Source organism: Streptomyces prunicolor NBRC 13075 (assembly GCF_000367365.1).
Classification (GTDB): Bacteria; Actinomycetota; Actinomycetes; order Streptomycetales; family Streptomycetaceae; genus Streptomyces; species Streptomyces prunicolor.
Map to the genome: position 1 here is coordinate 1 of NZ_BARF01000008.1, position 112,513 is coordinate 112,513.

Below are 112,513 nucleotides of genomic sequence, written 5' to 3' on the forward strand. Positions count from 1 at the left end.
TACGGCGCTTCCAACCCCCGGCGCTTCTACGGCGACTGCAACTCCCCCAACTCCTCCGCCATCGCCGCGCGCAACCGCAACGTAGTAACCAGTCTCTGAAATGCCTCCGCCCAATAGCCCCCGGCTCCGGGCGCCGCGTCCTCCGACTCGTCCGGTACCGCCAGCAACCCGTCCAGCCGACTCGCCTCGGCCGGATCGAGGCACCGCTCGGCCAGCCCCATCACCCCACTGAAACTCCACGGATAACTCCCCGCGTCCCGCGCGATGTTGAGCGCGTCCACGACAGCCCGCCCAAGCGGCGCAGCCCACGGCACCGCACACACCCCGAGCAGCTGAAACGCCTCGGACAACCCCTGCACCCCGATGAACCCGGCGACCCACTCGGCCCGTTCGCCCCCGCCCAGCGTGCTGAGCAGCTTGGCGCGCTCGGCCAGGGACACCGCCCCCGGCCCGCCCGCCTCGGGCGCCGACGGCGTTCCCAGCAGTGCCCTTGACCACTCGGCGTTCCGCTGCCGTACCGCCGCCCGGCACCACGCGGCGTGCAGTTCGCTCCGCCAGTCGTCCGCCACCGGGAGCGCCACGATCTCCCCGGGCGTACGCCCGCCGAGCCGCCGCTCCCAGGTCCCGAGCGGAGTCGCCTCCACCAACTGGCCGAGCCACCAGGAGCGTTCACCCCGTCCCGCCGGAGCCTTGGCCACCACACCGTCCCGTTCCATGCCCGAGTCGCACTCGTGCGGTGCCTCGACCACCAGCCCCGGTTCCTCGCGCGTACGGTCGACGGCCACGCAGGCCGATGCCCGTACCGCCATCCGCGCGGCGAGCGCCGAATCCGGGAGCGCCGACAGCAACTCGGCCGCCGTAGCGCGTACGTTGCGGCTGCGGTCGGCCAACGCCTGCTCCAGGAACGCCTCGTCCTCGGCCGCGAGACCCATCCGCAGCGAGTCGAGGAACATCAGCCGGTCCTCCGCCCGCTCCGTCGCCCAGGTCGTGACGAGCAACTCGCGTGCGGCGGCGGGTCGTTGCGCGCGTGTCGCCGCGAGCAGGGCGACCCGCTCGGCGAACAGCCCTTCCTGCCAGAGCAGTTGGACCTGGTCGGGGTCGTCGAGATCTGGCAGGGCGGTGCCGCCGCCCGGTGTCGCGCGCAGGGCGAACCGCCAGTCCGGGTTCAGCCGGGCCAGCCACAACGCGCGCGGGCCCGCGAACTCCAGCGCCGCCGGCCGCAGATCCGTACGCCCCCGGGCCGCGTCCAGCAGCGCGGGCAACGCCTGGACGGGCGCGGCGAATCCGCGCGCGTTGGCCGCCGTCAGCCACTGGGGCAGCAACTCCATGAGATCCGGAGAGGTGCCCCTACGACCCCCACCGCCCGTACCCGGACGGTCGGTCAGCAGCATCGCCAGCCTGCGGGCCGCCGCGGTGGGCAGCGCCGGACGCGCGTCGGGTGCGGCCGGCTCGGGGCGTTGTGCCGCCCGCGCGGGACTCAGGCCCGCCCGTCGTCGTACGGTCTCCACGGCCGCCGCGTCCAGCAGTGCCACGGGTGCGTCCTGGCCCGGCGCGCACCCCGGAGGTGTACGGCGGTCCGTGCCGAGCAGGGCCGTGGTGACCAGCTCCTCCCAGTCGCCCGCAGTGGGCGCCGGTGAGGGGGTGGTGTTCATGCGGTGCCTTCCGTCGAGTTGGTGAGTGGGCTCAGCACAGCGACACCGGCTCTCCCGCCCCCTCCGGCCAGGCCGTCAGCGGGGTGAAGCCGCGGTGGCCCAGCTCGCCGAAGACCTTGACCGGGGCGCCGCCGGAGAGCGCGACGAGCCGCCACAGGCCGGGGCGGGAACGGGCGGTGGGCGTGAGGGGGAGCGCCAAGTCCGCGCCTGCGTCGGCCAGTTGCCAGGAGCCGCCGTCCGGGGTGGGCACGACCCGGTCCAGCGTCACCGGGACGGAATCCAGCCAGGGGTCGTTCCGTAGGGCCTCTCCGTAGTGGACGGCGGCTTGCGCCGTCGTCACCCCCTGCGGCCGTTCCGTCGTAGGCGAAGGCGCTGCGAACTGCTCACCCAGGGACGCTCGGAGCTGTCCGGCGCCCGGGAACGCGGACACCTCCGCGTCCAGGGCGAGCCCCATCGGCAGCGCCAACTCGGGGGCGCGGCCCCCGGCGCCGTAGGAGAGGACGAGGGAGGTGCGGCCCGAGGCCGTGCCGTACAGCCAGATTCTTCGGGTCGTCAGTTTCGGGTCTGTCGTGTCGTACTGGGCGAGGACCAGCCAGTGGTCGCGCAGGGGTGGGCCGTCCGGTGCGGCGGGCAGGCCGACGCGGGAGCGGACCGTGGCCGCCAGGTCGTCGGGCAGGCGCTCGCGGCGCAGCCAGGCCTGGTCGAGGAGATGGAGCAGCGCGCACTCCTCCAGCAGGCGCACCGGCCAACCGGGGCCCGAGGACGGGATCGCCCCCAACTCCCTTGCCCGCGCGGCCAGTCCGGGGGCCTGGGCGTCGACCATGCGGGCCGCGGTCTCCTCCCACAGCCCGTACCCCGCCTGCTCCGCCGAGGCCAGGCCGGTGCGCAGCAGGTCCGTCAGCCGCTGCTCCAACTCGCCCGCGCCCGCGCTGATCCGCTCGGCCCGGCGCTCCGCCCTGCGCCGTGCCGCCTCCGGATCAGCGGCGGCCGGGGAACCGGACGCCCCCGCCGCCCGCTTCTCCTCCGTCCGCTTCCGCCGCCCCGCCAGCCACTCCTCGGCCCAGCCCGGCGCCTGCCCCGACGGCACCGCACCGTCCTCGCCCGCCCACAGCAGCAGCAGTCCCAGCGCGTGCTTGCACGGGAACTTGCGGCTCGGACAACTGCACTTGTACGCGGGCCCCGCCGTGTCCGCGATGTCGATGACCGTCTGATACGGCCTGCTGCCACTGCCCTTGCACAGCCCCCACACCGTCCCCTCGTCAGAACTGCCCGCCTCGGACCACGGCCCCGCCGCCCCGAGCTTGCTTCCCGCTTTGCGTGACGCTGCGTCAGGCGCCAGTGCCAGCACCTGATCAGCCGTCCAGCGCACCCCCTGCTGAGTCATGTCATCGAAGGTAGATCCCAGCACTGACAATCGGTCCGTCAGCGATCCGGCCGTCGGCTTCGCGAACGCGTTTTCGCAGGTCGGAACGCGTTGTCAGTGGGGTCGTGCAAGGTGGACACCAGATCCGAACCGGCCGAGCTGGAGGGGGCCTCAGCCATGACTGTGTCTGTAGAAACCACGCCTGAGCAAGCGAACGAGAAGCCGTCGGGCGAGGTGTTGCGGCCGCACGCCGAGGACGCCTTCGCCGACGAACTCGCCGCGCTGGCCGCGCTGGACGACCGGCCGCGTCCGGTCCGCTGGAAGATGTCGCCGTGGGCGGTCGCCACCTATCTGCTCGGCGGCACGCTGCCGGACGGCACGGTGATCACGCCGAAGTACGTCGGCCCGCGCCGCATCGTCGAGGTCGCCGTCACCACCCTCGCCACCGACCGCGCCCTGCTCCTGCTCGGCGTGCCCGGCACCGCCAAGACCTGGGTGTCCGAGCACCTCGCGGCGGCGGTCAGCGGCGACTCGACCCTCATCGTGCAGGGCACCGCCGGCACCCCGGAGGAGGCGATCCGCTACGGCTGGAACTACGCGCAGCTGCTCGCCAACGGCCCGAGCCGCGACGCCCTCGTGCCCAGCCCCGTCATGCGGGCCATGGCGGAGGGGATGACGGCGCGCGTCGAGGAGTTGACCCGTATCCCGGCCGACGTACAGGACTCGCTGATCACGATCCTGTCGGAAAAGACGCTGCCGATACCGGAGTTGGGGCAGGAGGTGCAGGCGGTCCGCGGCTTCAACCTGATCGCCACGGCCAACGACCGCGACCGCGGGGTCAACGACCTCTCCAGCGCGCTGCGCCGCCGTTTCAACACGGTGGTGCTGCCGCTGCCGGAGAGCGCGGACGCCGAGGTCGAGATCGTCGCCCGCCGCGTCGACCAGATCGGCCGCTCCCTCGACCTGCCCGCGGTGCCCGAGGGCGTCGACGAGATCCGCCGGGTGGTGACCGTCTTCCGCGAACTGCGCGACGGGATCACGGCGGACGGCCGGACGAAGCTCAAGTCGCCCAGCGGCACGCTGTCCACGGCCGAGGCGATCTCCGTCGTCACCAACGGGCTTGCCCTGGCCGCCCACTTCGGTGACGGGCTGCTGCGGCCCAGCGATGTCGCCGCGGGCATCCTCGGCGCCGTGGTCCGAGATCCGGCGGCCGACCGGGTCATCTGGCAGGAGTACCTGGAGGCGGTCGTCCGGGAGCGCGACGGCTGGAAGGACTTCTACCGGGCCTGCCGGGAGGTGAGCGCGTGAGCGACTCCAGGGGGCTGGTCGACGACGACTCCGCGTGGAGTTGGTGCGGGAGCGGGAGCGGGAGTGGGATCCGGAGGGGAGGGGGACGACGTGGCGGGTACTGAGGGGGGCGGGGGCCGGGGTGCCGGGCCGCTGCTGCTCGGGGTGCGGCATCACGGGCCCGGTTCGGCGCGGGCCGTGCGGGCGGCGTTGGACGCGGCCCAACCGCGGGTCGTACTGATCGAAGGGCCGCCGGAGGCCGACGCGTTGATCCCGCTGGCCGCCGACGAGGACATGCGGCCGCCGGTCGCGCTCCTCGCCCACGCCGTGGACGAACCGGGTCGCTCGGCCTTCTGGCCGCTGGCCGAGTTCTCCCCGGAGTGGGTCGCCATCCGCTGGGCCCTGGAGCACGAGGTCCCGGCCCGCTTCATCGACCTCCCGGCGACGCACACGCTGGCGTGGGAGAAGGACGACGGCGAGGGCGAGTTGACGGGGGAGGAGCAGCCACCGGACCCGACTGACGAGACCCCGACTGCCGGGACTCCGTCCAGCGAGCCCCCTTCTGCCCCGGAGCCTTCCGGCCCGGATCTCCGCGTTGACCCCCTCGCCGTCCTCGCCGAGACCGCCGGTTACGACGATCCCGAGCGTTGGTGGGAGGACGTCGTCGAGCACCGGGGTGCGGGGGAGCGGGACGCGTTCGCGCCGTTCACCGCACTGGAGGAGGCGATGGGGGCGCTGCGCGAGACGTACGGGGTCGGCGGGCATGAGCGGGATCTCGTGCGGGAGGCGTATATGCGGCTCCAAGTGCGGGCGGCGCAGCGGGAGTTCGAGGACGACGTGGCCGTGGTGTGCGGGGCCTGGCATGTGCCCGCGCTGCGGCAGAAGGCGGGCGTGGCCGCGGACCGCGCGCTGCTGAAGGGGCTGCCCAAGGTCAAGGCCGATCTGACCTGGGTGCCGTGGACGCATCGCCGGCTGTCGCGGGCCAGCGGCTACGGCGCGGGCATCGACTCGCCGGGCTGGTACGGCCATCTGTTCGGCGCGCCGGACCGGCCGGTCGAGCGGTGGATGACCAAGGTGGCGGGGCTGTTCCGGGAGGAGGACCGGATCGTCTCCCCGGCCCATGTCATCGAGGCCGTACGGCTGGCGGAGACGCTTGCGGTGATGCGCGGCCGTCCGTTGCCGGGGCTCGGGGAGACCACCGACGCGGTGCGCGCGGTGATGTGCGAGGGCTCGGACGTCCCGCTGGCGCTGGTGCACGACCGGCTCGTCGTCGGTGATGTGCTGGGCGAGGTGCCGCCGCGTGCGCCCGCCGTGCCGTTGCAGCGCGACCTCGACCGCTTGCAGCGCAAGCTGCGGATCAAACCGGAGGCGCTGGAGCGGGAGTTGGAGCTCGACCTGCGCAAGGAGACCGACGCCGGGCGCAGCAGGCTGTTGCATCGGCTGCGGCTTCTGCGGATCGAGTGGGGTGAGCCGGTCGCGTCGCGGGGGAGCACGGGTACGTTCCGGGAGACCTGGCGGCTGCGCTGGGAACCGGAGTTGGCGGTACGGGTCGCCGAGGCGGGGGTGTGGGGGACCACCGTGCTCGCGGCGGCGACCGCGAAGGCGGAGGGGGACGCGATCGGGGCGCAGAGCCTCGCCGACGTCACCGCACTCGCCGAGCGCTGTCTGCTGGCCGAACTGCCGGACGCGCTCCCGGTGGTGATGAAGGTTCTCGCCGACCGCGCGGCCCTCGACACGGACGTCGGCCATCTCGCCCAGGCGCTGCCCGCGTTGGTCCGTTCGCTGCGCTACGGCGACGTCCGCGGCACCGACACCGGCGCGCTGACGGAGGTCGCGGCGGGCCTCGCCGAGCGGGTCTTCGTCGGCCTGCCCCCGGCCTGCGCGGCCCTCGACGCGGATGCCGCGGAGCAGATGCGGCGGCATGTGGACGCGGTGCATGGGGCGGTGGCGCTGTTGGGCGACGCCTCTGGACACGGACATGGTGACACCTCCGCACCGGGGCAGGGCGATGGACCTGGCCCCGGACCCGGGCACGGTGACCTGCGGGACCGTTGGCGCGCGGTGCTGCGGACGCTCTCCGCGCGGGACACCGTGCCGGGTGTCATCCGGGGGCGGGCCGTACGACTCCTGCTGGACGAGGGGGAGTTGGGGCCGGACGAGGCGGCCCGGCTGATGGGGCTGGTGCTCTCGCCGGGGACGCCGCCGGCGGACGCGGCCGCGTGGATCGAGGGGTTCGTCGGTGGTGGGGGCGGGCTGCTGCTCGTGCACGATGAACGGCTGCTCGGGTTGGTGGATGAGTGGCTGACCCGGGTGCCGGCGGAGGCGTTCACGGACGTACTGCCTTTGCTGAGGCGAACGTTCTCGTCGTACGAACCCGGAGTGCGCCGAACACTCGGGGAGTTGGTGCGGCGCGGGCCGGGGAAGCAGGTGGGTACGGCGGCGACGGCGGCCGGGATACCCGGGTTCGGGGCGGAGTTGGACGCCGGGCGCGCGGATGCGGTCGTGCCGGTGCTGCGGCTGCTGTTGGGGCTGGACGACGTGGTGGACAACGGCGACAACGAGCTTGTGGGGGTGGCGGGATGACGAGCGGCAACGGCAGGCAGGGCAAGGGAAGGCCGGGGGAGAGAGGTCAACTGGCCCGTGCCGGTGGGGGCGTGGACCGCCCGGTGACGGCCGTGCGGGTCGTGCCGCTGTGGGAAGGGCTGCGTACGGCGGGGGTGCGCGGATGACGGCCGAGGCGGTCGCGGTCGGCGGGGTCGCGGACCCCGGGCAGGAGCGGTTGCGGCGGTGGCGGCTGGTGCTCGGGGGCGGCGCGGCCGACGGCACCGGGTGCGAGCTGTCCGGGCAGGACGCGGCGATGGACGGGGCGTTGGCCGCGCTGTACGGCAGGGAGGACAAGGGGCGGGCGGCGAAGGACCGTTCGGCGGGGCTCGGGGCGTCGGCGCCGTCCGTCGCGCGCTGGCTCGGGGACATCCGGACGTACTTCCCGTCCTCCGTCGTCCAGGTCATGCAGCGCGACGCCATCGACCGGCTCGGGCTGTCCGCGCTGCTCCTCGAACCGGAGATGCTGGAGGCGGTCGAGGCCGACGTGCACCTGGTCGGCACGCTGCTCTCCCTCAACAAGGCGATGCCGGAGACCACGAAGGAGACGGCGCGGGCGGTGGTCCGCAAGGTCGTCCAGGACCTGGAGAAGCGGCTCGCCTCCCGCACCCGGGCCACCCTCACCGGCGCGCTCGACCGCAGCGCCCGTATCAACCGGCCGCGCCACCACGACATCGACTGGAACCGCACGATCGCGGTCAACCTGAAGCACTACCTGCCCGAGTACCGGACGATCGTGCCGGAGCGGCTGATCGGATACGGGCGGGCGTCCCAGTCCGTGAAGAAGGAGGTCATCCTCTGCATCGACCAGTCCGGTTCGATGGCGGCGTCCGTCGTCTACGCCTCCGTGTTCGGGGCGGTGCTGGCGTCGATGCGGTCGATCAACACCCGGCTCGTTGTCTTCGACACGGCGGTCGTCGACCTCACCGACCAGCTCGACGACCCGGTGGACGTGCTCTTCGGGACCCAGCTCGGCGGCGGTACGGACATCAACAGGGCGCTCGCGTACTGCCAGTCGCAGATCACCCGGCCCGCCGAGACGGTGGTCGTGCTGATCAGCGACCTCTACGAAGGGGGCATCCGGAACGAGATGCTGAAGCGGGTCGCGGCGATGAAGGCGTCGGGGGTGCAGTTCGTGACGCTGCTCGCGCTGTCCGACGAGGGCACGCCCGCCTACGACCGCGAACACGCCGCCGCGCTGGGCGCGTTGGGGGCGCCGGCCTTCGCCTGTACGCCCGATCTGTTCCCGGAGGTGATGGCGGCGGCGATCGAGAAACGGCCGTTGCCGATACCGGACACCGCGTGACGAACTGGCTTGGGGGACAGGGGGGTTGCGCGCTCTAGGGCGGCCCGTGCAAGGATCGTCGCCTCATGAACTGGCCCGCCGCGTTGTCCGGTGCCGCCCTGCGCGTGATGCGTACGGCGGTTGGGCGCCGTGTGCGTCAACGGGTGTTGCAAGTCGCCCTGTTGGGAGGCGGGTTGTTCGTGCTCGGCGTTGTCTTCGGGGGACAGGCGCAGGCGGCGGACGGGGTCACGGGGCAGCGGCCGGTGATTCCGGTGGTGGCTTCGGTTTCCACCGAGGTGGTCAAGCCAGGTCCCGTTCCGGTTCCGGCTTCGGTTCCTGTTCTCGCTCCGGTGCCGGCTCCGGTGCTGGCTTCGGTCTCGGACACCGTGGAGCGGGTCGTGCGGCCCGTGAGTGACGTGGTGACGAAGACGGTGACCGAGGTGTTGACCGAGGCGCCTTCGTTGCCCACCCTGCCTAACTTGCCCGTGCTGCCCTCGGTCCCCGCAGCGCCGAGTCAGCCGGTGATTCCGGTGCAGACGCCTCCGGCGCACACCGTGCCCGCGCCGGTGTCGGTGCCGACGCCCGTCCGGTCGGTCCCGCGGCCTTCGAGCGGTGGGCATCGTTCGGATGCGAGGCCTGCCGAGGTGACGGTGGGCGTAGGCGCCACGTACGGGCCGCGCTTCGTCGCGGACACCGCCGCTGCGTTCGGCACCGTAGGACATGCGGTCGTACGTCACGCCCGGTCGGCCTGTGCGGGACACATCCCGACCCAGCGTCCGGCGCCCACCGGCGACACCGATGGTGCGGACAACGGGTCGTCGCGGCACTGTGACGCGCATGCCGTGACGTTGGACAACCGGGTGCCGGTGCGGATCGTGCCCGGTGCCGCCGCGCGTGCGGACGCGGGCGAGACGCGGGACAGGTACCGGGACGTTCCCGTTTTCCCAGGCTAGGCAGGGCCCTTCCGGCAGTTGAGCTGCCTGGAATGTCGCCATGTCCCCATTTCTGCGATGCCTGAGGAACCGACGCGCGCATGAGCACGAACATCGACACCACCCCTGCCGAACTCCGGCGACGCCTCGTCGACGCCCACGTCTCCGTCCCGAGGGAGTCCAGGGTCAGGGCCGCCGCGGCCATCCAGGGTGCACGGGCCGCACGCAATGTCTGCGCCCGGACCGTTCGGCACTGGGAGTGACCGACTCCGTGAGGCGGTGACCCCGGACGGCCGAATGCCGTCGGTCTGTCCGGAGTGCGTCTCGCGGTATGGGGCCTCGCCGGGCCAACCCCAACCCGGTGAGGCCCCGCCCGAACCACCTATCCACCTATCCACCTATCCACCACGCGCCCGAACACCAACCCGAACGACCTGCCCGAACGTCTCGTCCGCGGCACTCCGTGTCACAAAAAACGGCATCATGTGACAGGTATCACCGCTCAGGTGTGACCCTCGATTTAGGGGCCCCCTGCAAGCAGCGATAACCTGCGAGACGGACATGCCGCGCGCTCGGTCACCGTGTGCGCCTCCCTTGTGACAGCGGACGTCACGTTGCCCTTCGCGGCACGCCCACGCATCCAACGAACCGCGATATCACTGAGGACGGAAGCGCGTGGACCTGTTCGAGTATCAGGCGAGGGACCTCTTCGCCAAGCACGATGTACCGGTGCTGGCCGGTGAAGTCATCGACACGCCTGAGGCGGCCCGCGCAGCCACCGAGCGGCTCGGTGGCAAGTCCGTCGTCAAGGCCCAGGTGAAGGTCGGCGGCCGTGGCAAGGCCGGTGGCGTGAAGCTCGCCGCCACCCCGGACGAGGCAGTCGCCCGGGCGACGGACATTCTCGGCATGGACATCAAGGGCCACACGGTCCACAAGGTGATGATCGCCGAGACCGCGCCCGAGATCGTCGAGGAGTACTACGTCTCGTACCTCCTCGACCGCACCAACCGCACCTTCCTCGCCATGGCGTCCGTCCAGGGCGGCGTGGAGATCGAGGTCGTCGCGGAGGAGAACCCCGAGGCCCTCGCGAAGGTCCCGGTCGACGCCAACGAAGGTGTCTCGATCGAGAAGGCCCGTGAGATCGTCGCGCAGGCGAAGTTCCCGGCCGACGTCGCCGAGCAGGTCGCCGAGATCCTGGTGACCCTGTGGGACACCTTCATCAAGGAGGACGCCCTCCTCGTCGAGGTCAACCCCCTCGCCAAGGTCGCCTCCGGCAAGGTCATCGCCCTCGACGGCAAGGTCTCCCTCGACGAGAACGCCGAGTTCCGCCAGCCGGACCACGCGGCGCTCGAGGACAAGGACTCGGCGAACCCCCTTGAGGCGGCCGCCAAGGAGAAGAACCTCAACTACGTCAAGCTCGACGGTGAGGTCGGCATCATCGGCAACGGCGCGGGTCTCGTCATGAGCACCCTGGACGTCGTCGCGTACGCCGGTGAAAACCACGGTGGCGTGAAGCCGGCCAACTTCCTCGACATCGGCGGCGGCGCGTCCGCGGCCGTGATGGCGAACGGCCTGGAGATCATCCTGGGCGACCCCGACGTCAAGTCGGTCTTCGTCAACGTCTTCGGCGGCATCACCGCGTGCGACGAGGTCGCCAACGGCATCGTGCAGGCGCTTCAGTTGCTCGCGGACAAGGGCGAGGAAGTCACCAAGCCCCTCGTCGTCCGCCTCGACGGCAACAACGCCGAGCTGGGTCGCAAGATCCTCTCCGACGCCAACCACCCGCTGGTCCAGCGCGTGGACACCATGGACGGCGCGGCCGACAAGGCCGCCGAGCTCGCGGCTGCGAAGTAAGGGACGAGGGACAAAACAGCCATGGCTATCTTCCTCACCAAGGACAGCAAGGTCATCGTCCAGGGCATGACCGGCTCCACGGGCATGAAGCACACCAAGCTCATGCTGGCCGACGGCACCAACATCGTCGGTGGCGTCAACCCCCGTAAGGCCGGCACGTCCGTCGACGTCGACGGCACCGAGATCCCGGTCTTCGGCACGGTCGCCGAGGCGATCGAGAAGACGGGCGCGAACGTATCCGTCCTCTTCGTACCGCCGGCCTTCTCCAAGGCCGCGGTCGTCGAGGCGATCGACGCCGAGATCCCGCTCGCGGTCGTCATCACCGAGGGCATCGCCGTCCACGACTCGGCCGCGTTCTACGCGTACGCGGTCGCGAAGGGCAACAAGACGCGCATCATCGGTCCGAACTGCCCGGGTCTGATCACCCCCGGTCAGTCGAACGCCGGCATCATCCCGGGCGACATCACGAAGCCGGGCCGTATCGGTCTGGTCTCGAAGTCCGGCACGCTGACGTACCAGATGATGTACGAGCTGCGTGACCTCGGCTTCTCGTCCGCCGTCGGCATCGGTGGCGACCCCGTCATCGGCACCACGCACATCGACGCGCTCGCCGCGTTCGAGGCCGACCCCGACACCGATCTGATCGTGATGATCGGTGAGATCGGTGGCGACGCGGAGGAGCGGGCCGCGGACTTCATCGCGAAGAACGTGACGAAGCCGGTTGTCGGTTACGTCGCGGGCTTCACCGCGCCCGAGGGCAAGACGATGGGCCACGCCGGCGCGATCGTCTCCGGTTCCTCCGGTACGGCTGCCGCGAAGAAGGAGGCCCTTGAGGCCGCCGGCGTCAAGGTCGGCAAGACCCCGACCGAGACGGCGAAGCTGGCCCGCGAGATCCTGGCCGGCTGAGCGGTTTTAGCTGAACGTTGATGGGCTCGCTCCGTAGGTTGGGGCGGGCCCATCGCGCGTCATGGGGTGCCGGGTCCGGTTGTTCGGCGGCTGCGGGTGCGTCGTGGCTGGTCGCGCAGTTCCCCGCGCCCCTAAAAACTCGGGCTCGCGTTTCTTTCAGGCGTGTGCAGATCCCCGCGCCCCTAAAAGCCGGCCCGTTTCAGCCGACCTGTTTTGAACGGGCGCGGGGAACTACGCTCCTTAAAAACGCGGGCGGGCCCATGTCTTTTAGGGGCGCGGGGAACTGCGCGACCAGCCCCCACCGGGTCGCGGCCGACGACCTACCGACCCAGCGGTGCCAGCCTCTCCGGACCGCTCGTCATTCCGCTCCGCAGACGGTCCCGAAGAGAAACCTCCTCCTCCGACAACGCGCCCTGCACCACCCGCGGCGGCACCCCCTCCACCCGCTGCCCCAACGGCACCGGCGGTTCGTAGTGCGTCGGAGCTGTCCGCACGGTCAACGTCGTCGCGCCGATGATCGCCACCGTGAACGCGATCGCCGCCCGGGTCCAGAACACGGTCCGGCGTTCGCCGACGAAGCGGACCGTCGGGGGCTTGGCCGCGTGCAGCCGCCCGGTGGAGGCCAGTTCGGTCATCCGCCGGTGCAACTCGGTCGGGTCGGACAGGTCCGGGAGCTGCGCGGCAAGCGCCTCGCGCGCGTGCAGCAGCCGGTTGGCCGCCGCCGGCGTACTCGCCTCCGTCTCCGCCGCGGTCTCCGCGAGACCGAGCCCCACACCGTCGTAGAGGAGAAGCGTGCGGCGGTACGACGGCGGGAGTTTGAGGAGGGCGGTCAGCAGGGCGCGGTCGGCGGTGTCGGGCGGCGGGGGCTCCGGGTGGCGGTATCTGGGGCGGAACCGGTGCCAGGGGGAGAGGGCGTACTCGTACGCCACCGAGCGCACCCAGCCCGCCGGGTCGCGGTCGACCGCCACCTCGGGCCAGCGCTGCCAGGCGACCTGGAAGGCCCGCTCGACGGACTCCCGCGCCAACTCGCGCCGCCCGGTCAGCAGATAGGCCTGCCGCACGAGGGCGGGCGCGCAGAACGCGTAGAGCGCGTCGAAGGCCTGAGCGGGCGTCAGGGGAGCGGGCGGTGGTGGTGTCGGCTGAGGCTCCGTCACCGTCGCCGCCAACCCCGTGATCTCCGCCGTGTCCTCCACGGCTGCTTCGGCTTCCTCGGCAGGGAGTTGCTCTTCGGTGGGGGTGTCTTCACCCAGGCTGGTGAGCAATTTCGCGTACGCCTCCCGTTTCCGGCCGCGTGGGTTGGTGCGGCCGGTCTCCCACGAGCGCACCGTCTCGCGGCTGACGCCCACCTGGGTCGCGACCTGAGCCTGCGTCAGCGAGCCCGCCTCGCGCAGGCGTCGGCGTTCCTTGGGCGGAGGGAGCGGGGTTGCAGGGCTCTGCGTCACCGGACGCCCCTTCGTACGAAAAAGTACATAAACGTATATTGAGCGACACTTCCGAGGTTCGCCTGTTACGACGAGAAAGCGCGTGTCGTTGGGAGCATGGCGGGCGTGATGCCGATGACCCACCGCCGAGCGCTGCTGTCGCCCCTGCTCACCCGGATGCGCGACCGATCCCCCGGACTGGCCGCCAGCCTCTTGGGTGGCGCGGTCGCGGCGGGGCTCGGACTCGGTTCGTTCGCGGTGCTCGTGATGGTGCTGTGGATCAGCTCGCCGTACCCCGACAGCGGGCCCGGCGGCGCCCTGCACATGGCCGCCGCCCTGTGGCTCCTCGCGCACGGCGTCGAACTCGTCCGCGCCGACACGCTCTCCGGAGTCCCCGCCCCCGTGGGCGTCACCCCGCTGCTCCTCCTCGCCCTGCCGCTGTGGCTGCTGCACCGGGCGGCCCGGCACGCGGTGCTGGGAGGGGGAGACGGTGAGGACGACCCGGAAGGCCCGCCCCCGATCGCCGCCCGCACCGCCTGGACCGGCGTCGCCCTCGGCTACCTCGCCGTCGGCACCGCCGCCGCCCTCTACGCGTCCGGCGGCGAACTCTCCCCCTCCTGGAGCTGGACGGCGATCTGCCTGCCGCTGCTCGCCGCGGGCGCGGCCGGTTCGGGCGTGTGGAAGGCGTACGGGCGCCCGCGCGAACCCGTGTTGAGCGTGCTGGTGCTGTTGCCGGCCGGGTTGCGGCGGCTCGTTCTCGGTCCGGAGGCCCGTGAGTCCCGGGCCCGTATCGGCACCGCCGCACGTGCCGCCGGTCTCGGTACGGCGGTTCTCGTCGGGGGCGGTGCGCTGCTGCTCGGGGTGTCGCTGGTCTGGCACGGCGGCGCTGCCCGGACCTCCTTCCTCCAGCTGACGGAGGGTCTGTCGGGCCGGTTCGCCGTCCTGTTGCTCTGCCTCGCGCTGATCCCCAACGCGGCCGTGTGGTCCGCGTCCTACGCCCTCGGCCCCGGTTTCGCGCTCGGCGTGCACCACACCGTCGCCCCGCTCTCCTCGGCCCCGGCCCCGCTCCTCCCGCCGTTCCCGCTCCTCGCCGCGGTCCCGGACGCGGGCACCGGAACCCCGCTGAACTGGCTCGCGGCGCTGGTGCCGGTGGCGGCCGGGGTGACCGCGGGGTGGTTCGTGGCGCGGGTCGCGGTGGGCGGTACCGCGGCTCAACGGGGCGACGGCGCGGGCGAGTTGCCGGAGGAGACGAAGCGGAGGGCGGCCGGAGCCGGGCTCCGCCAACAGCCGTCGCACACCCCCGCCACCCACGCCCCCTCGGCGCAGGCCCCCTGGGCGCAGGGCCGCACCGCCGCCACCGCGCTGCTCGCCGCCGCCCTGTGTGCCGTAGTGCTGGCGCTGCTCGCGGAGTTGTCCGGCGGGCCGCTCGGAGGTGCCGCGCTCGCGCGGTTCGGGCCGGTGTGGTGGCAGACCGGGGGCGCGGCGCTGGCGTGGATCGCGGGGGTCGCGGTGCCTACGGCGGTCGGGCTGCGGGCGTGGCGGCTGCGGGAACGCCGGGTGCCCACGCCGACGATCGGGCAGTCGACGATCGGAAAGCCGAGGGAGGCCGAGGCTGAGACGGTGCCGGACACTGCGGCGGAACGCTGGTTCCGGCGGCCCTTCGCAGTCGGCCGGGGTCGGTTCGCGCGCAAGCCGAAGAAGGTGGGGCAGCCGCTCCCGGTACCCGTACCGGCGCAGGCTCCCGTCGAGCAGCCGTACATCGCCTACGACCACGACCCCACGTTCGACCCGTACGACTTCCTGCCCGTCGACGTGCCGTCGGAGCCGGCGCCCACGCCCTGGTACGACGACGCCTCCCGCGAGGCCCGTTGGGCGGCCTTGCGGGAGGCGTCCACGTCACCTGAGCCCGAGCCGTCGGAACACTCGGACGAGCCGCGGCCGCCCGATATGAACGATACGAAGGGGACGAACTGACCAGTACCGCCTGTCAGTTGGCGGTGCCCAGGAAGCCCCGCAGCTCCTTCGGCAGCAGCTGGTTGCAGGACTGCTTGGCCTCGTTCGTGAGGGCGTCGTTGGCGCAGGTGTAGTAGTCCTTGTAGGCCAGCTGCGCGACGAACATCGCGGCGACCAGGGCGATCGCAAGCGACGCGGTGACCAGGCCGCTGATCGCCGCCGTCGTCTGCGGGCGGGCCTGTGACTCGGGCACCGCCGGGGTGTCCGGGTCGCCGGTGCGGGGCTTGGCGCGCAGGGCGCTGCCGCCCCAGTAGAGGGCCAGCGAGCCGAGCAGCAGGGCCACGTACGGCCAGCTGAAGAGGGCGAAGAAGAAGGCCCACATGCCGCTCAGCAGGGCGTAACGGGCGCGGCGCTGGGCCGGGTCCGTCGGGTCCCAGCGCGTGCCGCCCTGACCGGGACCGCCGGTGCCCGGGCCCTCGGGGCCGCTCTGTCCGGTGGGCCCGCCGGGCCGGTCGCCGAAGTTGCCCGACGAACGCCCGGGCTGCTGGTCGCTCCACTGACTGCCCCACGGCGAAGGACCGCCGTCGCCCTGCGGGGCGTCGCCGTCGTCCTCGCGGCCCTCCGGGCGCCGGGGCTGCCACGGCCGGTCCGGAGTGCCCTCGGGCGGCGGCGCGAAGGGGTTGTCGTCCTGCCCGGCGCCGCTCTTCCCGTCCGAGGGCGCGTCGGGCGGCGACGAGGGCCGCTCCCGGAGCAGCACCGACTGCGGCGGGAACGTGAGAAGTCGCAGACTGCGGTCCGGCATCAAATGAGCGTCTTCCCCTTGGTGGATACGTCTCCGGCATGAACTGTCACTTCACGAGCCGACATTTCACGAGCTGTCACTCCGAGAACGCGTCGCACGACAACCGCGTTCCCGAACCCGCTCTCCCCAGACGCTACCTTCCGGCCACGCCCCCGTCCCGTGGGGGCTGTCCGGTGTGCCGGTATCGTTGCTGACGGTCGGCCGCTTCGTAGACTTCCCCGTATCCCGGGGCGCGAAGCATTCGTATGAACGCACGAGACGTACGGATGCGCGAGCCGGCCGCACAAGACGACGCTCCCCCGAGAAAGGGCCCCGCCGTGGCCGCCAAGCCCGTGGCCAAGCGCCTCGTCGTGCTGGTCTCCGGATCCGGTACGAATCTGCAGGCGCTCCTCGACGCCATCGAGACCGTCGGCAGCGAGGCGTACGGAGCCGAGATCGTGGCCGTCGGCGCGGACCGGGAGGGCATCGAGGGGCTCGCCCGTGCCGAGCGCGCCGGGCTGCCCACGTTCGTGTGCAAGGTGAAGGACTTCGGGGCGCGTGAGGAGTGGGACGCGGCGCTCGCCGAGGCCACCGACGCGTACGAGCCCGACCTGATCGTGTCGGCCGGGTTCATGAAGATCGTGGGCAAGGAGTTCCTGGCCCGCTTCGGCGGCCGGGTCGTGAACACGCACCCCGCCCTGCTGCCCAGTTTTCCGGGAGCCCACGGCGTACGGGACGCGCTCGCGTACGGCGCCCGGGTCACCGGCTGCACCGTCCACTTCGTCGACGACGGCGTCGACACCGGGCCGATCATCGCTCAGGGCGTGGTCGAGATCCTGGACGAGGACGACGAGAGCGCTCTGCACGAGCGCATCAAGGAAGTCGAGCGCACGCTGCTCGTCGATGTCGTGGGGCGGCTCGCCCGCAACGGCTATCGCATTGAGGGACGAAAGGTAGTTATCCAGTGACCGCCGAGAACATCGACAGCGGCAAGCGGGCCATCCGTCGCGCGCTCGTCAGCGTCTACGACAAGACCGGCCTGGAGGAGCTGGCCCGCGGCCTGCACGAGGCGGGCGTCGAGCTCGTCTCCACGGGCTCCACCGCCGGCCGTATCGCCGCAGCCGGTGTCCCCGTCACCAAGGTCGAGGAGCTGACCGGCTTCCCCGAGTGCCTGGACGGCCGGGTCAAGACCCTGCACCCCAAGGTGCACGCCGGTATCCTCGCCGACCTGCGCCTGGAGAGCCACCGTCAGCAGCTCGACGAGCTGGGCGTGGCCCCCTTCGACCTCGTGGTCGTCAACCTGTACCCGTTCCGGGAGACGGTCGCCTCCGGCGCGTCCGCCGACGAGTGCGTCGAGCAGATCGACATCGGCGGCCCGTCGATGGTCCGCGCCGCCGCCAAGAACCACCCGTCGGTCGCGATCGTCACCAGCCCCGCGCGCTACGCCGACGTCCTGAACGCCGTACAGAACGGCGGGTTCGACCTCAACACCCGCAAGCGGCTCGCCGCCGAGGCGTTCCAGCACACGGCGTCGTACGACATCGCCGTCGCCGGCTGGTTCGCGAGCTCCTACGCGCCCGTGGACGACTCGCTGTTCCCGGACTTCCTGGGCGCCACCCTGGAGCGCAAGAACACGCTCCGGTACGGCGAGAACCCGCACCAGCCCGCGGCCCTCTACGTCGACGGCACGGGCACGGGCCTCGCCGAGGCCGAGCAGCTGCACGGCAAAGAGATGTCGTTCAACAACTACACGGACACGGACGCCGCCCGCCGTGCCGCGTACGACCACGACGAGCCCTGTGTCGCGATCATCAAGCACGCCAACCCGTGCGGTATCGCGATCGCCGCGGACGTCGCCGAGGCGCACCGCAAGGCGCACGCGTGCGACCCGCTGTCGGCGTTCGGCGGTGTGATCGCCGTCAACCGGCCGGTCAGCAAGGAGCTGGCGGAGCAGGTCGCCGAGATCTTCACCGAGGTCATCGTCGCGCCGGACTACGAGGACGGCGCCCTCGAAGCCCTCGCCAAGAAGAAGAACATCCGGGTCCTGAAGACCCCGGGCGCGCCCTCGCACCCGGCCGAGGTCAAGCCCATCGACGGTGGCGCCCTGCTCCAGGTCACCGACCGCCTCCAGGCCGACGGCGACGACCCGGCCAACTGGACGCTGGCGACGGGCGAGGCGCTCTCCGCGTCCGACCTGGCCGACCTCGCCTTCGCGTGGAGGGCCTGCCGTGCGGTGAAGTCCAACGCGATCCTGCTCGCCAAGGACGGTGCCTCGGTCGGCGTCGGCATGGGGCAGGTCAACCGGGTCGACTCCTGCAAGCTCGCGATCGAGCGGGCGGGCGAGGAGCGGGCACGGGGTTCGTTCGCGGCCTCGGACGCGTACTTCCCGTTCCCGGACAACATCGAGGTGCTGAGCGCCGCCGGCGTCAAGGCCATCGTTCAGCCCGGCGGTTCGATCCGCGACGAACTCAGCATCGAGGCCGCGAAGAAGGCGGGCGTCACGATGTACTTCACGGGGACGCGGCACTTCTTCCACTGAGGTCAGCCAGATTCTCCGGGATCGCGGCGGGAGTTGAGACAGGGGCCGGGGCAGGCTCGGGCGGTGGCAGTTCGCACCACACCGTCTTGCCCTCCGGCCCCTGTTCCACACCCCACCGCGTCGCGAGCGCGTCGAGCAGGAGCAGGCCTCGGCCGTTCTCGTCCTCCGGCCCGGCCGCACGTACGACGAGCCAGGCGTACGGTTCCGGGTCGGTGACGGCGACTCGGGTACGGCCGTCTTCACATGTCACCCGGAGGGTCACCGGGGTGCCCTCGCCCAGGTGCCGGATCACGTTGGTCAGTAACTCGCTGACACAGAGCTGGACTTCGGGACACGGGACGCCGAGGTGTGCGCGTACGGCACGGCGGGCCTCCGGCACGACCTTGGGTACGGCGAGGAGCTCCAGGGTCAGCGGAGTCACCGGCCGGCCGCCTTGCGGAGGGCGGCGGTGAGGGCCCTGGCGGTGTCGAGGTTGCAGTTTCCGAGGTCGACGAGGGGGGCGCCGTAGGTCATGACGACGGAGGGCAGATCGAGGCCGAGGGACGGAAGAGTGATCCCGTGTGCCTTCAACGCGGCCTGGAGTTCGGCTACTTCGGCGGTGGCCTCGTGGGTGTAGGGACTGCTCATTTCCGTATGCCTCTCTCTGTGACGAATTGCTCACAGAGTGGCGTGGAATCTCGTACCGTGACAGTGGTTTGGGTTGCACCCGGGAACTGGCAAAAGGCGGTGGTGAGTTGTGCCCCCACGCAAGGACACCGACGCGTCGGCGAATGTCCCTTCCTTCTACGGCGCGGAGTTGCGCTTCAAGAGGGAGGAAGCGGGCCTGACGCTCGAACAGTTGGCGGAGGGAAGCTTTTTCGGCATCCCGTTTCTGAGCCTGATCGAGCGGGGTGAGCGGCGCATGCCGTTGGATCTCGCCAGGCACGTCGACAAGCGGCTCGGTACGGACGGCTTTTTCGAGCGGCGTTGTGAAGACGCGCGGAAAGCGAAGCAGGCGGGGCATGCGGAGTACTTCGCGGATGTCGCCGAGATGGAGGAGTACGCGGACTCGATCGAGGAGTGGGCGCCGTCGCTCATCCCCGGACTGTTGCAAACAGAGAGCTACGCCAAGGCGGTTGTCCGCACCTCGCTGCCTTGGCTGCCGCCGGAAACCGTCGAGAAGCAGGTCGCGGCCCGCTTGGACCGCGCGAAGTTCTGGGACCGGGACGAGCGTCCGTCGTTCTGGGCGGTGCTCCACGAGTCGCTGATCCGCAAACCGCTGCTGCCGCCCGAGGGGATGGCGGTCCAACTGGAGCACATTGGGCAGGTGATCAGCCGTAATCAGGGCGTTTTGCAGGTACTGCCGGAAACGGCGGTGGCGCACCCGTTCATGATGGGCATGATCAAGGTGATGACATTCCCGGACGCGCCGCCGGTGGTCTATACGGAGGGCCTGCACAGCGGTCAGCTGATCGACTATCCAGCCCTCGTGAAGGACTACCGCAGGTCGTACGATCTGCTCAGGGCCGCGGCACTACCGCCGGATGCGTCCCTGGCTATGGTTGAGCAGATGGCAGAGGACTACCGAAATGGCAAGCACAGAGCCTGACTTGAGCACTGCGGTGTGGCGCAAGAGCAGCTACAGCAACGGCAGTGGCGGTGAATGTGTCGAGGTTGCCACGCTGTGGCGCAAGAGCAGCTACAGCAACGGCTCCGGCGGCGACTGTGTCGAAGTCCGCGACGACCTCCCCGGCCTCGTCCCCGTCCGTGACTCCAAGGTCCCGGACGGGTCGGCGCTGCTCATTTCCGACGTCGCCTGGGGGCCCTTCGTCGGCTGGGCCGGGACTGTCTAGGCGTCCACCTCGTACTGGCCCACCTCGATGAAGTACCGCAACTCCTCCGGCGTCCCGTCGATCACCGCGTTCGCCGCCGCGCGCAGGGCGGGGCTGATCGTCTTGTCGGCGAGGACGCGGGCGACGGCGACTCGGTCGTCCTCGGCCTGGGCCAGGCGGTAACCGGTCTTCAGGAAGGTGCGCAGGTCGTCCACCGTGCCGTCGAGGGCCTTGTTGGCCGCGCGGATGACGCCCTTGCCGGAGTCGGGGTCCCCCAGGATGCGCGCGACCGCGACCCGTAGGTCGTCGTCCGACATGGTGTCCACCGTCGACGGGTCGACCGGGGTGTACGCGGCCACGGCGGTCGACGTCGATGTGGTGTCGGCCGCGTGCGCCGGGGCCGCGAGGAAGAGGGCCGGGGCCACGGCGGTGGCCGCGACGAGCAGTGCGGTGTGGCGGACAGCTCGACGGATGGGTCTCACGGGTGAACCTGCCTCAGGAGAGCGGGACTTGGACAATTGGACAAGTGGTGATCTTCGCACCGCACCGCTCGGGAAGTCATTGCCGGGTACGGGCAGTCTTTCCGCCGCCGTTCCTGCCGTAGAACCGAAGGGGGACTGGAGGTGAACCGGAGGGGAACTGAAGAAACGCCCTGGGGGCCGTGTCACCAAGTGGTGACACGGCCCCCAGGGAAAACGCGCGAACCGGTGAATTACTGGGTGCGGATCACGATCGTGCCGCAGATCTTGTCCGCGAACGTCTGACGCTTCGCGTCCCACGCCGGCCACAGGAAGCCGATGTAGCAGGAGATGCCGTCCAGGAAGTGGGCGAGACGGCGGACGAACGCCATGCCGACGCCGAGCGGCTGGCCGTCGCTCTCGCGGACCAGGCGGATGCCCAGCGCCTGCTTGCCGACGGTCTGGCCGGTGCGGCCCTCGCGGATCAGCTGCCAGATGAAGATGCCGAGGAGAAGGATGCCGCCGATGCCCGACAGCGCGGCGTTCTTGCTGGCCATGCCGGCGATGTACAGGACGTACGGCAGGGCGAAGACGAGTCCGTCGACCAGCGTGCCGAGGAAACGCTGGCCCCAGTTCGCGTACGGCGGGGTCGCGCCGTAACCGGGCTGCTGGTAACCGGGGTACGCCGGCTGCTGCGGGTAGCCGTAGCCCTGCTGCGGCGGGACACCCTGGGGGGCGCCCTGCGGGTAGCCGTAGCCCGGCTGGCCGCCCTGGGGCTGGCCGTACTCGGGCTGACCCTGGGGCTGGCCGTACCCCGGCTGACCCTGGGGCTGGCCGTAGCCCGGCTGGGGGTTCTGCTGCGGTTGCCCGTAGGGGTTGTTCGGGTCGTAACTCATGGCGGGTTTTCCTCCGTTGGCAATGCGGGGACGATGCGGATCGCGCGGAGGAATGTCACAAGATGAGCGGCTTGCCCCCCAACACCTACCGCAGTACTGCGGCGTTCATCGTTCTAGCCGAGGCTGGATTTTGTCCAGCGGCATTCCATGGGTGTTGTGCAAGTGCAACATCATTGAATCCTCCCCCTCGTAAACGAGGGGATTCCTGGCTCAGGCCGCCTCCTGGAGCAGCGCCCCAGGAGGTCTTACGCCATCAACACCAGCCGGGTTGAAACCAGCCCGGACGAGCATCACGCGAGCGGAGTTCTTGTCCCTGGGGGATGTGGCTCCGCACGCAGTGCAGATGTACGTTCTCTCGGACAGCGGCAGGCGATGCTTGACTCTCGCATCGCAGTGCGCGCAGTCCATGGTGGTGTGCGCGGGGTGGACCAGGTGCACGGCGCGGCCGTGTTTGCGGCCCATCTCGATCAGGGCCTGTTTGGTGGCGCCGATAGCAGCATCCGCCGCCTTGCGCGCCATGGTTGTCCTGGAGAGGAACTTCGGCTTGAAGTCCTCGACCGCAATCGCGTCGTGGTCGCGGACAACCTTCTTGGCCCACTTGCGTCCGGTGTCTTGACGCTGCCTCGCCACCTTCTTGTGCAGCTTCGCGGTCTGCTTCTTCGCGGCCTTGTAACCGTTGGATCCGGGCTGGCCTCGCTTCGGCTTCCGGCGCGCCATCATCCGCTGGTAGTGCGCGAGCCGCTGAGCGGCCTTCTTCCCGTGCTCGGCGTGGGGGAGATCGTGTGCGTCGGATGTAGTGGTCGCGGTCTCCTTCACGCCCCAGTCCACGCCGATCACCGCACCGGTCTCCGGCAGTACCTCAGCCATGGCGGGGACAACAAAGGACGCGTACCAGTGGCCGAGGTTGTCCCGGTAGACGCGGACCGACGACGGCGGCTCGGGCAGCTGCCGCGACCACACCACGCACAGCACGATGCCCCCGGCCAGGTGTAGACGGCCGTCCTTCAACCGGAATCCACGCTGTGTGTAGTTCAGGCTCGGGTCGGCCTCGTGCTTCTTCTTGTACCTCGGCATCCCGGCCCGCTGCCGCTGGGGGAGCCGGGCCTTGATGTCTTTCTGTGCTTTGGCGCGGGAGTTGGCGAAGTCGCGGATGATCTGCTGCTGCGGGACTGAGGAGCCCTCGCGTAGCCATGCGTTCGCGGTGCGGGCCTGGGTCAGCATCTTGTCGAGCTGGGCAGGGCCACACGTCCGCTTGTCTGCACCCTCGGGGCGGCTCTTGTTCCACAGGTGGGCCTGTCTGGATTTGGCGCAGCTCTCGTTCCAGATCCACCGACACCGGTCCCACTCCGCTTCAAGAGCCGCGAGCGCGGTGGACGACGCGCGGAGCCGGAACGTCCACCGGGCGCGCCCGGTGTCCGCAACTCCCTTTGGTGTCGTCATGATGCCATAATAGCACCATGACGACCGAAGTCCGCTTGACTCTGCGCCTACCCCAAGACCTCCGTGACCGGCTACGCGATCACGCCAAGTCCGAGAGGCGGTCCCTCAACTCTGAGCTGGTGTACATGCTGGAGGTCGGCCTCCGCTCCGCTGGGGTGGACGCCGAATCGCCCGGCGGCGATTCGGCTTCTCCTGCCCCGCTACGCGGGAGGCCGGATTCCTCCCCCACGTAAACGTGGGGCTCCTCCGGTTACTCGGGTGATCATGGTGATACACCCGGGGTGTACCCGGATTGGAACCCTGAGGGCGTCATCCGCGAGGATGGGTCCATGACCGCCCAGATTCTCGATGGCAAGGCCACCGCAGCCGCGATCAAGTCCGATCTGACCGCCCGCGTGGCGGCGCTGAAGGAGAAGGGCGTCACGCCCGGCCTCGGCACGATCCTGGTCGGGGACGACCCCGGCAGCCAGAAGTACGTCGCCGGCAAGCACCGGGACTGCGCCCAGGTGGGCATCGCGTCCATCCAGCGCGAACTGCCCGCCACCGCCTCGCAGGAGGAGATCGAGGCGGTGGTGAAGGAGCTGAACGAGGATCCTTCCTGCACCGGGTACATCGTCCAACTCCCGCTTCCCAAGGGGATCGACGAGAACCGCATCCTCGAACTCATGGACCCGGACAAGGACGCCGACGGGCTCCACCCGATGAACCTCGGCCGACTCGTCCTGAACGAGCCCGCCCCGCTGCCCTGCACCCCGAACGGCGTCCTCACCCTGCTGCGCCGCTACGGCGTGGAGATCAAGGGCGCGGAGGTGGTCGTTGTCGGACGTGGTGTGACCATCGGCCGGCCCATGCCGCTCCTCCTCACCCGGCGCAGCGAGAACGCCACCGTGACCCAGTGCCACACGGGCACCCGCGACCTCTCCTCGCACCTCAAGCGCGCCGACATCATCGTCGCCGCCGCCGGTTCCGCCCACCTGATCCGGCCCGAGGACGTGAAGCCGGGCGCCGCCGTCCTCGACGTCGGCGTCTCGCGGGGCGCCGACGGCAAGATCGTGGGCGACGTCCACCCGGGCGTCGCCGAGGTGGCCGGCTTCATCTCCCCGAACCCCGGCGGAGTCGGCCCGATGACCCGCGCCCAGCTGCTCGTCAACGTGGTCGAGGCGGCGGAGCGCAGTGTCGCCTGACAACAACCCCGGCAAGACCGAGGGCACCCAGGACACCGAGGTCACCGAGGTCACGGACGACATCGAGGTCACGGACCCGGTCAGCGCCCCCGACGCCGACGGGAACCCGCGCCGCACCACCCGCCGCTTCCCCCTCTTCACCCGGGACACCGCCCGCCCCGAGGGCGGCGGCCGGACCGCCCCGCGCGACGCCCCGGCACCGGCCCGCCAGTGGCCGATCCTCGCCATCCTCGGCACGGTCGGCCTCGGCCTCCTCCTGACCGCCTTCGACGTCTTCCGCTACGGCACCCTGCTCATCGGCGCCGCGCTCCTGGCCGGCGCGGTCCTGCGCTGGGTCATGCCGGACGTCGGCATGCTCGCCGTACGCTCCCGCTTCACCGACATCGTCACCTACGGCATCCTCGGCCTCGCGATCGTCCTGCTGGCGATGATGGCGCAGCCGAAGCCGTGGCTGACGATCCCGTATCTGAAGGACACGCTGCACTACACGGTCAACAGCAACTAGCGACCAGGAATCAGTAACTGGCGCGCGGCGCCCGGCAGTTCACGACGCACGACGGCGGCCCGTCCCCTCCCCCGAGCAAGGACGCGCCGCCGTCTGCATTCACCGTGGCGCCCGGTGGGGGTCCCGCTCAATACCTGTCGGCGCGCTGTGGCAGGGAGGTGACCGTTTCGCTACGGGCTCCGCACCGCCCGGCGACGAGGGAACCGTTCCCCTTCCGGTGTCGTCATTTCGCTCGGAACGGGCAAGCGGGGCGGGCGCGTGAGCGGGCGGAGGAAGCGCGATGGGCGGCTGGCAGCCGCTGCCGGACGAACTCCCGGCGGAGGTACGGCACTTCGTGGAACAGCTGCGCCTCCTCAAGGACCGCACCGGGCTGAGCCTGGTGGCGCTCGGCGCGCGCACCGCGTACAGCAAGTCCTCCTGGCACCGCTATCTCAACGCCACCCAGCCGCCGCCCCGGCAGGCCGTGCTCGCCCTGTGCCGGGTGGCCGGTGTCGACTCCGAACGCATCGGCGTGCGCTGGGAGTTGGCGGTCCAGGCCTGGCCCCGACCGGAGGTGCCTTCGGCGAAGGCGGAGGGCGTGGGCGGGGACGAGTACCGGGACGATCCGACCCTTCCCTGGTGGGACACACCGCCCGAGGAGACGGAGAAGGCGGAACGCGGGCCTGGCGGACGGCTGCTCCGGTACGCGTTGGCGCTGCTGTTTCTGATGTTCCTCATGGCTGTCGCGGGAGTCGTCGTGCTGGGGTGAACGCCACTGTGCGTCCGGTGTGTCGATGTATTGACAAGTTTGCGGATTTGCAACGAACTCGACCAACAACCGCGTTAGCGTGGGCAATTCAGGGCAGAGGGGGGAAAGCAATGCCTCGTTGGAGGGCCTTGCCGGATGAACTCGATCCGCAGGTCAGAGAGTTCGCGAGCCAGTTGCGCAGGCTCGTGGACCGCAGCGGCCTGAGCATCGCGGCGGTGGCCGACCGCACGGGCTACAGCAAGACATCCTGGGACCGTTACCTCAACGGCCGGCTCCTCGCACCGAAGGGCGCGATCGTCGCCCTGGCCGAGGTCACCGGTACCGATCCCGTTCATCTGACCACGATGTGGGAGCTCGCCGAGCGCGCCTGGAGCCGCTCGGAGATGCGGCACGACCTGACCATGGAGGCGCTCCGGATCTCCCAGGCGCGTGACGCGCTGGGTGAGCCCGCGGCGCCCCCGGCGAGCGCGCCGAGTGGCAAGACGGCACGTAAGGGCGGCGGCAGCGTCACCGCCACCCCGGGCATCGCGGGCCCGGCGGGAGTGTCCCCGACGGTGCCGCCGCAGCCGACGGCGCCCGAGAGGGACGTACGGGAAGGCGTACGGGAAAGTGCCTCGAAGGACGTGCGGGAGAGTGCTTCGAAGGTCGCCAACTCGTGGGGGATCGCCGGGTATTCGGGGCCGAAGCAGACGGGCGGCGGCGGGGACGGTTCCGCGGCGGTGCCGTCCGGGCCGGTGCCGGGGCAGGCGCAGCCCGGCGGGCCGGGTCGTATACCGGAGGTGTCCGGGCCGTCCGGTGGATCCGGGTCGTCCGGTGTCGGGCGGCGGGCGCTGATGTTCGGGGCCGGGGTCCTCGGGGTGCTGGTCGTGATCGCGGCCGTGTTCCTGTTCACCAACAAGGGCGGTGGGGACAAGGAGGCCGGGGCCGCGCACACCTCGGCCTCGGCGTCCGCCGGCGCCAACCCCGACCTGCCGCCCGGGGTGAAGTGCGTGGACGCGGGCTGCACCGGCAAGGACGCCGAGGCGATGGGCTGCACCACGGACGCGGGCGCGGTGACCACCGCCAAGACCGCGACCGTCGGCACGACCGTCGTCGAGGTCCGCTACAGCAAGACGTGCGGTGCCGCCTGGGGCCGGATCACCACGGGTGTGGTGGGGGACTCCGTGCAGGTCAGCGCGGGGACCGCCAAGGAGACCGACAGCATCACGGCGGGCGGTGACGCCATCGCCTACACGCCGATGGTGGCCGTGAAGGACGCGGGCGAGGCGAAGGCCTGCGTGACGCTGGCGTCGGGGCAGAAGGGGTGCACCACCTAGGGAGGGTCCTAGGGGCGAGGGTCTGTGGGGATTCTGTGAACGTGGGGAATGCCCCCTCCGGATCGGGGGCAGGCGGAAAGTACCCCCACGGGAGTCCGGACCCCCGGTGCCCCCACGGCGGCCGTCCGGTGTTCCTCTCCCGAGCCGGACGGCCGCCTCATTTGTGCGGGGAGCCTGGTTCTGTGGGGTGGGCCACACGGACCCGGGAGTCCGGGATCGCGGATGCGCGATAGCCTGACCGGTGGATCTCTCGACGCCAAGAGATCGATCATTTGTACGTCCCGCACCCCGGGGCAGTGCCGCCCCACCGCCAGCTGTCATAACGGAGAACGCCATGACCCGCACTCCCGTGAACGTCACCGTCACCGGCGCGGCCGGCCAGATCGGTTACGCCCTGCTCTTCCGTATCGCCTCCGGCCAGCTGCTCGGCGCGGACGTGCCGGTCAAGCTGCGTCTCCTGGAGATCACCCCGGCGCTCAAGGCCGCCGAGGGCACGGCGATGGAGCTCGACGACTGCGCCTTCCCGCTCCTCCAGGGCATCGACATCACGGACGACCCGAACGTCGCCTTCGCCGGCACGAACGTCGCCCTCCTCGTCGGCGCCCGCCCCCGCACCAAGGGCATGGAGCGCGGCGACCTGCTCTCCGCGAACGGCGGCATCTTCAAGCCGCAGGGCAAGGCCATCAACGACAACGCCGCGGACGACATCAAGGTCCTCGTCGTCGGCAACCCGGCCAACACGAACGCGCTCATCGCGCAGGCCGCCGCCCCGGACGTACCGGCCGACCGCTTCACCGCGATGACCCGCCTGGACCACAACCGCGCGCTGACCCAGCTCGCGAAGAAGACGGGCACCACGGTCGCCGACATCAAGCGTCTGACCATCTGGGGCAACCACTCCGCCACCCAGTACCCCGACATCTTCCACGCCACGGTCGCCGGCAAGAACGCCGCCGAGACCGTGAACGACGAGAAGTGGCTGGCCGAGGAGTTCATCCCGACCGTCGCCAAGCGCGGCGCCGCGATCATCGAGGCCCGCGGCGCGTCCTCCGCGGCCTCCGCCGCCAACGCCGCGATCGACCACGTCCACACCTGGGTCAACGGCACGGCGGACGGCGACTGGACCTCCATGGGCATCCCGTCGGACGGCTCCTACGGTGTCCCCGAGGGCCTCATCTCCTCCTTCCCGGTCACCACGAAGGACGGCGTCTACGAGATCGTCCAGGGCCTGGACATCAACGAGTTCTCCCGCGCCCGCATCGACGCGTCGGTGAAGGAGCTGGAGGAGGAGCGCGAGGCGGTCCGCTCCCTCGGCCTGATCTAGTCGTCCCCCAGGCATTCGCGGGGCCGTTCTCGACGGCTCTGTCACGGGATTGCGCGGGCCCTGTTCCGGTTACGACCGGAGCGGGGCCCGTTCCCTGTTTCCGCCGCTAACTTCGGAAGAGGTAAGTGGTGGGTGATTCGGGGGTTTCGTGATGAGTGACTGGGGCGGCTTCAGTGCCGAACGCGAGCCGAGCGAGGAGCGCGGACAGGCGCCCTGGTCGGTGTGGTCGACGGCGGAGACGCAGACCTCGCTGACCCCGCCGCCGTGGGTGTCACCACCGGTTCCCTTCCCGGCTCCCGTCCCGGCTCCAACTCCCGCCCCCGCGCCCGCTTCCGGCCGTCGCGCCTGGCGGCTGGTCCTCGCGGTGGCGCTCGCGGTGGTGTTGGGCGCGGGTGCCGGGGGAGGGGTCTGGTACGTCACGCACGACCGCGGCACGCACGATCACGTGAGCGCGACGGGATCCGGATCGGCTGCTGCTGCCCCGTCGTACCGCACGGTCCAGGACCCCACCGGCTACACGCTCGACGTCCCCAAGGGCTGGACCCGTACCCAACGGCAGGGCGCGAAGGCCCCGGTGGTCACCTACGACTCCCCGGACGGCACCCGCCGCCTCCAGATCTTCCGCGTCTCCGAGAACTCCCCGGCCGAGTCCCTGGATCTCGCGGAGAACGACCCCGGCTACGGCTTCGCCCGCCAGCCCGGTTATCAAGTCATCGACCGTGCCGCCGGGCCCAGTTGGGCCGAACTGACCTATCGCTACGACGACCAGGGCAACGGTGGGCGTCGGGTGATCGACCATCGCTTCGAGGCGGGGGACGGTTCGCTCTACGCGGTCCGGTCCAGTGGCCCCGAGTCGCTCGATCCCGCCGTGGTCCGCGCACCGCTCACCGCGGCGCTCGGCTCCTTCTGCCCGGCGGGCGCGAACTGCCGGTAGGCGGGGGCGAACTGCCCTTGGGCGGGGGCGCGTTCCTACTCCATCCCCTTCTTCCCCGGCGCCCAGAACGGCTTCGTGAGGACGGAACGCCGGTCCCAGCCCAACTCCCGTACGAGCACCTGCCGGACCTGCTGCACGGTACGGGCCTCCCCGGCGACGTACGCGATGCCGTCGGGCTCGGGGGCGAGGTGTTGTACGGCGTCCGGGAGTGAAGTCCCGCCCCTGGTCAGCCAGTTGAGGCGCTCGGAGTGCGTCAACGGCAGTCGGTCCGCCGCCGATTCCGTCTCCACGGCGCCGGAGACCCGCGCCCCCTCCGGCAGTGCGGCCAGCATCGCGCCGAAGGCGACCGAGGCCGTCTCCTCGCCGACGAAGACGTGGTGGGAGGCGTCGGGGCGGAGCGTGAAGGTGCCCTCGGGCTTCCGCAGGCGCACCTGCTCGCCGATGCCGACGCTCTTCCCCCAACGACCCCCGGGTCCCCCCTCGGAGTGGTCCAGCACGCACAACTCGACGGCGCCGGACGGCTCGTAGCGCCACACGGAGTACGTCCGCAGGGTCAGGCCGGTGACCAGGACGCGGACCTGTTGGCCGGGGCGGACGTCGAGGCCGGTGAGGGCGTCGCTCTCGATGCGCAGGCGGCGCATGCGGGTGGTGATCGGTTCGGCCGCGGTGACGGTGGCTCGGAGGGTGACCAGGTCGAGGACGGGGTTCAGGAGGGTGGACGGCACTGCGGGCTCCTCGACTGGGCGGCGCGTGGGGGGAGTTGGTGATCAGGAGTGGCGGGCTGGACGCGATAGTACGCGTTTCTCGTCGGACGCGATAGTGCGTGTGGTGGTCTTGCGGTCGCGGTGGCCGATGATCACGATCGCGGTGGCCGCGAGGACGATCAGGGCGACCGTGCGCAGTGCCGGGGCCATGCCGTGGGCGAGGTCGGGGTGGGCGGCCAGGATCGTGCCGGTGACCGCCACGCCCAGAGCCGCGCCGAGTTCGCGGGCCGAGGTGCCGAGACCGGAACCGAGGCCCGTCCGGTGCGGCGGCAGCGAGGTGACGACACCGACCGTGAGCGCGGGCATGGAGAGCCCGGTGCCCGCCGAGATCACGAGCAGCCAGCAGGCGTACGTCCAGTACGGGGTGCCCGCGTCGGCGGTGGACGCGCCCAGCAGGCCCAGGCCGATGAGGGCGAGACCGGTGCCGATGACCGGGCGTGGGCGGTGCGACCAGCGGACGGCGAGTTTCGGGACGAGGGCCATGCCGATCGTCAGCGGCACGATCGCGACGCCGGTGACGGCGGCGCCGTAGCCCTTGATCTCTTGCAGGTACTGGGAGTTGACGTAGAAGAGGGAGAACAGGCCGAAGAAGCCGGTGGCCGTGCCGAGGGTGGCCGCGCGGAGGGTGGGGGAGGTGAAGACGCGCGGGTCGAGGAGTGGGGTGCGGGAGCGCAGGGCGTGGGCGGTGAAGGCCGCTATGAGTACGGCGCCTGCCGCGAACGCCGTGATGAGGCGCGGGGAGGTCCAGCCGTAGGCCGGGCCCTCGATGATGCCGAAGAGGATCGCGACCAGGCCGGTGGTCAGGAGGGCGGTGCCGGTGGGGTCGAGGTTGCTGTGCGTGGAGCGTTCCGTGCGGGGTGCGGTGAGGGTGACCGCGAGGGCGAGCAGGGCGGCCAGTGGGACCATCGCCCCGAACAGGGCACGCCAGGTACTCGTTGGAGAGGAGGATGCGCTTGCAGCCGATCGGGTCCTCGGGGGTCAGTGCGGTGCGCAAGGCGTCGTCGGTGACCTGGCGCGCGATATGGCGCCGGAACTGCCGGTCGGCGATCTTGAGCAGCCGGGGAAACCTGGTGAACGCGGCGCCGCGTGGCTCCAGTTGCCAGTAGGTGAGCCAGCGTGAGAGTCGCTGCAAGCCCGGGATCCTGCGGAACGCGGTGCGGGCGATCGGAGCGTAGGGGTGGTCCGGCTTGGGGATGACGTGCGCGGCGTTCTTCTGGAACAGGGTCAGTCGCGCGACGCGGGGCGCGATGGCCGGGACGAACTGGACGGCCGAGGCGCCGGTGCCGACGACGGCGACGGATTTTCCGGTCAGGTCGTAGTCGTGGTTCCAGGTCGCGGAGTGGAACTGCTCGCCCTGGAAGGTGTCGAGGCCGGGGATGCCGGGGACGAGCGGACGGTTCAGGAGGCCGGTGGCGGCGATGAGGATGTCGGCGACGTGGACGGATCCGTCCTCGAGGGTGATGGTCCAGGTGGCCGATTCCTCGTCGAACTCCGCGGTCGTCACAGGGGAGTTGAAGCGGATGTGGGGCGTGATGCCGAACGTGTCCGCGGTGTCCCGCAGGTACTGGTGGATCTCGGCCTGCGGTGCGAAGCGTCGGGACCATGCGGTGTTCTGCGCGAACGAGTACGAGTACAGGTGTGAGGGGACGTCGCATGCGGCGCCGGGGTACGTGTTGTCCCGCCAGCAACCGCCGACGTCGTCGGCCTTCTCGAAGAGCGTCAGGTCGTGGAATCCGGCTCTCTTGAGTCGAGCGGCCATGCCGAGGCCGGCGAAGCCGGTGCCGATGATCGCGATCGAGGCGGTGTGCGCCATCTTCAGGCCCTTCCGTGATCCGTCCTGACCTCGATGTTCCGCGTCTCGATCAGCGGGGAGGAGGTGTCCGTCGGCGCCGGAGTTGTTGGATTCGGCGGAGCCGCGAGAGTTGATGGATTCGGCGGGGGCCCGCAAGCTGTTGGATTCGGCGGGGGCGCGAGGGTTGTTGGATTCGGCGAGGGCTCGAAGGCTGTTGGATTCGGCGGAGGCCCGGACGGAGGCACCGATGGTTCAGTGGGAGATTCCTCGGCCGCCGACCAGCGTGTCGGTGCTGGTCGACCTCGGTGTCGAGCTCGGGGTGCCCGCGACCGCGTCCCTGGCCGGCACCGGACTCACCGAAGCGGCGCTGAGCGATACCGGAACCGAGGTGACCGCACGGCAGGAGCAGGCGGTGGTCGGCAACCTGCTCGCGGCGACCGACAGCCGGGGCCATCTCGGGCTGGAGGCCGGCAGCCGCTTCCACCTCACGTCCTTCGGCTTCTGGGGTTTCGCCCTGGTGAGCAGCCCGACCCTCGGCGCCGCGCTCAAGATCGCCCTTCAGTACCTCGACCTGACGTACGCCTGGTCGCGCTTCGACCTCCGACGCACCGGCGACGAGGCCCAGTTGGTGCTGACCGCCCCGGACGTGCCCGAGCCGTTGCGGCGCTTCACCGTCGAACGTGATCTCGCGGTCATCGCCACGCTGCAACGGGAACTCTTCTCCGCCCGGATCCAGGTCCGCCGGCTGGTGCTCGCGTTCCCGCCCGCGGACCCGGAGCCCTACGAGCAAGTCCTGCGCGTCACGCCGGAGTTCGGCGGCGACGAGACGCTGATCGCCCTGGACGCCGCCCTGCTCGACCTGCCGATGCCGCAGGCCAACGCGCACACCCAGGCGCTCGCGCAGGAGCAGTGCCGGGAACTGCTCGACCGCGGCAGCGCCCGCACCGGTGTGGCCGGCCGGGTGCGCGACCTGCTGCTGGCCCGACCCGGTGACCCGCCGACGGCCGAACACGTCGCCCGTGAACTGACGATGAGTTCCCGCACCCTCCGCGAACGCCTGGCCGCCGAGCGGACCTCCTACCGCGAGCTGCTGGACGAGATCCGGGAGCGTCTCGCCGAGGAGATGCTCGCCGAAGGACTCGCGGTCGCCCAGGCCGCCGAACGACTCGGCTATCAGGAGGTGTCCAGTTTCTCGCACGCGTTTCGGCGCTGGAAGGGGATGGGGCCGCGCGCGTACCGGACCGCCGTGCTGAGACGGCCAAGCTGAGACCGCCAGGCTGATGGCCAAGCTGAGACGTTCGGGCTGATGTCCGGGCTGAGACGGCCGGACTGATGACTGGACTGACGGCCGCCGAAACGCACAAGTCCCGCGCCGATCGGCACCTGCCCCCACGGCTGGGCGATGGCCAAGAGTCATGGCCATGGTCATGGTTACGCGCGACTGCGACATCGTCGTCTTCGGAGCGACCGGCTTCACCGGTCGGCTCGCCGCCGAGTACCTGGCCGAACATCTGCCTCCCGGCGCCCGCTGGGCCATCGCCGGCCGCAGCGCCCGGAAACTGGAGGCGGTCCGGGACGGTCTGGGTCTGCCCGACCTGCCGATCCTCGTGGCGGACTCCGCCGATCCGGCCGCGCTCGCGAAGGTTGCTGCCTCGACCCGGGTCCTGATCACGACCGTGGGCCCGTACCTGAAGTACGGCGAGGCACTCGTGAAGGCCTGCGCGGAAGCGGGCACCGACTATCTCGACCTCGCGGCGGAGCAGGAGTTCGTGGACACCATGTTCGTGAAGTACCGCACTGCCGCCACCGCCAACGGCGCCAGGATCGTGCACTCGGCGGGCTTCGATTCGGTGCCGCACGACCTCGGCACGTACTTCACCGTCAAGCACCTTCCCGAGGACGTACCGATCACCGTCGACGGGGTCGTCCAGACCTCGGCGGACTTCTCGGGCGGCACGTACCACACGGTGGTCAACTACCTTGCGCGGCTACGTCAGTGGCGTGCCGCGGCCCGAGCCCGTGCCGCCGTCGAAGGCCGGCCGACGGGGCGCCGCTCCCGGAACCCGAGCGCGTGGCCGGCGCGCCGCTTCGGACTCTGGCTCGTGCCGTTTCCCGGTGTCGACGGTCAGAACATCGCGTACTCGGGCCGGCTCCTCGACCGCTACCGACCGGACTTCACATACCGCCACTGGATCGGAACCCGCCGCTTTCCGGCCGCGGCCGGGATCATCGGCCTGGCCGTCACGCTGCTGGTCGGCGCGCAGATCAAGCCGCTGCGGTCGGTACTGCTCAGGTTGAAGGACTCGGGCGCGGGGCCGACGGAGGAGGTCCGCGCCAGGAGCACGTTCACCGCCACCTTCCACCGCACCGGTGGCGGCCGGCACGTGGTCTGCCGGGTGTCCGGCGGCAACCCCGGCTACACCGAGACGGCCAAGATCCTCGGCGAAGCCGCGATGAGCCTCGCCTTCGACGACCTGCCGCGGACGGTCGGTCCGGTCACACCGGCCGCCGCCATGGGCGACGCGCTGATCGACCGGCTGGTCAGGGCCGGGATCACGTTCGAACTCGTCGAGCAACGAGTCGAGCAACGACAGGCCGGGTCAAGCACCTGACAGGTGAAGGCGTTCACGATGCTGTGGGGGGTGGCGGCCCCAGCCGCTTCTCGAACCAGTGGTCCGCGTACACATGGTCCACATACGCCGGAATCTCCGCGTACCCGCACGCCCGGTACATCGCCCGCGCCTCCGTGAGCGCCGCGTGCGTGTCCAGCCGTACGACAGTGAACTCGTGCTCTACGGCGGCCAGTTCCAGCTCGGCGAGGATGCGGCGGGCCAGGCCCAGGCGGCGGGCGGCGGGGTGCACCCAGACGTGCCGGATCTCGCCGACGCCCGGCTCCAGGGTCCGTAGCGCCCCGCAGGCCACGGGCCGCCCCTCCTCGTACGCGACGAAGAACGCGCCCGCGTCCCCGGTGACCTCCTCGGGCCGTACGAGATCCGTCTTGTCGAAGCCCTCGGGGAAGCGGGCGTCGAGGTCGGCGGCGTAGGCGTCGAGGCAGGCGCGGGCGTCCTCGGCGGCGCCGTCGACGAGGGTGACCGTGATGCCGGCCAGGCGGAGGAGGCGGTGGGTGGTCGCCAACGCGTGGGTGAGTTCGGTGCGTTGGGGTGCGGTGAGGGTGGTGAGGAGGCCGGCGACGAGCGCGTCGGAGCGGTGGTTCTGCTCCTTGACCTCGACGCGGCCCGCCGGGGTCAGCTCGATCAGGCGCAGGCGGGTGTCGTGCGGGGGCACGGTCAGCCGGACCAGGCCCTGCGCCTCCAGGGACTTCGCCATCCGGCTCAAGTAGCCCGCGTCCAGGGCGAGTCGGCCGCGCAGTTCGCGCAGCGAGACGCCGTCACCGATCTCGAAGAGCAGCCGGGCCTCGCCGAGGGGGCGGTCCTGGCCGAGGTAGTGGTCGTCGAGGGCGCCGATGCGGCGGGTGAAGTAGCGGTTGAAGTGCCGGAAGGCCGCTACGTCCGCGGGTGACACCGGGTTCGTGACTGGCTCCATAGTTCTTTGACTTTAGTCAAAGGAGTCGGGGGGGTCCATGGTCGTGGTGCGGCTGCCGTGCCCTGCCCTCGTTCAGTGAGCTTCTACGACTTGTTCGGGCAGCAGGGCGGTCGCGGCGTCGACGAACTCCTGGACCAGGCCGGTGGTCCGCCCGGTGGGCCAGGCCGCCGCGACATGGTTGGGGCCGAGGTCGTCGACAGGGATCGCCTCGACGCCGGGTCGGGTGTAGAAGTTCGCGGTGGACGCCGGGATCACGGCGATCCCCTGGCCGCCGGCGACGAGTTCGAGTTTCTCCTCGACGCTGTGGATCGCCGGCACCGGGCGGCGCTCACCGGTGCGCAGTTCCACCGCGATATCCCGCCATTCGGGGACGGCGTCGGGGTCCTGCAACAGGTGATCGGCCGCGAGGTCGGCGACTCGCACGGTCTCCTTGCCGGCGAGGCGATGGGACGAGGCCACCATGACGAGGCGCGGTTCGGTGAACAGCGGCCTGATCTCCAGGCCCGCCGGGTCGATCGGCAGGCGGACGATGCCGACATCCGCGCGGGCGTCGTGCAGCACCTCCACCTGGTCGTGCCAGCCGGTGCGCAGCATCCGCACGTCCAGCCCGGGGTGGCGCTCACGCAGCAGGCGGACGACGGGGGTCAACGTGATCCCCGGCATGAACCCGATCGTGAGGCGGGTGACGCTCTCGCTCGCGGCGCGTACCCGCCGCAGAAGCGCGTCCGCGTTCGCCAACAGGGGCCCGGCGTCGTGGACGAGCTGTTCGCCCGCCGGTGTGAGCACGGTGCTGCGGCGGTCGCGCATGAACACGTCCACGCCCAGCTCGCTCTCCAGCACCCGGATCTGGCGGGAGAGCACGGGTTGGGTGATGTGCAGGCGCTCCGCGGCCCGTCCGAAGTGGAGTTCCTCGGCCACCGCGAGGAAGTAGCGAAGCTTGCGCAGGTCGACGTCCATGCGGTTCCTCCGGGTGATCAGCCGCGCTCGAAGGGGGCGAGCGGGTCGCCGTGCGCCGGTGCCCAGCCCAGTTCGCGACGGGCCTTGGCCGAGGTGAGGCGCTGGTCCAGCGCGAACGCGTCCGCGACGGGCCCCATCTCGGTGCGGGCCCGCTCCAGTGTGATCGAGACCGTCCTGCCGTCGAGTCCGGCACCGCGCGCCGCCGCTTCGGCGACCTGCTTCATCGTCGGGTGGCCCTCGCCGACCCCGATGTAGACCGATCCCGGCTTCGCCGAGAGCGCCGCGACGTAGAGCGTGGCCATGTCGTCGATGTGCACGAGGCCCCAGTGGTTGGCGCCGTCGCCTATGTACGGGACAGCGCCCCTGATTTTACCCGGGGCGATGAAGAAATGTTCGATCAGCCGGTTGTCGCCTCCGTAGAGCAGCCCGGGCTGTACGACGACGGGGCGACCGCCCTCGGCGGCGCGTGCCGTGACCGCGTCCTCGACCGACCTGCGCCAGGCCACCACGCCGGGCGGATTCCACGGTGCGGTCTCGTCCCGTACGCCGTCGGTGTCGCCGTAGACCCAGGTGCCGCCGGTGTGCACGTAGGGTCCGGCCCCGACGCCGTCCTGCATGGCCGTGGCCGCGGCGAGATCCATGTCCGCGGAGCTGGCCTGCGCGAGATGGATCACCGCCTCGGCGCGGGCGGCCGCGTGGTTGAGCACGTCAAGGTCGGTGAGTCCGCCGCGCACCTCGATCGCCCCGGCGGCTGTCACAGCCTGTGCGGACTGCTCGCTGCGTGCCAGCGCCTCCACGGAGTGGCCTTGTCGCACCAGTTCGGCGATCGTGGCCCGGCCGATGTAGCCGGATCCGCCCGTCAGGAAAATCTTCATGCCGTCCCTCGCTGTTCATCGTTCGCTGTTCATCGTTCAGGTGTGACTCCACCGTGCGGCCTGGTCGCGGGTGCCGTCCAAGACCTGTTTCGCGCTCTGTGATGCCCGCTGGGCATGACGCGTCGGCGGCGGTCCTTCTCCTGGTACGCGGCATGGTTGATGCCCCGTGGGCATCGCAGGGGACGTAAAGGGTCTTGGACAGGGCGGCCCCGACAGATCGACAGTGGACGTGCCGCGACAGCGGGCCGGGATCCCGGTTCCTGCCTGTCGCCGGCGTTCTGATCGACAACCCGGGTTGTCGATAGCTCGGGGCGCATCTCGACAACCCGGCACACATCTCGAACGCCCTCTGGGAGGTGCGACGATGCCTCACGTCCTGATCACCGGATCCTCCGACGGCCTCGGCCTGATGGCCGCTCGCCTGCTGATCGGCCAAGGCCACACGGTGACCCTGCACGCTCGCGACACCGCGCGGGCCGCGCATACGCGTGCGGTCCTGCCCGCCGCCGAGAACGTGCTGGTGGGTGATCTGGGATCCCTCGACGGGATCCGGTCGGTGGCCGCCCAGGCCGACGCGGCGGGCCGGTTCGACGCCGTCATCCACAACGCGGGCATCGGCTACCGCGAGCCGCGCCGCGTCGAGACCGTCGACGGCCTGTCCCAGCTGTTCACGGTCAATGTCCTCGCGCCCTACCTGCTGACCGCGCTGATGACGCGGCCCGACCGGCTGGTCTACCTCAGTTCGGGCATGGCGCGCGGCGGGGACGCGGACCTGTCGGATGCGCAGTGGACCGATCGGCGCTGGAACGGGGCCCAGGCGTACAGCGACAGCAAGCTGTTCGACGTCCTGCTCGCGCGCGGTGTCGCACGGCACTGGCCCGACGTGCTGTCGAACTCGGTGGAACCCGGGTGGGTCGCGACCAGGATGGGCGGCCCCGGCGCGCCGGACGACCTGGCACAGGGCCCGGTCACCCAGGCGTGGCTCGCCGTCAGCGACGACGAGGCCGCGCGAGTCACCGGCCGGCACTTCTACCACCAGAAGCGGCGCTCCGTGCCCGCCAAGGCGTCCGAGGCGAAGGTCCAGGACGCCCTGCTCGACTACTGCGCCCGGCTCACCGGCGTCTCGATCCGCGCGTCGCGATGACCCTGCCCGGTCCCGATACGTCCGACCCGGTTCCGATACGTCCGACCCGGTTCCGGTACGTCTGACGCGGTCCCGATACGACCGGCCCTGTCACCCCGAAGTCGCGTCAACTGAAACGGAGTTCGACGATGTCCAAAGAAATCCTGATCACCGGTGGCCACGTCGTGACGCTCGACGACACGCTCGGCGACGGGCTCGGTGACGCGCTCGGAGATGTGCCCGGTGGTGATGTGCGCGTGCGGGACTGTGTCATCACGCAGATCGGTGTCGGCCTGCGCCCGGGGCCGGACACCGAGGTCGTCGACGCGCGGGGCCGACTGGTGGTCCCGGGCCTGATCGACACGCACCGACACGTCTGGCAGGGCGCGATCGCCGGGTTCACCCCGCAGATGACCGGATACGGCTACGGACCGGCCGTCCTGACCGGGATCTCGCTCGACCACACTGCGGCCGACATCTACGCCGGCACCCTGTGGGGAGCGATGCAAGCGCTGGACGCGGGAATCACCACGATCGGCGACTGGGCCCACGCACTTCAGTCGGCCGACCACGCCGACGCCAACCTGCGCGGCCTGCGCGAATCCGGAATCCGCGGCCTGTTCTTCTACGGCGGCCCCGGTCCGGCCGACGACGATCCGAACCCGCCGCACCCGCTCGACGCCCGGCGCATGCGCGACGAGCATTTCCCCGGCAGCGGCAGCGGCAGCGGCAGCGGCAGCGGCAACAGCGGCACCGGCAACAGTGCCACCGGCACCGGACGGCTACGAATGGGCATGGCGCTGCGCGGACCGTGCTTCACCTCCCCGGAGCGCAACCGCCAGGACTTCGCCTTCGCCCGCGAACTCGGCCTGCCGATCTCGATCCACGTCGGGATGGCCGGCACCGCGGACGCGGTCACCGCGCTGCGCCGGGACGGGCTGCTCGGCCCGGACGTCAACTACATCCACGCCAACCAGCTGACCGACGAGGAGATGGACCTGATCGCCGCCTCGGGCGGGACCGTGACCATCACCCCGAGCACGGACATGCTGATGCAGTTCGGCACCTACCCGGCCACCGGGCGAGCTCTGGAACGTGACATCGTCTCCGGACTCGGGGTCGACACCGTGTGCAGCGCCGGGACCGACCTGTTCTCCGAGATGCGCCTCGCGCTGGCCGCGGAACGCTCGCGCGCCAACGCCGAGTCCCTCGCCCGCAACGACCTCGTGCACGAGGTCGCACTGCACCAGCGGGACATGCTGCGGCTGGCCACGCTCGGCGGCGCCCAGGTACTCGGTCTCGCCGACGAGACCGGTTCGCTCACCCCCGGCAAACAGGCCGACATCACCATCGTCGACCTGCGTTCGCCGCACCTGGACGGCTTCGGCGACCCGGTCGCGATGCTCGTGCTCGGCGCCGGTCCGGCCGACGTGGAGACGGTCCTGGTCGGCGGGGAATTCGCCAAACGGGACGGCACCCTGGTCGGAACCCACGCGGCCAAGGCACGGGACCTGATGCACGAGACACAGGACCGGCTCCGCGCCGCGATCCGCTGAACCGCTGAACCGCAACGCAACGGCAGCCTTCGGGCAACCGCGTCGGCCAAGCGCCGTTAGCGGCTTTTGTCCCCCTGTTCAGTGACCCGGCCCACTTTCGGCCATGGATTGCGCATGCATCCGGACGTCCCGGGCAGGCGCACGCAGTCCCCGAGAGTGACAGTTAGGTGACGCTGGGACGCTGAACAGGAACGGAAGGCAATACCGATCATGGCCGAGAACACGGAACAGCAGCCGGGGAAGACCATCCACGCGGGCGGCGAGTGGCTGGAAGCGGTCTCCGGCGCCACGCGCGAGATCATCGACCCCGCGGACGCGCTGCCGTTCGCCGTGGTCGCGGAGGGCGACGAGAAGGACACGGACATAGCCGTGGCCGCCGCCCGTGCCGCCTTCGACGGCGGTCAGGGGGCCTGGCCGCGCACCCCCGTCACCGAGCGCGCCGCGCTCCTGCGCCGCGTCGCCGACCTCCTCGTGCGCGACCGCGAAGAGCTCGGCCTGCTGGAGAGCCGCGACGCGGGCAAGACCGTAGAGGAGGGTCGCGTCGACATCGACTGTGTCGCCGACGCCTTCCGCTACTTCGCCGACCTCGTCGCGGGCGAGGCCCCCGGCCGAGTCGTCGACGCGGGCACGCCTGACGTCCACAGCGTCGTCGTACACGAGCCCGTCGGCGTCTGCGCGCTGATCACCCCCTGGAACTACCCTCTGCTCCAGGCGAGTTGGAAGATCGCGCCCGCCCTCGCGGCCGGCAACACCTTCGTCGTCAAGCCCAGCGAGATCACCCCGCTGACGACGGTCGCCCTGATCGACCTGCTCGTCGAGGCCGGGCTGCCCGCCGGTGTCGCCAACATCGTCACCGGCCCCGGCCACTCGGTCGGCGCCCGCCTCGCCGAGCACCCCGACGTCGACCTCGTCTCCTTCACCGGCGGCCTCATCAGCGGCACGAAGGTCGCCCAGGCCGCCGCCATGACCGTGAAGAAGGTCGCCCTCGAACTCGGCGGCAAGAACCCCAACGTCGTCTTCGCCGACGCCTGCGCCAGCGAGGAGGGCTTCGACACCGCCGTCGACCAGGCCCTCAACGCGGCCTTCATCCACAGCGGCCAGGTCTGCTCCGCGGGCGCCCGCCTCATCGTCGAGGAAACCGTCCGCGAGCGCTTCGTCGCCGAACTCGCCCGCCGCGCCGAGAAGATCCGCCTCGGCCGCGGCACCGAGGACGGCGTCGAGTGCGGCCCGCTCGTCTCCGAACAGCAGCGCGCCAAGACCGAGTCGTACGTCGCCGCCGCGCTCGCCGAGGGCGCGGTGCTGCGCTCCGGCGGCAAGCGCCCCGAGCCGACCGCGACCCGGCCCGCCACCGGCTACTTCTACGAGCCGACCGTCCTCGACCAGTGCCACCGCGAGATGACCGTCGTACGCGAAGAGGTCTTCGGACCGGTCCTCACCGTCGAGACCTTCCGCACCGAGGACGAGGCGGTCGCACTCGCCAACGACACCGAGTACGGCCTCGCGGGCGCTGTCTGGACCGCCGACGCGGGCCGCGCGCGCCGCGTCGCCGGCCGGCTGCGGCACGGCACCGTCTGGATCAACGACTTCCACCCCTACCTCCCGCAGGCGGAGTGGGGCGGCTTCGGAAAGAGCGGTGTGGGCCGGGAACTCGGCCCCGCCGGACTCGCCGAGTACCGCGAGGCCAAGCACGTCTACCAGAACCTGGCGCCAAGGCCGGTCCGCTGGTTCGCAGGCTGATCCCGTCGACTTACTGACCCCGCCAACCCCAGCCCACCTAGGGGCGCGGGTCTGTGCCGACATGCGGCTCCGCCGCGTGGGCGCGACCAGCCACAACGCACTCGCACCTGAAAGACAGCCCCAGGCCCTCATTTGGAGTCACCCCCATGCCCGAAAACCCCCACGTCTACGACTACGTCGTTATCGGCGGCGGAACGGCAGGCTCCGTCATCGCCTCCCGCCTCACCGAGAACCCCGACGTCACCGTCGCCGTCATCGAAGGCGGCCCCAGCGACGTCGGCCGCGAGGACGTACTGACCCTGCGCCGCTGGATGGGCCTCCTCGGCGGCGAGCTGGACTACGACTACCCGACCACCGAGCAGCCGCGCGGCAACTCCCACATCCGGCACAGCCGCGCCCGCGTGCTCGGCGGCTGCTCCTCGCACAACACTCTCATCGCCTTCAAGCCGCTGCCGTCCGACTGGGACGAGTGGGAGGCGGCCGGCGCCAAGGGCTGGGGCGCGATCTCGATGGAGGCGTACTACGCCCGCCTCCTCAACAACATCGTCCCCGTCGACGAGAAGGACCGGAACGCCATCGCCCGCGACTTCGTCGACGCGGCCCAGGAAGCACTCGACGTCCCGCGCGTCGAGGGCTTCAACAAGGCCCCGTTCACGGACGGCGTCGGCTTCTTCGACCTCGCCTACCACCCCGAGAACAACAAGCGGTCCAGCGCGTCCGTCGCGTATCTGCACCCGGTGATGGACGAGCGCCCCAACCTCACCCTTTTCCTTGAGACTTGGGCCCACCGCCTGGAGCTGAACGGCACCCGCGCGGAAGGCGTCCACGTCCGCACCAAGGACGGTGAGGAACTCCTCGTCCGCGCCCGCCGCGAGGTCGTCCTGTGCGCCGGCGCCGTCGACTCCCCGCGGCTGCTCCTGCACTCGGGCATCGGCCCCCGCAAGGACCTCGAAGCGCTCGGAATCCCCGTCGCCGTCGACCTCCCGGGCGTCGGCGAGAACCTCCTCGACCACCCCGAGTCGGTGATCGTCTGGGAGACGAACGGGCCGATCCCGGAGAACTCCGCGATGGACTCCGACGCGGGCCTGTTCGTGCGCCGCGACCCCCAACTCCCGGGCCCGGACCTGATGTTCCACTTTTACCAGGTCCCCTTCACGGACAACGCCGAGCGGCTCGGCTACGAACGCCCCGAGTTCGGCGTCTCGATGACCCCGAACATCCCCAAGCCGAAGAGCCGCGGCCGCCTGTACCTGGAGAGCGCCGACCCGGCCGTCAAACCCGCCCTGGACTTCCGGTACTTCACCGACGAGGACGACTACGACGGCCGCACCCTCGTCGACGGCATCCGCATCGCCCGCGAGATCGCGAAGACCGAACCACTCGCCGGCTGGCTGAAGCGGGAGGTGTGCCCCGGCCCGGAGATCCTCGGCGACGCGGAACTCAGCGAGTACGCCCGCAAGGTCGCCCACACCGTCTACCACCCGGCCGGCACCTGCCGCATGGGCGCCGACACCGACGAACTGGCCGTGGTCGACCCCGAGTTGAGGGTCCGCGGCCTGGACGGCCTCCGGATCGCGGATGCCTCCGTCTTCCCGACCATGCCCGCCGTGAACCCGATGATCGGGGTGCTCATGGTCGGCGAGAGGGCTGTTGACCTGATCGGAGGTGGTGCGTGATGAGTACCCTCAGTACGCCCAACGGCCTTGATGAGCCCGGCAGTTCCGCGACCACGAGCATGAGCACAGGCGCCTCTGGCAACCCCGTATTTTCGGTGGACGGCCTCTGGAAGGTCTTCGGCCCGAAGGCCGACCAGGTCCCCGCCGACCCGGAACTCACCGCCCTCGACGCCGCCGAGCTGCACACCCGCACCGGCTGCACCGCCGCCGTCCGCGACGTCTCCTTCGACGTCCGCAAGGGCGAGGTCTTCGTGGTGATGGGCCTGTCCGGCTCCGGCAAGTCCACCCTGGTCCGCTGCCTCACCCGCCTCATCGAACCCACCGCCGGCACCATCGCCATCGACGGCGAGGACGTCCGCGCCATGGACAAGTCCCGGCTGCGCGAACTGCGCCGCCACCGCGCCGCGATGGTCTTCCAGCACTTCGGCCTCCTCCCGCACCGCACGGTCCTCGACAACGTCGCCTACGGCCTGGAGATCCAGGGCATCGGCAAGGCCGAGCGCCGCCGCCGGGCCGCCGAGGTCGTCACCAAGGTCGGCCTGGAGGGTATGGAGCAGCGTCGCCCCGGCCAGCTCTCCGGCGGCCAGCGTCAACGCGTGGGCCTGGCCCGGGCGTTGGCGGTCGACCCCCAAGTCCTCCTGTTCGACGAGCCGTTCAGCGCCCTCGACCCGCTGATCCGGCGCGACATGCAGGAGGAGGTCGTCCGGCTGCACCGCGAGGAGGGCCGCACGATGGTCTTCATCACCCACGACCTGAACGAGGCGCTGAAACTCGGCGACCGCATCGCCCTGATGCGCGACGGCCGCATCGTCCAACTCGGCACCCCCGAGGAGATCGTCGGCTCCCCGGCCGACGACTACGTCCGCGAGTTCGTACGGGACGTGCCGCGCGCGGACGTCATGACGGTCCGTACGGCGATGCGCCCAGGAGACTGCGGAGCTTCGGAGCACCCCGGCGCGCTCGCGGCCGACGCGGTCGTCGCCGAGGCCATCAAGGTCGTGTCCCGCAGCGGAAAGCCCGCCTGTGTCGTGGAGGACGGCCACTGTCTCGGCGTGGTCGACCACGCACGGCTGCTGGACGTCGTGGCAGGGGCGGAGCTCGCCGATACCGGCAAGGGGGCGGTCTGATGGCAACGGTCACCGCACCCGCCCCGCGCCTCGCCCTCCCCGGCGTCCTCCGGCACCGGGCCGCGCACAAACTCCTGCTGCTCGCGCTCGCAGCCGCGATCCTCGTACCGCTCGCCAACGCGCACTGGGCCAGCGGGAGTTGGCCGCAGGCCCTCACCGTCGACCTGTCCGGTCCGCTGGGCCGGGCCAACGACTGGATCATCGACAACCGCGACAGCTCCCCGCTGTTCCTGTACTTCTTCGGCTACATCAGCAACGCCGTCGTCCTCTCCGTACGCGCCGTCTACCTGGTACTGCTCGCCGCGGGCTGGGCCGGCGTCACCGCGTTCGGCGCCCTCGTCGCCTGGCGGGTCGCGGGCATACGCCTCGCGATCGGGACCGGCGTCGCCTTCCTCGCCTGCGGACTGCTCGGCATGTGGGTACCGACCATGCAGACCCTCGCGCTGATGGTGGTCGCGGTGCTCACCTCGGTCGTCGTGGGCGCCCTGCTCGGCCTGGCCGGCGGCCTCTCCGAGCGCACGGACCGCGCACTGCGCCCGGTCCTGGACACCATGCAGGTGCTCCCCGCCTTCGCCTACCTCCTCCCCGTTGTCCTGGTCTTCGGCATCGGCGTCCCCGCCGCCGTCCTCGCCACCGTCGTCTACGCCGCCCCGCCCATGGCCCGCCTCACCACGCTCGGCCTGCGCAACGCCGACCCGGAGGTCCTGGAAGCCGTCGACTCCCTGGGCGCCACCGGACGCCAACGCCTGCTGACCGCCCGGCTCCCGCTGGCCCGCAAGCAGCTCCTCCTCGGCCTCAACCAGACGATCATGATGGCCCTCTCCATGGCCGTCATCGCCTCCGTCATCGGCGCCGGAGGCCTCGGCGACCGCGTCTACCAGGCCCTCGCCTCCGTCGACGTCGGCGCCGCCCTGGCCGCCGGCATCCCGATCGTGCTCCTGGCCGTCGTACTGGACCGCGTCACCGCCGCAGCGGGCGAACAGACCGACGAGTCAGCAGGTGAACCGGGGTCGACTCTCCGCCCGTGGCTGTACGCGCTCGGCGCCACCGTGGCCGTAGCAGTGGTGGTCCGGCTCGCCGGCGCCCTGGACTGGCCCTCCGGCTGGACCCTGAACATCGCCGAACCCGTGAACCGCGTCGTCGACTGGATGACCGCCCACCTCTACTCCGGCGTCCCCTACCTCGGCGGCACCGCCGACTGGGCCGGCCACTTCACCACCTGGGTCCTGGACCCCGTACGCGACGGCCTCCAGTGGCTGCCGTGGTGGTCGGTGCTGCTGATCGTCGCCGCCCTCGCCTGGGTGATCGGCACCTGGCGCACCGCGCTCACCGCCGTCCTCGCCATGGCCGCGATCGGCGTACTCGGGGTGTGGAAGCCGTCCCTGGACACGCTGTCGCAGGTGCTGGCCGCCGTGGCCGTCACCCTCGTCCTCGGCTTTGCGACCGGCATCGCCGCCGCCCGCAGCGACCGCGTCGAACGCGCCCTGCGCCCCGTCCTCGACGTCTGCCAGACCATGCCGCAGTTCGTGTACCTGATCCCGGTCGTCGCCCTGTTCGGCGTAGGCCGCGCCCCGGCCGTAGCGGCGGCAGTCGTCTACGCCCTCCCCGCCGTCGTCCGCATCACCACCCAGGGCCTGCGCCAGGTCGACCCGGCCGCCCTGGAATCGGCCCGCTCACTCGGCGCGACCAGCGCCCAGCAGCTACGGCAGATCCAACTCCCGCTCGCCCGCCCGGCGTTGCTCCTCGCCGTCAACCAGGGCGTGGTCCTCGTCCTCGCCGTCGTCATCATCGGCGGCCTGGTCGGCGGTGGCGCCCTCGGCTACGACGCCGTATTCGGCCTGGCCCAGGGCGACTTGGCGACCGGCCTGGTCGCCGGCGCCGCGATCGTCTGCCTCGGCCTGATGCTCGACCGGGTGACCCAACCGACGGAACGCCGCACCAAGAAGGGAGCGTGACATGCGAGTTCGTACGGCTTACACAGTGGCCGCGGTGACGTCCCTCGCCCTGCTCTCGGGCTGCGGCGCCGCCGACATGACCAAGCAGGCCTCACCCTTCGCCAACGCGCAGGGCGCCAAGACCGTGACCCTCTCCGTCCAGTCCTGGGTCGGCGCACAGGCCAACGTGGCTGTCGCGCAGTACCTGTTGGAGCACAAGCTCGGCTACCGCGTCGACACCGTCCAGGTCGACGAGGTCCCCGCGTGGGACGCGCTCAGCCAGGGCCGGGTCGACGCGATCCTGGAGGACTGGGGCCACCCCGACCAGGAGAAGCGCTACGTCGACGACAAGAAGACGATCACCCGCGCGGGCGGCCTCGGGGTCACCGGCCACATCGGCTGGTACGTCCCGACCTACCTGGTCAAGCAGCACCCCGACATCACCAATTGGAAGAACCTCAACAAGTACTCCTCGCTGTTCCGCACCGCCGAGAGCGGCAGCAAGGGCCAGTTGATGGACGGCTCGCCCTCCTACGTCACCAACGACAAGGCCCTGGTGACGAACCTGAAGCTCAACTACCAAGTGGTGTTCGCCGGTTCGGAGGCCGCGCAGATCACCCAGATGAAGCAGTTCGCCAAGGAGAAGAAGCCCTTCCTCACCTACTGGTACGCACCCCAGTGGCTCTTCAAGAAGGTCCCCATGACGGAGGTCGAACTCCCCGCCTACAAGGAGGGTTGTGACGCCGACGCCGCCAAGGTCGCCTGCGCCTACCCCCACACCCCGCTCCAGAAGTACCTCAACACGGACTTCGCGAAGAAGGGCGGCAAGGCGGCGGCCTTCCTGAAGAAGTTCAAGTGGACGACTGAGGACCAGAACGAGGTCTCCCTGATGATCGCCGACCAGAAAATGTCCCCGGCGGACGCGGCGAAGAAGTGGGTGGACAACCATCCCACCACCTGGAAGGCCTGGCTGTCCTGACCCTGCTTCCCCTTCACCGTTCACCGCTCACGGCTTCAGCTCGGCGGCCCTCCCTAGGAGTGCGTGTGCCGCCCAGCGCTGGAGTCCCGGCCCGAACGTGATGCGTGTGGCCCCGAGTTCACCGAGTGCGGTGGGCGAGGGGCCCGCGCCGTCCAGCCGCGCGAGCGCGTTGACCGGCCCCTGAATACCGGACCGCAGCAACGGCAGCACCTCAGCCGGAGCCGCGATCGGATACACACAGTCGGCACCCGCCGCGACGTACAACGCGGCCCGCTCGATGGCCAGTTCGGGGTTCCCGTCACCGTGCAGGAAGGTGTCGACCCGCGCGTTGACGAACAACCGCTCCGCCGCCACCGCCCGCACCTCCGCCAGCCAATCAGCGTGCCGACGCGGATCCTTGAGCACCCCACCCTCGGAGTCCTCCAGGTTGCACCCCACCGCCCCCGCCTCCAGCAGCCGCTCCACCAGCTCCTTCGGCGCGAGCCCGTACCCGCCCTCGACATCCGCCGACACCGGCACGTCCACGGCCCGCACGATCCGCGCGACCGCCGCGAACATCTCGTCCGCCGGCACCGCCCCGTCCTCGTACCCGAGCGAGGCGGCGACCCCGGCACTGGGCGTGGCGAGCGCCGCGAACCCGGCCTCCACGAACACCCGCGCACTGGCCGCGTCCCAGGGCCCGGGCAGCACCAGCGGATCACCGAGCAGCCGCCGCCGATGCAGACTCCGAAAGACCTCGACTCCACTCAAGACGGATAACCCCCGGGTTCGATACGACGGCTGACCATCACCCGGTTCCAGTTGTTGATGGCGGTGATCAGCCCGATGAGATGGGCGAGTTGCCCCTCGTCGAAGTGCGCGGCGGCTCTCGCATACACCTGATCCGGCACGAATCCCTCCGTCAGCACTGTGACCGCCTCGGTCAGCGCGAGCGCGGCCCGCTCCCGCTCATCGAAGACGCCCTCGGCCTCCTCCCAGGCGGCCATCATGTCCAACTGCCGCTCACTCACCCCGAGTTCACGGGCGGCGGTCAGATGCATGTCCAGGCAGAACGCGCAGTGGTTGAGCTGCGAGGCTCGGATCACGACGAGCTCGGCGAGCGCGGGATCGCCCAGCCCCCTCTTCGCGGCGGCGCTCACCGATGACAGCGCCCGCCCGACCTCCCGGTCCAACAGCCGTGTCCGCACGGTCACTTGTGTTGTCCCGCTTTGTAGTGCCCCGGCACCATCCGCGTGCTCACCCCGAACCGGTTCCACGCGTTGATCACCGTGATCGCGGCGATCAGCTGCGCCAGCTCGGCCTCCTCGAACTGCTCGGCGGCCCGCTCGTACACCTCGTCCGGCACAAAACTGTCCGTGATCACGGTGACCGCCTCGGTCAGCTCGATCGCCGCCAGCTCCTTCTCGGTGTAGAAGTGCCGCGACTCCTCCCACGCGCCGAGCTGAATGATCCGCTCCACGCTCTCGCCCGCCGCGAGCGCGTCCTTGGTGTGCATGTCGAGGCAGAACGCGCAGTGGTTGAGCTGCGAGGCGCGGATCTTCACCAGTTCGAGCAGCGTCGGGTCGAGGCCCCGACGGGCGGCGGCGTCGAGCCGGACCATCGCCTTGTAGACCTCGGGTGCGTGCTTGGCCCAGTCCAGGCGGGGGCTGTGTTCGGGGGCGTAAGGAGCTTCGTGTGCTGTGGTCATGTCCTCGACTCTAGAAGTCAGGCAGCCCAGGAGTATGGTCCATTTCCATGGCAAAATCGTGGGCCACTTTGGGCGTAGACCTGCACCTCGATCCAACCGGCACCGGCACCGGCACAGGCACAGGCACCGGTACAGGCACCGGTACAGGCACCGGCGTCCGCCGAGGCCTCACGGACGCGCTGCGCGACGCAGTCCGCACCGGCCGCCTCGCCCCCGGCACCCGGCTGCCCTCCTCCCGCTCCCTCGCCACCGACCTCGGTATCGCCCGCAACACGGTCGCCGACGCCTACGCCGACCTGGTCGCCGAGGGCTGGCTCACCGCCCGCCAGGGCTCCGGCACCCGCGTCGCCGAGCGCGCCGTCGTCCCGCCCACGGACACCACCCCGCCCCGCCGCCTCCGCAGCCGCCCCACCTACGACCTCGTCCCCGGCACCCCCGACCTCGCCGCCTTCCCCCGCACCGAGTGGCTCAAGGCCGCCCGCCGCGCCCTCACCGCCGCCCCCTACCAGGCCCTCGGCTACGGCGACCCACGCGGCCGTGTCGAACTGCGCACCGCCCTCGCCGCCTACCTCTCCCGCGCCCGAGGCGTAGGCGCCGACCCCGAGCACATCCTGATCAGCGCGGGCATCTCGAACGGCCTGAGGCTGATCGGCACGGCTCTCCGGGCCCGGGGCTCCCGCGCGATCGCGGTGGAGTCCTACGGCCTGACCGCGCACTGGCAGATCCTGGCCGAGGCCGGTCTGCGCACCCGCCCGCTCCCCTTCGACCAACTGGGCACGAACCCGGCACAGTTGACGGACGAACCGGCGGTCCTGCTCACCCCCGCCCACCAGTTCCCCATGGGCGTCCCCCTCCACCACGACCGCCGCTCCGCGGTCGTCGACTGGGCCCGGCGCACCGGCGGCCTGGTCCTGGAGGACGACTACGACGGCGAGTTCCGCTACGACCGCCAGCCGATCGGCGCCCTCCAGGGCCTCGACCCGAACCACGTCGTCTACCTCGGCACCGCCAGCAAATCCCTCGCCCCCGGCCTCCGCCTGGCCTGGATGGTCCTGCCCCCTTCACTGATGGAGGAGATCGCGAAGGCGAAGGGCGGCATCGACACCTGCGGTGTCCTGGATCAACTGACCCTCGCCGAGTTCATCACCTCCGGCGCCTACGACCGCCACGTCCGCGCCGCCCGCCTGCGCTACCGCCGCCGCCGGGACACCCTGGTCGAGGCCCTCGCTCAGCACGCCCCCGACGTCCACGCCACCGGCATCGCGGCCGGCTTCCACGCCGTCCTCAGCCTCCCGCCCGGCACCGAACAGTCCGTGGTCCAGGCCGCAGCCTGGCAGGGCCTCGCCCTCCACACCCTGTCTTTCTACCGCCACGAACACGCCGTCGCCGCTCCTCTGGACGCGCTGGTCGTGGGCTACGGAACCCCGCCGGACCATGCGTGGGCGGGGGCGGTGGAGGCGCTGTGCAGGGTGCTGCCGTGAGGGTGTCCTCTGTGCCCCGGGTCCACCGGAGGGGGTGCACCCTTCAACGCAGGCCGACAATCCAGCCCGTCCGGCGCTTGAGGACGAGGCCCCTTCAGGGCCGAAGCGGGGGTCCGGGGGCGCAGCCCCCAGGGCCGGTCACCCCAACTCACCCGCACCTTCCACCGCTTCACCGCCGGGGGCAACCTCACCGAACCGCGCCAACGCCAACGCCCCCGCCACAGCCACCAAAAACCCCAACACCGCCAGCCACTCCAACCCGCTCCGCGTACGGTCTCCGAGCCACACCACCCCCACCGCCGCCGGCCCGAGCGTCTCCCCGATCACCAACCCCGCCGTCGCCGTAGTCACAGACCCCCGCTGCAACGCCGTCGTCAGCAACAAGAACGCCGCACCCCCACCGACAAGCAGCGCGTACGTCGCCGGATTGCTCACCAGCGTCGAGGGCGACAGCGAGTCGATCAACCGGACCGCCACCTCGACCACCCCGAACCCGAACCCCGCCCCCAACCCCAGCGTCAACGCCCGCCCCCGCTCCGGCAGTCGCCCGCCGACCAGCCCGAGCAGCAACACCGCCACCGCCGTCCCCAACATCGCCCACTTCAAGGCCATGGACCCGTCCCGGTGCCCCTCCGCCCCGGACGCCAGCCCCAGCATCGCCAGCCCCGCGCAGACCACCCCGACGGCCGCCCACTCCGTCCCGCGGAGCCGAACTCCCAGCAGCCGCGCGGCCACCACCGCCGTCACCGCGAGGCTCGATGCCAGGGCCGCCCCGACCGCGTAGATGGGCAACGACCGCAGCGCCGCGATCTGGAACACGAACCCCAGACCGTCCAATCCGAGCCCCGCCAGATACCGCCACTGTCGCAGCGCCCGCAGCAACAGCGCCGCGTCCCCGCCCCCACCCGTCGAGGCCGCCCGGGCGGCAACCGCCTGCAACACCGTCGCCGTACCGAAGCAGACCGCCGCGCCGAGCGCGCACACCATTCCAAAGAGCACAAAGTGACTGTAGGGGAGATGAGATCGCCACGGCCCTCCCGGGCGGACCCTCTCACCGATCTCTGGAGATCCCCCGGACGAGCCCCCGGGCACCAGACCCAGTCTCCAGCCCCGAGGTCCCAGCCCCGAGGTCCCAGCCCCGAGGTCCCAGCCCCGAGGTCCCGACGCCCCAGGCCCTACACCCCCAACACCGCCCGGAGTTGACCCAGCCCCCAGTCCAGGTCCTCCCGGCTGATCATCAGCGGCGGCGCGATCCGGATCGTAGGACCATGGGTGTCCTTCACCAGAACGCCCCGGTCCAACAACCGCTCCGAGACCTCCCGCCCCGTCCCGACCGCCGACGCGATGTCGACCCCGGCCCACAGCCCCCGCCCACGCACCGCCGTCACCCGCCCGGTGTCCGTCAACTGCCGCAATTCCCGGTGCAGATGCTCCCCGAGCTCCGCGGCCCGCGCCTGGTACTCGCCCGACCGCAGCATCGCGATCACCTCCAGCGCCACCGCGCACGCCAGCGGATTGCCGCCGAACGTCGACCCGTGCTCCCCGGGCCGGAACACGCCCAGCACCTCCGCACTCGACACCACCGCCGACACCGGCACCACCCCACCGCCCAGCGCCTTCCCGAGCACATACATGTCGGGTACGACCCCCTCGTGCTCGCACGCGAACGTCCGCCCCGTCCGCCCGAGCCCCGACTGGATCTCATCCGCGATGAAGAGCACGTTCCGCTCCCGCGTCAACTCCCGTACCCCCGCCAGATATCCGGCCGGCGGCACCAGCACCCCCGCCTCACCCTGGATCGGCTCCAACAGCACGGCCACCGTGTTCTCACTGACCGCCGCCCGCATCGCGGTGAGGTCCCCGTACGGCACGATCTCGAAGCCCGGCGTGTACGGCCCGAAGTCCGTCCGCGCCTCCGGGTCGGTCGAGAAGCTGACGATCGTCGTCGTACGGCCGTGGAAGTTGTTGCCCGCCACGACGATCTTTGCCCTCCCCTCGGGCACCCCCTTGACCTGATACCCCCACTTCCGGGCCGTCTTCAGCGCCGTCTCCACCGCCTCCGCGCCCGTGTTCATCGGCAGCACCAGCTCCATGCCGCACAGCTCGGCCAACTGCTCGCAGAACGCGCCGAACCGGTCGTGATGGAACGCCCGCGAGGTGAGAGTCACCCGCTCCAATTGCGCCTGCGCCGCCGCGATCAGCCGAGGGTTGCCGTGCCCGAAGTTCAGCGCCGAGTACCCGGCGAGCAAGTCCAGATAGCGCCGCCCCTCCACATCCGTCATCCACGCCCCGTCGGCGGTGGCGACGACCACCGGAAGCGGGTGGTAGTTGTGCGCGGTATGCGCCTCGGCGGCGGCGATGAGGGCCTCCGTACTGGCTTCGTTACTGGCTTCCGTACTGGTCATGGCGTCTCCCGGGGTGAGGGTGCCCCTTTCCTATCCTCGCCCGCATGGTGGACGCGGGAGCCGCACCGTCCGGCCCGCCCGGTAGGCTGACCGGTGGGCCGTGACTGGCGCGCTGGGATGGGACCGACCATCGGGGAGCGGCCCGAGCTGGACTGTGTGCCGTGCGCCTGGGCCGTACCGAGAACGCCGAACGCCACGTCCGGAGGTCCCCATGCCCGACAATTCCGCGCCCCTTTCCAATGAATCCACCGCCTTCCGCGCCGCCCTCGATGTGATCCGCGCCGTCGAGCCGCGCGTCGCCGACGCCATCGGCCAGGAAGTCGCCGACCAGCGCGAGATGCTCAAGCTGATCGCCTCCGAGAACTACGCCTCCCCGGCCACCCTGCTGGCCATGGGCAACTGGTTCAGCGACAAGTACGCCGAGGGCACCATCGGCCGCCGCTTCTACGCCGGCTGTCGCAACGTCGACACCGTCGAGTCCCTCGCCGCCGAGCACGCGCGCGAACTCTTCGGCGCCCGTCACGCCTACGTCCAGCCGCACTCCGGTATCGACGCCAACCTCGTCGCCTTCTGGTCGGTCCTCGCCGACCGCGTCGAGGTCCCGGCCCTCGCGAAGGCGGGCGTCCGCCAGGTCAACGACCTCTCCGACGCCGACTGGGCCGAACTCCGCCAGGCCTTCGGCAACCAGCGCATGCTCGGCATGTCCCTGGACGCCGGCGGTCACCTCACCCACGGCTTCCGCCCCAACATTTCCGGCAAGATGTTCGACCAGCGCTCCTACGGCACCGACCCCTTCACCGGCCTCATCGACTACGAGGCCCTGCGCGCCTCCGCCCGCGAGTTCAAGCCGATGATCATCGTCGGTGGCTACTCCGCCTACCCCCGCCTGGTGAACTTCCGCATCATGCGCGAGATCGCCGACGAGGTCGGGGCGACCCTGATGGTCGACATGGCGCACTTCGCCGGCCTGGTCGCGGGCAAGGTGCTGACCGGCGACTTCGACCCGGTCCCGCACGCGCAGATCGTGACGACCACCACCCACAAGTCCCTGCGCGGCCCGCGCGGCGGCATGGTCCTGTGCGACGACTCCCTCAAGGATCAGGTCGACCGCGGCTGCCCGATGGTCCTCGGCGGCCCGCTCCCGCACGTCATGGCCGCCAAGGCCGTCGCCCTCGCCGAGGCCAGGCAGCCCTCCTTCCAGGACTACGCCCAGCGCATCGTCGACAACTCCCGCGCGCTGGCCGACGGCCTGATGCGCCGGGGCGCCACCCTCGTCACCGGCGGCACCGACAACCACCTCAGCCTGATCGACGTCGCCTCCTCCTACGGCCTCACCGGCCGCCAGGCCGAGGCAGCCCTGCTCGACTCGGGCATCGTCACCAACCGCAACGCCATCCCCGCCGACCCCAACGGCGCCTGGTACACCTCCGGCGTCCGCATCGGCACCCCCGCCCTGACCACCCGCGGTCTGGGCACCGCCGAGATGGACGAGGTCGCCGGTCTCATCGACCGCGTCCTCACCACCACGGAGCCCGGCACCACGAGCAAGGGCGCGCCCTCCAAGGCCCAGCACATCCTCGACCCGAAGATCGCGGACGAGATCTCCCACCGCGCCACCGACCTCGTCGCCGGCTTCCCGCTGTACCCGGAGATCGACCTCGGCTGACCCACGCTCACGCTCTTGAGTTGTCAAAGATCGGCGACTCTCACAGATCGATGAGTTCCTGTCGTGGTTCCTCGCGCGGCGGTCCGGCCTCACCCCGGGCCGCCGCGCGGCGTATCAGCAGCGTGCCGCCGACCCCGATAGCCACCCCCGCCGCCGCCCACCAGGCACATCCGGCAAGCTCCGCAGATCCAGCCCCACCCCCAACTGCCTTGCCGGCGGCGTCGGTTCCGCCGAGCACCCCCGCCCGCTCCAGCTGCGCGAAGACCGCGCGCGGCGCCCGATGCCAGCGGATGTCGTCGTCCGCCACCTCCGGAGCCGGATCCGTCCGCACCCACGGTGTGCCGTCCGCGGCCACGAACAACTGGTCCTCGCGCTCCACCGCCACATCACCACCCGGAGCCCGACTCGTCCGAGGCCAGCCCCCGACCCCGGTCAGCCCCCACACCACGGTGATCCGCACCTCCGGATACCGGCCCGTCTCCCATTCCCGCGACACCCGCTCCGTCCCCGCGTACGTCGGCTGCAACAACGTCCACAGGCGGGCGAACGACGACTGCCCGGAGCGCCACGTCTCCGTTCGGCCCGAGTCACCCGTCACGACCAGCGCCAGATCCGGGATGTCTCGGAGCGGGTCCTGAGCCGAGACCTGAGCCTGCTCCATGGCCCGGGGCCACGCCTGATCCGTCCCGAAGGCCTGGGCGTGGGCCGGAGCCGCCCCGGCGAGAGCCATCAACACCGGCCCCGCTACGAGACACAGGCCCCGCAACTTCGCCCGTCCCCTCCCACGTTCCATGCGTCCCCCTCCTTCCATCCCCTGCTTCCCCTCTGCCCGTCCTCGTCTCCTCCGCCCCTCACACGTCCCGCAACTCCTGCCTCGGCCCTGGCCCCGGATCCCGCCCTTTCCGCCACCGGTCCAGCGGCAGCCGCGCGACGAACGGCCGCAGACCCAGTGCCAGTACCGCTCCGGCCGCCGCGCCCGGTATCGCCCACCACCAGTCGGTGCCATGCCTCTTGTCCGGCAGGGAGGCCCGCACCGTGGTGGTCCCCGCCCCTGTCCCCGTTACTGTCCCCGTCCCCGTGTCGGAGTCAGGCGCGACCGCGGCCGGTGCGGGCTCGGTCGACTCCCACGGCGCCGGGAAGATGCCGGAGTAGCCGTCACCCGTGCCCTTGCCCAGCACGCCCAACTTGTCGAAGAGGGCGCGCAGTTGGGCGGGGTGCTCGGCCCGGTGCCAATAGCCGTTCAGGTTCGTGTTCTCCGGGACATCGGCCGCCGTGTGGATCCAGACCGCCTGCGGCCGGGACTCGACCGGAAAGACCCGGTCGATCCGCCAGGGCGATATGTCGTGCGCCAGCCAGGTGACGTTGATCTGGTGGGCGTGGACCAGATCGGCCTCGGGCGGCTTGTCGCGGCTGCCCTTGCCCTCGGGCCCGAGTAACTGCTGGAGTTTTCCGTACTGTTCGTCCGAGTAGTACAGCCCCCTGGCCCGCCCGCTCTCCGGCGAGGTCACCAGCACGCTCGTCGGCCCGCCCGCCGACGCATCCGACGCACCCCACACCATCAGGGCCAGCGTCATCGCCAACGCCCCGCTCAGAGCGGCCAGTTCACGAACCCCGCCCGCGCTCTTCCCTGCCCGGCCCGCACTCCTCCCCGCCTCGCTCGCACTCCTGCCTGCCCCGCCCGCACTCCCGCCTCCGGACATCCGAACCCCCCAGCCCATCCGCCGATCCCCGTACGACCCGCCCGCGAGCCGCCTGTCACTTCTGGTACACCGCTCGGCCCGCCGAGGTTCCCACCCAAGCCGCGCTGCCTGAACTACCCACACCGCTCAGACCACTTGCACAATCGGCGCCACTTGCACAGCTCGCACCACGCGCACTACTCGCCCCGGTCCAGCGACTTCGCGATCTCCACGGCCCGCCCCTTCGACCCCACGCCCTCCAGACGGAACGTCAGATCCCCGCCCGGAACCCCGCCGACCGCATGGGTCCACAGCAGCGTCGGCCCCGCCGTCCGCTCCTCCCGCGTATAACGGTCCCCGTCCGCGTCCACCAGCCAGAAGCTCAGCAGATGCGGGCGCGCGAACCACAGCGCCGGGTCCTGCACACCGTCCGGCGAGGCCGTCCCGCCCAGCGACAGCCACTCCGGCGGCTCGCGCACCGTCTTCACGAAGCCGGGGTCCAGTCGTGCCGGATACTCGTCGACCCGGACCGTGTGCCCGTCCTCCCGCCAGCACAGGCTCACCAGGAAGCGCCCCTGGGGCTCGCCGGTCGCCGTCACCGCGTCCGGAACGCCCAGCGCGTCCGGCACCAGCGGCTCGAACCCCGCGCGCTCACGGGCCTGCGCCAGCGTCACCGACCGGCCGCACCCCGGCACCTCGGCCCCGGCCGAGGGCACCACCGACGGGTCGTACCGCACCTCGACCCCGCCGAAGCCGAACCAGTCGAAGACCGCCGCCCGTACCGGAGGCGTGAGCACGAGCACCGTCAGCAGACCGCACAGGGCCGCCACCAGTGCCCGCCGACGCATCCGCATCCAGCGCCGGACGGCGCGCAGTCGCGCCCGGATCCCGGACGGCCCGGCCTCCTGGACGGGGACCGGGGTCTGCTCGGCCAGTATCTGAGCCAGCACCCGCTCGACCATCGACTCGGACCCGCCGGCCTCGCCCCCGCCACCGCGCCGCGCGTCCAGCGCACGCCCCAACGCCCGCAACTCGTCGGGCAGTTGAGGGGCACCCTCGTACGACTCCCGTCCGTCACTCACGCTCATCACCCCCTTCCCGAGGTCGGAAATCCGGCAGCAACCGGCCGAGTTTCTTCAACGCGCGGTTCAGCCGGGACTTCACCGTGCCGCGTGGCCAGCCCAGGGCCTGGGCCGTGTCCGGTTCATCCATGTCCAGGAGATAGCGGTAGGTCACGACCAGGCGGTGCTCCTCGCTCAGCTGCTCCAGGGCGGACAGCAGGGCCGCGCGGCGCTCCGTCTCCAGCGTGGCGACCGCCGGGTCCGCCGATTCCGGTATCAACGGCTCGGCCTCCGCGAACGCCGCCTCCCGGTCGGCGAGCGTGCGCTGACGCGCCGCCGTACGCACTGTGTTCCTCGTCTCATTGGCGACGATCGACAGCAGCCACGGCTTGAACGCCGCGCCGTCCCGGAACCTGCCCAGCGCGCCGTACGCCTTGACGAAGGCCTGCTGCACCACGTCCTCCGCGTCCGCACCCGCCCCGAGTGCCGCGGCCGCCCTGAGTGCGATGCCCGTGTGGGCCCGCACCAGCTCCGCGTACGCCTCCGGCTCTCCGGCGCGTACGCGTGCGATCACCGCGGCCTCATCGACGATGCGGCCCCCCTCCCGCGTCTTCACACATCTGGTACACCGCCCGAGCCGGATCGGTTCCCACCCGTGTCACATCTCTTCCGAACCAGTTCCGGACCGGTCCCCGAGACCTGAGAGAATGGTGAACATGGCCTCAGACCGCCCACCCGTCGCCCACCACCGCCCTCAAACGGGGCGCTCCGCGCCGCTGCCTAAATTCCGAGTGCTCTCCGGAATCCAGCCCACCGCAGGCTCGTTCCACCTCGGCAACTACCTCGGCGCCGTCCGCCAGTGGGTGGCCCTGCAGGAGTCCCACGACGCGTTCTACATGGTCGTCGACCTGCACGCGATCACGGTCCCGCAGGACCCGGCGGACCTGCGTGCCAACACCCGCCTCGCCACCGCGCAGCTGCTGGCCGCCGGTCTCGACCCGGACCGCTGCACGCTCTTCGTCCAGAGCCACGTCCCCGAGCACGCCCAGCTCGCCTGGGTCATGAACTGCCTGACCGGCTTCGGTGAGGCGTCCCGCATGACCCAGTTCAAGGACAAGTCCGCCAAGCAGGGCGCCGACCGCGCCAGCGTCGGCCTGTTCACGTACCCGATCCTCCAGGTCGCCGACATCCTGCTGTACCAGGCGCACGAGGTGCCGGTCGGCGAGGACCAGCGCCAGCACATCGAGCTGACCCGCGACCTCGCCGAGCGCTTCAACGGCCGCTTCGGCGAGACCTTCACGATCCCGAAGCCGTACATCCTCAAGGAGACGGCGAAGATCTACGACCTTCAGGACCCGTCGAGCAAGATGAGCAAGTCGGCGTCGACTCCGAAGGGCCTCATCAACCTCCTCGACGACCCGAAGGCGACCGCCAAGAAGGTCAAGAGTGCGGTCACCGACACGGACACGGTGATCCGCTACGACGCCGTGGACAAGCCGGGTGTCAGCAACCTGCTCACGATCTACTCGACCCTCACCGGCAAGTCGATCGCCGAGCTGGAGCAGGAGTACGAGGGCAAGATGTACGGCGCGCTCAAGACCGACCTCGCCGAGGTCATGGTCGAGTTCGTGACGCCCTTCAAGGACCGCACCCAGCAGTATCTGGACGACCCGGAGACGCTCGACTCGATCCTGGCCAAGGGCGCGGAGAAGGCGCGAGCCGTCGCGGCCGAGACCCTCGCCCAGGCGTACGACCGGGTCGGCTTCCTGCCCGCCAAGCACTGAAGCGCCCGGCCGCACCCGAGTACCACCGCGTACCACTGGACAGAGCGCTGCACATCACTACGGTTGCGCCTGCCCACAACTCAGGTGTGGCCGTACAGTCGATAGCCGGGTGGCCGCGCGTGGCCGCCCAGCGCACCATCAGGACCATCATCACGACCACCGACAGGACGACAGGAGACGACGTGGGGACCGTAACGATCGGCGTGTCGATCGCGGTCCCGGAGCCTCACGGCAGCCTGCTCCAGGAGCGGCGCGCGGGCTTCGGCGACGCCGCGGCGCACGGCATCCCCACGCACGTCACGCTGTTGCCGCCGACCGAGGTGGACGCCTCGCAACTGCGCGCGATCGAGGCCCACCTGGTCGATGTCGCCGCCGCCGGGCGCCCCTTCCCGATGCGGCTGTCGGGCACCGGGACCTTCCGGCCGTTGTCCCCGGTCGTCTATGTCCAGGTGGTCGAGGGCGGCTCGGCCTGCACCTGGCTGCAGAAGCAGATCCGCCACGACTCGGGGCCGATGGCGCGCGAGCTGCACTTCCCGTACCACCCGCACGTCACCGTGGCGCACGGCATCGACGACGAGTTGATGGACCGCGCCTTCGAAGCGCTCGCCGACTACCGCGCGGAGTGGTCGTGCTCCGGCTTCGCGCTGTACGAACAGGGCGCCGACGGCGTCTGGCGCAAGCTCCGCGAGTTCGCCTTCGGCGCGGCCGTCGTACCGCCCCAGGCGGCCCACACCGAGCGCGGCACGATCCCCAGCCACTAGTAGGCAGCCGTTCAGGCGCGGTCAGACCGTCAGCCGCCGGAACAGCCCCCGTGGCAGGTGCCGTAGCGCCGATGTCGCCACGCGCAGCGTCCCCGGTACCCACACCGTCTCCGAACTGCGGCGCAGGCCCAGTTCGATGGCTGTGGCGACGGCTTCGGGGGTGGTGGTGAGCGAGGCCGCCTTCGGGTCGGCCATGGTCCTCGACCGGAGGAACCCCGGTCGTACGACCATGACGTGCACGCCCGTGCCGTGCAGCGCGTCGCCCAGCCCCTGGGCGAAGGTGTCCAGGCCCGCCTTGCTGGAGCCGTAGATGAAGTTCGCGCGGCGGGCCCGCTCGCCGGCGACCGAGGAGAGCACCACCAGGGAGCCGTGTCCCTGGGTCTGCAACGCCCGCGCGGCGATCAGTCCGGACGAGACGGCACCGATGTAGTTGGTCCGCGCGACCCGCACCGCGGCGGCCGGATCGCGCTCGTCCCGCGCCTGGTCGCCGAGGACGCCGAAGGCGAGCAGCACCATGTCGATGTCGCCCTCCGCGAAGACCTTGCCGAGCGCGGTCTCGTGGGAGTCGGGGTCGAGCGCGTCGAAGGCGACGGTGTGAACCTCGGCCCCCAGGGCGCGCAGTTCCGAAGCGGCACTCTCCAGGGAGGGCGACGGGCGGCCCGCCAGCCACACCGTGCGGGTGCGGCGGGCGATCAGCCGGCGGGCGGTGGCCAGCGCGATCCGGGACGTACCGCCGAGGACGAGGAGGGACTGTGGAGGACGCATGCCGGTGACCGTATCGCCCCCTTATGGGCGGTCGGTCGTACGGCGTCGACGCCCTCCCTGGAATGGGCGATTAATCGGATGCCGCCGACCACGACGGCACGCGCGCGTGTTTGCGGGGTACCCGCACATCGGTCTCCCCGGACGAGGGCAGAATCGGATCATGGACTGGCTGAAGAAGCTCCCCCTCATCGGGCCGCTGGTGGCGCGCCTGATGCTCACGCACGCGTGGCGGTCGTACGAGCGGCTGGACCGGGTGAAGTGGTCGCAGCTGGCCGCCGCGATGACGTTCATCAGCTTCATCGCGCTGTTCCCGCTGCTGACCGTGGCCGCCGCGATCGCCGCCGCCACCCTGAGCACCGATCAACAGCACGAACTCCAGGACAAGATCGCCGAGCAGGTCCCCGGCATCTCCGACCAGCTCAACATCGGTTCCCTGGTGGACAACGCGGGCACCATCGGTCTCATCGCCGGTGCCGTCCTGCTGTTCACCGGCATCGGCTGGGTCGGCTCGATGCGGGAGTGCCTGCGCGCGGTGTGGGAGCTGCCCGACCGCGACGAGAACCCCCTCCTGCGCAAACTCATCGACACCGGGGTGCTGATCGGCCTGGGCGGCGCCGTCCTCGCGACGATCGCCATCTCCACCGTCGCCTCCGCCCTGGTCGACTGGATCAGCCGCGAACTGGGCCTGGTGGAGGGCGGCTGGGGCGGGATCCTGCTGCGTATCGCCGCGTTCGCCGTCGCCGTGTTCGTCGACTTCCTGCTCCTGCTGTACGTCCTGACCCTGCTGCCCGGCGTCGACCCCCCGCGCCGCCGACTCCTGGTGGCCGCGCTGATCGGAGCCGTCGGCTTCGAACTGCTGAAACTGCTGCTCAGCGGCTACATCCAGGGGGTCGCCGCGAAGAGCATGTACGGCGCGTTCGGCGTCCCCGTGGCACTGCTGCTGTGGATGAACTTCACCTCGAAGCTGGTCCTGTTCTGCGCGGCCTGGACGGCGACGCCGAGCAAGGGTGACCCCGAGGACGACGAGTACGACCCGACCGACGAGACCGAGAACCCGAAGGTCAGGGACGAGGGCGACGACGGACCAGATCCGGCAGTGGCCAGCGCCGGTTGACCAGGAAGACACCGCCCGCGAGGAGCACCAGCAGCCCGCCGACGATCGCGAGCGCGATCCCGACCCCGCCGGAACCGTCGTCCTCCTCCGAAGCCGAGGCGGCGGAACTCACGGACGGCTTCGCGGCCGTGTCGCCCCCCGCCTCCCCGGTGGCCGTAGCACCCGGCTGTGCGCTCGCCTGAGGGACGTTCCTGGGCGCGACCAGCTCTCCCACCGGCTGCACCTTCCCGTCCGCCTGGAAGCCCCAGTCGAGGATCTTCGCGGCCTCTTTGTAGACCTCGTTGTGCTCGTCCTTCTCCGGGTTCATGACCGTCACCAGCAGCACCTTGCCGTTGCGCTCGGCGACGCCGGTGAAGGTCGCGCCCGCGTTGGTGGTGTTGCCGTTCTTGACGCCCGCGATGCCCGGGTACACCGAGACGTCCGAGTCGCCGCTCAGCAGCCGGTTGGTGTTCCGGATCTCGAAGGTCCCGCGGACCGACTTGCCCTTCACCTTCGTGGTCTCGCCCGGGAACTTCACGCTCACCGTCGAGCAGTACTCCCGGAAGTCCTTCTTCTGCAGCCCGGAGCGCGCGAAGAGCGTCAGGTCGTACGCCGAGGAGACCTGCCCGGGCTCGTCGTAGCCGTCCGGTGTCACCACGTGCGTGTCGAGCGCCTGGAGGTCCTGGGCGTGCGCGTTCATGTCGGCGACGGTCTTGTCGACGCCGCCGTTCATGTGCGACAGGACGTGCACCGCGTCGTTGCCGGAGCGCAGGAAGACACCGAGCCACAGATCGTGGACCGTGTAGCTCTCGCCCTGCTTTATCGGGACCACACTGGAACCGGCGCCCATGCCGGCCAGGTCGGACGCGACGACCTTGTGCTCGGTCGTCTTCGGGAACTTCGGCAGCACGGTGTCCGCGAACAGCATCTTCAGGGTGCTCGCCGGAGGCAGCCGCCAGTGCGCGTTGTGCGCGGCGAGCACCGCGCCCGACTCGGCGTCGCTCACGATCCACGACCGCGCGGTCACGTCCTTCGGCAGCACCGGGACACCGGCCGTCAGATTGACCTGCGTCCCCGCCATGGCGAGCCGGGTGCCGCCCACCGACGACATGTTCGCCGGGGGAGTGGCCGTAGGAGTCACCGACGAACTGGCCGACGGACTCGGAGTCGTGGTCGCACTCGTGGTGGGAGTCGGTGTCGGACTCGGGGCCGCGAGGGCGACGGGCGCGGCGAGCGCGAGGGACGACAGGGCGGCGGAAAGCACCAACAGGGATCGCCTGGTGGTCTGCAGTGGAGCGGGCACGGACGAGAACGTACATGCCCAGGGACCCGAAGTCCCGTCACCGACCCCACCCCGGACACGGGCCCCCGGGGACGACGGCGATACTGGACTCATGAAGCTCAGCCGCCCCGTCTCCTGGTTCCTGCTCGCCTTCGGGGTGTGGAGCTGGATCATCTGGGTCACTTTCGTCAAAAACCTGGTAGCGGACAGCAGCGGACTGGCCTTCGACGACGGCCACCCGACGGCGTACTTCTGGGTGCACCTGACCCTCGCCATCGTCTCCTTCGTATTGGGGACGGTCATCGGGGGCCTCGGGTTGCGTGGACTGCGCGCACTGCGCGGGACTTCATAAAGAAGTGGCCATCGTCGTCATCGCTCTCGTCGTCCTGGTCGCGGTCGCCGTCCTCGGCGGAGCGCACTGGTACGTCTGGCGCCGCCTGGTCCGCGACACCACGCGCGCGTGGGACCCCGCCCGCGTCACCGGCACGGCCGTACTGATCGCCGGCCCGCTGCTGATGATCGCGGCCCTGGCCGCCGAACGCGGCGGCGCCCCCTTCTGGCTCCAGCGCGCCCTGGGCTGGCCCGGCTTCCTGTGGATGGCCCTGGCGATCTACCTGCTGCTGGCCGTCCTCGCGGGTGAGGTCCTACGGCCGCTGCTGCGCCGGTTCGTGGAACGGCGCGGGCGGCCCGAGACGGCCGTAGTGGACAAGCCCTCCCTGGATGAGCCCTCCCCGGAGGAACCGTCCCCGCAGCCCCTCGCCGTCCCCTCCCGGCGTCTCTTCGTCTCCCGGGTCGTCGGGGGTGCGGCCGCCGCCGCGGCCGTCGGGACCGTCGGCTACGGCACCTACGGTGTCCTGCGCGGTCCGAGCGTCAAGCGGATCACCGTGCCGCTGGCCAAGCTGCCGCGCTCCGCGCACGGGTTCAGGATCGCGGTGGTCAGCGACATCCACCTGGGGCCGGTCCTGGGGCGGGGTTTCGCGCAGCGGGTCGTCGACACGATCAACTCGACCCAGCCCGATCTGATCGCGGTCGTGGGTGACCTGGTGGACGGCAGCGTCAAGAACCTGGGACCGGCCGCGGCACCCCTGGCTCAACTGCGGGCGCGCCACGGGTCGTTCTTCGTCACGGGCAATCATGAGTACTTCTCCGGCGCCGAAGAGTGGCTGGAAGAGGTGCGCACGCTCGGTATCCACACCCTGGAGAACGCCCGCACCGAACTCCCCGGCTTCTATCTCGCCGGGGTCAACGACCTCCAGGGCGAGAGCGAGGGCCAGGGCCCCGACTTCGGGAAGGCGCTCGGCGATCGTGACACCACGCGCGCGTGCGTGCTGCTCGCGCACCAGCCCGTGCAGATCCACGAGGCCGTGAAGCACGGCGTCGACCTCCAGCTCTCCGGGCACACCCACGGCGGTCAGTTGTGGCCCGGCAACTTCATCGCGGCGGCGGCCAATCCGACGGTCGCGGGCCTGGAGCGCTACGGCGACACCGAGCTGTACGTCAGCAGGGGTGCGGGCGCGTGGGGGCCACCGACGCGGGTGGGGGCGCCGTCGGACATCACGGTCGTCGAACTGGCTTCGAAACAGGCCTAGTTGGTGGCGTCGGGCGAGTCTGCGCACTGGCTGAGAGTCGCCTGTGAAACGGGCAATTAACACCCGTCGGTAAGTTCTTTCTCATCTCGGCAGAACCCTCTTCCCCCGGGTGAAACTCCTGTGGTTAGGTGATCCGCGCCACTAGGGGAGTGGCATGTGAGGGGCCCGGGAGGGCCCTTGGGAGGGCACACCGATGCGGTCGGTTCGCATACGGATTCTCGCGACGCTGCTGGTTCTGGCGGCCGTGGGAGTCGGGGGCTGGCAGTTGCTGCCCTCGGACGGGAGCAAGGGCAAGACGATCACGGTCGGGACGACGGACGCTGTCACGTCCCTCGACCCGGCCGCCGCGTACGACGCCGGATCCTGGGCGCTGTACAGCAACGTCTTCCAGACGCTCATGACATTCGACTCGGGCGGTACGACACCCGTGCCGGACGCGGCCAAGAGCTGCGCGTTCGTGGGCGGCGGGCTGACGACGTACCGCTGTACGGTGCGCGACGGGCTCACCTTCCCCAGCGGGCGCGCGATGACCGCAGAGGACGTGAAGTTCTCCTTCGACCGGGTCAAGAAGATCAACTCCGATGTGGGTCCCGCGTCGCTGCTCTCCACGCTCCGCTCGGTCGATGCCTCCGGGATGACCGTCACCTTCCATCTGTCGTCGCCGGACGCCACGTTCCCGTTCAAGGTGGCCACCGGCGCCGGTGCGATCGTCGACAGCGGCAAGTACCCGAAGGACGCCCCGCGCAACGGCTTCCGGGTCGACGGCACCGGGCCGTACACCCTGTCCACGTATACGAAGGACAAGAGGGCGGTCCTTTCGCCGAACAGCCACTACAAGGGTGCTGTCAAGAACACCGGGAGCCCGATCGAGCTGCGGTACTACGCCGACTCGGACGCGCTGCAGAAGGCGTACCGGGCGAAGCAGGTCCAGGTCGCCACCCGCCAGTTGCCGCCGAAGATGCTCTCCGGGCTCTCTGCGAGCGACCCGAACCAGCGCGTGTCGGAGGCGGACAGCTCCGAGACCCGCAACCTCTACCTCAACACCCGTAAGGGCACGCCTCTGCACGACGTCCTCGTGCGGCGGGCCATGGCCTGGCTGATCAACCGCGAACAGCTGGCCGCCACGGTGTACGACGACACGGTCGACCCGCTGTACTCGCTGATCCCGGCCGGCATCGTCGGCCACACGACGTCCTTCTTCGACGACTACCCCTCCCAGAGCGCCAAGAAGGCGAAGGCACTCCTCGAAGAGGCCGACGTTTCGCTCCCGGTGCACTTCACCTACGGGTACGGCATCGGGCACGGGTCCGGGAAGGAGGAGGCCGCCGAGCTGAAGAAGCAGCTGGAGGCGAGCGGGCTCTTCAAGGTGGACGTCAAGGGCTACGAGTGGACCGACTTCCAGAAGCGCTGGGCGACCGGCAAGCTGGACGCGTACGCCGTCGGCTGGGTCGCCGACTACCCCGACCCGGACACCTTCGGCTCCCCGCTGATCGGCACCGGCTCCACCATGAACACCGGCTACAGCAACAAGATCGTCGACCAACTGATCCTCAACAGCCAGAAGTTCGCCGACCGCAGCCGCGTCGACGACGACTTCCGCGACCTCCAGTCGGACGTGGCCGCGGACGTGCCGCTGATCCCGCTGTGGCAGCGCAAGGAGTACGTCGTGAGCAGCGAGGACGTCGGCGGCATCTCCTATCTCACGGACGGCACCGGTGTGTTCCGGCTGTGGGCGCTGGACTGGATCTGACGCCTCCGGGCGCTGACCTTTGTTCGATCTTTTGTCCGAGTGACGCCGGTCGGCCCTCGCACGCAGCACCATGTGACGGAGGTGTGTGGGGGTGAGGAGCCGACGTGGTCAGACGCAACTCCTTCCGGCTGCCCCGGCACCCGGCTTCGGTGGGTCTCGCCCGGCGCCGGGTCCGGGACCACCTGACCGACTGGGGGCACCGGAGCGATGATCCGGCGCTCCAGGACGCGCTGCTGCTCGTCTCCGAGCTGGCGACCAACGTCGTACGCCACGGGCCGCTCCTGGAGCGGGAGTTCGAGGTGGCGGTGACGGCCCTCGCGGACGGTTCCTGCCTCATAGAGGTGTCGGACGAGGGCCGGCTCGAACCCCGGCTGCGGGTCGTGAAGGACCTGGAGGAGGCCGGCCGCGGCCTGCACCTCGTGGAGGGCATCGCGGCCGCCTGGGGCGTTTGGAGCCGCGGCACACACGGCAAGACGGTCTGGGCACTGGTCCAGGCGGCCGACGTCCCGTGACACCCCGGGGGCGCTACGACGGCACCGGCGTCCGCGTCGGCAGTGTCACCGTCACCGCGAGCCCCTCGCCCGGCGCCGTCCGCACCGCGACCTCGCCGCCGTGCGCCTGGACGACGCCCTGCACGATCGCCAGCCCCAGACCGCTGCCCGCACCGCCGCCCGCCCGGAAGAACCGGTCGAAGACGCGCGCCGCGTCGTCCTCACAGAGCCCCGGACCCTGGTCCGCGACACAGAGCCGTACGACCCCGTCCTCGCGCTCCACACCGAGCCGTACGGGCACGTCGGCAGGGGTGTGCGTGCGGACGTTGGTCACCAGGTTGCCGAGTATCTGGCGCAGCCCCGACTCGTCGGCCCGCACCAGGAGGGAGCCGTCGGCGCCGACCGTGACCGGCCGCTCCGGCTGCTGCACCCGCAGGTCCTCGGCGGCGTCGCGCACCAGGCGGCTCAGATCGACGTTGCGGAAGCGCAGCTCGGGCCGCTGGTCCAGGCGGGCCAGCGTGAGGAGTTCGTCGACGAGACGGCCCATACGGTCCGCCTCCGCGTTCATCCGGTCCCAGGCCCGCTTGCGCTCGTCGGGCTCGGTCAGCATGCCCTTGTCGTACAGCTGGAGGTAGCCGCGTATCGCCGACAGCGGGGTGCGCAGCTCGTGCGAGGCGTCGGCGACGAAGCGGCGCAGCTGGGCCGCCGTACGCTCGCGCGTGCGGTACGCCGACTCCACCTGGTGAAGCATGGAGTTGAGGGCGACCCGCAGCTGCTCGACCTCCTGCGTCGGATGGTGGCTGGAGGGAACACGCCGGGTCAGGTCGCCCTCGGCGATGGCCGTCGAGGTCTCGACCATGTCCTCCAGGGGCAGCATCCGCCGTCGCACGCTGACCATGGTGAGCGCGGCGAGCAGCACCAGCAGCAGGCTGCCGAAGGCGAGGTCCAGCTTGAGGGCCTTGGCCATGGCGTGGTGGAGGCCGCCCGTGGAGGCGGCGATCAGGATGTACGTGCCGTCGGCGAGCCGGGTCCCGATCGCCCGGTACGGGGCGTCGCTCAGCGAGATGTCGCGCGGTGTGCCGTCGGCGGCCAGCGCGGCCGGGTCGCTGAAGAGGGCGGCGAGCGCCCGCTGGTCGGCGGTCGGGGCGAAGCCGGCGATGGTGAGCACCTTGCCCCGGGAGTCGACCGCCGCGAACACCTTGTCCGGGTTCGCCGAGGCGGCGCTCCGCTGGGGCATCAGCTGGTCGCCGAGGCCGGACAGGGTGCTCAGCATGTTGAGCTGCTCCATGGTGAGCTGCGAACCGCTCAGCGAGTCACGGGACTTGGTCAGCTCGGTGTCGACCTGGGCGAGCAGATAGTGCCGCATGCCCATCAGGCTGACGGCGGTGGCCATGACGATGCCGAGCGCCAGCAGCGCGACGTTCGCCAGGGTCAGCTTGGCGCGCAGGGAGTGGGCCCCGCGCTCGCAGTTCGGGAGGTGGAACTTCCTCATGCGAGCCCGTATCCGACGCCTCGCCGCGTGGTGATCACGGGCGGTCCCAGGGTCTCCAGCTTGCGCCGCAGATAGCTGATGTAGGTCTCGACGACGGTCGACTCCGGCGGGGTGTGCTCGTACTGCCAGACGTGGCGCAGGAGTTGCTCCTTGGGCACGACCCGGCCGCCGTTGCGCACCAGGAAGCGCAGCAGGGCGTACTCGGTGGGGGTCAGCTCGACCGAGTTGCCCGCGCGGTGCACCGAGTACGTCGTCTCGTCCAGCTCCAGGTCGCCGTAGCGCAGCGGCGGGCGCTGCGGGAGGACGTCTTCCGGGCGGGTGCGGCGCAGGACGGCGGTGATGCGGGCGACCACCACGTCGATGTCGAACGGCTTGGTGATGTAGTCGTCGCCGAAGCCGAGGGCGCCGACGATCTCGGCCGGCGCGTCCCGCGCGGTGAGGAAGACGATCGCCAGCTCGGGCCTGCGGGCGCGCAGTTCGTGCCCCAGGGCGCGGCCGTCGCCGTCCGGGAGCATCACGTCGAGCAGCGCGCAGTCCGGGCGGGTGCGCTCGGCGAGGGCGAGCGCCTCGCGCACGGTGCCCGCGACCATCACCTCGAAGCGGTGGTAGCGCAGCGCGATGGCGAGGACGTCCGCGATGCTCGGTTCGTCCTCCACCACCAGCACGGTTCCTGGAGCCGTCATGCCCCCAGTATCGGCCGGGGCACTGACAGTCGGGCCGGTTCGGTCTTTGGAGTTCCTTGAGAGTCATGGCCGATGCATGTCCACGCGTGCGTGCCGCCGCCAATTCTGTAGCCCAGGACCTGGGGGACCATCCGACCGACCGAGCGACCGAGCTGTTCAACTCGGTTTCGAATAAGGAGCGTTGAGCGTGGCGGCATTGGCACGGTGGTGCTATCGGCACCGGCTGGTGGTCCTGTTGCTGTGGGTGGGGGCACTGTTCGGCCTGGGCTTTTCGGCGACGACGGCGGGGACGGACTACGCGAACGTCTTCTCCCTCCCGGACACGGACTCCAAGAGCGCGTACGACCTGATGCAGAAGGCGTTCCCGAACAGCTCGGGCGACACCGACACGGTGGTGTGGAAGGTCGACTCGGGCTCGGTGAAGGACCAGTCCGTACGGTCCCGGATCCAGCCCGCCCTCGACAAGATCGCTGACATGAAGGGCGTCGGTGGCGTCACCGGCCCGTACTCGGGCGCCCGGGGCGCGACACAGATCAGCTCCGACGGGACGATCGCGTACGCGCAGGTCACCTTCGCCGAGCAGGCCAACGCCGTCCCCAAGGAGCTCGTCCAGAACGTCGTCGACACCGCGCGGGACGCCCGACAGGACGGCCTCCACGTCGAGTTGGGCGGCCAGGCCGTCCAGCGCGTGGAGGAACCGCCGGGCGGCATAGCCGAGGGCGTCGGCATCCTCGCCGCGGCCATCGTGCTGTTCCTGGCCTTCGGCTCGTTCTACGCGGCCCTGCTCCCGATCGGTATCGCGATCTTCGGCGTCGGCACCGGCCTGTTCTCCACCCAGCTGCTCAGCCACGCCACCGACATCCCCGACCTGGCGCCCCTGCTGGCCACCCTGATCGGCCTCGGCGTCGGCATCGACTACGCCCTGTTCATCGTCACCCGGCACCGACGCGGCCTGCAACGCGGCCTCGATCCCGAGGAGTCGGCGGTCATCGCCCTCAACACCTCGGGCCGCGCGGTGCTGTTCGCGGGCGGCACGGTGTGCATCGCGCTCGCCGGCATGCTGGTGACGAACCTGCGCTTCCTGGACGGCGTGGTCGTCGGCACCTCGCTGACGGTCGTCCTGAGCGTCCTGGCGGCCACGACCCTGTTGCCCGCCCTGCTCGGCTTCCTGGGCCCGCGTGTGCTCAGCCGCAAGCAGCGCCGCAAGCTCGCGGACGGGCCCGAGCCGGAGCGCACCGACAACCTCGCGGTCCGCTGGTCGGCCGCCGTCCAGAAGCGCCCGCGCCGGATCGCGGCCTTCGCCCTCGTCGTCATGGCCGTACTCGCCTTCCCTGTGCTGTCGTTGCGCCTCGGCGCCACCGACCAGGGCAACGACAACACCTCGACGACCACCAGGAAGGCGTACGACCTCCTGGCCGACGGTTTCGGCCCCGGCTTCAACGGCCCTCTCCAGGTGGTCACTTCGAGCGGTGACACGGCCACCCTGGTGAAGGACATCCAGGGGACGAAGGACGTGGCCCAGGTCGCCGCGCTGCCGCCCACGGACGGGGTGACGGTGATCCAGGTCGTCCCGAAGACCTCACCGCAGTCCGTGCAGACGGACGACCTGATCGACACCCTGCGCGACAAGGTGATCCCCGGGGCCGGCGCGACCGGTCACGTCGGGGGCGTGACGGCGATCTCGAAGGACTTCGCGGCCGTCACGGGCGACCGCCTCCCGCTCTTCGTGGCGACGATCATCGGCCTGAGCTTCCTGCTGCTCCTGCTCGCGTTCCGTTCCCTGGTCGTCCCGTTGACGGCCGCCCTGATGAACCTCATCGCGGCGGCGGCCTCCTTCGGTGTCCTGGTGGCGATCTTCCAGTGGGGCTGGGGCCTGGACATGCTCGGCCTCGGCAAGGAGGGCCCGATCAACGCCTTCCTGCCGGTCATCATGCTGTCCCTGTTGTTCGGCCTCTCGATGGACTACCAGGTGTTCCTGGTGAGCCGTATGCACGAGGAGTGGGTCCACACCAAGGACAACGCCCGCGCGGTGCGCGTCGGCCTCGCGGAGACCAGCCGCGTCATCAACTCCGCCGCCCTGATCATGGTCTGCGTCTTCCTGGCCTTCGTCCTCAGCGGCAACTCCGGCGCGGCGACGGCGGGCGTCGGCCTGGCCGCCGCGGTGGCCCTGGACGCCTTCATCCTGCGTACGGCCCTGGTGCCGGCCGCGATGCACCTCCTGGGCAACTCCAACTGGTGGCTCCCGGGCTGGCTCGACAAGGGCCTGCCGCACCTCGCCGTGGAACCCGCCGAGGAGCCCGCTCCGGCCGCCGTGGAGGGCCCGTCCTCGGCCGTCCACGGATTCGTCCGCACGACGGAGGGCGAGCCCGTGGAGGGCGCGTCAGTGACGCTGCTGACGGCCGGGGGACGCCAGCTGGACCGCGTCGAGTCCCTGGCGGACGGCTCGTACATCGTGTCGGTCCCGGCACCGGGGACCTACCTCCTGGCGACGACGGCCACGTCGTACGGCTCGATCGCCCGCAAGGTGACGGTGGCGGACGGTCCGCTGGTCTACGACGTCGAGCTCGCGGAGGGCGAGGTGGACGCGGTCAACTGACGCCGTCGACCGACCTGAGTGCTCAGGGGCGTTCGCCGTCGGCAGGTCCGTCGGCGGACGCCCCGCGCTTCTCCTGCTTCGCCTGCTTCTTCTTGGCCTTCGCCGGGTCGGGCAGTGCGTGCGTCATGCCCGGCAGGAAGTCCGTGAACAGCTCGTGCACCTCCAGGACGAGGGGCCGCAGCACCCGGAAGCGCGCGAGGGACACACCGCGCGCGGTGAGCCGGGCCCCGCGCTCCGCGAGCCGGTAGCTCCGCTCGCGCCCCTCGGTCCGGTCGAACACCCAATAGAGCACGAGCCCCATCTGGGAGAGCCACATCAACTCCGGGAGCACGTCCCGCAGTTCCGGCGCCACCTTGGTCTTCGCCCCGAACAGCACCTCCTTGTGGACGTCGATGGCCTGCACGCGCGCGTGCTCGCTCTCCGCGGAGAACGGGCTGAGCGGGCTGTCCGGGTCGGCCGCGTTCTTGAAGAACTGCACCGCGAACTCGTGGTACGGCCTCGCGATGTCCAGCCACACCCGCAGCACACCCGCGAGCCGCGCCTCCAGATCGGTTTCCCGGTCCAGCACCTCGCGGACCGCGAGCCGGTGTTCCTCGGCGATCCGGTCGTAGAAGCCCTGGATCAGGTGCTCCTTGCCGGCGAAGTAGTAGTACGCGTTGCCGACCGAGACGCCCGCCTCCTTGGCGATCGCCCGCATCGTCGTCTTGTCGTAGCCGTGCTCCTGGAACAGCCGCATGGCCGTCTCCAGGATGAGCGCACGGGTCTGCTCGGACTTAGCGGACCTGGCGGGCGTACCGCCGTCCTCTTCGGGGCTGTCGTTCTTCACGGGCACGGAGACAGAGCCTATCCAGTGGCGCAGGAGCCGCCCGCGCAGCCCGGTCCGGTGTACGACCAGCCGTTGCTCGGGTCGTACGTCCACCCGTCCCGCTGCCGGTACACACCGCCGCCCCAGCGCCCCGGGCCCCACTGCGCCCCGCGCCACTTGGCGGCGGCGAGCACGGCGCCCTTGGCGATCCTGGCCCCGGCCGGGGTGCTCAACCGGTGGGCCAGCGGCCGGTGTTCGCGCAGCGCCCACAGGGTGACGATCCAGGCGGCGGCGCCCTGGTAGACCTGCCCGGAGTCGCCGACGACGGTGATCTCGTCGAGGGTGGCGCGATGGTCGAGCCCGGGAAAGCGCCGCCGGGCCTCTTCGGAGGACGCCGGTACCAGCTCCAGGGGCACCAGCTGCGACTGCCGTACGAGCCAGTCGCGCAGGAAGGTGCACAGGGAGCAGTCGGCGTCGTAGAGGACGGTGAGCCCGTGGACCGGGACGCGCTGGGCGTCCCGGTCCTGGGTCCCGCCGACGGCCGGGGCCACCCCCGTCACGCCCCGGCCGTCGGCGGAACCCAGCCCTGCGGCCCGACCGGCGGCACCTGCTCGTGCTCCAGCACGCCACGCCGGCGGATCTTGTTCAGCACGAACACGTTCCCCAGGTGCATCACCCCGAGCACCAGCAGCACCACGCCCACCTTCGTCGACAGGGCCTCGAAGATGCCCCGGGTGTCCTCGATGGTGGCGTCGCCGCTGAGGTACAGGGCGACGAACCCGAGGTTGACGAGGTAGAAGCCCACTACTAGGAGGTGGTTCACGGCCTCCGCGAGTTTTTCGTTCCCCCGGAGGACGTCGGCGAGGAAGATCCGCCCGTTGCGGCTGAGCGTACGGGCCACCCAGATGGTGAGCCCGATGCTGACGACCAGGTAGATGACGTAGGCGATGACCGTGCGGTCCATACGCCTCCCCCTTCTTGAACACGTTCAAAAGTGCTGACAGGAAGAACTGTAGGAGCATTTTTGAACGTGTTCAACTTGCTTGCGCTGGGACCTGCGTCACACCCGCCGCGCCAGCTCCGGCCGCTTCGAGTAGTCCGTGAACCCGATGACGTTGCCCCAGGGGTCGGCGATCTCGACGGTCCACCCGGTGGCCACGGAGAACGGCGCGTCGAGGAGGGGGATCCCGGCGGTGGTGAGGCGCTGGGCCGCCTTCCGCGCGTCCGGGACCTCCAGCCACACGCGGGGTGAGGGCCACGGGGGTGGTCTGTGTCCGAGCCCGTCCTCCTGTCGCAGGAGAACTCCGGGCGTCTCGCCCCCGACCTTCAGAATCGCGATCCCGGCCTCGTCGAGCCGGAACCCGACGGTGAACCCGGCACGTTCATAGAAGGGGACGGCCTCGGCGAGGTCCCCGACGGGGAGGAGGAGATTGTCGAAGCCGAGCAGTTCGTACGACTCTTCATCTGACATGCCGTCAGGTTAGAGCGATGATCGGCGCAGGCCCGGGATTGCCCGACGATCCTGAGCCGGTTGTGAGCCGAGCGGCGAGATCAGTCGTTCTTGGGCTGACCGGTCTTGAGGATCTCCGCCACGTCGAGGGTGACTTCGGCGCCGATGGACTTGGGCAGGGTGACCACTTCGCCGGGGGAGTGCGGGCGGTGGCTCTCGTAGTCGTCCCCCGTGGGGTTGGTCAGGACGTGGAGGCGCTGATGCTTGCGGTCGATGATCACGTAAACCGGAATCTTGGCGGCGGCGTACGCCTTCACCTTGTCTCGCAGGTCGGTCCGATAGTTGCTGGAGGTGACCTCCAGGACCAGGCGGAAGCAGACGGGGTCGTAGCAGTTGTTCTCGACGTAGTGATCCCGGTAGTCGGCGTCGACCACCAGAAGGTCGGGGATCGCGTAGTCCTCGGTCCCGGTCGGTAGCCAGGGGCCAACGCCTTGGAGCACCTTCGACTCCGTCCCGTGTAGGCCGGAAGCCACGAAGGGCAGCATGAGATCGGTCAAGACTTCGGCGTGCGGGCCGTCCGGCGGCGGGGACACGATGATCTGGCCTCCGATGATCTCGACGCGGTAGCCCGGGAGGCGATCCATGATTCGGTTCGCCTCCGCGATCAACGGACGGTCCTCATGCGGCCGCTCGACAGCTGCTGCGGACATCAGGTGCCTCCTGTGGGCTGGTGTCGAGAGCATCATCGTAGGCCGGACAGTGCCGGTATGTCCTTGACGATCACGTCCACCCAAACGGGTTGCCGCACGTCGGAAGGCCCCGCTCCCAACCAGAAACGGGGCCCTCACAGTCGTATCGCAAAGAACGTCAGAACCGCCGGGTGATCAGCGCCCGCTTCACTTCCTGGATCGCCTTCGTGACCTCGATGCCTCGCGGGCACGCGTCCGTGCAGTTGAAGGTCGTGCGGCAACGCCACACGCCGTCGCGGTCGTTGAGGATCTCCAGGCGCTGCTCGCCCGCCTCGTCGCGTGAGTCGAAGATGAAGCGGTGGGCGTTGACGATGGCGGCCGGGCCGAAGTACTGGCCGTCGTTCCAGAAGACCGGGCAGGACGACGTGCAGGCGGCGCAGAGGATGCACTTCGTTGTGTCGTCGAAGCGCTCGCGGTCCTCGGCCGTCTGGAGACGCTCGCGCGTCGGCTCGTTCGTGTCCTTCGTGATGAGGAACGGCATCACGTCGCGGTACGCCTGGAAGAACGGGTCCATGTCGACGACCAGGTCCTTCAGGACCGTCAGACCCTTGATCGGCTCGACCGTGATCGGCTTCTCGGGGTTGAGGTCCTTGATCAGGGTCTTGCAGGCGAGACGGTTCTTGCCGTTGATCCGCATCGCGTCCGAGCCGCAGATGCCGTGGGCGCAGGAACGGCGGAACGTGAGCGTGCCGTCCAGGTCCCACTTGATCTTGTGGAGGCCGTCGAGGACGCGCTCCTTCGGGTCGATCTCCATCTGGAAGTCTTCCCAGACCGCTTCCGCCGAGACCTCGGAGTTGAAGCGGCGGATCCGGAAGGTGACCGTGATGTACGGGGAGTCGGCGAAGCCGGGCTCGGGCTGGCCGGCCGCTTCCGCCTTGTCCAGAACAGGGGTAGCCATCAGTACTTACGCTCCATCGGCTGGTAGCGGGTCTGGACGACCGGCTTGTAGTCGAGACGGATGGACTCGGTGCCGTCGTCGCCGACCTCGCGGTACGCCATGGTGTGGCGCATGAAGTTGACGTCGTCGCGGTTGGGGTAGTCCTCGCGGTAGTGACCGCCGCGGGACTCCTTGCGGGCGAGCGCGGAGACAGCCATGACCTCGGCGAGGTCCAGGAGGTTGCCGAGCTCGATCGCTTCCAGCAGGTCCGTGTTGAAACGGCGGCCCTTGTCCTGGATCGAGACGTTGCGGTAGCGCTCGCGCAGCTCCGCGATCTTCTCGACCGCCGTCTTGATCGTCTGCTCGGTGCGGAACACCATGACGTTGGCGTCCATGCACTCCTGCAGCTCGCGGCGGATGACCGCCACGCGCTCGGTGCCCGTGGAGTTGCGCAGGTGCTCGACCTGGTCGATGACCTGCTGCGCCGGGTCCTCGGGCAGCTCGACGTACGACGCCTTCTGGCTGTACTCCGCCGCCGCGATGCCCGCCCGGCGCCCGAACACGTTGATGTCCAGGAGCGAGTTGGTGCCGAGACGGTTCGCGCCGTGCACCGACACGCAGGCGACCTCGCCGGCCGCGTACAGGCCCGGGACGACCGTGGTGTTGTCGGTGAGGACCTCACCCTGGACGTTCGTCGGGATGCCGCCCATCGCGTAGTGCGCGGTGGGCTGGATCGGGATCGGGTCCGTGTACGGCTCGATACCGAGGTACGTGCGCGCGAACTCCGTGATGTCGGGCAGCTTGGCGTCGAGCTGCTCCGGCGGGAGGTGCGTGAGGTCGAGGTAGACGTGGTCGCCCTCGGGACCGCAGCCGCGGCCCTCACGGATCTCCGTGTAGATGGAGCGGGACACGACGTCTCGCGACGCCAGGTCCTTCATGACCGGCGCGTACTTCTCCATGAAGCGCTCGCCGTCCTTGTTGCGGAGGATGCCGCCCTCACCGCGGGCGCCCTCCGTCAGCAGGATGCCCATGCGCCAGATGCCGGTCGGGTGGAACTGGAAGAACTCCATGTCCTCCAGCGGCAGCCCGCGCCGGTACACGGCGGCCTGGCCGTCACCGGTCAGGGTGTGCGCGTTCGACGTCACCTTGAAGAACTTGCCGCAGCCACCGGACGCGTAGATCACGGCCTTCGCCTGGAAGACGTGGATCTCGCCGGTCGCCAGCTCGTACGCGACCACGCCCACCGACGTCTTCACGCCGTCGACGTCGGCGATCAGCTGGTCGAGGACGTAGAACTCGTTGAAGAACTCCACGCCCTCCTTCACGCAGTTCTGGTACAGCGTCTGGAGGATCATGTGGCCGGTGCGGTCGGCCGCGTAGCAGGAGCGGCGGACCGGGGCCTCGCCGTGGTTACGGCTGTGACCGCCGAAACGGCGCTGGTCGATCGTGCCGTTCGGCGTGCGGTTGAACGGCAGGCCCATCTTCTCCAGGTCGAGGACCGAGTCGATGGCCTCCTTCGCCAGGATCTCGGCGGCGTCCTGGTCGACCAGGTAGTCACCGCCCTTGATCGTGTCGAAGGTGTGCCACTCCCAGTTGTCCTCCTCCACGTTGGCGAGCGCGGCGGCCATACCGCCCTGCGCCGCGCCCGTGTGGGAGCGGGTGGGGTAGAGCTTCGTCAGTACCGCGGTGCGGCTGCGCTTCGTCGACTCGATCGCGGCGCGCATACCGGCGCCGCCGGCGCCGACGATGACGGTGTCGTATTTGTGGATCTTCATCAGAATTCCTCAGTCCCTCAGCCCGGTGGCCTAGCGGATGTTCGGGTCGAAGGTGAAGATCACCAGCGTGCCCAGCAGGATGGTGAACACCGTGGCGGTGTAGAGCAGGCCCTTGAGCCACAGCCGGGTGTTCGCGCGCTCCGCGTAGTCGTTGATGACCGTGCGCAGGCCGTTGGCGCCGTGCAGCATCGCCAGCCAGAGCATCAGCAGGTCCCAGACCTGCCAGAACGGCGAGGCCCAGCGGCCCGCCACGAAGGCGAAGCCGATCTTGGAGACACCGCCGTCCAGCACGAGCTGGATCAGCAGGTGGCCGAGGACCAGGACGACCAGCACGACACCGGACAGGCGCATGAAGAGCCAGCCGTACATCTCGAAGTTGCCCCGGGTCGACTTCGGGGTCTTCTTGGTGCGCTTGCGGGGGGCCTCGATGAGGGGCGCGGGGTTGTCCACGGTGTAGACGGACGCGCTCTCCACGGGGCCGATGCCCGACGCTGCGGTTTCAGTCGTAGACATCTGTGTCAGCTCCCGAAGAGAACACGAGCGGCGTGGCCGAGTACGGGGTAGATCGCCCCGATCATCAGCACCAGCCACAGGCCGACGACGGACCAGAGCAGCTGCTTCTGGTAGCGCGGGCCCTTCGACCAGAAGTCGACGGCGATGACGCGCAGGCCGTTGAGGGCGTGGAAGAGGATCGCGGCGACGAGGCCGTACTCCAGCAGTGCCACGATCGGCGTCTTGTAGGTGGCTACGACCTTGTCGTAGTCCTCGGGGGAGACACGCACAAGAGCGGTGTCCAGCACGTGTACGAACAGGAAGAAGAAGATGAGGACGCCGGTGACTCGATGAGCCACCCAGGACCACATTCCTTCCCGGCCGCGGTACAGCGTTCCAGCCGGCACGGAAGAACCCTCCGGGAGCGGGGATTTAGGGCCGCGCCGGCTTCTCTGTCGGTCGGGCCCGGCCGGGTACGGTCCTCCGGCCCTCAGCATCGTATCCAGCCGTTGATGTGGGTCTTACGGCGGGCCTGCTGGTGTGATCAAAATGGCACCCAAAGGGGTACGGACGGGCTAGTTTCGGGCGGCTAATGGGTCGGGGGTTCGTCTGTTTTGCCGGGTGCGGGTCCGTTGTGGCTGGTCGCGCCCCGCGGCGGAGCCGCAAATGTCACAGCCCCGCGCCCCTAAAAGAAAGAACCCCCAGCAGTCGTCCCCTTGCCAGGCGCCGGAGTTCCTCTGCGACAACCACCCGTTCCTCCTCCGGGTCGTTCGTCAAGCGGGATCGGATGCCTGCCAGTACGTGGTCGAGGACCTCGTCCGGGGCAATTCCGTCCGGGCAGATGACGAACACGTGGCCGAACCTCGCCTCGTATGCCGCGTGGGCCGCGTCGAGAGCCATGTGGGCGGCCTCGTACGTGTCGTCCGGCAGGACCGGCAGCGACTCGCCCGCCAAGGCCTCCGCCAGGTCGCCCGGCGTCAGGTCGTACGCCGCCTCGTCGGATGCGGCGAGTAGGGAGTCGACGTCGGGGTAGGGGCGGTGGTCGGTGAGGCGGCGGGACCAGTGGAGGCTGTGGAGGCAGGCGAGGAGGGTGTGGCTGGCGTCGTCGGGGGACGCGGCGTTGAACCCCGCCAGCGAATGCGGGTACCGCGACGTCCGGGACTGCTCGGGCAGCGCCGGTATGGCCACTCGGCCGGGAAGGTCGGGGAGCTGGGGAAGGCGGGGCGCAGGCAGTGTGGATCCTCGCGTCACGGAACGGTGCGGCAGGGGATGCGGAGATGAAGAGTGAGAAGTGCGTCACCACGTTATCGGGAGTGGTCATGAGGTGTCCGACGGATGCCCGAATTTCACCCGGAAGGGAGAGTTTCGGAACGCGTGGTGGACACCCGCGATCCGCCCGGGGCCGTAGGTTGGCGCCGTGAGCCAGCACAGGCGCCGCTCGTCGGCGAAGCAGGTGAAGCCGTCGAAGTCGTTGAGGCAGCGGCGGGGGCTGATCGCGGTCGCCGCTGCCACCGTGGTGGTCGGGGGCGGGGTGGGCCTCGGGCTGTGGGCCGCGTCCGGGGACGAGGGGGGCTCCGGGGGTACGGCGGTCGGGTCCGTCGACGAGACCTCCGCCGCCTCGCGCGGTGCGGCCTCCCGTTCCGCGTCCCCGACGCCGAGTCCCAGTCCGACCCGGTCGTATCCGCTGTCGCAGACGCCCCGGACCATTCCCGCCGTGCGTTCCCATACGCCCGCGCGTGGCCCTGGCTGGCGGCCCGCCAAGGGTGGTCGGGTCGTCGTCGAGGATGCCGATCTCGTCGACGAGGGGCGGCTGATCGCGGGTGAGCTGGGGCTGACGTACGGCGGTGAGGCGAGTGACGTGCGCGCCGGGGACGTACGGCTGGCGCTGAACGACGACGAGGGCGCGAACCCGGAGTCGTACGCCATGACCGTGCGCGGGGGGCGGGTCAACATCAGTGGGCCCTCGGACGCCGGGGTGTTCTACGGGACCCGGACGCTCAAGCAGGAAGTGCACGGTGGCGGTACCGCGCCGGAGGGTGTCGTGCACGACCAACCGGCCAAGCCGCGGCGCGGGTTCATGCTGGACATCGCGCGCAAACCGTTCACCGCGGGCTGGATCGAGGACCGGGTACGGGAGTTGGGCGACCTCAAGTTCAATGAGCTCGGGCTGCACTTCTCCGACGACCAGGGTTTTCGGATTGAGTCGACCAGCCATCCCGAGGTCGTGTCGAAGGATCACCTCACCAAAGCGCAGGTGAAGCAGATCGTCGACCTCGCGGCCAGTCGGCACATCACCGTCGTGCCCGAGATTGACTCGCCGGGGCACTTGGGCGCGGTGCTCGCCGCCCATCCGGATCTGCAACTGCGCAACGTCTCGGGTGTCGCCACGCGCGGCGCGATCGACATCTCCAAGGACGCGTCCGCCGCGATCGTCGACGAACTCCTCGACGAGTACGCGGGGTTGTTCCCCGGGGACCAGTGGCACCTCGGCGGCGACGAGTACCAGGCGCTGACCGTCGCCAACCCCCAGGCATCCTTCCCGCAGTTGGCCGCCGAGGCCACGAAGGCCTACGGCTCCGGCGGCACCGTCGCCGACCTCACCACCGGCTGGCTCAACGACCGCGCGGACACGGTCCGCAACCACGACCGGACGATGCGGGTGTGGAACGACGGCTTCTTCGCGAATACGTCCGTGCGGGCCGCCAAGGATCTCCAGGTGGCGTACTGGACGGGCAAGGAGATCGGCGCCCGGCAGCCCGTCGCCTATCTGAGCGCGGGGCGCAAGGTCCTCAACTACAACGACGAGTACCTGTATTACGTCCTCGGCGAGCCGCAGACCTTCGTCTATCCGACGGGGCGGCGGATCTACGAGCAGTGGACGCCTCGGGTGCTGCGCGGGACTGCGGCGGTTCCGGCGAAGTACGACGGCCAGATCCTCGGCGGGTCGTTCGCGGTGTGGTGCGACCTCGCCAACTCGCAGACCCAGGCCCAGGTCGCGGCCGGTATCCGGATGCCGTTGCGGGCCACGGTCCAGAAGCTGTGGGATCCGGGGACGCCGGCGCTGACGTGGACGCAGTTCAAGTCCCTTGCGGACAAGGTGGGTTGAGCGGGGGAGTGGGCGAGGGCGTGGGCGGGAGACCGAGCGGGGGCTGAGCGGGCGGTCGGTGCGGCTGGACGCGTGCGGGCCGAAGAACGTATGTTCCCCTCTCTTCTGTTTGCACTCGGGGGGTTTCACCATGTCCGTTCCCATGCCCGCGCCCAGACCCGCGCCCGGTCCCTACCTGCGCTCGCCCGTCGGGCTCGGCCGCGCCGCCGTCGCGCTGCTCGGGCTCGTCATCGCCGTGGATCTGTTCGCCGTCTACGCCGATTTCGTGCTGTACGACGTGACGGGCGACCTGATGGACGGCGCGGCGGGCGGGGCGGTCACCCGGCGGCTGGACGACGCGGAAACGCTCAACTCGGTGGCGGGCGGCATCCAGTCGGGCGCGCTGGTCACGTGCGCCATCGTGTACCTGTGCTGGTTCGTGCGGGTGCGGGCCAACGCCGGGGTGTTCGATCCGGGCGAGCAGAGCATGAAGCCCTGGTGGGCGATCGGCGGATGGTTCGTCCCGTTCGTGAACCTCTGGTACCCGCGCCGGGTCACCCTCGAAATCTGGGATGCCAGCAGGCCCGTTGGCGCCCGCAGGTCGCATGCGCTGGTCAACATCTGGTGGACCCTGTGGCTCCTGTCGCTCTTCAGCGACCGCCTGGGCATCACGGACTACGGGAAGACCGAGGCGGCGGACCAGATCAACGCCGCCGCCTACCAGTTGATGATCTCTGACGGCCTCGACATCGCGGCCGCCGCGCTCGCGATCCTCGTCGTCCTGCGGCTGACCCGCATGCAGCACGAGAAGGCGCTGGCGGGGCCGGGGGTTCCGGTCGGGCTCTGAGTGCGCTCGGCCGGGTGTCCGGCCGTTGGCCGAAAACCTCTTCTTCCGTTTTCTCCGCCTGCCCGGGGGTGTCCCGTGTGACACTCCCGGGGTGGAGCGCGCAGTCAGGGGAAACGCGGGCTCCATAGGGGAGGGCCCCGCTGAGGGAGGTCTGGATGAGTCTGGTGGAACTGATCGCGCAGGCCGACGAACGCGCACTGGCTGCCAGTGGACTGGCTTGTTTGGATCGGTGCGTGCCGTTGCTGGGCGGTGATGACGAGGTGTTGCGGCCCCTGTGGACCAGCCTCGCGGACGGGGCGGACGGGGAGACGTGGGGCGAGTGTCTGGAGCGGGCGCGCGCCAAGCTGCCCGCGCTCTTCGAGGAACCCGGTGAGGAAGCGGGCGAGGGACCGGGCGAGGGGCCGGGCGAGGATCGCGCCGTGCGGCTCGCCCGGCAGATGCTCGCGACCGCGCCGGCCGTTCCGGCGGGAACTCCCGTACAGGTGTGGGCCGATGCCTGCTCGGTCGCCTCGCTGCGGATCCACCGGCTCCTGGAGGTCATGGTCCCCGCGGGCGGCGTCGACGACGGCGTCGACGCCCGCCGCGAAGGTCGTACGGACGGCATGTCGCCCCTCGTCGCCGCCGAGCTGCGCCGCCAGATCACCGTCCTCGAACTCCTCGCAGGAACCGGAAACGGAAACGGGACCGGCCCCGCCGTCGGCGGACTGCGCCAGGTGCTCGCGGTGTCGACGGAGGGGCGCCGGGTGCTGCGCGCGGTGGTCTCGCGGCGGGCGCGCGGGCGGAGTTGAGCGGCGGTCGGGTGCCAGGTCTGTGATCGTCGTGCGGCGAGGGTGGGGCGGTCCTGCGCCGGTCCGGGGAAATGCCCGGATCGGGGTGCCGGAACACCCGGCCACCAAGGTTTTCTCGGTGTGATGACACATGCGATGACGGTTCAGGAGAACAGGCCGAGGGCCGCCGCGCAGCCCGTGCGGTGGGCGGCCGACGCGGTGGCGACGATGCGCGAGGGGGCCCGGGTCCGGCTCGACTACTCGGCGCAGAGCCTGTGGCGGGTCGACCGGATGATCGAGGAGATACGGCGGGAGGGGGCGCCGTACGCCGCGATCGAGAGCGAGTTGCGCGGGTTCGGGGCGTACGCCGGTGAGGTGATCGCGCGGCAGACCGGCGGCGAGTGGTGGGCGACCGGGGGTGAGCACTGGCTGCGTACTCCCGAGGGGCGGCTGTGGGATCCCATCGACGAGGCGCGGCGGTGTTTCGGCGGGCACGGGTCGCTGCGACTGCTGTGCCGGGACGCGGTGAACGCCGGGCGACGGTAAGGGAGTTCAGTGCCGGGCGCCTGGTACCGGGCGCCCGGCGCGCAGCGGGGTCCGCTCGGCAAAATCGGCGCAATAAGAGACGCTGGCGTTCCCAAAGGGTGCGGTGCGGGAGGACGATGAGGGCGTTCGCCGGACCCGGGGAGGATCCATGGCCGAGAACCGTCGTTGGTGGGCGCTCGTCGTCATCGCGCTCGCGCAGTTGATGGTCGTCCTCGACATGACCATCGTCAACATCGCACTCCCGTCCGCCCAGATCGACCTCGGCATGTCGGACGGGAACCGGCAGTGGGTCATCACCGCCTACACCCTCGCGTTCGGCGGGCTGTTGCTGCTCGGTGGCCGGATCGCCGACCTCGCCGGGCGCAAGAACACCTTCATGATCGGGCTGATCGGCTTCGCCGCCGCGTCCGCGCTCGGCGGTGCCGCCGCCAACCAGGGCATGCTGTTCGGCGCCCGAGCGCTGCAAGGTGTCTTCGCCGCCCTGCTGGCCCCCTCCGCGCTGTCGCTCCTCACGACGACGTTCACCGACCCGAAGGACCGCAGCAAGGCCTTCGGAGTGTTCGGCGCGATTGTCGGCGCGGGTGCGGCAGTTGGGCTCCTTGCGGGCGGCTTCCTCACCCAATACCTGGACTGGCGCTGGTGTCTGTACGTCAACGTGCCCATCGCGCTGGTCGCGTTCGCCGGTGCCTGGGTCCTGCTCAGCGACAGCTCCCGGCACCCGGAAGCCCACCTCGACATACCCGGCGCGCTCCTCGGTTCCCTCGGCATGCTCACCCTGGTGTACGGCTTCTCCGAGGCGGAGTCGCGGAGTTGGGGCGACGGACTGGTCCTGACCCTGCTCGCCGCCGGGGTCGTGCTGCTCGGCGCCTTCGGGTTCTGGCAGACCCGGGCGAAGGTTCCGCTGTTGCCGATGTCGGTGGTGAAGGACCGTCAGCGGGTCGGCGCGTTCCTGACCATCCTGTTCGTCACCATCGGCATGTTCGGTGTGTTCCTGTTCCTGACGTACTACATGCAGCGCGTCCTCGGATACTCGCCGGTGAAGACCGGCGTCGCCTATCTCCCCATCACCGTCGGCATGATCACCGGCTCGACCCAGATCGCGGCCCGGTTCCTCAACCGGGTTCCGCCGCGCGCCCTGATGGTCCCGGGCCTGCTGGTCGCGGCGGGCGCGCTCGCGCTGATCGCGCAGGTCGGGGTGGAGCCCGCGTACGCCACGTACATCCTGCCCGGCATGCTGATGCTCGGCCTCGGCATGGGTACGGCGATGATGACCTCGGTGTCCCTGGCCACCGGAGGCGTCGCCCCGCGCGACTCCGGCGCGGCCTCCGCCACCTTCAACACCGCCCAGCAGGTGGGTGGTTCGATCGGTACGGCGCTCCTCAACACGATCGCCGCCACGGTCACCACCCGCTACGCCACCGCCCACGCGGGCCCCGGTGTGAACAAGCAGCTCCTTGAGGCCAAGGCCGCGGTGCACGGCTTCAACGTCGCCACCTGGTGGGCGATGGCCTCGATCCTGCTGGCCGCGCTCATCGCCGGTGTCCTGGTGAACACGGACCGGGTGCCCACAGTGGGCGCGGTGGCGAAGGAGACCCCGCAGCAGCCGGTGGACACCCCCATCTAGCCCTACGACACCCGGACTTGACCGCGCTCGAAGTAGGCGACGAGTTCCGGATCGAGGGGCGGCACCGCACGCGGGGTACCGCCGTCCCGCAGCGACTCGGTGGCACCCGCGCCGGCGGCCACCGCCATCCGCGCGGCGACCGGCGAGGTGTCGGTGCGCCCGCCGTGCCGTACGAAGCGCAGGAACTCGTCGATCAACAGCGGGTCGGCGCCGCCGTGTTCGCCGTCCTGCTCGGTGTCGGGGACCCGGTACTCGGCGTCGGCGTGCTCCCGGTATCCCGAACGGCGGCTGTTCCACACCTTCACGACCGCGCCGGGTCCGTCGCCGAAGTTCTCCAGTCTCCCCGCGTCGCCGATGACGGTGTAGTTGCGCCAGTAGTCGGGGGTGAAGTGGCACTGCTGGTAGGCGGCCAACACCCCGTTGTCCAGGCGCATGTTGACCAACGACACGTCCTCGACGTCGATGACCGGGTTGAGCGCCCGCTGGGTGTGCGGCGGCCAGTGTCCGTCCTCGGTGTACCAGTCGGGGGTCTTCGGTTCACCGGGCGGGCGACGGTGCGGATTGGCGCCGTAGACCAACAGGTCGCCGAACGCCTGGACTTGGCTGGTGTAGCCGCCGGCCAGCCAGTGCACCACGTCTAGGTCGTGCGCGGCCTTCTGGAGCAACAGGCCGGTGCTGTAACGGCGTTCGGCGTGCCAGTCCTTGAAGTACCAGTCGCCGCCGTAGCCGACGAAGTGCCGTACCCACACCGTTTTCACGGTGCCGATCGCGCCGCCCTCGACGAGGTCGCGCATGAGGCGGATCACCGGCATGTGGCGCATGTTGTGGCCGACGTAGAGGCGGGTGCCGGTCTCGTGGGCCGTACGGAGGACGCGGTCGCAGCGTTCGACGGTGATGTCGAGCGGTTTCTCGACGAGGACGGGTCTGCCCGCGCGCAGCGCCTCGCAGGCGAGGTCGGCGTGGGTGTGGTCGGGGGTGAGGACGAGGATCGCGTCGATGTGGGGGGACAGGACAACTTCCCGATGGTCGGCGGACGTTGAGACACCCGGGAAGTCGCGGGCCGCCTCCGCCCGGGCCGCCGGGTCGGGGTCCGTGAGGGCGGTGACCCGCGAGCCCGCGCCGGGGCGGTGGGCGACCCGGGCGAGGCTGCCGCGCAGGCCGTAGCCGAGGACACCGATACGGAGGTCGGACATGGGTCTCCTTCGTTCGCGGGGACGCCACGGGGGACGGACACCGGGGCCAGAGGGACCGTGCCCCGTGGGCGGGCCGGAGATGTGTCGGGCGGCGGACGGGCTGTGACGTTTCTGTGAGATGCGGCGCTGATGGCGATGGGGGGTGCGGGGGATCACCGAGGGGGACCGCCGTGCCCGTACGGATTCTTCGCGCACTCGGTACGGACGAGGACGGGCCTTGGGCCAGACAGGCGAGCCCCGGCGCGGGCACGCGTACGACGGGGAACTGGGCGCGGCCGTCGCGCGGGCCCAGGAGGGCGACGACGGCGCTTTCGCGGTCGCGTACCGGATCGTGCAGCCCGGGCTGCTCGGGTATCTGCGCGGGCTCGTCGGCGACGAGGCCGAGGACGTGGCGGCCGACGCCTGGCTGGAGATCGCCCGGGACCTGGGCCGGTTCCGCGGCGACGGGGCGGGCTTCCGCGGCTGGACGGCGACCATCGCCCGGCACCGGGCCCTGGACCACCTGCGAAGACAGCGGGTACGTCCGCGACCGGCGACGCTCGAACAGGACGTACTCGAACTGCCGGGTCCGCACAGCACCCACGAGCAGGCGCTGGAGTCCCTCTCCACGGAGTACGCCCTCGGGCTGGTCCGGGGGCTGCCGCGGGACCAGGCCGAGGCCGTACTGCTGCGGGTGGTCGTGGGGCTCGACGGGCCCGCCGCCGCACGGGTGTTGGGCAAGCGTCCCGGTGCGGTACGCACGGCCGCCTACCGGGGGTTGAAGCGGCTGGCCCGTGAACTGGGCGTGCGGGAACGGGAAAGGGAACGGGAAAGGGAACAGGAAAGGGAACAGGAAAGGGAACAGGAACGGGACGGAGACGGGCATGGCTGACCAGGACAAGGGCGGTACTGGTCTGCCGGGTCTGTCAGGCCTCCCGGGGCTGCTGGGTGCGGCGCTGCGCGACGGAGTCGTGGACGACGCGGCGGAACGGCGAGCGGTGGCGGCGTTCAGGGCCGCGCGGGACTCCGGGACCCGGTCGGGGAAGACCCGTAGTCAGGACGACTGGCGGCCGCGGGGCGGCAGCGGGCCGTAGGCGTCATGCGGGGCGGGGCGCCGGCCGCTTCCGGGGCCACGGGCCGTCCGAGGCGGAGACTCCCCGGGCGGCCCGTGCGTGTCACATCCCGTTCCGTCCTTGCCGCTCAGCGGGGCTGGGCGAGTTGCGCGGCGAGGAGGTGGGAGTCGAGCAGGGCGGTGTCGGTGGTGCGGGCGGCTTTCGCGTAGCCGGCGAGCATGTGTTTGGTCAGGACGAGGGCTTGGGGCGAGCGCCGGGCGAGGGGTCTGGTCCAGGCGGTGATGGCGTCGTCCAACTCGTCGAGGGGCGCGACCTTGTGCAGAAGTCCGAGGCGGTGGGCGGTGGGGGCATCGAACTCCTCGCAGGTGAGCAGGAGTTCACGGACCCGGGCGGCACCGGCCTCCGCGATCAGGCGCCCCATCGCGCCTCCCCAGGTGGGTGCCATTCCGAGGGCGATCTCCGGCATGCGGAAACGGGAGGTGTCCGCGCCCGCGCGCAGATCGCAGTAGGCGGCGAGTCCGAGGCCGGCGCCGATGACCTTGCCGTGGAGCCGGGCGATGGTGACGGCGTGGGTGTTCTCCAGTGCCTGGCACAGGCGGTGGGCCTTGTCCGCGATGCGTCGCGTCGCGGCGCCGGTCGGATCGACGGCCAGCGTCTCCTGGTACTCCTTGCGGTCCCCTCCCAGACTGAAGTCCTTGCCCAGGGAGGAGAGCACCAGGACCTGGATGTCGGGCTGTTCGTGGAGGCCGTCCAGGACGGCGATGAGTCCGTCCATGACCGCGGAGCTCAGGACGTCGTCGTCCTGGGCGGACGGGTTGAGCCGTACATGGAGGACGGAACCGGTCCGGGTGAGGCCGACGGGGGGAGCGGGAGGTGCGGGCTCCGCATCGTTCACGGGCTCCGCATGGTCCACGGGTTTCGTATGGTCCACGGGCTTGGCATGGTCCGTGGGCTCCCGAACGGGGGCTGGTGTGGCGGTACTTGGCGGTATTGGCGGGTTCATGTCAGTGAGACGTCCAGGTTCATGAGTCGCCTGAACGCCACCCGGGGTGCCATCGCGGGGCGGCGGACCAGGGTGAGTCTCGGCAGGCGGGCGATCATACGGCTGAGCAGGGTCTGTGCCTCCAGCCGGGCCAGGGGTGCGCCCAGGCAGTAGTGGATGCCTCCGCTGAAGGCCAGGTGGGCCACTTTGCGCCGGGGGTCGAAGGAGCCGGCGTCGGGGAACCGGGCGGGGTCGCGATGGGCGGCGCCCACCATGAGGTGCACCATCTCCCCGGCCTTGACCTCGGTGTCCTCCAGGAGACAGTCCTGGGAGGCGATCCGGCTGATGACGTGGGTGGGGGAGTCGTAGCGAAGGGTCTCCTCCACGAACGCGGGGACCAGGTCCGGGTGTTCGTGGAGGAGACCCCAGCGGCCGGGTTCCTCGACCAGCAGGAGAGTCATGGTCGACAGCAGGGTCGCCGTCGTCTCCAGCGCGGCCAGCAGGACGAACAGGGCGAGGAAGTAGACGGCTTCGTCGGCCTTGTCCCGGTCCGGTTCGAGCTCGTCCCAGGTGCGTATCCAGCGGGAGACGGGATCGTCCCCGTCCCCGGGATGTCGGCGCCGGTCGCGCACCAACTCCACGAAGTAGGCGCGCAGTTCCACCATGGCGGCGTCGGAACGGGCCAGTTGGCTGGCGTTCGGGAGCAGCTCCTGGGTGAAGACCTGGTCATGCGTCAGTTCGCGCAGCCGGGGCCAGTCCGCGCTGGGCAGCCCCAGCCAGTAGCCGACGGTGGCGACCGGGAGTTGCTCGCCCACCAGTGCCGCGAAGTCGGCCTCCCCGTCCCGCAGGCGCTCGTGCAGCGTGTCGAGGAGTCCCTCGACGACCTGGCTCACCCGGCGGCCGAGCTGTTCGACGGTGGTGCGGTCGAAGCCGCCGGCCGACCGGCGCACCCGGGTGTGCTCCGGAGGGTTGAGCGCGGGCAGGGTCCGGCTGATCTCCCGTGCGGAGGGGGCGCTCCAGCGCGTGCGCTCACCCTGCTTCTCCCGCCAGCTGGTGTCCGGTTCGAGCCAGACGCCGTTGCGCAGTACCTGGTCGCAGGTGCCGTAGCCGGTCACCAGGTGACCGCCCCAGGGCGCGGGGCTGACCGCGCCGCGCGCCCTGAGTTCCGCGTAGATGGGGAAGGGATCGGCCTGTCCGTCAGCCGTCCGAAGACGGGAGAACAGGGAGATGGTGGCCCGACGGTCCGATGCCGGAGTCGTGACGCTTCCCACGATGGTGGCTCCTCTCTGCCAGCCGCCATCCGTACCCGTGGGGTGTTTGAATCATCCAATAACACAGTGCTTTCGTAGGGTTACTTACGTCACTCGCCATTCACCCAGGCCCGGAAGCGGCTGAACATCCCGCCCTTGGGGCGCGGAGCGGCGTGCGCGGGCCGGCCGCCCATGGCCGTCTGCGGCATGCTGGCGGGCGACGGCGCGAGCTGACCGGTCGCCGGGCGGGCCGGGCGGGCCCTGGCCGCGGACGGCACCGCGCGGGGGGAGTACCGGATCGGCACCGTCACCAGCTGGCGGCTCCACGGCGCCGGCACCCAGGAGAGTTCCTTGAAGGGGACGCGCATCTCGACATCGGGCAGCCGGTTGAGCAGCGACTCGACGGCCGTGGCCGCGATCATGAACGCCGGGTCCTTGGCCGGGCACGCGTGCGGGCCCGCGCCGAAGGCCAAGTGGGCCTTGGAGCTGAGCTGTTCGCGGTGTGCGGTCAGCTTCGGGTCGGTGTTGGCGGCCGCGAAAGATATCAGGACCGGGTCGCCCGTGTGGAGGGTCCGGTCGCCCAACTCGACGTCCCGCGTGGGGTAGTGGGCCGCGTAGTTGGCGATCGGGGCGTAGTTCCACAGCGTCTTCACGACCGCGTCCTCGATCGGCAGGCCGTTCGGCCAGTCGTCGCTGAGGTACAGCGCGGCGCTGGTGCCGATCGAGGCCGCCAGGGGCGCGGTGCCGCCGGAGAGCAGGGTCACCAGCTGGTGCAGCACCTCCTCGTCGGTCAGCCGGGAGGAGTGCACCATCAGCTGGGTGGTGAGGTCCTCGCCGGGCTGCCGGCGTTTGAGGGCGATCAGTTCGGCGAGCGCGCCGCCCAGGGTCTCGTCGGCACCCGGGGTGCCCTGGAAGATGCCGGTGATGCCGGCGATCACCCGGTCGCCGAGCTCGGGCGGGCAGCCGAACAGTTCACCGAAGACCAGCAGGGGCAGCGGCTGGGCGTAGGCGGACATCAGCTCCGCCTGACCGAGCGCCTCCGAGCTGAACTGGCTGATCAGGTAGTCGGCCGACTGCTGCGTCAGCCGTACGATGCGGCCCTGGTCGACGGTCGCGAGGCTGTCCGTGACCGCCTGCCGCAGCCGGGCGTGCGCCGCGCCGTCGCTGAACAGGGCGTTGGGGCGGTAGCCCATCATGGGCAGGGCCGCGCTGTCCGCGGGTACCTTCCCCGCGTTCAGGTCGTTCCAGCGCCGCGAGTCCCGCACGAACAGGGTCGGGTTCTGCAGGATGTACAGACTCGCGTCGTAACTGGTCACCAGCTCGACCTCGACGTCCGGCGCGATGTCGACCGGGGCGCTGGGCCCCTGCTTGCGCAACTGGGCGTAGGTGTTCTCGGGGTCGGCGCCGAAGTCGGACCCGTACAGCGGGACGTTGCCGTGCGCGGGGCAACCGGCCGGTGCCCCGGACATGTCGAAGGGCTGTTGCATGCTGGCTCCTAGCCGAGTGAGGACAAGAGGTGCTTCACGAGCGTGATGAGTGCCTGCATAGAGGAGTCCTGGTCACGGACGTCGCAGTGGATGACCGGGGTCTCCTCGGAGATGTTGAGTGCCTCGCACACTTCGTCCAGCGGGAACTCGTGCTTCCCCTCGAACGTGTTGACGCCGATGACGTAGGGCAGACCGAAGGCCTCGACCAGGTCGAGGATGGGGAACGTCTCCTCCAGCCGCTCGGGGTCCGCCAGGACCAGCGCCCCCAGCGCTCCCCGGGACAGCCCCTCCCACATCTGTTTGAAGCGTTCCTGCCCGGGAGTTCCGAAGATGTAGAGGACCAGGTCCTCGCCCAGGGTGAGACGCCCGAAGTCCATCGCCACGGTCGTGGTCGTCTTGTCCGGCGTCTCGGAGAGGTCGTCGAGACCCTCGCTGGCTTCGGTGATCTCCTCCTCGGTCTGGAGCGGTTCTATCTCGGAGACACTTCCGATGTACGTGGTCTTCCCGACCGCGAAGTGGCCCACGACCAGGATCTTCACGGAGCGGGAGACGTCGGGATCCAGATACACGGGACTACGCTCCGGTTCGAATTCGCATCAGGCCGTCGAGCACGGCGGTCAGCAGGACGGGGTCGTGGCGTTCGGCGTGGGGCACCGGATTGCGCACATGGATCAGGCCGTCCTCGGCCATCTGCGCCAACAGGATGCGGACGATGCCCAGGGGCAGCCGGGTGTGGGCGGCGACCTCGGCGACCGAGAGGAAGCCGTCCGCGATCAGGTCCATGACCGTGCGGGCCTCCGGGGCCAGCGTGCGAGCGGCCGCTACGGCACCGTCCTGGGCGGTGATGATCGTGGTGTGCTCGTACTCGCTCTCCCGTGGCAGCGCGCGACCCTGCGCGATGACGAAGAGGGGGACTAATGGGGCCGTCAGTTCCAGCTCGCCGTCCAGTTCGTCACTCATCGCCCGTCCTTCCTCCGCTGGCGCCCGACCCGGCGGTCAGCGCCGGCATCGTGTCGCCCAGCCGTTCGGTGAACTCCTCGATGTCACAGCTGTGTTCGGCGGCCGCCGCGAGGAAGGCGCCCTCGCCGGCCGCGATCAGGAACACCCAGCCGTGCTCGAACTCGATGACCGTCTGCAGCCATTCGTCGTCCTGCTGTCCGCCCGCGAACGGCGCGGTCGCCCGGCTGTAGGCGTGGATGCCCGTCATGGCCGCCGAGATGGTGTCCGCGAGGTTCCTGCCGATCCCCGCGCTCGCCCCGCGCGGCAGACCGTCCGCGCCGAGCAGCAGGGCGTGCACGGCGCCCGGCACCGACGCCACCGCCTTGTCCAGCTCCGCGAGCAGGAAGACCGCCCCGCCCTCCGCGTCCCGCAGTGCCGAGGCGCGGTCCAGGGTCTGCGGCGCGTCACCGGCGGTCACCCGCGGCGGCGCCGTGAGGTTGTTGCCCAGCCGGGAGACCAGCCGGTTCATCCGGAACGAGAGCTGCTCCATGTCCACGTCGGGCTCCGCGGCGGCGGCCAGGTAGGCACCCTGCCCGGCCCCGATCAGGAACACCCAGCCGTGCTGGAACTCGATGACCGTCTGGATCCACTGCCGGTCCTGGGCCAGTCCGGCGAAGTGGGCGGTGGCCCGGCTGAGCGACTGCATCCCCGCCATGGCGGCGGAGATGGTCCGCACGTCCTGGCCGGTCAGGTCGTCGGTGGACCCGCGCGGTATGCCGTCCGCGGACAGCACCACTGCGTGCCGTGCCCGCGGCACGTTGTCCACGATGTCCTGGACCATCCAGGACAGGTCTCCTGTACTCATGCGTTTTCGGACCCTCCGGGCGTCTGGGTGTCGAAGGAGGCCGTGTCACGCGCGGTCTGCGTACCGCGCTGCAGGGCCGCCAGGCTGCCGGAGCCGCGCCGGGCACTTCGGCGGGGTGCCTGCTCCGCGCCGTTGGTGATGCTGGTGGGCGAGGTGCGGGACCCGCGCTTCGGCAGGCCGCCCGCGGTACGCGCCGACCTTCCGGTCTCCATCGGCCGGATGCTGCTCACGGGGGCCTCGGTGGCCGGCGGCAGGGTCTCCTCCATGGTCCACAGCTCCTCGGGCAGTAGGACGACGGCCCGTACGCCGCCGTACCGGGAGACACCGGTGACATCCACCGTGAAGCCGTGCTGACGGGCGATCATCCCGATGACGGGGAAGCCGAACTTCGGCTGGGTGCCCAGCTGGGACAGCCGGGGGAGGCCCTCGCCGGACAGCAGCGCGCCGGCCCGCTGCCGGTCCTCGTCGCCCATGCCGACGCCGGCGTCGTCGATGACGATGCACAGGTTCTTCTGGGCCTGCCGGAACGTGACCTCGATCGGGGCGTCCGCCTGGGAGAAGCTGGCGGCGTTGTCGAGGAGTTCGGCGACGGCCAGGGCGACCGGCGCGACCGCGGAGGCCTTGAGGGCGATGCCGCTGGGCTGCATGATCTCGACCCGCTGGAAGTTGCGGATCTGGCTCTGGGCGCTGCGGACCACGTCGTAGACGCTGGCGGGCTGGTTGCGGCGGCCCAGCGGGGCGCCGCACATGACGGCGATGCCCTGTGCCTTGCGGGCCATCTGGGCGTTGGCGTGGGTGATGTCCATCAGGTCGGAGAGGACCGCGTGGCCGCCGTACTCGCGCTGGACCCCGTCCAGCAGCGTGGTCTGCTCGGCGGCGAGGCTCTGCAGGAAGCGGGCGGCGCCCTTGAGGACCGACTTGGTGTTCTCCTCGGCGGCCTGCTCCGCCTCGCGGATGACACCGTCCTGTTCGTCCCGCAGCTGGACCAAGGAGGCCTGAGCGCGGTCGAGTTCACCCTGGGCGTACCGCAGCCGCGCCTCCAGCGCGGCCTCGGACTCCGTCTTCCTCCTCCCCAGGGCTCTGCTGCGGAGCATGAGTGCCACGACTGCGGCTATGGCTATCACCGCTATCGCAACCAGGCACCAAAGAAGCACGTCTTGAGTCATGGAAACCTTTCCCGGCGCGTGGCATGCAGGCGTCGTCGAGTACGCCTTGCAGGGATCCGCAACCCGTCCGGGGGACTGCATGACTGGTCGACGCGGAGAGACGACCGCGTTCAGACTCAAGGCCTGAACAAAAGTGGATCAAGGTCGCAGACGGCGGAATGCTATCACCGTCAACCGTGATATCTGCGGCCACTCCATCGGGTTAACACGGAGTCAACATGTCGGCTGCGTAAGGGGTGTTGGCCGCGCCGGGGGGGCCGAGGCCTCCGGCGCCGGGAGGTACCGGCCTCGGCGCTCCGGTCGGGGCGGCGCGATGTCCATGATCGTCAACTGCCGTGCGGGCGGGGTGTCTTCACTGCCCGGGCAGAGGTTCGCTGGTCAGGCGGTGGGGCGGGGCGGGGCGGCGAGGCGGTTGAAGGCCGGGGAGGCCGTCGCGGGTTCGCCGTCCGGCGGCAGGAGGTGGGCTCGCTGGGTGCCGGCCGGGGATGGCCGGTTGGCGCAAGGGTGTCGGGTGCCGGGCTACGGGAGCCGGTCGGGCCGGGCAACTGCCCGGTGTGGACGAGGTGTTGGCGGTGCCGAAGGGCCGCGACTACCGCGTGCCGCCTAGCGCGTGCCGTCCGGGCAGGGGAGACCGGAGACCGCTCCGTGGCCCACGGATGCCATCGCGCGGGCCATGGGTGAGGGCGGTACTCGGCCGGGCGAACGGAAGTGACCGGTCTGCGGATCGGCCTGTGGTCGCAGTACCAAGCCGGTCAGTTCGACCGGGACGTTCAGGCCGGCGAGGAGTTCGACGATTCTGTCGATGTTCGTGAGGCGGCGGGTGCCTGTTTCCAGCATCGACATGAACGACTGACTCAGTCCGGTCAGGGTGACCATGTCGTCCTGGCGGAGGTTCCCCAGGGTTCGCACCAGCGTGCAGAGTCTCCCGAAGTCGCGCTCCGCCAGGGCGAATTGGACCTCCGGCACGTCCCAGACCCGCGCGGGCACACGGAGCGATTCCGGTGCGGTCGCCGGCCGGCTTCGGAGACAGGCGCCGCACCTGTTCTCCTTGTTGTATCTGCTCAGTCGGCCGGCGCACTCGGCGCAGCGCCGGGTGCGCGTGGCAGCCGCGGGTATCTCGGCGGTGCGTAGTCCTGACACGGACTTCCACTCCTTAGTGAATTCCTTGCGTGAATTCCTTGATGGTGCGGCCCAACTGACCGGTACCGGTGCGGGTTTACTGCCAGATGCCGGCGTTGGCGTGCTCGGGCGTTCCGGCTCCGGGGACGACCGCGGCCGTTGCATGGACATTGATCATGGGCGACGACTCCACCATCGGTAGGGCGCGTTCAGCGCTCCCGTAACTGCCTGGGCCTGTGAACCTAAGAGCCGTCGCACGGGCCCCGCTAGGCCGCAGGTGCACCATTTCGCCGCCCGCCGGTTGCCGCGGTGCACATTGGCGGCGCATGTGTTGCCGCCGTGCACCACTCCGCTTTTCCTTGTTGCCGGAATGCACCACGGCAGGGTGCATTCCGTCGCCGTTCGCTCCCGTACCGCGTCTCGCGGCTGTCCGGAACGACGGTCCGCGGTGCACCGTGGCAATGCCGAAGGACTCAACGGTGCACGGTGGCAACAAAGGGATCGACGTGATGCACCGCGGCAATGAGGAGCCGTGAAAACGGTGCACTTGTGGGCTGGCGGGGCTCGCGTGACGGCTCATATGTTCCCAGGGCCAGGCGGCCCCGTGAGTCGGCCGCCCGCCGGTGGGAACCGACCCCGGCCGCACACCAACGTGAAGGAACAGCATGCTTCCTGGTTTCAGCGTCACCTCGGCACACGACGTGCCCGCGACCGCCCTGACCGAATTCATCACCGTCAAGACGATCAAGGAAGCCACTCCGGACGATCCCTCCGTCATCCAGGAGTACGTCATGGCCCCGGGCGCCAACGCCGGTGAGGATCCGCATCACCGGTGGGAGCATCTGGTCATCCTGGACGGCGAGTTCCACGACGGTCACGCCGCCTGGCCGAAGGGCTCGGTCATCTCGGGCCGGCCCGGGAGCGTGCACTACCCGAGTTCGGCGGTCGGCTGCCGGTTCCTCGCGTTCTTCCCGCACGGGTTGGGCGAGGCCGCCTGACCGCACTCCACAGCTGCCGTCCCGGCTCCGTCCCCGGTTCCCTCGCTCCCTCCCTCCCGAGAATGGCGCACCCCTTGTGACCGGATTCATCGAAGCGGCCGTGGCTGTGTCCGGTGCTGTGGCGGCGGCGCTGGCGACGTGGGTGGCGCAGCTTCCGGGCCGGCGACGAGCAGTACAGCGTCTGACGACTGCCCGGACCCGGCTGCGGGAGGCCGAAGTCGCCCAGCGGGACGCCGAGTTGCGCAACAACGCCGGGACGGCCGCGACGGCCGAGCTCCGCGCCCAGTGGCAGCATCAGCTCGACCAGGCCCGTGCGGACGCCTCCGGCAACTGGCAGTACGCGCAGCAGGTGATCGGGGAGGTCGAGCACTTCGTGGAGCGGCGCCTGCCCGCCGCGGTCCAGGAGATCCGCGGTGTCCCGGTGCGGCACGAGCCGGGGCTGCGGCACGGCTCCCTGGAGGGCTCGGAGATCGCGGGATATCTCGCCGTACTCGACACGCTGTTACGGCAGACCGCGGCGGATGTGCGGCGGCAGGCCGAGGACGCGGCCGGTGCCGGTGTGCGGGTGGCCGCGGAGGAGATCCAGGCCGCGCTGACGCGGGCGCAGCGGGACATCGACGCGGCGCTCGACGCCGATGAGGACCAGGGCGCGGGCAGCACCACCCCGCAGGCGCTGGCGAGGATCGACCACGCGGTCACCCTGGCCGGCCACACCGTGCAGCGTCTGCGGATCCTCGCCAACTCCTGGCCCGGCGTGCAGCGTGCGAACTGCTCCGTCCTGGAGATCATCGAGAGCGCCCGCGGGCAGATCCCGCACCTCGACGCCGTCGAGTACGCCTTCCAGTCCGCGACCGACGACGTACTGGTCGAGGGGCTGATCGTCGAACCGGTGATCGTGGCGCTGACGGAGCTGCTCGACAACGCCACGTCCTACTCGGGGGAGAAGGCCTCCACGTATGTGCAGCGGGTGCGGGCCGGTATCCGCATCACGGTGGAGGACAGCGGCCTGGGTATGAGTCCGCTGCAACTGGAGCGGGCGGAGCGCGCGTTGGCCTCGGGCGGTGCGGATGTGACCGCGCTCGCCGAGCCGTTCTCGCTCGGGTTCCTGGTCATCGGGCGGCTGATCCACCAGTACAACCTGCGCGTGACACTGTCGCCGTCCGCCTCGGGCGGCGTCCGCGCGGATCTGCTGATCCCGGCGGAACGCCTGGCCGCGGAAGCGGACGAGGACGGTCCCGCCCGCCGCACGGGGGCGGCGCCGTCGGCCGCCCAGCTGCGGACCGTACCGCCTCCGACGTTCCCGGCGGCGGGTACGGAGACGTTCCCGGCGGCGGATACGGCGATGGTCCCGGCAGCGGGCGCGGAGACGATCCCGGCTCCGCAGTGGAGCTCCGGTGGGCACGGGCGGCCGACCCCGGATCCCGTGCACGACGCTCCGGCCGTGCCGTCCTCGCAGGCCGCGGCCGGCCCGGGTCCGGCGCAGGCCCATTCCCTGCCCAAGCGGCAGCCGCGCCGTGCCCGGCCCCAGGACACGGCACCTCGACAGCACGCGATCAGCGACCCCGAGGCAGTGGCACTCGCCAAGGGGTTCGAACAGCTCAGTCACATCCTGGCCGAGGGATTCGGCACCGAACACACCACGGAAGGGTGACCGCAGGAATGACCGCGTTCCAGCACGCGACGGCCGACACGGCCGACTTGAGCCCCCAACTCAACGGCCTGCTGGGGGAAGGCGTGGTCTCCGCCGTGCTCTTCTCGTCCGACGGGCTGCCCCTGGCCTGCGCCGACGGCCTCGGCCGCGAGGCGATCGAGCGGTCCTGCGCCGTGGTCGCCGGCCTGTACTCCCTCCAGCGCAACTTCGCGGAGTTCTGTCATGTGGCCCCGGGCATGCTTCCCATGTCCCGCGTGCAGACGATCGACTTCGGCACGCACACCGTCCTGGTGCTGGCGGCCGGCCACAACAGCGGGCTCGCCCTCGCGGTCGAGGGCGGTGTGGTCCACCCGAACACCCAGCTCGCGCTGTCGAAGGCCTTGAAGCTGACCAAGGCACTGGAGCCGTTCCTGGCGTCCAGGGATCGCCAACCGCACCGGGCATGAGCCCGGTCTCCGCCGCGGGTCACTCCCGTCGCGGTGTCGTCCGCTCCCACACGGTCATCGGCGCGGACCCCGCACCGGCGGGCGTCCACGTGGATCTGGCCACTCTGCTGTCGGTCGATTCCGAGGCGAAGGGCCGGGGGTTACGGGCCCAGGCCCAGCGGGTCATGGCGCTGTGCGCGCCGGGTGTGCTCTCCGTGGCGGACGTCGCCGCGCATCTGTACCTGCCGGGAGGCGTCGTCCGCACCCTGGTCGCCGAGTTGGTGGCGAGCGGCCATCTGCTGGCAGCCGATCCCTTCGTTCCCGTGGCACAGCGTCACGAGGCCGAATTCCTCGAAAGAGTCCTCCATGGTCTCGAACGCCTTTAGTGCTCCCTATCTGCCGGCCGGAATGCGGTCGGTGAAAATTGTCGTCCTCGGGCCGTTCGGGGTCGGGAAAACCAGCTATATCGGCGCGATCTCGGAAATCGCGCCGCTGCGTACGGAAGAGCGCCTGACCCGGGCGGGTCAAGTGGTCGACGAATTGAATGTCGCCACCAAATCGACGACGACCGTCGCTTTGGATTTCGGCAGGCGCACTCTCGGTGGCGGGATCGTCGTCTACCTCTTCGGTGCGCCGGGGCAGCCGAGATTCGCGGACATGATCCGCTCTCTTCTCGACGGCGCTCTGGGCGGTCTCGTTCTCGTCGACACCCGCCGCATCGAGGAGTCCTTCGAGTCGATCGGACTCCTCGAAGAGGCCGACGTCCCCTACGCCATCGCCGTCAACACGTTCGCGGGAGCACCGCTCTACGACGAGGCGGTGCTGCGCGACGCGCTGTCCCTGCCGCCGGACCGGCCCGTCGTGCACCTCGACGCACGTCATCTCGAATCCGCGAAGACCGGCCTGATCGCCCTGGTCGCGGACATCCTCCGGCCGATGAGGAGCGTGACATGAACACCTATCACCCCGTACCGCGGCTGTTCGGCGACGACTTCCGCGAGCGCCCGCACGAGGCCTACGACCGGTTGCGGGCCGCCGGACCGGTGGCCTGGGCCGAGATCGCCGAGGGCGTGCACGCCCTGGTGGTCACGAGCTGGACCACCGCCCGCGCACTCCTCGCCGACCCCGACTTCAGCAGGGACCCGGCGCACTGGAGCGCGGTCGCGGACAACCGCATCCCCGCCGAACTCGCGTACATGGTCATTCCCGGCGTCCAGCGTGCCGAGGGTCGCGTCCACGAGCGCTTGCGGCGGGCGCTGGAGGAGTGCCTCGCCGGGATCGACGCGCACGAGACACGGGCCCGCGTGCAACGGGACTCCCGCATGCTCATCCAGCGCTTCGCCGCCCGCGGCCACGCGGACCTGATGCGGGAGTACGCGGAGCCGGTCGTCGCCCTCGCCTTCACCGAACTGCTGGGCTGCCCACCCGAGACAGCCGACTCCCTGCGCGACGCGGTGCACGCCCTCACCGCCGCGGAACCCGACGCCACGCTGGGCTGGACCGACCTCGCCGACATTCTCCGGGACACGATCCGGACGAAGAAGAAGACCCCGGGTACGGATCTGACGTCGTTCCTGCTGGCCCATCCCGCCGCCCTCAGCGAGGAGGAGACGGTCGGCCAGCTCGCGTCGCTGATCGTCCTGGGCGCCGCGCCCACTGCCGCCTGGATCGGATCCACCCTGCACGCCCTGCTGACCGAGCCCGCCTACGCGAGCCAGTTGGTCGGCGGCGCGGTGACCCTGCGCACCGCCCTGAACGAGACCCTGTCCGCGCGCTGCCCGGTGGCGAACTCCTCGGTGCACTACGCACGCCGGCCCAAGACCGTGCACGGTGTGCGGGTCCCCCAGGGAGTGCCGGTCCTGATCAGTCACGCGGCCACCGGGCTGGACCCCGGGCGCCCGGGACGGGGCGACGCGCTGGATCGCAGCCATCTCGCGTGGTCGGCCGGAATTCACCATTGCCCGGCTCCGGGTCTGGCCACCTCGATCGCGGAGGCCGCGATCGAGAATGCTGTCGACGCGCTGTGGGATCTCAGTGCCCCGATTTCCACCGTCGCCGGCAAGCACGGCCCATTCATGCATTGCCCCGCCCATGTCGGCGTTTTCTTCTCTCCTCCGCAGGAGCATGGGCTCGAAGACGAACAAGAAGACGAACAAGGTGTGCGGACTCGTCGTAGCGGGATGAATACGCCCGGTAGGGTGTTATAGAGAAAGGGTGGTGTTTGCCTCGATGATCGGCCTTCGGCAGCTTGTGAACATACCGGAGCTCGGGCTTGGCGCATGTTCCGGCGGTATCGCCGACCGAGAGGTCCAGTCCGTACGCCTTCTGTCCGATACCGACTGGATAGGGGAGAATATCCAGAGGGTGTTAATAGCCTCCGATATCGGTTTTCTGGGGGACACTGATCGCCTGTTCTCCACCCTCGCTTCCCGTCACGCGGCCGGCCTGGTCGTCACCAGCGCGCTCCCCGACGACGACTCCCTGAACGCGGTCCGGGCCGGCGCCGCTCACTACAAGGTGCCGCTGCTGGCCTCCAACCGGACGCTGCACCAGTGGAAGACCAACCTGGCCGGCCTGGTCACCGAGATGAGCGCCGCCGCCGTCCATCAGCACGTCGCCCGGCTCAGCTCACTCTTCGACCAACTCCGCGCACCCGCCGCCGACATGGTCCAGAGCATTGCCGACCTGCTCTCGCGGGAACTCGCGGCGGAGGTCGTCATCGGCTCACGCGGGGAGATCCTCGCGGCGGCTCCGGCGACGGCACCGATCGCCCTGGCCTCCGTGCTGACGAACCCGGACCGCCGGCAACTCACCACCCCCGCCGGTCTGTTCGCCCGTGTCGAATCCATCGGAGACAGCGAGCAATTCCTCGCGGTCGCGCTCAAGGACCCCTTCGGGCACAGCGAACGAGCACTCGTCGTCCATGCGGCGAACGCGCTCGCCCTGGCGCTGGCACCGTCGGGACGGATCGGCGAGCCGGACTTCCGACAGGCCCTCACCGAGATCCGGCTGTCGGTGTTCCAGCTCCTGATGACCGGTCATGTCACCGACGCCCAGCGCGTCATGGCCGGAGTGTCGCCGGGCCTGCTGGACAGCGAAGAGGCGCGGGTCTTCATCATCAACTGCGGCTCCGCACACCGCGACCGGGTCCTCGCGGAGGTGGAGAAGGACCTCGGCGACACCGCGCTCCCGGTCCGCTGTCCCGCCTACCCCGAGCACATCATCAGCATCGTTCCCGTGAACTCCGGGCATGACCCCGAGCAGGACATCGGCCGGCTTCTCACCACTTTCGACGGCGCCCGGGTCAGCGTCGGCGGCAGCAGCCGTTACCCGATGGCGAACGTGGGAGCCGCCTACTCGGAGGCGCTGGAAGCGCTCGGCCGCACCGAGTACCGGGCCGAGAAGATGATCGTGAACAGGACGAAGGTGCTCGGTCTCGCCGATATCCTCCCGGCCGATCTCGCCCGGGCCTGGGCGAGCAGGGTGCTGGACCCCGTCCTGACCGCGACCGGCGGTATGCAGATCCTCAGTTCCGTGGCCATGGCCCTGGAGTTCAAGACCACCAAGGCGTCCCGCATCATCCGGATCCACCGCAACACGCTCCAGCGCCGCGTCGCGAAGGTCTTCGCCGATCTCGGCTTCGTCCCCGAACGCACCCTCGACCGCATCGTCGTCTCCCTGGCGATCCAGATCGTCGCCACCCACGGCGCCGACCCGTCGCCGTACCGCCAGGTCTCGCTCGACGACGTCCTCGGCGTGGCCCCCGTCCGGGCCTGGGCCGAGAAGTTCCTGCGCCCCCTGGCGACGGACAGCCGCGACCTCCTGCAGACCGTACGTGCCTGGGTGCTCGCCGAATTCGACTCCGACGCGGCCGGAAGCCGGCTCCACGTCAGCGACCGCACCGTCCGCTGGCGCGTCCAGGCGGCGGAGACGCTCATGGAGCGGGACCTGATCACGATCTGGCCCCCGATCGACGAAGACCCGGGAGAGCAACGCCTCAGCGGAATCCGGCCGTTGACCGTGGCGCTCCACGTGACCACCCCGCTCGGCGGTGCCCGCCCGCCATTGACGGATCCGGCGGCGCCGCCTGCGCAGCAGCGTTGAGAGGTGAGGCGGGGTCAGGTCGCGGGCGGCCGGGCGCGGCGGACGCCCTCCGCGAAGTCGCGGGCGGCCTCGGCGGCGGTGACGGCCGCCGCTCCGGGCTGGGCGTGCATCCGGCGGATCACGGCGGATCCGACGATCACGGAGTCGGCGTAGGCGGAGGCCTGCGCGGCCTGGTCGGGGGTGCCGATGCCGATGCCGACCGCCACGGGCAGGCCGGTGAGGGTGCGCACCCGCCGTACCAGGTGCGGCAGGTAGGGACTGAGCGGGCGCCGGGCGCCGGTCAACCCGGGTGTGGCGGGGACGTGGATCAGACCGCTGGTGACGGAGCCGAGCGCGGCCAGGTGCGCGTCGGAGGCGCGCGGCGGGATCAGGGTGCTGGTGTGCAGACCCGCCGCGCGGGCGGCCCGCTGCCAGGTCGAGGCCGCGGTGCCGGTGCCGGTGCCGGTCTCGGTCTCGGTCTCGGGGAGATCGGGGACGAGCACGCCCGACACACCGGCGGCCGCCAGTTCCTCCGCGAAGGCGCGGGGCCCGTAGACCTCGATCGGTTTCCAGTACGACATGGCCAGCACCGCAGTGGTACCGGCGGCGGTCAGCTCGGTCGCGGCGTCGAACAGGTCGCGCATACGGAAGCCCGCGTCGAGGGCCTGCGCGGCGGCCCGCCGGATCACCGGGCCGTCGAGCACCGGGTCGGTGTGCGGAACGCCCAGCTGCAGTACGTCGGCGTGCTTGGCCATCAGGTGCAGGGCGTCCAGACCGGCCGCGCGGGTGGGGTAGCCGACGGGCAAGTAGAGCCCGAGCGCGGCCCGTTGCTCGGCGCGGCTCCTGGCGAGGGCGTGGTCGAGGCCGGCGGCGGACCAGGACGGCGGTGTGGACGTGGTCATGGGTGCCTCTCCGACGACGGGACGGGGGACGGGGGACAAAAGGGGGAGGGCGGAGAGGGAAGGGGGCTTCCTGCCGGGTCACGGCCGGTCCGCCGGGAAGAGGCCCTCGCGTTCCAGGGCACGGAGCACGCGGTAGTCCGCCTCGACGGCCCGGGGCTCGCCGCCGCTGAGCACCACCTCGGCACCGATCGGCGTGTCGGTGGCCGAAGCCCCGGCCCGCAGACCGGTGCTCACCGCGACGACGGTGGGCAGCCCGCGCAGAACGCGCCCCAGCGACGGATCGACCCCGCCGGCGCGCGGGCGGAAGTGGACCCGTACGACGTGCCGGCCGGTCGGTGCGGGGACGGGTCGGCCCGGAGCGGGGGCGAGCACCGCGTCCAGGGCGTCGGCGAAACGGTCGCGTCCGGTGGCCGCCCGCAGCGCGTCGTCGGCCAGCGACGCTCCGGGCACGGCCAGCGCGCCCACCAGGACGGGCGTCCGGCCCGCGCCGAAGGCGACGCGACTGGAGACCGGGCCGCACACCACCCCGAGCGTGTCGAGCACGCGCAGCGTGTACCGCGTCAGGGCCCGGGTGAGCAGTGCGTGCCGGTCGAGGAGGTCGGTGCGGGCCGGGAGTCCGTCGGGCGTGTGGGTCCGCGCCCACAGGTCGGTGACGGTGTGCTCCGGCAGTCCGTCCAGGCCGATCCGGGTGACGGTGTTGACGACGAACTCGCGGCCGGGCGGACGCTCGGACAGGACCAGGTGGTGGTCGTCGGAGTGGCGGGCGACCGCCCGGCGCATGGCGGGCCAGGCGGAGCCGATCCCGGACGCGTGCGAGCACACCACCGCCTCGACGGGCACTCCGGCCGCGGCCGGAGCCAGGAGGTAGTCGCCCAGCGGGTGTTCCGCCGCCCAGCGCAGGGCCTCGGCCAGGCTCGTGGTGCGTACGCCGCGCAGGGCGGGGACACCTGCCCGGGCCAGCGCGGCGGCCTGCACACCGTGGTCCCGGCGCAGCGGCGCGGCGCCGGGATCGCTGCCCGGCACGCCAAGGTGCCAGGCGATCCGCTCGGCCAGCTCGATGCCCGCCGCGCTTCCGGCGACGACGGCGGACACGTCCAGGGCGCGCAACGCCTTGACCGTCTGCCGCAGCGAGCCGCGGTGCTCGACCGTACGCACGTAGGGTCCGTCCGCCCGTACGGCGTGGACGGACGGGATCGGGCGCGGCACGGGGTGGACGGCCACGGGCTGCCGGCCCTGGCGGAGCAGGGCCGTCGCGTAGCCGCAGTCGTCGTCCGGGGCCACGACCGCCGCGGTGCCGGGCCCGGCCGTGACGCGAGGGCCGGCCGAGGTGCGGGTGGACACCTCGAACGCGGCGCAGAACAGGGCCATCAGGGCTCCCGAGCAGAGGAAACGAAGTGACCGGAGCGGGGCGCACGGTGCCGCGTCCGCTCCGGGCGGGAGATCACCACGGCCCGGACGCGGTGCGTTGCGTCCGGGCCGTGGGAGTTGCGGGGAGCCGTAAGGGAGGTACGACTCCCCGCCCGACCGAGGTCCGCGCGGATGGGATGCGCGCGGTCGAGCCGCTGACACGGCTCGCCTCGGTCCCCGGCCGACCCCCGTATGGTCGCCCCCGGCCGGGAGTCAGGAGTAAGAGATCAGCGCTTCAGACGACTGGCGAAGCGCTGAACGAAGTGGTCCGGTAGCCCTTGCCGGCGGTGTTGCCGTGCTCGGACCTGCAGGTGGTGCCGTACGAGTTCGCGGACTTCACGACGGGGTCCGTGCCACTCACCGACTTCTTGATCTCCAGGCGGAAGCGGGCGGCGTCCAGAAGTCCGGTCCGGTCCACGAACCGGCCGGTGCCGTCCCAACTCGCCTTCGTCCAGGCGTGGATGACGCCGTTGACGCGCTTGGCGCACAGCGTCGCCTTGAAGTCGTGGTTGTCGGTGGGGCATCGGGACACGGCAGCCTCCGGAGAGAGGTGGGTGGTCGACGGGAGGCGTTCGGGACGCGTTGTGTTGGGCGGGCGGTTGACGACCACCATGGAGCACGGGCGGCCCGAGCTCCTATCTCTGAGGTGATATCAGCGGCGCGGTGGTCGGGGGCGCGGAACTCGCGGAGACTGCCGGGGCCGCCACCCCTGGCCCGACCGATTCATGAGGTGAATTCCAGTGCGACGCTTTCTGTCGAAGTAGACTTAGACGTAATCCGTCGAAGTCGATGTGTAGGAGAGCGAGTGAAGAAAGGCCTGCCGATCAAGCCGGACGATGTGGTCGACCGAGACCGGGAGTGGGATCTGCTCGCGGAGTTCCTCACTGATCCGGATCCGGCGATGCGGCTGGGCATTGTGTCGGGGCGGCGGCGGCATGGGAAGTCGTACCTTCTGCAGGCCCTGTCCGAGCAGGTCGGCGGCCTGTACGTCACAGCGGTCCGGGAGGAGGGGCGGCTGCCCGCGATCCAGCGGTTCAGTGACGCGGTCGCCGCCCACGCCGGCCTGCGGCCGGGGAGCCTCCGTCTCACCGACTGGCGTGACGTCCTGTCCAACGCCCTTGAGGTGACCGCCCGTTCGGCGCGCCCGCTCCTGGTGATCGACGAATTGCCGTACCTGCTCCAGCACTCGCCCGAAATCCCCGGGCTGCTGCAACAGCTCTACGACGAACGCCAGCGGGGCGCCCTGCCCGGTGCCGGGCCGGGACCGCGGCTGATTCTCTGTGGCTCCGCGATGAGTGTCATGCACGAACTGCTCTCGGGAACCAAGCCGCTGCGCGGACGTGCCGTGGTCGATCTACGGCTGGGCCCCTTCGACTACCGCGACAGCCGGACCTTCTGGCAGATCACCGACCCGCTGACCGCGCTGAAGGTGCACGCGGTACTGGGCGGGGCCCCCGGCTACCGGCCGGTGGCCGCTCGGCCGCATCCGGACGACGGCTTCGATACCTGGCTCACCCGGACACTGCTCGACCCGGGACGGGCGGTGTACTCGCGCACCGAGACCGAGTACCTGCTGCGCGAGGACCCGAGGATCACCCAGCACACGCTGTACTACGACATCCTCACCGCGATCGCGCGGGGCGCCACCACCCCCAGCAAGATCGGCGCCGCCCTGGAGCGCCCGCGGAACGCCGTCGCCCACCCCCTCGGAGTGCTGGAATCAACCGGCTACATCCGGCGGGAGCAGGACATCCTCCGCTCCAGGCACCCCGTCATCACGCTCGCCGACCCGGTCATCCGCTTCAACCAGCTCATCACCCTCCCGCAGGCCTCCGCCGTGGAGCAGGGCTTCGCCGAGCAGGTGTGGCAGCAGGCCACTCCGACCTTCAACTCCAAGATCCTCGGACCCCACTTCGAGGACCTGGCGCGCGACTTCACCCGTCGTTACGCCCACACCCTGTTGCCCGACGGCCTGCCCGGCCCGGTCGGTACCACCGAGGTCGCCGACCAGGCCGCCCGGACCAAGCACGAGGTGGATGTCATCGCCCTGGCTGCCGGTGAGCGCCCGCAGGCTCCCCGCGCGCGGATCGCGCTGCTGGGCGAGGCCAAGGCGACGGCCGCCCGCCGTGGGACCGGTGACTTGGAGCGCCTGGAACGCATCCGTGCCCTGCTCGAAGGCCAGGGCTACGACACCGGCGCCGCCACCCTGGCCCTGTACTCCCTGCACGGCTTCTACCCGGACCTCGTCGACCTGGCGAACCGCCGCGACGACCTCCTCCTGGTCGACCTGCCTACCCTTTACGGCAGTTGACACCAAGAGGACGAGGAACCCGGGCGAGGGCACGGCGCAGCTGCTCTCCGATGTCGGGCACCGGGATCCCCAACTCGGCCAGCCAGCGGACGACTTGTTCGAGGTTCGCATTCAACTCTGCTGCGCGACGTAGTAGCTCCTGCCACGTGAGCTGATTACTTGCGGACAAATAGGTCTCGTCGTATTTCGAGTCCCAGAGGAGCTCGTGCGCGTCGACTGCCGACAGCCCGGCCGGCAGGTCCGGACAGGAGACCGTGAGCCCGTATGTCGCCATCCGCTCGGCGAGCTCGGCTGGAGGCCGGAGTACGGACCGTGCGGCCACGACCAGATACGCGAACGGCATCGTGTCACCGACGGAGAGGCCGAACCATGAACACGGCCCAGAGCGAGACAACAGCTGCTCATCCAGCTCGTCGGGGCGGTGAGGCGCTCTGAACGGCACATTGAAACCGTAATCTTCGAATCTTCGGATCGCCGGTCCCAGACGATGGGCGCCCGATTGTAGAAGCAAGTCGTATGGCAATGGGCCCGGAGGAGCGATACCCAGCGGGTCGTCGACCCACCAGCTGTTGAACAATGCGAGATCGTCGGTCGTAGCGTCGTCGGGGAACGGGCACGGCGGGGAGAACCCGAGCTCGCGGTACCTGCCCAGCGCTTCGGTCGGCGTCATGTCCAACTTGTGTGCGGCGAGAAGCGACTGGAGGAGGGCCATCGGATCCGTACGCGTCAGCCAGGCTTCCGTGTCCTCACAGCCTCGCCTCAGGACGATTGGCAGTTGGCGGTCCGGCCGTTCGGGCAGTGCGGCTCGGTCGGGACGCAGGCCATGAGCCTCGTAGCGGGCACAGACCTCGCTGACGGTGATGTCGAGGTCGATGGCGGCTTGGGCGATACGACCGGGCGGCACCGTCTCACCGGGCGAGAACCAGTCCGTCGGGTGCTGCGGGTCGTGCGCCAACAGTTCGTCGTGCAGTGCGGCATTGGCCAACGTGCCCACGGCGCCGGGCACGTTGATCCCGAGGTCCCGCCAGAGAGCGGCCACCTGCTCCGGTTCCTGGTGAGCCTGGACGGATTTGCGCATCAGTTCGGTGACAGTGACGTTCGTCGACCGCCGCAGAGGCCGCCCCGAGGAGTCACAGAGCAGTTGGAGATCTGGATCCGACGCCTTCAGCGCGGCGGGAATCCTCTCGATTCGCAGATCGTGGAGCCCCAGCACTGCGGCTCGGCGGATCGTGGCATCCAGCGACGTCCTTCCGCGCAGGCCCGACGGCAGGAATCGCTCTCGGGGGGAGCCCAGCGTGGCCCAACACCAGTACGTCAAACCAGAACTCGGAGGTTCGGTCAGTAACAGCTGATCGGAGGGCATGGCCGGGAGTACCGGCTGCGCAGCATCCAATTCGGGGCAGAATAGCGTGAGTTGGTTCAGGATCCGCTCATCCTTATGCGCAAGAAGGCGCCACAGGTAGATGTGGTCCGGAGGGCTTCCGGAAAACGTCCAGGGTGCATCGTCCCGGCCCTCTCCACGTCCACGAGCGGCGAACATCTCGCCGTCCGACGGCAGCACCCCGCACCTCGCGACGTCGAGCACGCCGTTCTCGTACGGAAGCGGACGCGCCGCGCGCAGCAGCGCGTCCGCCACGAGGTCGGCGAGTTGTGTGCTCTCTTTGGCCACCCGGCAGATCCAGGCGAAATCCGGCAGCGCCGTACCGTTGGCTGCGATCAACGGATCCACTGCCTTCGCCAGAAGCGCGTTCAGCACCGGCTCGACATCGTCGAGGATCTCGGCCCGGTCGGTGGACAGTTGGGCCGGTGCGTACGGACCCGAGAGGTTGACCACGACGCCGGTCAGCCCGGACGCGGCCGAGGAGACGACCCCCGTGCGCCGTGCGGGCTGCACCACCAGGCCGTCGACCAGCAAGGCACCGCCGTGCTCGGTCCAGGTGAGCTGTACTCCGGGCGGGGCGTCCACCCAGGTCACCCGGGCGCCGTGCGCGTCGAGTCCGAAGCGCTCATCGCGCGGCTGTTTCCGCTCCCGCACCACGCCCGCCGTCCAGTGGGTCCGGCGTGACTCGTCCTCGGCGACGGTGTCGAACTCCGCGATCCCCAGGAGGCGTTCGAGCACATCAACACTGGACACCGCCCCGCCCTTCCGCAGGTACAGCCGCACCCGCGTGCCCGGCTCGTCGCCTCGCTCGGCGGCGGTGACGATGCGGAAGAGATGGCCGGGCCCATGAATCGAAGCGCGCAGCACCGGCCCTGGCCTGCCGTCGAGACCCATGCGGCACGTTGTCACGGTGAACTCGTCGGCCAGCATGAAGTAGCTCAACACTCCGATGCCGAAACGGCTGTTGGGGTGCATCTCCACTGGCGGGTCCACCTCGCTCCATGCCGTGTGTTCAAGCTTGAAGTCGCTCTGTTCGGCGAATCGCGCGCCCGCCTGTGAGAAGACGCCGCGCAATTCGGCGTCGCCCATCCCGACGCCGTTGTCCCGACATTCCAGATAGGGGCGTCCGTCGTCGTCCCGTCCCTGCTCGAACTCGATCCGTCCGGCGAAGGTGTAGGCGCCGCCGCGTCCGCTCCGGTCCAGGTACTGGGTTCGCGCTCGGCGGTAGCGACATGCGTCGAGAGCGTTCTGGTACAGCTCGCGCACCGCCAAGTCGCGGTCCTTGTAGAGCTGTACGCCCATCAGCAGCTCCCGGACGCGTCGTTCGTCCAGGCGGAATCCGGCCCAGCCGTCGAACACGCCGTCGGCCGGACACACGTCGTCGGCCGAGAGACTCGTGGGGAGCGTCGGCATGGGCTGCGGGATCCGGTCGCGTGCCGTTCGGTCGACGCTGCGCAGAAGTTCGTTGGAGCGCGTGACGTACTGCCGTAGTCCTTCGATGACTGCCTCGTGGTGACAGTCGGCCCGCAGTGCCGGGTGTGCCGTCTGGCCGCCCCAGGTCGCCCGCTCGACCGTGTCACGAAGTTGTTCGAGGTCGACGGGGTGGGGGATGCCGACATGCTCGACGATGACATCGGGGAGCGCGGTCGTCTCCAGGCAGGTCCCGTACGCGAGGGCCAGCAGGAGGGCGAGTCTGCGATCGCGTACCCGCTGCCGGGCCGGGACGGCAGGGACCCGAATCTGGTCCTCTCCGCTCAGCCGGTCCAGGAATTCGGCGTTCGTCACATCAGGGCCGCGCCGCACCGCATGCAGGAGCGCGGTCACCCGCCCGGGTTCCAGAATGCCACCGAGGCCCTGAACCAGCTCATCCTCGCCCTCGATCTCATGAAGCAGCTCCCGAACGGGCCCCGCCTCGGCGTGCTCGCCACGTCCCAGCAGCCAGCGGTGGAACAACCACCAGCCGATCGGTCGCGCCGCATCGGGCCGCAGGGCCGCACGCTTGACCAGTCGATCGTGCCCTGCCGTGAACGCCTCGAAGGCGCGCCGATCCTCGTCCGCGTCAGGCACGGGGCCGAGCCGGTCAGGTCCGACGTGGGCCCAACGGGACGCGGTCCGCGCCCTGTTGGCGCCGTACAGGAACGGCACGAGGATCAGCAGCGCGGCCTCGGCCGGGTACAGATCGAGTGGGCGCCCGGCGCCCGGGTCACCCAGCAGCCATTCGACCCGGTCGATGAATCGCACCGCGGTGCCCGGGTCCTGCCACGGATCCGCGGCGAGTGCGTCCTGCGCGGCATCGCGTACGCCGGCCAACCCGGCGACCGCGGAGCACACATGCGCCCTGAGTGTCCGTGCGCTCCGAGCGTCGTCGACGTGGTCCCACAGGGTCGATCGCTCCGCGGCTCGCACCCACCGGTCCTCAACACCGCCGGACGGCAACGCAGGTGGAGACTCGGTGTCCACGTGTAGGTGAACTGTCCCGGCCTGTACGACAGTGCGTTGAGCACCCCCGGAGATCAGGTTGCGTACCGTGCCCGCGGGGTCCACGTCCTCCATGTCCCGAGCCTATGGGCGGCGGCCCGCGGCGGGGGCGACTTCCCGAGAGCGCCGGTGGCGACAGACGTGCTGCACAGGAAGGTCACGAGTGAGAGATCTCGCGGAGACGGCCGGGGCCGCCACCCCCCACAGGAGAGGCCCCGGCCGTCGCGCTGTACGGGCCGCGCGGCGGCCCGTACTTTTTACAGCGCCGTGGGTGCGTTTTCTGTCACACCGCAGGGGCGAACCACGTAGTTGAGGCTTGTACGGACATGGACGAGGAACAGTTTCAGGTCGTAACGTGCCTTTCGCGCCGGAGGGCGGACGCGACCAACAAAATTCGAGGGACCACGTGCTGGGGGACGACGCGGAGCTGACCGCCGCGGTGCTTGCGGCACAGGACGGGGACGAGACCGCGTTCCGGACTGTGTACCGCACGGTGCACCCACGGTTGCTCGGATACGTACGGACGCTGGTCGGTGATCCGGACGCCGAGGACGTCGCGTCCGAGGCCTGGCTGCAGATCGCCCGGGACCTGGACCGGTTCAGCGGCGATGCGGACCGGTTCCGGGGATGGGCCGCCCGGATCGCCCGCAACCGCGCCCTGGACCACATACGGATGCGCGGCCGGCGCCCCGCGACAGTCGGCGACGAGACCGAACTCACCGGCCGCGCCGCCGACTCCGACACCGCCGGCGAGGCCATCGAGGCCCTGGCCACCGACCGCACCCTCGCCCTCATCGCCCAGCTGCCGCAGGACCAGGCCGAGGCCGTCGTCCTGCGCGTGGTGATGGGCCTCGACGCCAAGACCGCCGCGGAGACCCTCGGCAAGCGGCCCGGCGCCGTCCGCACGGCCGCGCACCGCGGGCTGAAACGGCTCGCGGAACTGCTCGGCGGCGACCCGGAATCCGCCGCGGCCCTCGACGCCCTGCCGCCCCAGCGAGACCCGCGCGACCGCGCGGTGACGTCCGCCACTGTGACGCATACGCGCGCGCGGACGCAGAAGGACATGTGATGGCCGACGAGCGCTCTGCTTTTCCGGGGAACACCCCTCGGACCCCCGGCCGATGGCTGGACCGTGAGACCGCCGAACTGCTGCTGCGCGGCGAGTCCCTGGACGCCGTCGATCCGGCCGCCCGCGACCAGGCCGACCGGCTCGCCAGGACCCTCGGCGCGCTGTCCGTGGAACCCTCGTCGGCCAAGGTCGAACTCCCGGGCGAGGAAGCCGCGTTGACCGCCTTCAGGGCGGCGCGCACCGGCAACGATGTCGAGCGGGCCGCCCTCGCCCGGCGCGGCCGCGGGCCGTCCTCCGACGCCGGTCTCGTCCGGCTCGGGCGGCCCGCCGCGACCGTCCCGGGACCGCGCTGGGGAAGACCCGTACGGGTCGGCCTGACCGCCGCGCTCGCCGTCGGCATGCTCGGCGGAGTCGCCGCCGCCGTCGGCACGGGCGTCCTCCCGACACCGTTCTACGACGACCCGACGCCCGCCTCCTCCATCTCCGCCGCCGTGACCCCGCCCGACCGCACCCTCGTCTCGCCCGCGCCGAGCGGCACCGGCGGCTCGGGCACGCCCAAGGCGGGCGGCGGTTCCGACGACTCCTCCGGCGAGGCCGCCGGCAGCGGCGCGAACCCCACGCCGAGCACCGGTTCCGGCGACGACTCGGTCGGCTCCGGCAAGTGGTGGCGCGGGGTCACCTCGTCCTGCCGTGCGGTACGCGACGGCAAGCCCCTGGCCCCCGGCCGCAAGCGCACCCTGGAGGGCGCGGCGGGCGGCACCTCCCACGTGTGGACGTACTGCAACGGCCTGCTCAAGAACACCGGCACCGACACGGACGACAAGAGCACCGGCGGCACCGGCGACAGCAAGGGTGACGGCAAGAACGGCGGCGGTCAGGGCGACGGTTCGAGCGGTCCCGGCGACCAGACCGGCGACCAGGGCGGTGACACCAACGGGCAGGGGCACATATCCCCGCTCGCACCGGGCGGCGGCAACGGCAGCGGCAGCAGCAACGGCGGTAGCGGCAACGGCGGTAGTGGTAGCGGCAGTGGTGGCAGTGGCAGCGGTTACAACAACCAAGGCGCCGCCACCCCGAGCCCCTCGATCCTCGCCCCGCTCCTCCGGCGCCAGTCGCCGTCCACCACCCCGGCCCCGACGCACACCACCAGCACCGAGACCCGGCAGACCCCGTCGCCGAGTCCGACGTACAGCGTGCTCTGAACTCGGCGCACGCCGCTG

The 112,513-nt window shown here is 70.6% G+C and carries 105 protein-coding genes, 2 pseudogenes and 1 riboswitch; of the genes and pseudogenes, 56 read left to right on the forward strand and 51 right to left on the reverse strand.

Going from position 1 to position 112,513, the window contains the following annotated elements:
- Positions 1–26 precede the first annotated feature (26 nt).
- A complete protein-coding gene (locus tag SPR02S_RS03960) occupies positions 27–1,652 on the reverse strand; it encodes a DUF5691 domain-containing protein (protein ID WP_019055625.1) in 1,626 nt (541 codons plus the stop codon).
- A gap of 31 nt (positions 1,653–1,683) precedes the next feature.
- Positions 1,684–3,036, reverse strand: a complete 1,353-nt coding sequence (locus SPR02S_RS03965) for an SWIM zinc finger family protein (RefSeq protein ID WP_026150187.1) — start codon at positions 3,034–3,036, stop codon at positions 1,684–1,686.
- Positions 3,037–3,192: 156 nt separating this feature from the next.
- Between SPR02S_RS03965 and SPR02S_RS03970 the strand changes: the two genes are divergently transcribed.
- The 8 genes from SPR02S_RS03970 (at position 3,193) to sucD (ending at position 11,880) form a co-directional block, all read left to right on the forward strand.
- Complete coding sequence (locus SPR02S_RS03970; protein WP_026150188.1) at positions 3,193–4,323, forward strand: ATP-binding protein; 1,131 nt, start codon at positions 3,193–3,195, stop codon at positions 4,321–4,323.
- Positions 4,324–4,413: 90 nt separating this feature from the next.
- On the forward strand, positions 4,414–6,885 hold the full coding sequence (locus SPR02S_RS03975; RefSeq protein WP_019055628.1) for a DUF5682 family protein: 2,472 nt from the start codon (positions 4,414–4,416) through the stop codon (positions 6,883–6,885).
- Complete coding sequence (locus SPR02S_RS62855; protein WP_158697774.1) at positions 6,882–7,031, forward strand: hypothetical protein; 150 nt, start codon at positions 6,882–6,884, stop codon at positions 7,029–7,031. Before SPR02S_RS03975 ends, SPR02S_RS62855 begins: the two co-directional genes overlap by 4 nt.
- Positions 7,028–8,209, forward strand: a complete 1,182-nt coding sequence (locus SPR02S_RS03980; RefSeq protein WP_019055629.1) for a VWA domain-containing protein — start codon at positions 7,028–7,030, stop codon at positions 8,207–8,209. The genes SPR02S_RS62855 and SPR02S_RS03980 overlap by 4 nt, the downstream gene beginning before the upstream one ends.
- 65 nt (positions 8,210–8,274) lie before the next feature.
- Positions 8,275–9,141: a hypothetical protein gene (locus SPR02S_RS03985; protein ID WP_019055630.1), complete on the forward strand. Its 867-nt coding sequence runs from the start codon at positions 8,275–8,277 to the stop codon at positions 9,139–9,141.
- Between the two features lie 80 nt (positions 9,142–9,221).
- On the forward strand, positions 9,222–9,383 hold the full coding sequence (locus SPR02S_RS63925) for a hypothetical protein (RefSeq protein WP_019055631.1): 162 nt from the start codon (positions 9,222–9,224) through the stop codon (positions 9,381–9,383).
- 412 nt (positions 9,384–9,795) lie between these two features.
- Positions 9,796–10,974: an ADP-forming succinate--CoA ligase subunit beta gene (sucC, locus tag SPR02S_RS03995; RefSeq protein ID WP_019055632.1), complete on the forward strand. Its 1,179-nt coding sequence runs from the start codon at positions 9,796–9,798 to the stop codon at positions 10,972–10,974.
- 21 nt (positions 10,975–10,995) lie between these two features.
- A complete protein-coding gene (sucD, locus tag SPR02S_RS04000; protein WP_019055633.1) occupies positions 10,996–11,880 on the forward strand; it encodes a succinate--CoA ligase subunit alpha in 885 nt (294 codons plus the stop codon).
- A gap of 320 nt (positions 11,881–12,200) precedes the next feature.
- On the opposite strand, the gene SPR02S_RS04005 is transcribed toward sucD, so the two are convergent.
- On the reverse strand, positions 12,201–13,322 hold the full coding sequence (locus SPR02S_RS04005) for a helix-turn-helix domain-containing protein (protein WP_019055634.1): 1,122 nt from the start codon (positions 13,320–13,322) through the stop codon (positions 12,201–12,203).
- 96 nt (positions 13,323–13,418) lie between these two features.
- Between SPR02S_RS04005 and SPR02S_RS62860 the strand changes: the two genes are divergently transcribed.
- Positions 13,419–15,275, forward strand: coding sequence for a cell division protein PerM (locus SPR02S_RS62860; protein WP_019055635.1), 1,857 nt, complete (start codon positions 13,419–13,421; stop codon positions 15,273–15,275).
- A 13-nt stretch (positions 15,276–15,288) separates the two neighbouring features.
- On the opposite strand, the gene SPR02S_RS04015 is transcribed toward SPR02S_RS62860, so the two are convergent.
- Entirely contained in the window at positions 15,289–16,056 is a 768-nt protein-coding gene (locus SPR02S_RS04015; protein WP_019055636.1) for a hypothetical protein, read from the reverse strand.
- Positions 16,057–16,373: 317 nt separating this feature from the next.
- Between SPR02S_RS04015 and purN the strand changes: the two genes are divergently transcribed.
- Complete coding sequence (gene purN, locus SPR02S_RS04020; protein ID WP_026150189.1) at positions 16,374–17,003, forward strand: phosphoribosylglycinamide formyltransferase; 630 nt, start codon at positions 16,374–16,376, stop codon at positions 17,001–17,003.
- Positions 17,000–18,574, forward strand: a complete 1,575-nt coding sequence (gene purH / locus SPR02S_RS04025) for a bifunctional phosphoribosylaminoimidazolecarboxamide formyltransferase/IMP cyclohydrolase (RefSeq protein WP_019055638.1) — start codon at positions 17,000–17,002, stop codon at positions 18,572–18,574. The genes purN and purH overlap by 4 nt, the downstream gene beginning before the upstream one ends.
- Here the strand turns inward: purH and SPR02S_RS04030 are convergent.
- Together SPR02S_RS04030 and SPR02S_RS04035 are read right to left on the reverse strand one after the other, a co-directional pair.
- Positions 18,546–18,995 (reverse strand): ATP-binding protein, encoded by a 450-nt coding sequence (locus tag SPR02S_RS04030; RefSeq protein ID WP_019055639.1) that lies wholly within the window; start codon positions 18,993–18,995, stop codon positions 18,546–18,548. The two genes, purH and SPR02S_RS04030, sit on opposite strands and share 29 nt — an antisense overlap.
- Entirely contained in the window at positions 18,992–19,201 is a 210-nt protein-coding gene (locus tag SPR02S_RS04035; protein WP_019055640.1) for a hypothetical protein, read from the reverse strand. The genes SPR02S_RS04030 and SPR02S_RS04035 overlap by 4 nt, the downstream gene beginning before the upstream one ends.
- A gap of 109 nt (positions 19,202–19,310) precedes the next feature.
- Here SPR02S_RS04035 and SPR02S_RS04040 point away from each other — a divergent pair, with 109 nt between their 5' ends.
- Together SPR02S_RS04040 and SPR02S_RS04045 are read left to right on the forward strand one after the other, a co-directional pair.
- Positions 19,311–20,162: a helix-turn-helix domain-containing protein gene (locus tag SPR02S_RS04040; RefSeq protein ID WP_019055641.1), complete on the forward strand. Its 852-nt coding sequence runs from the start codon at positions 19,311–19,313 to the stop codon at positions 20,160–20,162.
- Positions 20,143–20,406, forward strand: a complete 264-nt coding sequence (locus SPR02S_RS04045; protein ID WP_043258060.1) for a DUF397 domain-containing protein — start codon at positions 20,143–20,145, stop codon at positions 20,404–20,406. Before SPR02S_RS04040 ends, SPR02S_RS04045 begins: the two co-directional genes overlap by 20 nt.
- Here SPR02S_RS04045 and SPR02S_RS04050 read toward each other — a convergent pair.
- The 3 genes from SPR02S_RS04050 to SPR02S_RS04060 form a co-directional block, all read right to left on the reverse strand.
- Positions 20,403–20,867 (reverse strand): ALF repeat-containing protein, encoded by a 465-nt coding sequence (locus SPR02S_RS04050; protein ID WP_019055643.1) that lies wholly within the window; start codon positions 20,865–20,867, stop codon positions 20,403–20,405. The genes SPR02S_RS04045 and SPR02S_RS04050 overlap by 4 nt on opposite strands.
- A 230-nt stretch (positions 20,868–21,097) precedes the next feature.
- Positions 21,098–21,739, reverse strand: a complete 642-nt coding sequence (locus tag SPR02S_RS04055) for an RDD family protein (RefSeq protein WP_019055644.1) — start codon at positions 21,737–21,739, stop codon at positions 21,098–21,100.
- A gap of 210 nt (positions 21,740–21,949) precedes the next feature.
- On the reverse strand, positions 21,950–23,179 hold the full coding sequence (locus SPR02S_RS04060; RefSeq protein ID WP_026150190.1) for an RNA-guided endonuclease InsQ/TnpB family protein: 1,230 nt from the start codon (positions 23,177–23,179) through the stop codon (positions 21,950–21,952).
- Between the two features lie 17 nt (positions 23,180–23,196).
- On the opposite strand from SPR02S_RS04060, the gene SPR02S_RS59865 reads away from it, so the two are divergent.
- The 7 genes from SPR02S_RS59865 (at position 23,197) to SPR02S_RS04090 (ending at position 29,190) form a co-directional block, all read left to right on the forward strand.
- Complete coding sequence (locus SPR02S_RS59865; protein ID WP_078622808.1) at positions 23,197–23,412, forward strand: Arc family DNA-binding protein; 216 nt, start codon at positions 23,197–23,199, stop codon at positions 23,410–23,412.
- Positions 23,413–23,508: 96 nt separating this feature from the next.
- Positions 23,509–24,363, forward strand: coding sequence for a bifunctional methylenetetrahydrofolate dehydrogenase/methenyltetrahydrofolate cyclohydrolase (locus SPR02S_RS04065; RefSeq protein WP_019055646.1), 855 nt, complete (start codon positions 23,509–23,511; stop codon positions 24,361–24,363).
- 61 nt (positions 24,364–24,424) lie between these two features.
- Positions 24,425–24,868, forward strand: coding sequence for a DUF3017 domain-containing protein (locus SPR02S_RS04070; protein WP_052346911.1), 444 nt, complete (start codon positions 24,425–24,427; stop codon positions 24,866–24,868).
- Between the two features lie 280 nt (positions 24,869–25,148).
- Positions 25,149–25,616 (forward strand): helix-turn-helix domain-containing protein, encoded by a 468-nt coding sequence (locus SPR02S_RS04075; RefSeq protein ID WP_019055648.1) that lies wholly within the window; start codon positions 25,149–25,151, stop codon positions 25,614–25,616.
- Between the two features lie 128 nt (positions 25,617–25,744).
- Positions 25,745–26,932, forward strand: a complete 1,188-nt coding sequence (locus SPR02S_RS04080; RefSeq protein ID WP_019055649.1) for a helix-turn-helix domain-containing protein — start codon at positions 25,745–25,747, stop codon at positions 26,930–26,932.
- A 334-nt stretch (positions 26,933–27,266) separates the two neighbouring features.
- The gene (locus SPR02S_RS04085; RefSeq protein WP_019055650.1) at positions 27,267–28,256 is read left to right on the forward strand and encodes a malate dehydrogenase; all 990 of its coding nucleotides are present in this window, start codon (positions 27,267–27,269) and stop codon (positions 28,254–28,256) included.
- A 151-nt stretch (positions 28,257–28,407) separates the two neighbouring features.
- Positions 28,408–29,190, forward strand: coding sequence for a serine/threonine kinase C-terminal domain-containing protein (locus tag SPR02S_RS04090; protein ID WP_019055651.1), 783 nt, complete (start codon positions 28,408–28,410; stop codon positions 29,188–29,190).
- Between the two features lie 35 nt (positions 29,191–29,225).
- Here the strand turns inward: SPR02S_RS04090 and SPR02S_RS04095 are convergent, their stop codons facing one another.
- The 3 genes and pseudogenes from SPR02S_RS04095 to SPR02S_RS66080 all read right to left on the reverse strand — a co-directional run.
- The gene (locus SPR02S_RS04095) at positions 29,226–29,915 is read right to left on the reverse strand and encodes a siderophore-interacting protein (RefSeq protein WP_019055652.1); all 690 of its coding nucleotides are present in this window, start codon (positions 29,913–29,915) and stop codon (positions 29,226–29,228) included.
- 42 nt (positions 29,916–29,957) lie between these two features.
- A pseudogene (locus SPR02S_RS55080) lies at positions 29,958–30,884 on the reverse strand (MFS transporter); the annotation flags it as partial.
- Between the two features lie 316 nt (positions 30,885–31,200).
- Positions 31,201–31,767, reverse strand: a pseudogene (locus SPR02S_RS66080) (flavin-containing monooxygenase); the annotation flags it as partial.
- A gap of 226 nt (positions 31,768–31,993) precedes the next feature.
- Here SPR02S_RS66080 and SPR02S_RS04110 point away from each other — a divergent pair.
- Positions 31,994–33,013, forward strand: coding sequence for an AraC family transcriptional regulator (locus tag SPR02S_RS04110; RefSeq protein ID WP_019055656.1), 1,020 nt, complete (start codon positions 31,994–31,996; stop codon positions 33,011–33,013).
- A 154-nt stretch (positions 33,014–33,167) separates the two neighbouring features.
- Positions 33,168–34,358, forward strand: coding sequence for a saccharopine dehydrogenase family protein (locus SPR02S_RS04115; protein ID WP_019055657.1), 1,191 nt, complete (start codon positions 33,168–33,170; stop codon positions 34,356–34,358).
- A 13-nt stretch (positions 34,359–34,371) separates the two neighbouring features.
- Here SPR02S_RS04115 and SPR02S_RS04120 read toward each other — a convergent pair whose 3' ends face one another.
- From SPR02S_RS04120 to SPR02S_RS04130, 3 genes are all read right to left on the reverse strand, one after another.
- On the reverse strand, positions 34,372–35,289 hold the full coding sequence (locus SPR02S_RS04120) for a bifunctional helix-turn-helix transcriptional regulator/GNAT family N-acetyltransferase (RefSeq protein WP_019055658.1): 918 nt from the start codon (positions 35,287–35,289) through the stop codon (positions 34,372–34,374).
- Positions 35,290–35,361: 72 nt separating this feature from the next.
- Entirely contained in the window at positions 35,362–36,246 is an 885-nt protein-coding gene (locus SPR02S_RS04125) for a LysR family transcriptional regulator (RefSeq protein WP_019055659.1), read from the reverse strand.
- A gap of 17 nt (positions 36,247–36,263) precedes the next feature.
- Positions 36,264–37,121, reverse strand: coding sequence for an NAD-dependent epimerase/dehydratase family protein (locus SPR02S_RS04130; RefSeq protein ID WP_019055660.1), 858 nt, complete (start codon positions 37,119–37,121; stop codon positions 36,264–36,266).
- Positions 37,122–37,485: 364 nt separating this feature from the next.
- Between SPR02S_RS04130 and SPR02S_RS04135 the strand changes: the two genes are divergently transcribed.
- The 7 genes from SPR02S_RS04135 (at position 37,486) to SPR02S_RS04165 (ending at position 47,253) form a co-directional block, all read left to right on the forward strand.
- Entirely contained in the window at positions 37,486–38,265 is a 780-nt protein-coding gene (locus SPR02S_RS04135) for an SDR family NAD(P)-dependent oxidoreductase (protein WP_019055661.1), read from the forward strand.
- A 128-nt stretch (positions 38,266–38,393) separates the two neighbouring features.
- Entirely contained in the window at positions 38,394–39,800 is a 1,407-nt protein-coding gene (locus tag SPR02S_RS55085; RefSeq protein WP_019055662.1) for an amidohydrolase family protein, read from the forward strand.
- Positions 39,801–40,010: 210 nt separating this feature from the next.
- Positions 40,011–41,537 carry an aldehyde dehydrogenase family protein gene (locus SPR02S_RS04145; RefSeq protein WP_019055663.1) on the forward strand — a complete coding sequence of 509 codons (1,527 nt, stop codon included), beginning with the start codon at positions 40,011–40,013 and terminating at the stop codon, positions 41,535–41,537.
- A gap of 146 nt (positions 41,538–41,683) precedes the next feature.
- Entirely contained in the window at positions 41,684–43,213 is a 1,530-nt protein-coding gene (locus tag SPR02S_RS04150) for a GMC family oxidoreductase (RefSeq protein WP_019055664.1), read from the forward strand.
- A 59-nt stretch (positions 43,214–43,272) separates the two neighbouring features.
- Positions 43,273–44,340 (forward strand): quaternary amine ABC transporter ATP-binding protein, encoded by a 1,068-nt coding sequence (locus tag SPR02S_RS04155; RefSeq protein ID WP_026150192.1) that lies wholly within the window; start codon positions 43,273–43,275, stop codon positions 44,338–44,340.
- Positions 44,340–46,295 carry an ABC transporter permease gene (locus SPR02S_RS04160; RefSeq protein WP_019055666.1) on the forward strand — a complete coding sequence of 652 codons (1,956 nt, stop codon included), beginning with the start codon at positions 44,340–44,342 and terminating at the stop codon, positions 46,293–46,295. Before SPR02S_RS04155 ends, SPR02S_RS04160 begins: the two co-directional genes overlap by 1 nt.
- 1 nt (position 46,296) lies before the next feature.
- Positions 46,297–47,253 (forward strand): ABC transporter substrate-binding protein, encoded by a 957-nt coding sequence (locus SPR02S_RS04165; RefSeq protein ID WP_026150193.1) that lies wholly within the window; start codon positions 46,297–46,299, stop codon positions 47,251–47,253.
- A gap of 27 nt (positions 47,254–47,280) precedes the next feature.
- Here SPR02S_RS04165 and SPR02S_RS04170 read toward each other — a convergent pair whose 3' ends face one another.
- Genes SPR02S_RS04170 through SPR02S_RS04180 form a run of 3 tightly spaced genes read right to left on the reverse strand, consistent with a single transcriptional unit; the run spans position 47,281 to position 48,940 of the window.
- Positions 47,281–48,003, reverse strand: a complete 723-nt coding sequence (locus SPR02S_RS04170) for an isocitrate lyase/PEP mutase family protein (protein WP_026150194.1) — start codon at positions 48,001–48,003, stop codon at positions 47,281–47,283.
- A complete protein-coding gene (locus SPR02S_RS04175) occupies positions 48,000–48,446 on the reverse strand; it encodes a carboxymuconolactone decarboxylase family protein (protein WP_019055669.1) in 447 nt (148 codons plus the stop codon). Before SPR02S_RS04175 ends, SPR02S_RS04170 begins: the two co-directional genes overlap by 4 nt.
- Positions 48,443–48,940: a carboxymuconolactone decarboxylase family protein gene (locus SPR02S_RS04180; RefSeq protein ID WP_019055670.1), complete on the reverse strand. Its 498-nt coding sequence runs from the start codon at positions 48,938–48,940 to the stop codon at positions 48,443–48,445. Before SPR02S_RS04180 ends, SPR02S_RS04175 begins: the two co-directional genes overlap by 4 nt.
- Before the next feature lie 47 nt (positions 48,941–48,987).
- On the opposite strand from SPR02S_RS04180, the gene pdxR reads away from it, so the two are divergent.
- Positions 48,988–50,421, forward strand: a complete 1,434-nt coding sequence (pdxR, locus tag SPR02S_RS04185; protein WP_026150195.1) for a MocR-like pyridoxine biosynthesis transcription factor PdxR — start codon at positions 48,988–48,990, stop codon at positions 50,419–50,421.
- A gap of 138 nt (positions 50,422–50,559) precedes the next feature.
- Here the strand turns inward: pdxR and SPR02S_RS04190 are convergent, their stop codons facing one another.
- A complete protein-coding gene (locus SPR02S_RS04190) occupies positions 50,560–51,408 on the reverse strand; it encodes a hypothetical protein (protein ID WP_019055672.1) in 849 nt (282 codons plus the stop codon).
- Positions 51,409–51,596: 188 nt separating this feature from the next.
- Positions 51,597–52,826, reverse strand: coding sequence for an ornithine--oxo-acid transaminase (rocD, locus tag SPR02S_RS04195; RefSeq protein ID WP_019055673.1), 1,230 nt, complete (start codon positions 52,824–52,826; stop codon positions 51,597–51,599).
- Positions 52,827–52,916: 90 nt separating this feature from the next.
- Positions 52,917–53,006: riboswitch (ZMP/ZTP riboswitch) on the forward strand.
- Positions 53,007–53,037: 31 nt separating this feature from the next.
- Here rocD and SPR02S_RS04200 point away from each other — a divergent pair.
- Positions 53,038–54,492 carry a glycine hydroxymethyltransferase gene (locus tag SPR02S_RS04200; protein ID WP_019055674.1) on the forward strand — a complete coding sequence of 485 codons (1,455 nt, stop codon included), beginning with the start codon at positions 53,038–53,040 and terminating at the stop codon, positions 54,490–54,492.
- 40 nt (positions 54,493–54,532) lie between these two features.
- Here SPR02S_RS04200 and SPR02S_RS04205 read toward each other — a convergent pair whose 3' ends face one another.
- The 4 genes from SPR02S_RS04205 to SPR02S_RS04220 form a co-directional block, all read right to left on the reverse strand.
- Complete coding sequence (locus SPR02S_RS04205; protein WP_019055675.1) at positions 54,533–55,285, reverse strand: hypothetical protein; 753 nt, start codon at positions 55,283–55,285, stop codon at positions 54,533–54,535.
- Between the two features lie 58 nt (positions 55,286–55,343).
- On the reverse strand, positions 55,344–56,192 hold the full coding sequence (locus SPR02S_RS04210; protein ID WP_245607491.1) for a hypothetical protein: 849 nt from the start codon (positions 56,190–56,192) through the stop codon (positions 55,344–55,346).
- Between the two features lie 176 nt (positions 56,193–56,368).
- Positions 56,369–57,259, reverse strand: coding sequence for a hypothetical protein (locus tag SPR02S_RS04215; protein ID WP_019055677.1), 891 nt, complete (start codon positions 57,257–57,259; stop codon positions 56,369–56,371).
- Positions 57,246–57,848, reverse strand: a complete 603-nt coding sequence (locus SPR02S_RS04220) for an RNA polymerase sigma factor (RefSeq protein WP_019055678.1) — start codon at positions 57,846–57,848, stop codon at positions 57,246–57,248. Before SPR02S_RS04220 ends, SPR02S_RS04215 begins: the two co-directional genes overlap by 14 nt.
- Positions 57,849–58,023: 175 nt before the next feature.
- On the opposite strand from SPR02S_RS04220, the gene trpS reads away from it, so the two are divergent.
- Together trpS and SPR02S_RS04230 are read left to right on the forward strand one after the other, a co-directional pair.
- Positions 58,024–59,016, forward strand: a complete 993-nt coding sequence (gene trpS / locus SPR02S_RS04225) for a tryptophan--tRNA ligase (protein WP_019055679.1) — start codon at positions 58,024–58,026, stop codon at positions 59,014–59,016.
- A gap of 182 nt (positions 59,017–59,198) precedes the next feature.
- A complete protein-coding gene (locus SPR02S_RS04230) occupies positions 59,199–59,777 on the forward strand; it encodes a 2'-5' RNA ligase family protein (RefSeq protein WP_026150198.1) in 579 nt (192 codons plus the stop codon).
- 21 nt (positions 59,778–59,798) lie between these two features.
- Here the strand turns inward: SPR02S_RS04230 and dprE2 are convergent, their stop codons facing one another.
- Positions 59,799–60,542 (reverse strand): decaprenylphospho-beta-D-erythro-pentofuranosid-2-ulose 2-reductase, encoded by a 744-nt coding sequence (gene dprE2, locus SPR02S_RS04235; RefSeq protein ID WP_019055681.1) that lies wholly within the window; start codon positions 60,540–60,542, stop codon positions 59,799–59,801.
- A 160-nt stretch (positions 60,543–60,702) separates the two neighbouring features.
- Here dprE2 and SPR02S_RS04240 point away from each other — a divergent pair, with 160 nt between their 5' ends.
- Positions 60,703–61,656, forward strand: a complete 954-nt coding sequence (locus tag SPR02S_RS04240; RefSeq protein WP_019055682.1) for a YihY/virulence factor BrkB family protein — start codon at positions 60,703–60,705, stop codon at positions 61,654–61,656.
- On the opposite strand, the gene SPR02S_RS04245 is transcribed toward SPR02S_RS04240, so the two are convergent.
- Positions 61,604–62,938, reverse strand: a complete 1,335-nt coding sequence (locus SPR02S_RS04245) for a D-alanyl-D-alanine carboxypeptidase family protein (RefSeq protein WP_026150199.1) — start codon at positions 62,936–62,938, stop codon at positions 61,604–61,606. The two genes, SPR02S_RS04240 and SPR02S_RS04245, sit on opposite strands and share 53 nt — an antisense overlap.
- A gap of 91 nt (positions 62,939–63,029) precedes the next feature.
- Between SPR02S_RS04245 and SPR02S_RS04250 the strand changes: the two genes are divergently transcribed.
- The 4 genes from SPR02S_RS04250 (at position 63,030) to SPR02S_RS04265 (ending at position 66,768) form a co-directional block, all read left to right on the forward strand.
- Entirely contained in the window at positions 63,030–63,269 is a 240-nt protein-coding gene (locus SPR02S_RS04250; protein ID WP_026150200.1) for an SCO4848 family membrane protein, read from the forward strand.
- Positions 63,270–63,273: 4 nt separating this feature from the next.
- Positions 63,274–64,506 carry a metallophosphoesterase gene (locus tag SPR02S_RS04255; protein ID WP_019055685.1) on the forward strand — a complete coding sequence of 411 codons (1,233 nt, stop codon included), beginning with the start codon at positions 63,274–63,276 and terminating at the stop codon, positions 64,504–64,506.
- A 193-nt stretch (positions 64,507–64,699) separates the two neighbouring features.
- The gene (locus SPR02S_RS04260; RefSeq protein WP_019055686.1) at positions 64,700–66,256 is read left to right on the forward strand and encodes an ABC transporter substrate-binding protein; all 1,557 of its coding nucleotides are present in this window, start codon (positions 64,700–64,702) and stop codon (positions 66,254–66,256) included.
- 104 nt (positions 66,257–66,360) lie between these two features.
- On the forward strand, positions 66,361–66,768 hold the full coding sequence (locus SPR02S_RS04265; RefSeq protein ID WP_019055687.1) for an ATP-binding protein: 408 nt from the start codon (positions 66,361–66,363) through the stop codon (positions 66,766–66,768).
- 13 nt (positions 66,769–66,781) lie between these two features.
- On the opposite strand, the gene SPR02S_RS04270 is transcribed toward SPR02S_RS04265, so the two are convergent.
- Together SPR02S_RS04270 and SPR02S_RS04275 are read right to left on the reverse strand one after the other, a co-directional pair.
- Entirely contained in the window at positions 66,782–68,239 is a 1,458-nt protein-coding gene (locus SPR02S_RS04270) for a sensor histidine kinase (protein ID WP_019055688.1), read from the reverse strand.
- Complete coding sequence (locus tag SPR02S_RS04275; protein WP_043258061.1) at positions 68,236–68,922, reverse strand: response regulator transcription factor; 687 nt, start codon at positions 68,920–68,922, stop codon at positions 68,236–68,238. The genes SPR02S_RS04270 and SPR02S_RS04275 overlap by 4 nt, the downstream gene beginning before the upstream one ends.
- A 196-nt stretch (positions 68,923–69,118) precedes the next feature.
- On the opposite strand from SPR02S_RS04275, the gene SPR02S_RS04280 reads away from it, so the two are divergent.
- Complete coding sequence (locus SPR02S_RS04280) at positions 69,119–71,518, forward strand: MMPL family transporter (RefSeq protein WP_019055690.1); 2,400 nt, start codon at positions 69,119–69,121, stop codon at positions 71,516–71,518.
- Between the two features lie 22 nt (positions 71,519–71,540).
- On the opposite strand, the gene SPR02S_RS04285 is transcribed toward SPR02S_RS04280, so the two are convergent.
- The 10 genes from SPR02S_RS04285 to SPR02S_RS04330 form a co-directional block, all read right to left on the reverse strand.
- A complete protein-coding gene (locus tag SPR02S_RS04285) occupies positions 71,541–72,350 on the reverse strand; it encodes a TetR family transcriptional regulator (protein WP_019055691.1) in 810 nt (269 codons plus the stop codon).
- 11 nt (positions 72,351–72,361) lie between these two features.
- A complete protein-coding gene (locus tag SPR02S_RS04290; RefSeq protein ID WP_019055692.1) occupies positions 72,362–72,883 on the reverse strand; it encodes a thiol-disulfide oxidoreductase DCC family protein in 522 nt (173 codons plus the stop codon).
- Positions 72,880–73,287, reverse strand: coding sequence for a hypothetical protein (locus SPR02S_RS04295; RefSeq protein ID WP_019055693.1), 408 nt, complete (start codon positions 73,285–73,287; stop codon positions 72,880–72,882). Before SPR02S_RS04295 ends, SPR02S_RS04290 begins: the two co-directional genes overlap by 4 nt.
- Positions 73,288–73,383: 96 nt before the next feature.
- A complete protein-coding gene (locus tag SPR02S_RS04300; RefSeq protein ID WP_019055694.1) occupies positions 73,384–73,794 on the reverse strand; it encodes a VOC family protein in 411 nt (136 codons plus the stop codon).
- A gap of 80 nt (positions 73,795–73,874) precedes the next feature.
- Entirely contained in the window at positions 73,875–74,483 is a 609-nt protein-coding gene (locus tag SPR02S_RS04305; protein WP_019055695.1) for a Uma2 family endonuclease, read from the reverse strand.
- Positions 74,484–74,640: 157 nt separating this feature from the next.
- Positions 74,641–75,420, reverse strand: a complete 780-nt coding sequence (locus tag SPR02S_RS04310; protein WP_019055696.1) for a succinate dehydrogenase iron-sulfur subunit — start codon at positions 75,418–75,420, stop codon at positions 74,641–74,643.
- Entirely contained in the window at positions 75,420–77,174 is a 1,755-nt protein-coding gene (gene sdhA / locus SPR02S_RS04315; protein WP_019055697.1) for a succinate dehydrogenase flavoprotein subunit, read from the reverse strand. The genes SPR02S_RS04310 and sdhA overlap by 1 nt, the downstream gene beginning before the upstream one ends.
- 30 nt (positions 77,175–77,204) lie before the next feature.
- Entirely contained in the window at positions 77,205–77,687 is a 483-nt protein-coding gene (locus SPR02S_RS04320) for a succinate dehydrogenase hydrophobic membrane anchor subunit (RefSeq protein ID WP_026150201.1), read from the reverse strand.
- A gap of 5 nt (positions 77,688–77,692) precedes the next feature.
- Positions 77,693–78,073, reverse strand: a complete 381-nt coding sequence (gene sdhC / locus SPR02S_RS04325; protein ID WP_078622809.1) for a succinate dehydrogenase, cytochrome b556 subunit — start codon at positions 78,071–78,073, stop codon at positions 77,693–77,695.
- Between the two features lie 262 nt (positions 78,074–78,335).
- Complete coding sequence (locus SPR02S_RS04330; protein WP_019055700.1) at positions 78,336–78,854, reverse strand: 2-oxo-4-hydroxy-4-carboxy-5-ureidoimidazoline decarboxylase; 519 nt, start codon at positions 78,852–78,854, stop codon at positions 78,336–78,338.
- Positions 78,855–79,083: 229 nt separating this feature from the next.
- On the opposite strand from SPR02S_RS04330, the gene SPR02S_RS04335 reads away from it, so the two are divergent.
- The 5 genes from SPR02S_RS04335 to SPR02S_RS04355 all read left to right on the forward strand — a co-directional run bounded on the left by SPR02S_RS04335 (position 79,084) and on the right by SPR02S_RS04355 (position 84,535).
- On the forward strand, positions 79,084–80,772 hold the full coding sequence (locus tag SPR02S_RS04335) for a beta-N-acetylhexosaminidase (RefSeq protein WP_373283273.1): 1,689 nt from the start codon (positions 79,084–79,086) through the stop codon (positions 80,770–80,772).
- Between the two features lie 142 nt (positions 80,773–80,914).
- A complete protein-coding gene (locus SPR02S_RS04340) occupies positions 80,915–81,598 on the forward strand; it encodes a DUF4328 domain-containing protein (RefSeq protein ID WP_019055703.1) in 684 nt (227 codons plus the stop codon).
- Positions 81,599–81,753: 155 nt separating this feature from the next.
- Positions 81,754–82,386 carry a hypothetical protein gene (locus tag SPR02S_RS04345; protein WP_019055704.1) on the forward strand — a complete coding sequence of 211 codons (633 nt, stop codon included), beginning with the start codon at positions 81,754–81,756 and terminating at the stop codon, positions 82,384–82,386.
- Between the two features lie 135 nt (positions 82,387–82,521).
- Positions 82,522–82,911: a hypothetical protein gene (locus SPR02S_RS04350; protein WP_019055705.1), complete on the forward strand. Its 390-nt coding sequence runs from the start codon at positions 82,522–82,524 to the stop codon at positions 82,909–82,911.
- 148 nt (positions 82,912–83,059) lie between these two features.
- Positions 83,060–84,535, forward strand: a complete 1,476-nt coding sequence (locus tag SPR02S_RS04355; RefSeq protein WP_019055706.1) for an MFS transporter — start codon at positions 83,060–83,062, stop codon at positions 84,533–84,535.
- Positions 84,536–84,537: 2 nt separating this feature from the next.
- Here SPR02S_RS04355 and SPR02S_RS04360 read toward each other — a convergent pair whose 3' ends face one another.
- Positions 84,538–85,728 carry a Gfo/Idh/MocA family protein gene (locus SPR02S_RS04360; protein ID WP_019055707.1) on the reverse strand — a complete coding sequence of 397 codons (1,191 nt, stop codon included), beginning with the start codon at positions 85,726–85,728 and terminating at the stop codon, positions 84,538–84,540.
- A 217-nt stretch (positions 85,729–85,945) separates the two neighbouring features.
- Here SPR02S_RS04360 and SPR02S_RS55090 point away from each other — a divergent pair, with 217 nt between their 5' ends.
- Together SPR02S_RS55090 and SPR02S_RS04370 are read left to right on the forward strand one after the other, a co-directional pair.
- A complete protein-coding gene (locus SPR02S_RS55090) occupies positions 85,946–86,599 on the forward strand; it encodes an RNA polymerase sigma factor (RefSeq protein WP_019055708.1) in 654 nt (217 codons plus the stop codon).
- Entirely contained in the window at positions 86,592–86,801 is a 210-nt protein-coding gene (locus SPR02S_RS04370; protein WP_019055709.1) for a hypothetical protein, read from the forward strand. Before SPR02S_RS55090 ends, SPR02S_RS04370 begins: the two co-directional genes overlap by 8 nt.
- Before the next feature lie 106 nt (positions 86,802–86,907).
- On the opposite strand, the gene SPR02S_RS04375 is transcribed toward SPR02S_RS04370, so the two are convergent.
- The 8 genes from SPR02S_RS04375 to SPR02S_RS64300 form a co-directional block, all read right to left on the reverse strand.
- Positions 86,908–87,693 (reverse strand): enoyl-CoA hydratase/isomerase family protein, encoded by a 786-nt coding sequence (locus tag SPR02S_RS04375; protein ID WP_019055710.1) that lies wholly within the window; start codon positions 87,691–87,693, stop codon positions 86,908–86,910.
- An 86-nt stretch (positions 87,694–87,779) separates the two neighbouring features.
- Entirely contained in the window at positions 87,780–89,033 is a 1,254-nt protein-coding gene (locus tag SPR02S_RS04380) for a cytochrome P450 (RefSeq protein WP_019055711.1), read from the reverse strand.
- 89 nt (positions 89,034–89,122) lie between these two features.
- A complete protein-coding gene (locus tag SPR02S_RS04385) occupies positions 89,123–90,499 on the reverse strand; it encodes a cytochrome P450 family protein (protein WP_019055712.1) in 1,377 nt (458 codons plus the stop codon).
- 8 nt (positions 90,500–90,507) lie between these two features.
- Positions 90,508–91,068, reverse strand: a complete 561-nt coding sequence (locus SPR02S_RS04390; protein WP_019055713.1) for a GTP-binding protein — start codon at positions 91,066–91,068, stop codon at positions 90,508–90,510.
- Positions 91,069–91,072: 4 nt separating this feature from the next.
- A complete protein-coding gene (locus SPR02S_RS04395; RefSeq protein ID WP_019055714.1) occupies positions 91,073–91,459 on the reverse strand; it encodes a DUF742 domain-containing protein in 387 nt (128 codons plus the stop codon).
- Positions 91,452–92,279 carry a roadblock/LC7 domain-containing protein gene (locus tag SPR02S_RS04400; protein ID WP_019055715.1) on the reverse strand — a complete coding sequence of 276 codons (828 nt, stop codon included), beginning with the start codon at positions 92,277–92,279 and terminating at the stop codon, positions 91,452–91,454. The genes SPR02S_RS04395 and SPR02S_RS04400 overlap by 8 nt, the downstream gene beginning before the upstream one ends.
- 20 nt (positions 92,280–92,299) lie before the next feature.
- Positions 92,300–93,397 carry an ATP-binding protein gene (locus SPR02S_RS04405; protein WP_019055716.1) on the reverse strand — a complete coding sequence of 366 codons (1,098 nt, stop codon included), beginning with the start codon at positions 93,395–93,397 and terminating at the stop codon, positions 92,300–92,302.
- Between the two features lie 675 nt (positions 93,398–94,072).
- Positions 94,073–94,609 (reverse strand): helix-turn-helix domain-containing protein, encoded by a 537-nt coding sequence (locus tag SPR02S_RS64300; RefSeq protein WP_174447519.1) that lies wholly within the window; start codon positions 94,607–94,609, stop codon positions 94,073–94,075.
- 644 nt (positions 94,610–95,253) lie between these two features.
- Here SPR02S_RS64300 and SPR02S_RS04420 point away from each other — a divergent pair.
- The 7 genes from SPR02S_RS04420 to SPR02S_RS04450 all read left to right on the forward strand — a co-directional run bounded on the left by SPR02S_RS04420 (position 95,254) and on the right by SPR02S_RS04450 (position 101,766).
- Positions 95,254–95,586, forward strand: a complete 333-nt coding sequence (locus SPR02S_RS04420) for a cupin domain-containing protein (protein ID WP_019055718.1) — start codon at positions 95,254–95,256, stop codon at positions 95,584–95,586.
- Between the two features lie 76 nt (positions 95,587–95,662).
- Positions 95,663–97,237, forward strand: coding sequence for a sensor histidine kinase (locus SPR02S_RS58840; protein WP_019055719.1), 1,575 nt, complete (start codon positions 95,663–95,665; stop codon positions 97,235–97,237).
- A gap of 8 nt (positions 97,238–97,245) precedes the next feature.
- Positions 97,246–97,683 carry a roadblock/LC7 domain-containing protein gene (locus SPR02S_RS04430; protein WP_019055720.1) on the forward strand — a complete coding sequence of 146 codons (438 nt, stop codon included), beginning with the start codon at positions 97,246–97,248 and terminating at the stop codon, positions 97,681–97,683.
- Positions 97,680–98,048: a DUF742 domain-containing protein gene (locus tag SPR02S_RS04435; RefSeq protein ID WP_019055721.1), complete on the forward strand. Its 369-nt coding sequence runs from the start codon at positions 97,680–97,682 to the stop codon at positions 98,046–98,048. The genes SPR02S_RS04430 and SPR02S_RS04435 overlap by 4 nt, the downstream gene beginning before the upstream one ends.
- Entirely contained in the window at positions 98,029–98,616 is a 588-nt protein-coding gene (locus tag SPR02S_RS04440) for a GTP-binding protein (protein ID WP_026150208.1), read from the forward strand. The genes SPR02S_RS04435 and SPR02S_RS04440 overlap by 20 nt, the downstream gene beginning before the upstream one ends.
- Positions 98,613–99,869, forward strand: coding sequence for a cytochrome P450 family protein (locus SPR02S_RS58845; RefSeq protein WP_019055723.1), 1,257 nt, complete (start codon positions 98,613–98,615; stop codon positions 99,867–99,869). The genes SPR02S_RS04440 and SPR02S_RS58845 overlap by 4 nt, the downstream gene beginning before the upstream one ends.
- A gap of 157 nt (positions 99,870–100,026) precedes the next feature.
- Positions 100,027–101,766: a CdaR family protein gene (locus SPR02S_RS04450; RefSeq protein WP_019055724.1), complete on the forward strand. Its 1,740-nt coding sequence runs from the start codon at positions 100,027–100,029 to the stop codon at positions 101,764–101,766.
- A 14-nt stretch (positions 101,767–101,780) separates the two neighbouring features.
- Here the strand turns inward: SPR02S_RS04450 and trpA are convergent, their stop codons facing one another.
- The 3 genes from trpA to SPR02S_RS58850 form a co-directional block, all read right to left on the reverse strand.
- Complete coding sequence (gene trpA, locus SPR02S_RS04455) at positions 101,781–102,647, reverse strand: tryptophan synthase subunit alpha (protein ID WP_019055725.1); 867 nt, start codon at positions 102,645–102,647, stop codon at positions 101,781–101,783.
- A 78-nt stretch (positions 102,648–102,725) separates the two neighbouring features.
- Positions 102,726–104,015 carry a hypothetical protein gene (locus SPR02S_RS04460; protein WP_019055726.1) on the reverse strand — a complete coding sequence of 430 codons (1,290 nt, stop codon included), beginning with the start codon at positions 104,013–104,015 and terminating at the stop codon, positions 102,726–102,728.
- A gap of 274 nt (positions 104,016–104,289) precedes the next feature.
- A complete protein-coding gene (locus SPR02S_RS58850; protein ID WP_158697775.1) occupies positions 104,290–104,586 on the reverse strand; it encodes a hypothetical protein in 297 nt (98 codons plus the stop codon).
- A 273-nt stretch (positions 104,587–104,859) separates the two neighbouring features.
- On the opposite strand from SPR02S_RS58850, the gene SPR02S_RS04470 reads away from it, so the two are divergent.
- The gene (locus tag SPR02S_RS04470; protein WP_019055728.1) at positions 104,860–106,365 is read left to right on the forward strand and encodes an AAA family ATPase; all 1,506 of its coding nucleotides are present in this window, start codon (positions 104,860–104,862) and stop codon (positions 106,363–106,365) included.
- Here SPR02S_RS04470 and SPR02S_RS04475 read toward each other — a convergent pair.
- Positions 106,346–110,152, reverse strand: a complete 3,807-nt coding sequence (locus SPR02S_RS04475) for an HD domain-containing protein (protein ID WP_043258063.1) — start codon at positions 110,150–110,152, stop codon at positions 106,346–106,348. The genes SPR02S_RS04470 and SPR02S_RS04475 overlap by 20 nt on opposite strands.
- A 478-nt stretch (positions 110,153–110,630) precedes the next feature.
- Between SPR02S_RS04475 and SPR02S_RS04480 the strand changes: the two genes are divergently transcribed.
- Positions 110,631–111,293 carry an RNA polymerase sigma factor gene (locus SPR02S_RS04480; protein ID WP_019055730.1) on the forward strand — a complete coding sequence of 221 codons (663 nt, stop codon included), beginning with the start codon at positions 110,631–110,633 and terminating at the stop codon, positions 111,291–111,293.
- Positions 111,293–112,495 carry a coiled-coil domain-containing protein gene (locus tag SPR02S_RS62865; RefSeq protein WP_019055731.1) on the forward strand — a complete coding sequence of 401 codons (1,203 nt, stop codon included), beginning with the start codon at positions 111,293–111,295 and terminating at the stop codon, positions 112,493–112,495. Before SPR02S_RS04480 ends, SPR02S_RS62865 begins: the two co-directional genes overlap by 1 nt.
- Positions 112,496–112,513: the final 18 nt, after the last annotated feature.

Bases quoted from the DNA above. Each gene is read 5' to 3' on its own strand.
- SPR02S_RS03960 (WP_019055625.1), bottom strand. From the start codon at position 1,652: ATGAACACCACCCCCTCACCGGCGCCCACTGCGGGCGACTGGGAGGAG.
- SPR02S_RS03965 (WP_026150187.1), bottom strand. From the start codon at position 3,036: ATGACTCAGCAGGGGGTGCGCTGGACGGCTGATCAGGTGCTGGCACTG.
- SPR02S_RS03970 (WP_026150188.1), top strand. From the start codon at position 3,193: ATGACTGTGTCTGTAGAAACCACGCCTGAGCAAGCGAACGAGAAGCCG.
- SPR02S_RS62855 (WP_158697774.1), top strand. From the start codon at position 6,882: ATGACGAGCGGCAACGGCAGGCAGGGCAAGGGAAGGCCGGGGGAGAGA.
- SPR02S_RS03980 (WP_019055629.1), top strand. From the start codon at position 7,028: ATGACGGCCGAGGCGGTCGCGGTCGGCGGGGTCGCGGACCCCGGGCAG.
- SPR02S_RS03985 (WP_019055630.1), top strand. From the start codon at position 8,275: ATGAACTGGCCCGCCGCGTTGTCCGGTGCCGCCCTGCGCGTGATGCGT.
- SPR02S_RS63925 (WP_019055631.1), top strand. From the start codon at position 9,222: ATGAGCACGAACATCGACACCACCCCTGCCGAACTCCGGCGACGCCTC.
- sucD (WP_019055633.1), top strand. From the start codon at position 10,996: ATGGCTATCTTCCTCACCAAGGACAGCAAGGTCATCGTCCAGGGCATG.
- SPR02S_RS62860 (WP_019055635.1), top strand. From the start codon at position 13,419: ATGGCGGGCGTGATGCCGATGACCCACCGCCGAGCGCTGCTGTCGCCC.
- SPR02S_RS04015 (WP_019055636.1), bottom strand. From the start codon at position 16,056: ATGCCGGACCGCAGTCTGCGACTTCTCACGTTCCCGCCGCAGTCGGTG.
- SPR02S_RS04035 (WP_019055640.1), bottom strand. From the start codon at position 19,201: ATGAGCAGTCCCTACACCCACGAGGCCACCGCCGAAGTAGCCGAACTC.
- SPR02S_RS04045 (WP_043258060.1), top strand. From the start codon at position 20,143: ATGGCAAGCACAGAGCCTGACTTGAGCACTGCGGTGTGGCGCAAGAGC.
- SPR02S_RS04055 (WP_019055644.1), bottom strand. From the start codon at position 21,739: ATGAGTTACGACCCGAACAACCCCTACGGGCAACCGCAGCAGAACCCC.
- SPR02S_RS04060 (WP_026150190.1), bottom strand. From the start codon at position 23,179: ATGACGACACCAAAGGGAGTTGCGGACACCGGGCGCGCCCGGTGGACG.
- SPR02S_RS59865 (WP_078622808.1), top strand. From the start codon at position 23,197: ATGACGACCGAAGTCCGCTTGACTCTGCGCCTACCCCAAGACCTCCGT.
- SPR02S_RS04065 (WP_019055646.1), top strand. From the start codon at position 23,509: ATGACCGCCCAGATTCTCGATGGCAAGGCCACCGCAGCCGCGATCAAG.
- SPR02S_RS04075 (WP_019055648.1), top strand. From the start codon at position 25,149: ATGGGCGGCTGGCAGCCGCTGCCGGACGAACTCCCGGCGGAGGTACGG.
- SPR02S_RS04085 (WP_019055650.1), top strand. From the start codon at position 27,267: ATGACCCGCACTCCCGTGAACGTCACCGTCACCGGCGCGGCCGGCCAG.
- SPR02S_RS04090 (WP_019055651.1), top strand. From the start codon at position 28,408: ATGAGTGACTGGGGCGGCTTCAGTGCCGAACGCGAGCCGAGCGAGGAG.
- SPR02S_RS04110 (WP_019055656.1), top strand. From the start codon at position 31,994: ATGGTTCAGTGGGAGATTCCTCGGCCGCCGACCAGCGTGTCGGTGCTG.
- SPR02S_RS04115 (WP_019055657.1), top strand. From the start codon at position 33,168: ATGGTCATGGTTACGCGCGACTGCGACATCGTCGTCTTCGGAGCGACC.
- SPR02S_RS04120 (WP_019055658.1), bottom strand. From the start codon at position 35,289: ATGGAGCCAGTCACGAACCCGGTGTCACCCGCGGACGTAGCGGCCTTC.
- SPR02S_RS04125 (WP_019055659.1), bottom strand. From the start codon at position 36,246: ATGGACGTCGACCTGCGCAAGCTTCGCTACTTCCTCGCGGTGGCCGAG.
- SPR02S_RS04130 (WP_019055660.1), bottom strand. From the start codon at position 37,121: ATGAAGATTTTCCTGACGGGCGGATCCGGCTACATCGGCCGGGCCACG.
- SPR02S_RS04135 (WP_019055661.1), top strand. From the start codon at position 37,486: ATGCCTCACGTCCTGATCACCGGATCCTCCGACGGCCTCGGCCTGATG.
- SPR02S_RS55085 (WP_019055662.1), top strand. From the start codon at position 38,394: ATGTCCAAAGAAATCCTGATCACCGGTGGCCACGTCGTGACGCTCGAC.
- SPR02S_RS04145 (WP_019055663.1), top strand. From the start codon at position 40,011: ATGGCCGAGAACACGGAACAGCAGCCGGGGAAGACCATCCACGCGGGC.
- SPR02S_RS04150 (WP_019055664.1), top strand. From the start codon at position 41,684: ATGCCCGAAAACCCCCACGTCTACGACTACGTCGTTATCGGCGGCGGA.
- SPR02S_RS04155 (WP_026150192.1), top strand. From the start codon at position 43,273: ATGAGCACAGGCGCCTCTGGCAACCCCGTATTTTCGGTGGACGGCCTC.
- SPR02S_RS04160 (WP_019055666.1), top strand. From the start codon at position 44,340: ATGGCAACGGTCACCGCACCCGCCCCGCGCCTCGCCCTCCCCGGCGTC.
- SPR02S_RS04165 (WP_026150193.1), top strand. From the start codon at position 46,297: ATGCGAGTTCGTACGGCTTACACAGTGGCCGCGGTGACGTCCCTCGCC.
- SPR02S_RS04180 (WP_019055670.1), bottom strand. From the start codon at position 48,940: ATGACCACAGCACACGAAGCTCCTTACGCCCCCGAACACAGCCCCCGC.
- pdxR (WP_026150195.1), top strand. From the start codon at position 48,988: ATGGCAAAATCGTGGGCCACTTTGGGCGTAGACCTGCACCTCGATCCA.
- SPR02S_RS04190 (WP_019055672.1), bottom strand. From the start codon at position 51,408: ATGGTGTGCGCGCTCGGCGCGGCGGTCTGCTTCGGTACGGCGACGGTG.
- rocD (WP_019055673.1), bottom strand. From the start codon at position 52,826: ATGACCAGTACGGAAGCCAGTAACGAAGCCAGTACGGAGGCCCTCATC.
- SPR02S_RS04200 (WP_019055674.1), top strand. From the start codon at position 53,038: ATGCCCGACAATTCCGCGCCCCTTTCCAATGAATCCACCGCCTTCCGC.
- SPR02S_RS04205 (WP_019055675.1), bottom strand. From the start codon at position 55,285: ATGGAACGTGGGAGGGGACGGGCGAAGTTGCGGGGCCTGTGTCTCGTA.
- SPR02S_RS04210 (WP_245607491.1), bottom strand. From the start codon at position 56,192: ATGTCCGGAGGCGGGAGTGCGGGCGGGGCAGGCAGGAGTGCGAGCGAG.
- SPR02S_RS04215 (WP_019055677.1), bottom strand. From the start codon at position 57,259: ATGAGCGTGAGTGACGGACGGGAGTCGTACGAGGGTGCCCCTCAACTG.
- dprE2 (WP_019055681.1), bottom strand. From the start codon at position 60,542: ATGCGTCCTCCACAGTCCCTCCTCGTCCTCGGCGGTACGTCCCGGATC.
- SPR02S_RS04240 (WP_019055682.1), top strand. From the start codon at position 60,703: ATGGACTGGCTGAAGAAGCTCCCCCTCATCGGGCCGCTGGTGGCGCGC.
- SPR02S_RS04250 (WP_026150200.1), top strand. From the start codon at position 63,030: ATGAAGCTCAGCCGCCCCGTCTCCTGGTTCCTGCTCGCCTTCGGGGTG.
- SPR02S_RS04260 (WP_019055686.1), top strand. From the start codon at position 64,700: ATGCGGTCGGTTCGCATACGGATTCTCGCGACGCTGCTGGTTCTGGCG.
- SPR02S_RS04270 (WP_019055688.1), bottom strand. From the start codon at position 68,239: ATGAGGAAGTTCCACCTCCCGAACTGCGAGCGCGGGGCCCACTCCCTG.
- SPR02S_RS04275 (WP_043258061.1), bottom strand. From the start codon at position 68,922: ATGACGGCTCCAGGAACCGTGCTGGTGGTGGAGGACGAACCGAGCATC.
- SPR02S_RS04295 (WP_019055693.1), bottom strand. From the start codon at position 73,287: ATGGACCGCACGGTCATCGCCTACGTCATCTACCTGGTCGTCAGCATC.
- SPR02S_RS04300 (WP_019055694.1), bottom strand. From the start codon at position 73,794: ATGTCAGATGAAGAGTCGTACGAACTGCTCGGCTTCGACAATCTCCTC.
- SPR02S_RS04305 (WP_019055695.1), bottom strand. From the start codon at position 74,483: ATGTCCGCAGCAGCTGTCGAGCGGCCGCATGAGGACCGTCCGTTGATC.
- SPR02S_RS04310 (WP_019055696.1), bottom strand. From the start codon at position 75,420: ATGGCTACCCCTGTTCTGGACAAGGCGGAAGCGGCCGGCCAGCCCGAG.
- sdhA (WP_019055697.1), bottom strand. From the start codon at position 77,174: ATGAAGATCCACAAATACGACACCGTCATCGTCGGCGCCGGCGGCGCC.
- SPR02S_RS04320 (WP_026150201.1), bottom strand. From the start codon at position 77,687: ATGTCTACGACTGAAACCGCAGCGTCGGGCATCGGCCCCGTGGAGAGC.
- SPR02S_RS04340 (WP_019055703.1), top strand. From the start codon at position 80,915: ATGCCCGCGCCCAGACCCGCGCCCGGTCCCTACCTGCGCTCGCCCGTC.
- SPR02S_RS04345 (WP_019055704.1), top strand. From the start codon at position 81,754: ATGAGTCTGGTGGAACTGATCGCGCAGGCCGACGAACGCGCACTGGCT.
- SPR02S_RS04350 (WP_019055705.1), top strand. From the start codon at position 82,522: ATGACGGTTCAGGAGAACAGGCCGAGGGCCGCCGCGCAGCCCGTGCGG.
- SPR02S_RS04355 (WP_019055706.1), top strand. From the start codon at position 83,060: ATGGCCGAGAACCGTCGTTGGTGGGCGCTCGTCGTCATCGCGCTCGCG.
- SPR02S_RS04360 (WP_019055707.1), bottom strand. From the start codon at position 85,728: ATGTCCGACCTCCGTATCGGTGTCCTCGGCTACGGCCTGCGCGGCAGC.
- SPR02S_RS04370 (WP_019055709.1), top strand. From the start codon at position 86,592: ATGGCTGACCAGGACAAGGGCGGTACTGGTCTGCCGGGTCTGTCAGGC.
- SPR02S_RS04385 (WP_019055712.1), bottom strand. From the start codon at position 90,499: ATGCAACAGCCCTTCGACATGTCCGGGGCACCGGCCGGTTGCCCCGCG.
- SPR02S_RS04395 (WP_019055714.1), bottom strand. From the start codon at position 91,459: ATGAGTGACGAACTGGACGGCGAGCTGGAACTGACGGCCCCATTAGTC.
- SPR02S_RS04400 (WP_019055715.1), bottom strand. From the start codon at position 92,279: ATGGTCCAGGACATCGTGGACAACGTGCCGCGGGCACGGCACGCAGTG.
- SPR02S_RS04405 (WP_019055716.1), bottom strand. From the start codon at position 93,397: ATGCTCCGCAGCAGAGCCCTGGGGAGGAGGAAGACGGAGTCCGAGGCC.
- SPR02S_RS04420 (WP_019055718.1), top strand. From the start codon at position 95,254: ATGCTTCCTGGTTTCAGCGTCACCTCGGCACACGACGTGCCCGCGACC.
- SPR02S_RS04430 (WP_019055720.1), top strand. From the start codon at position 97,246: ATGACCGCGTTCCAGCACGCGACGGCCGACACGGCCGACTTGAGCCCC.
- SPR02S_RS04435 (WP_019055721.1), top strand. From the start codon at position 97,680: ATGAGCCCGGTCTCCGCCGCGGGTCACTCCCGTCGCGGTGTCGTCCGC.
- SPR02S_RS04440 (WP_026150208.1), top strand. From the start codon at position 98,029: ATGGTCTCGAACGCCTTTAGTGCTCCCTATCTGCCGGCCGGAATGCGG.
- SPR02S_RS58845 (WP_019055723.1), top strand. From the start codon at position 98,613: ATGAACACCTATCACCCCGTACCGCGGCTGTTCGGCGACGACTTCCGC.
- trpA (WP_019055725.1), bottom strand. From the start codon at position 102,647: ATGACCACGTCCACACCGCCGTCCTGGTCCGCCGCCGGCCTCGACCAC.
- SPR02S_RS04460 (WP_019055726.1), bottom strand. From the start codon at position 104,015: ATGGCCCTGTTCTGCGCCGCGTTCGAGGTGTCCACCCGCACCTCGGCC.
- SPR02S_RS62865 (WP_019055731.1), top strand. From the start codon at position 111,293: ATGGCCGACGAGCGCTCTGCTTTTCCGGGGAACACCCCTCGGACCCCC.